Below are 115,343 nucleotides of genomic sequence, written 5' to 3'. Positions count from 1 at the left end.
TTAAAGCAACTAAGAGCGCCGATGTCGTGGCATGCTCCTGGATTAGCTTTTTAGCTGCGGCATCTTGGCTCCGAAGCAAGGTTTTTTCATATAAAGTGATGACTTCTTTGTCTGTATGGTGAGGCTGTAACGCCTCTTCAAAAGCGGCAACCTTTTGCTCTGGATGCACTTTTAATAACGGCGCGAGCCAAGCGCGCGCCTCGCCGATTTGGTCACTTTGCAATAAGCGCTGTGCATCATGTTTAATTTGCTGATGCTGTTTAAGCTTGCTGAGTGCAACAACTTCCGAAAATAAGAACTTAAATAGCGCAAGTAAACCAAGAGACAACACCGTGGTGTAAAGACTAAACAGCAAAATATTTTGCTCATAGCTCTCAATCAAGGTCAGTGCTGCTTCCACAATGATAAGTACTAAAAGCGCAAGCAAAAAGCACTGCTTAAATCCAAATCGCCAAGGCGACTCATAAATACGTTCAATGTTAGGCAATTCGAGGTCTGGCACGGTGTCAAAGTTCTCACTCACAACCAGCTCATTGCCGAGAACCTTGCCTTCACCACCCAAATGTTGAGACTCATCTTGGCTTTCAGTGTCGATATTTAAGCGCCTACCTGAACCTTGGTAAGATTTTGTCTGATCTGTCATCTTAATTTATCTCCAATTAAGAACTGCAAAGCATGATCAAGCCTGATATGCGATAAGTTTCCTTGCTTCGCGGGCAGCGGTTCAAACGCTAGAAACTCAAACCCACTTTGAGGCCATGCCTGCGCTTTCGGAACGTGATCAGGCGGTGTTGGAGGCACATAATTGATAAACTGCTGCTCACCGACGGGCTTGCCATAGATACATTGCACACGTTGCGTACCATCTTTTACGGCTCTCGATTCTACGCTTTTCACTGAAGAAAGAGACATCGTATCCACGGTTACCCCATTGAAGCGAAGCTCATTGGCACTGTCGACCAGCATCTCATTTAACAACCTTGTCAAATTGGTCTGCTGCTCATTTAATACGCCATCACATTTGTTGGCAGCAAATAGCACCTTATCTATTTTTGGGTTAAATAAACGAGACAAAAAGCCACTTTTACCGTGAGAAAACATAGCTAGGATCTGCTTTAACGCAACTTCTTGCTCTTTTAACGTATCGTAGCCATCACTTAAGCTGCCCAATAGATCAACCAACACGACTTGGCGATCAAACTGGCAAAAATAATCTTTGTAAAATGGTGCGACCACTTGCTTTTTGTAGGCTTCAAAACGCTCAACAAGCTGCTGGTATTGTGAATGCTCGGTAATCTCGCTTGGGTGAACTTGCACAGGGAAAAACAGCAATATTGGCGCTCCCTCAAGGTCGCCCGGGATCAATGCTCGGCCGGGTTGCAAGTTAGATAAACGTGTGTCCCGCTGCAATTGCGCTAAAAGCGTATGGTAACTTTGCGCAAGCACTTTCAGCTTACTTTCGTCTACCGCTTCCGTACTGTCAAACTGCTCGAGTAGCTGTAAAAACGCTTGTGCAAATGGCTGATATTTTGGCTTATTTAATAGTACAAATTGCTGCACACACCACTCGGGAAAGGTCATTTTTAGCAGCGGCAAGTCCATTAACCATTCGCCGGGGTAATCATATAGTTCAAGATATAGTGTGTGGGTTTGCGCTAAGTGTTGCTTGAGTCCACGCTCACTATGATACCTAAACGCCAGTGTTAAGGTATTGATACGTTTAGTGGACGCGGGCCAAGTGGGCGGATCTTCCAACAAACACGTTATCGCTTGTTGATAGTCAAAAGTTGGTACCGCCAGCGCCTTCTGTGGCTCAGGGCGACACGCAACAAGACGGCCTTCACTCACCACGTCAAAAAACGGTAAGTTGTCAGTGCTCATTTGGGTAGTCAGATGTTTGATAAGTGCCGTGATAAACGCGGTTTTACCGCTGCCACTAAACCCGGTTACGGCAAGCTTTACATGCTTATCAAAAGAGCGGTGGAGCGTTTTTTTGGCTTGTTGTTTTAACTTATCTAAGGAAGATGGGGTTCGAAAGCGTGACGTAGTCATAATATAGAAAAGTGCCCCTTAAAGAAAATGCCAAGGCGGCTAATACCGCCTTATAGCTTGTCTATTTCTCTGCTAACCGTAAATTCAGGGAAGTTACGTAGCGTTCCATGTTCTGAATGCGACCATCTAGTCGTGATAATCTGTCCTTTAGGTCATAAAGCGCTTGTCTTGGCGGCTCGCCTTTTTGCCACACCTTAAACTTCACCGATACTTTATCTTCATCTTTCGCATCACGCGAACGGTTTGGCATCACTTCACGTTTATCTAAAATAAACCAGCAAGCCACATACACGACGATAAATAATGGACCACCAGATAATAGCACGGCCGTGATGAATAAGATCCGAACAAGCCACAATTCCATATTGAAGTAATCGCTAAGACCTGCACATACCCCGGCTATCTTGCCGCGACTCGGGTCACGATATAACTCTCGCTTTAGTTTGCTCATAACTTGCGTCTCCATTGTGGTGACTCTTGATCAAGCAAGGCTTCTAACGTTTCAACACGATCTGCCATTTTTTCTGCTTTGCTGGCTAATTCGATAAGCTGACGATGCTCGTGCTCACTTAACCCTTGGCTTACCTGCTTTTTGCTACGATAGTGCAAAATCAACCAAAGTGGTGCCACGATGACCATAAAAATAATCAACGGAGCCATTAAAACTTCTGCGTCAAACATAATCCTCTCCTGCCTTCAACCTGGCTGTTATTATTGTAGTTGGTTAGCACCTACCCTGACAGTAGGTGCGACTATTTTCACTTTTCAGCCATTTTCTTTTTCAGCTGTTCAAGCTCATCGTCAATCTTCTCGTTCTTTTGCAGATCAGCAATCTCATCGGCTAAAGACTTCTTACCTATATCGTAAGATTCGATTTGTGACTCTAGGCCATCGATTTTGCTTTCGTATCGCTCAAAACGATTTAAGGCATCCTCTACTTTACTGCTGTCTAGTGCCTTTTTCACCTCTAGACGAGATTCAGCGGAGCGCTGGCGCAGTACAATCGCTTTTTGGCGCGCTTTTGCATCGGCAAGCTTGTCTTGTAAAGTACTAACTTCTTGCTGAAGCTTTTCAATGTGCGTATCTACATGCTCTAGCTCTTTTTCAAGGGCTGCAACATCTTCCGCAGACTTTTGCTTTTCAAGTAAAGCGGCACGTGCTAAATCTTCACGTTCTTTACTTAGCGCAAGCTCTGCTTTAGTTTGCCAATCATCTACCTGTGCTTTTAGCTGATCTAGACGGCGCGTTAACTCCTTTTTCTCAGCGAGTGTTTTTGCTGAGGTCGATCTTACTTCGACTAGTGTATCTTCCATTTCTTGGATAATTAAGCGAACCATTTTTTCAGGATCTTCGGCTTTATCCAAAATAGCATTAATATTAGAATTCACTATGTCTGCAAAACGAGAAAAAATTCCCATAGTGGTTACCTCTTTGGTTGATAGCTAAATTGCTTACTGTCTATGTATCAAATAGCTTGCCAACTTTAATAAATTTAAAAACACAATAAAATCATTAAGTTATTTTATTTTTAAAAGTCCTTTAGTTATCCCTTTTTTTAAAATACACTAGTTATTAGTAAAAACCACTAAGAGTTAGGCAATATGAGCCGTTTTCGCCAACAGGATAATTTATTAGGCCAGTCTGACAGCTTTTTAGCTGTGCTAGACAAGGTTTCACAGCTCGCCCCTTTAGAAAAGCCAGTACTTATTATTGGCGAGCGCGGCACAGGTAAAGAGTTAATTGCTGCACGTTTGCATTACCTCTCAGAGCGCTGGGATCAAGAGTACGTCAAACTGAACTGCGCAGCGCTCAACGAAAACCTCTTAGAAAGTGAATTATTTGGTCACGAAAGTGGGGCGTTTACCGGTGCAAGCAAACGCCATGAAGGTCGATTTGAACGCGCTAACAGTGGCACACTGTTTTTGGACGAACTAGCCAATACCTCAGCAATGGTGCAAGAAAAACTATTGCGTGTCATTGAATACGGTGAGTTCGAACGAGTTGGCGGAAAGCAAACTGTAAAAGTAGATACTCGACTGGTATGCGCCACCAATGAAGACCTCCCCACCCTCGCCGATGCTGGAGAGTTTAGACACGATTTGTTAGACCGTCTTGCATTCGACGTCATCACCTTACCGCCACTAAGAGCGAGAAAAGAAGACATCTTATTGTTGGCCGAACATTTTGCGATAAATATGGCTCGGGATTTAGGTTGGGAGTTATTTAGTGGCTTTACCCGCAAAGCTATCGAGAAACTGCTTGATTACCCGTGGCCCGGTAATATCCGTGAGCTGAAAAATGTCGTTGAGCGTAGTTTATATCGTCATGGCAATGACCAAATTCCCGTTCATGATATTGTTTTTGACCCCTTTGCTAGCCCATTTAGGCCAAGTCAACGGATCAAAGCGCCAAGCACTCAGCCAACAACACCGGTCACACACAAAGTTGAATCTTTGCCTGTTCCGCAACCTAATAATGAACAGGCGACAGATCCAACCCTCGAATTCGATTTCCCTTGTGATCTAAAATCGCTTTCCAACGACTACGAAATCACTATGCTGCAAAAAGCGCTTGAGTTTAGTCAATTTAATCAAAAGAAAACTGCACAAAACCTTGGTTTGACGTATCATCAACTTAGGGGTTATTTGAAAAAATACAACCTACTGGACCAAAACCAAAAACAAGAGGCATAGTGGTGCGTAAATTGTTTTTTGGTGTGCTGTGTACCGCTCTATTTGGCTGTACGGATCAGGCACCAAACAAAGTGAATGATAAGTCACAAGGCTTAGTATATTGTGCTGAAGCAAACCCTGTGTCATTTAATCCACAAGTGACCACAACAGGGTCTACGATTGATATTATTGCCAATCAGCTTTATGACACCCTTATCAGTATCGATCCTGAAAGTGGCGAATTTTTACCAGAGTTAGCAACCTCTTGGCAGGTCAGCGAGGATGGTAAATCTTTCACTTTTACCTTGAGGGACGATGTCCAATTTCACGATACCCTCTACTTCACACCAACAAGAAAAATGAATGCTGATGATGTAGTGTTCTCATTTAACCGCTTGTTTGATGTTTACAACCCGTACCACTTTGTTGGTGATGCAAATTATCCTTACTTTCAAAGTATTGGACTCGACCAATTGATCCGCCAGGTAAAAAAAGTGGATGAGCATACCGTTCGCTTTAACCTATTCAATGCGGAAAGCAGCTTTTTATCCAATATCGCCACAGACTTCGCCGTCATTCTCTCTAAAGAATATGCCGATCAGCTGATTGAACTTGAACACAAGCAAGACTTTGATCAGAAGCCCGTCGGCACGGGTCCATATAAGTACCGTGAATTCTTACGTGATAATCTGATCCGATATTATCGTCATGAACATTACTGGAAGCACCCAGTATACATGGAACAACTGGTCTACGATATCACCACCAATGGCACTAGCCGCATCGCGAAAATGCTAACCAAAGAGTGCGACATTACGGCGCACCCCAGTGCCACACAACTCACCGTGCTTGAGCAAAGAAAAGACATAGAAGTTGAAAGGGCCGCAAACCTGAACATAGGTTACTGGGCATTCAACACCGAAAAACCACCATTCGACAATCCGCTGGTTCGCAAAGCGCTCGCGCACAGCATAGATTTTGAAAAAATCATGCAAGCGGTATTTTACAACAATGGCATTTTAGCTCGTTCGATGCTTCCCCCCTCTTCATGGGCGTTTGAGGCTCAGTCAAAAATGCCAACATACGACCCTGAAAAAGCAAAAGAATACTTGAAACAAGCAGGTCTTGAAGGGGGCTTTTCCATGACGTTATGGGCCATGCCCGTGTCGCGCATATACAATCCTAACGCACGAAAAATGGCAGAGCTTATCCAACGTGATTTACGTGATATTGGCGTAAATGCCAGAATCGTCGAGTACGAATGGAATACCTTTATTGAACGCGTTGGCCGCCATGAGCATGATAGCGTGTTATTAGGCTGGGCAGCAGATACACCCGACCCAGACAATTTCTTCAGTCCGCTATTAAGCTGTACTGCAACATTTAGCGGCAAAAACCCTTCCAACTGGTGTAATCCGGAGTTTGACTTATTACTCACCCAAGCATTAGACACCAACGATATGGAAGAAAGAAAATACTATTATCAGCAAGCACAAAAAATGGTAATTGAGCAGTTGCCTCTCGTTCCGATTGCTCACGGATTGCGGTTCCAAGCAACTAGCTCTGATATTAAGGGAGTCTCACTGCGTCCATTTGGTGGTATTTCACTCGCTGAGGCTAGGAGAGACTAACATGTTTGCAAAATATGCTTATCGACGACTGAGCTTGCTTTGCTTTATGTTGTTTACCTTAACAATTTTTACTTTTGCCCTGAATTATCTGTTTCCTGGTGAGTTGATCACTAACTTCAGTGGCGAAGTCAACTCAAGTTATGCCCAAACGCAGGCGCTGGCTGAAAAATACCGTATTGAAGAAAATATCTTCGTGCAATATGGCGCGTTTATGGCTCGTATGTTTGAAGGCGACTGGGGTTTATCATTGTCGTCGGGTCAACCTGTCCTTGCTCATGTAAAACACCTATTTCCGGCAACTCTTGAGCTGTGTTTATATGCTTTGACGGTTGCGGTCGTTATCGGCGTACCCAGTGGAGTGGTAGCCAGCGCTTATCATAAAAAGTGGCCAGATAAGCTCATTAACTCATTAAGTTTGATGGGATTTTCCATTCCGGTTTTTTGGTTAGCGCTACTGCTCATTATGGCATTCTGTCTGGGTCTTGGGCTTTTTCCCATGTCCGGCAGAATCGGCTTACTTTATGAAATACAGCCCGTTACCCACTTTATTCTGGTTGATATTTATCTTGAAGATTTTCCCTATGGCGGTGCTGCATTTTGGGACGCACTTCATCATTTAGCGCTGCCAACAATTGTGCTGGCTATGTATCCAACGACGGTTTTGATCCGCTTTACTCGCGACTCCATGCTCGAAGTCCTCGAGCAAAACTATATTAAAACCGCTAGAGCAAAAGGCCTTAATCGCAGCCAGTTGATCATTCATCACGCGCTGAGAAACGCTCTATTGCCAGTGATAAAGCAAATTGGTCTGCAATTTAGCACGCTCATCACCCTTGCTATGATCACGGAAGTGATATTTTCTTGGCCTGGGATCGGTCGATGGTTAATTGAAAGCATCTATCAACGTGATTTCCCAGCTATCCAAGGGGGACTGCTCGCGGTGTCTTTCTTTGTTATTATTGCCAACATGTTGTCTGATTTTATCCACTCTATACTCGACCCGCTCGCAAGGAATCAGGCTCATGGCAAAGTTTAGCTTATTTACCGAAGAGTCAAATCGCTCTCCCTTATTTAGGTTATGGCGTAAATTCCGCTCAAATCACGTTGCGCTAGTCGGTTTGTGGCTATTTGTTGCCTTGACCGTACTGGCTTTAACAGCACCGTTGATCGCCCCTTATGGTGTAAACCAGCAACACGCTGATGCCCTGTTACTGCCACCTTCATGGCATGATGATGGCGATGTGCGCTTTATTCTCGGCACAGATGACTTGGGCAGAGACATCTTATCGCGCTTGATGAATGGTGCTACCTACACGTTTGGTTTATCTATCATTGCGGCCTTGGTTACCACGGCGCTCGGCGTCGTGCTTGGTACGCTTGCAGGCGCCAGTCGAGGCTTGAAATCCAGCTTTCTTAACCACTTATTGGATATTACGCTCGCCATTCCTTCGTTACTGCTGGCCATTATCATCATTGCTATATTGGGGCCTGGTTTGATGAATACGGTGTGGGCGATTATCTTCGCGCTGTTGCCACAATACATCCACTCAATTAGAAACTTAGTGGTCACTGAGCTTGGTAAAGACTATATCATTGCCTTTAAGCTTGACGGTGCAACACGTTGGAAACTACTCGTCCGTGGCATACTGCCTAATATTTACGAGCATATCGTGGTTATCTTCACCATGGCGCTGTCAACTGCCATTTTGGATATTGCGGCACTTGGTTTCTTAAAGCTCGGTGCGCAGCCTCCGTCTACTGAATGGGGTGCTATCCTACAAGAAAACTTAAGCTTAATTTATCTCGCGCCATGGACCGTAGGTCTGCCGGGTGTATTGCTATTTTTAGCAGTGCTCTCCACCAACTTGGTTGGTGATGGGCTGCGTGAAGCGCTGAAACAACGTAAGGCAGATTAATGCAATTACTAGACGTTAAGAACCTCACCATTGAATTACGGACCGAAGACGGCGTTATTCGCGCGGTTGATAAGGTTAACCTTAGCCTTAAAGAAGGCGAAGTACACGCGCTTGTAGGTGAGTCTGGGTCTGGTAAAAGCCTGATTGCAAAAGCCATTGTGGGGGTGCTAAATCAGCGCTGGACAGTAACTGCCGACCGCATGCATTGGCGCGGAGTCGACCTCATGCGCTTGTCTTCAGAAAAGCGCAGAAAGCTCGTCAGCCAAGACATTGCGATGATTTACCAAGAACCAAGTCGTAGCCTTGACCCAACCGCCACTATTTTCGACCAAGTCGCGGAGTCTATCCCGATAACGTCTTAAAAGGTGGCTTTTTTGGTCGTAGAAAAGCACGAAAAGAGAAGGTCCGAGCGCTATTGCACAAAGCTGGGATCCGAGACGATAAAAAGATTTGCAATAGTTACCCGCATGAACTTTCAGAGGGTATGTGTCAAAAGATCATGATTGCGATGGCCATCGCCAGAAGCCCTAAACTACTTATCGCCGATGAGCCAACCACCGCACTGGAAAGTACCGCCCGCGCACAGGTATTTCGATTACTTAAAGCATTGAACCAACTTAAGAACATGTCGATATTAATGATTTCACATGAGCTGGAAGAAATCTCCGACTGGTCTCATGCCATGCATGTGCTCTACTGCGGACAGATGGTTGAAGCAGGACCTACTCAGGCTATTTTTAAGCAGCCATTACATCCCTATACCCAAGCATTGGTAAAGAGTTTGCCCGACTTTGGTCAGGGGCTTGGCCATAAAGAAGCATTTTATGCCTTGAAAGGCACTATTCCCCCATTACAGCACTTACCTATTGGATGTCGCTTGGGGCCAAGATGTCCTCAGGCGCAAAAAGAATGTGTCGTTACGCCAAGACAAAGTCGCTCGCATGGTCATAGTTATGCTTGTCACTTCCCGTTAATTAAGGTGAAGCAAAAATGCAACCCGTCTTAAAAGTTCAGTCTTTAAATAAGTCCTACACTTCTCGTCAGGGTCTATTCAGACGCAGCTCCTTGCGGGTACTCAGAGATGTGTCGTTTGCGCTTGCTCCCGGACAAACGCTCGCAATCATAGGTGAGACCGGCTCAGGTAAAAGCACCTTGGCTAAAGTACTCGCAGGTGCTGACATGGCTGACTCTGGACAAATTTTACTTAATGGCCAAATTGTAGAAGACGCTGGTATTCGCAATCATGACTACCGCACTATTCGACTGATCTTTCAAGACCCAACTCGCTCGCTCAACCCTGCTCTCACTATTGGGGATATGCTTGATGATTGCTTGCAATATAATACCGAACTCACCGAAGAGCAGCGCTATAAGAAAATCCGCATCACACTCAGCCGCGTCGGGCTACTTGGCGAACACATAGACTATTATCCTCATATGTTTAGTGGCGGGCAGTTACAGCGGGTCGCCTTAGCGAGAGCCCTTATTTTAGACCCTAAAGTGCTGGTATTGGATGAAGCGCTGTCATCATTAGACCCATCCGTACGCGCACAAACCGTGAATCTGCTGCTAGAGCTACAAGCAGCAACGGGACTTGCGTACGTGCTTATCACACATCATTTGAGTTTGGTTCGTCACATGAGTGATGAGATTTTGGTATTAAATCGCGGCAAAGTCGTCGAATATGGCGAAACCGAGAGTGTGTTCAATACACCAAAATCTAAAACCATGCAGAAGCTGCTGTCAGCTTAATTTTATGGGGAATGAGTAATGGATTTTAGCGCCCATCTGTTATTTTTCTTCTCACTTATCGGGGTGTTTAATGGCTTTATTCTCAGCGTCCTACTACTAATAAAATTTCAGGAGGCAAAGGCCCTGCGCTGGGTGTCGGTGCTCCTCATTTTACTCTGTATTCGAATTGGTAAATCAGTCCTTTTTTACTTTAACCCAGAGCTAGATAAAACGATTCTGCAAATAGGTCTGAGCGCCTACTTTTTGCTTGGTCCCTGCCTGCTCAATTTTGTACTTGCAAGCTACAGTAAAACCAGAAATCGTTATCTAACAATACACTTTTTGGCATTAAGCGGTTTTATTATTGGATTTGGTATACTTATGCCCTATCAACTTAACCCTGAAATATGGCAAACGTGGGGTTACAAAGGCACATCTTATTTTTGGCTAGGTTACTTACTGATAAGTTCTCATACCTTTTATCGGCTAGCTACTCCCAAAAACGCCAATGGCAACGCTGAGTTTCATCTATCTTTGGTTGTGATCTGCGGTTGCTGGCTTATTTGGGCCGCTTATTTCTTTTCGTCATTCACTTCTTACATCACAGGGGCACTCACCTTCAGCTTTGTGCTCTATTTAAGCATCCTTTTCGCACCCAAATTACTACGAAAACCAACTGCTAATGAAAAGAAATATGCCAATACGCACATAAGCGACGATGAATATAATCAGCTCATAGCCAAACTTGAGTCGCTAATGTCAGAAAGCAAGCTATTTACTGAGCCGGATTTAACGCTACCCCGATTAGCCAAACGATTAGGCACAAGCCACAACAAACTATCGCAAATAGTGAATCGTCACTACCATTGTAACTTTAAACAATATCTCAATGGCTTGAGAGTTGAATATGCGAAACACTTGCTTTCGAGCACCAACATGCCGTTGGAGTACCTCGCACTGGAGTGTGGTTTTAATTCTGCATCCACATTTTTTGCCGCATTTAAAAAGCTCACAGGCTACTCTCCAAATAACTTTAAGCACTCCGAGAACATACTATAAGACTCCTAAAATATACTCTAGGTGACTGCTTTAATTTAATAAGTTTATGTTTCTTCTGAGTCATTACAGGAAAAACTTATGACCCAATCAAAACTAGTACCATTGTTATTTTTACTATTTATTCAAATCGGCAACGCTGTCGCTTTTGAGGATGAAACCGAAAACATTACCGCTACATTAAACCACTACATCAGTGGCACCGCCAATAATCAGCCTGAAATAATAAGAAAAGCGTTTCATCCCGATGCCATGCTTATTTTAGAAAAGTCAGACCAAGCGATGTGGCAAATCCCGTTGAAAGAATATTTGAGCTGGTATAAAGGTCCGAAAAAAGACACTGGAAGGCGCGCCAAAATTCTAAATATCAGCGTGAATGATCACCTTGCACAGGCCAAAATCCGTATTGATATATTGAAATCAAACGTGCAGTACATCGACCACCTACTCCTAAAGAAAATAGCTGGCACGTGGCAAATCATCAGTAAATCAGCGCAGCAAACCTCTCTAACTTCCGAGCAAGTAACACACTTAGGTCGCCGTGTGCTCATTGTCGCATCAAGCAAAGCCTTTCATGGCGATAGCCAGCTGCCTGCTGGCACGAGTTTCGATGAACTGCTCAGTGCCTATGACGTGTTTACTCAAGCAGGACTAATCGTTGATTTCGTCAGCACACGAGGTGGCGCGTTAAACCTGAGCTATATAAATACTTCAAATGGCGAACATAAAAAGTACCTTTACCAACCTGACTTTATGTATGCGCTCAGCAGCACAATGCGTCCAGCTGAAGTCGATCCAAGCCAATATGCGGCAATCTATTATGTTGGCGGCAGCAATGCCATGTATGAAGTAGCGGAAAACCCTACTCTACAACGTATTGCTATGCATATATATGAACAAAACCAAGGTGTTGTTGCCGCTGTATGCCACGGTACAGCTGGTATCGTCAATTTACGCTTGAAAAATGGTGAGTATCTCATCAAAGGAAAACAAATCACCGGTTACCCTACCGCATTTGAAAATCCAGATAGAGCGTATTTCAAGCATTTTCCTTTTCAAATTCAGCCTAAAGTGGAAGAACTTGGAGGGAATTTTGAATATGGAGAGCGGGGTGCGTCTTTTATCAAGGTAGATAGCCGCATAGTGACGGGGCAGAATTACCAGTCTTCACAAGCTGTTGCAAGGGCTATATTGGAGCGGCTATAAGAACAAAGGCGGCTATTACTATTAGCCGCCTTATTAAATTTTTTTTCTAGTCAGTAGTGTTGCCTTTAAAATTCATACACTCACTGGTGTGACAAAACTTTAAACCTTTTACACTTGCATACGCCAAAACCGCTTCAAGATTCTCAGGAGTGATATGCCACTCATTCCCTGTTTTGCCAATAACATGCGTTGCTAAATATAGCGTCTCACCACCTTTTAAGGTATCAATCGCATTCTGGATCTTGTCCAAATCAAAGCGATGTGAGTCTATAGATAACCCCGTTGTGATCGGTCTATCACTACGTTCACCTCTGTAAACAACAGAAGACCAAGAAGCAAACTTACGTACATGGGTAAAATATTTTTTGATTTCGCGATCAGTTTCTTTCGTATAGGCTCCGAATGGGTAAGCATAAGAGGTTACCGTCAAGCCATTTTTTCTCATCGCATCCAGTTGTGGTGTGATATCATCTGCTATCCATTTCTGAACACCATTTTCTTCAGAGTAAATCTTCGCATGTCGATGTATTACTCCATGATGACCAATTTCGTGGCCTCGGCTTTCTATATCAGCCACTTTTGCATGATCAATAATGGAGTAGTGGCTAACATAATAGGTAAATGTTGCGTTATATTTATCAAACAAATCAAGGTGTTCATGGATAGAATTTAATGCGCCACCATCATCAAAAGAAATATTAATCTGTTTAGGCCAAACAGAACTTTGATTATGATGGAAGTCTTCAACCGCCCCCTGAAGCGCAGCATACTCAAAATGGCGCTCTGGTATCGTTAAAATCAGCTCGTCATATGCCCACTGATCCAGTTTACCATCATCAAAAAATAAGCCCCGAAGCCCGACTTCCTTCAGTTTATTAGGTGTGAGTAAAGATTTACTATCTAATTCAAAAAGCTCAACAACTTTGCATAATCGATGTTTGAGAGCTGCCAACTGTAATTCATCTTGTGTTGTATTAAAATATCCCTGAATTACAGATAGATTTGCGGCGGTTACACATCCAAATTCAGCAATTTCAAAGTCTTTTAAAGCAAGAGAAGTAGTGTTCTCTGCTCCTTGTGCGCTCAGAATACGCTTAATTACCTCTTCTTTTGTTTCTTTTGCCGGATTATTAGAGTCAGAATTATCTGAATTTGAATCGTCGGTATTGGAATTATCTTTATTTGAATTATCAGTACCCGAGGAGTTATCAGTATTAGTTCCATTATTATCAGTTGAAGTGTTATCTCCTTGGCTTCCCTCTACAGGTAACTCTATAGCCGTTTTACTGTCGCTGTTACATCCTGATATTGATAGCAATAAGGCCACAATCCATGCGCTATATCTATATTTCATAAAGTTCCTATTTAACACACATCGTTCCGAAAACGGAACATGTTAAATAGAGGAACAATATTTGTCAATATAGGAACAAAAAAATAATTTATTATTTTAAATTAACCACTTACGAGTTGGCATTTAATAAACCTATCAATTAACTATATTTAACAAGCAAATGAAGAAAGATGAGTAAACAAACACAAAAAAGGCGCCATGTTGGCGCCTTTCTTCTAGCTAAGAGCGATTATTGCTGCTCTGCTACCTGTAACTGTGGTCTTTTTACTTCAGACTTAGCTTCAAGTGCTGCAAGTAGCTCAAGGTAGTTTTTGTTTGCGTAAGAAGCGGTGATTGACTGCTTCTGCTGCGCATCAACCTTGCCATCAACTTCAGGTGTAGTGACTGACTTCAGCACCACAAATGCCGAATCGCCATTACCAAGTTCTACAAGTGCAGATTCTGTCTCTGCAACACCAGGCTGAGGCAATTTAAATGCTTCAGCTGCAATAGCTGGAGGTACATCGTAGCTACGACGCTTAAGCTCAGTCACGCTTTTCACTTCGATGCTTTGTGCTTTGGCAATCTCAGCTAATGTAGCACCACCTTGTAGTTGCTCAAATAGCGACTGTGCTTTCTCTGCAATTAATGTCGACGCTTTTTCATTGCTCAACTGCGTTTTAATCTGCGCGCTTACTTCCTCAAATGGCTTAGTCGCTGCCGCTTTATGCTCAGCAACACGAACTACTACGATATGCTCAGGTGCAACTTCTAGTACTTCTGAGTTTACGCGGTCTTCTAACAGCTCTGGCGTGAAGATAGTATTACTTATCACCGGTGAATTAAGTGGCTCAGGAAGCGCATTACGGCTTACCAGTTCAGTTGATTTGATTTCAACACCAGCAGCTTCAGCAGCATCTTGTAGCGAGTCTGCCATTTCAAATGCAAGTTCAGCTACACGTGTTTGCTTTTGGTAGAACGCATCAATCTTGGCAGCTTTTTCAAGCTCTGCACGAAGGTCTTCTTTTACGTCTTCAAAAGATTGCGCCTGTTGGCGCTGAATATCGGTCAGTTTGATGATGTGATAACCAAACTCTGATTCAACCACGTCAGATACATCACCTACCGCAGCAAGCGCAAACGCTGCATCTTCAAACGCCGGATCCATCATGTCTCTTTCGATCCAATCTAGATCACCGCCAAGCTCGGCACTCACGATATCGTCAGATTTTTCTTCTGCTACAACGGCAAAATCAGCACCGTTATTCAACTCAGCTAGAATTTCATCTGCTTTTTGTTTAGCGGCTTCAGGATCTTCGCTTGCATCAACAAGAATGTGTGACACGCGGCGTCTTTCTGGCTCAAGGTACTGATTTTTTTGCTCTTCGTAATACGTTTTGAGCGCCTCTTCAGTAACTGGCTCTGCAGGCTCTAAATCTTCAGCTTTTAATTCGATATAGTTAACCGCCACCAACTCTGGAGCTTGGAACTGAGTTTGATTCAGGTCGTAGTAGTTCTGAATTTCTTCATCTGTAACCGACACCTCATCTTTTACCAGCTCTTTGCTTAATACCGCATAGTCGATAGCACGAGTTTGTTGCTGTAGTGCAATAGATTGCTGAAGTTCGTTCTGCAGTACAAAATCCGTTCCTGCAACCGCTGAGATTAACTGCGCCCGCGTCATCTCGTCACGCAGGTATTCACGGAAGCTATCTGGCTGGAAGTTCATTTGACGGATGACTTGTAGGTAACGGTCGTTACTGAACTCACCACCAATTTGGAAATATGGCATTTCAACAATCGCTTTTTTAACTTGCTCATCGCTCACACGAAGACCAAGCTCTTTAGCTAGTTGCGTTTGTAATTCTTGTTGTACTAATTGGTCAACAACACCTTGGCGAATTTGCGCCATATAATTAGGATCGGCTGCAATCTGTGCAAAGTATTCACCAAACTGTTGCTCTAGTCGTGCACGTTCATTTGAGTAAGCACGAGAAAACTTAGTTTGTGAAATCTTTACTCCGTTCACTTCTGCGACAGGCTGCTCTGTGGTTTGACCTAGGTAACCACCGATCCCTGCTAACGCAAAAGATAAGATGACTAAACCTAATACGATTTTAGCCGCCGGGCCTTGCGAGCCTTCTCTGATCTTTTCAAGCATTTATTGTTTCTCTTATCTAAGTCAAAGCACCAAAGCACTTTGTGTTTGCTAGACTTGGGTTAAGCATTACACCACCCTAATCAGATTAATGATGGTATAAAAAAAGCGTATCTTAGCAGATACGCCTTTTATCTTGAAGCAGTTCGCGATGACTACGCACCGCCTAATTCAAATTGAATTAGTTTACTGCGTCTTTAAGCGCTTTACCCGCTTTGAAAGATGGGATATTAGCTGCTGCGATTTGAATAGTCTCACCAGTTTGTGGGTTACGACCAGAACGTGCAGCACGCTCGCGCACTGAGAAAGTACCAAAACCTACAAGTGCAACAGAGTCACCGTCTTTTAGTGCACCCGTTACAGACTCAATGAATGAATCTAGCGCACGACCAGCAGCCGCTTTAGAAATGTCAGCATCAGCTGCGATTTGATCGATTAATTGAGATTTATTCACAATATCATCCTCTTCCATAGTTATTGTCAAAAGTTACTTCTTACTGGTAACTTTTGCGATTCATTTAGAGACATCACAGCGACTCTCTAATTCTCGAAATCTTTCTCAAGCCTAGTGATTACGGGGCTTCCGAACCAGTAGGCTTGAATACAGTGCCTAACTTAACACACCTTTTAGATTTGAAAAGCCTTTTCACTCAATTTTTTGGCTTTTTTATTAGTTTTTTTGCGATTCCACACTAAAACTGTCTGTTGGGTGCGCTAACGCCAGTGATAATACCTCATCAATCCATGACACTGCATGAATATCAAGCCCTTCAAGAACATTCTCAGGAATTTCTTTTAAGTCACGCTCGTTCTTTTTTGGTATTAAAACTCGTTTAATTCCACCACGGTGTGCTGCCAATAATTTCTCTTTCAGGCCACCGATAGGCAAAACTTCACCACGCAAGGTAATCTCACCTGTCATCGCAACATCCGCACGTACTGGATTGCCAGTGAGACTTGATACCAAACCCGTCACCATCGCAATACCGGCGCTCGGACCATCTTTCGGTGTCGCACCTTCAGGAACATGAACATGAATATCACGTTTCTCGTAAAAATCGTCATTTATGCGTAGCTTATCAGCACGATTGCGCACAACCGTCATTGCTGCTTGAATTGACTCTTGCATCACATCGCCTAGCGAGCCGGTATAAGCGAGTTTGCCTTTACCTGGTACCGCCGCACATTCGATAGTGAGTAAGTCACCCCTACTTCCGTCCATGCGAGACCGGTCACTTGTCCAACTCTATCACCGTCTTCCGCTTTACCGTAGTCGTGACGTTGTACACCTAAGAAATCTTCAAGGTTTTCTTGGTTAATCACAACTTGCTTAACATTTTTATCTAGCAAGATGTTCTTAACTGCTTTTCGGCACAACTTGGACACTTCACGTTCTAAATTACGGACACCCGCTTCACGTGTGTAGTAGCGGATAATGCCAATGATCGCGCTGTCTTCGATATTGATTTCAGACTCTTTTAACCCATTGCGTTTTACTTGCTTTGGAATTAAGTGCTGCTTGGCAATATTCAGCTTTTCGTCCTCGGTGTAACCCGAAAGGCGAATCACTTCCATACGGTCTAATAAAGGACCTGGAATGTTAAAGCTATTAGAAGTCGCAACAAACATCACATCAGAGAGGTCATAGTCCACTTCCAAATAGTGATCTGCAAAGTTGCTGTTTTGCTCTGGGTCCAGCACTTCTAGTAGCGCCGATGCTGGGTCACCGCGCATGTCCGATGACATCTTATCGATCTCATCCAACAAGAAAAGCGGGTTCTTCACGCCGACTTTCGACATGCTTTGGATAAGCTTACCCGGCATTGAGCCAATATAGGTTCGTCTATGACCGCGAATTTCAGCTTCGTCGCGCACGCCACCTAGCGCCATGCGCACGTACTTACGACCAGTCGAACGCGCGATAGATTGACCTAAACTTGTTTTACCAACGCCCGGAGGACCAACTAAGCATAAGATCGGGCCTTTGAGCTTATTGGTGCGCTGCTGTACCGCTAGATATTCGATAATGCGGTCTTTCACTTTCTCAAGACCATAATGGTCGGCATCTAGTATCTTTTGTGCACCAGCAAGGTCTTTTTTCACCTTGGAGCGTTTTCTCCAAGGCACATTGATCATCGTCTCTATGTATGAACGAACCACTGTTGCTTCCGCAGACATAGGCGACATCATTTTAAGCTTATTAAGCTCCGAAAGCGCTTTTTCTTCCGCTTCTTGCGGCATCTTCGCTTCGCTAATACGCTTTTTCAGGGCTTCAAATTCATCAGGTACATCATCCAGCTCGCCAAGCTCTTTCTGAATCGCTTTCATTTGCTCATTCAGATAGTACTCACGTTGGGATTTCTCCATTTGCTTTTTAACGCGTGAACGGATCTTTTTCTCTACTTGAAGTAGGTCTATCTCGCCTTCCATCAACGCCATTAAATACTCAAGACGTTCGGTCACATCGTTAATTTCTAGCACCTTTTGTTTTTCAGGTACTTTAATTGGCATATGAGCAGCCATCGTATCCGCTAAGCGCGCAGCTTCATCAATACCCGAGACAGAAGTTAGAACTTCTGGTGGGATCTTTTTATTTAGCTTCACATAGCCTTCGAACTGACTAATTGCGCTGCGAACTAATATGTCTTGCTCTTGCTCATCTACATCCTGAGATGGAATATACTGAGCTTGCGCCAAGAAATATTCGTCTGTAATTAGAAACTCATCTATTTTTGCGCGTTGAGTACCTTCAACCAGCACTTTCACTGTGCCATCAGGTAGTTTGAGTAACTGTAGTACCGTTGCAATGGTACCAGTCTGATAGACATCATCAGTGCTTGGGTCATCAACTGAGGCGTCTTTTTGCGCAACTAAAAAGATTTGCTTGTCATTGTCCATCGCAGCTTCTAGGCATTTTATTGATTTTTCTCGGCCTACAAACAGCGGGATCACCATATGCGGATATACCACTACATCACGTAGCGCTAGCACAGGAATTTCTACTCGATCCGTTCTTTCAAGCGTCATTATGTTCTCTTCGCACTTCAATTAATTTTGGGAATACTGAGCTATATGGGGATAACGCAGATAAAGTTCAATAGTTTATAGTAATCCGCATCAAGTAGAGATCAATTTAACGTATAAAAAGCTTAGTGTTGACACTCAATTTACCGTGGTGAAATGTATAAAAAATTCACCCTAAACACTTGTCTCACGATTGCCTTTTATCGTTATAGCAATTTAACTATATTGGTTTCTATCTGATGTGGACTAAGAAATAAAAAGGAGCGCTAGGCTCCTTTTTTCAATCTCATACTAAGCTATTCAGACGCCGCTTTTTCTTTACCGTTATTTTCGTAAATCATAATAGGGTCTGATTCGCCTTTGATCACTGTTTCATCAATGACGACTTTACTCACTTCTTCTAGTGAAGGAAGCTCATACATAGTATCAAGCAATACGCCTTCAACAATCGAACGCAGACCACGGGCACCCGTTTTACGCTCCATCGCTTTATGAGCAATCGCTCTTAGCGCATCTTCACGGAATTCAAGGTCAACACCTTCCATCTTAAATAGCGCCGCGTATTGCTTAGTAAGTGCATTCTTCGGCTCATTTAGGATTTCAATTAGTGCTTCTTCGTCCAGTTCAGTCAAAGTCGCAACTACAGGCAAACGACCAATAAATTCAGGTATTAAGCCGTACTTAACTAAATCTTCAGGCTCTACGTCTTTAAACGTTTCGCTTAATGAGCGCTCAGAGTCTTTAGATTTAACTTCAGCACCAAACCCAATTCCAGTATTTTTTGTACTACGCTGCTCAATGACTTTATCTAGGCCTGCAAACGCACCACCACAGATAAATAAGATCTTAGAAGTATCAACTTGTAAAAACTCTTGTTGCGGATGCTTTCTACCACCTTGTGGCGGAACAGATGCAACCGTACCTTCAATCAGTTTTAGTAGTGCTTGTTGTACACCTTCGCCTGACACATCACGGGTGATTGATGGGTTGTCAGATTTTCTTGAAATTTTGTCGATTTCATCGATATAAACGATACCACGCTGTGCTTTCTCAACATCGTAATCACATTTTTGCAGAAGCTTTTGAATGATGTTTTCAACATCTTCACCCACATAACCGGCTTCGGTTAACGTCGTTGCATCTGCCATTGTGAATGGAACGTCAAGCAAACGTGCAAGCGTTTCTGCTAGTAGGGTTTTACCACTACCCGTTGGACCAATTAGCAGAATATTACTCTTGCCAAGTTCTACATCACTTTTGCCGCCTTGGTTGCGTAGACGCTTATAATGGTTATAAACCGCTACAGACAAGACTTTCTTAGCATGGTCTTGCCCTATCACATAATCATCTAAGTGATTTCTGATCTCTTTTGGCACAGGTAATTTATCAGACGCGTCATGCTTAGGCGCAATATCTTTGATTTCTTCCCTAATAATATCGTTACAAAGTTCAACGCACTCGTCACATATATAGACAGATGGACCGGCAATTAACTTACGAACTTCATGCTGGCTCTTACCGCAAAATGAGCAGTAGAGTAGCTTGCTATTCTTATCGCCGTCTGTTGGAGTGTCTGACATTCAGCTACCTCATTCAATTGCTGTTATCTCTAGATAACATCGTATTTCTTTTAACTATACCAAAGAAATTTGGCTTTGGCACAGTAGAAGCCGATGAATTCAACTCATCGGCTAATTCATAATCACTTAAGCTCTCGACGAGAGTGAACCGCATCTATCAGGCCATATTCTAACGCTTGATCTGCGGTCATAAAGTTGTCTCGATCTGTATCATGAGCAACCACGTCGTAAGGTTGGCCTGTGTGGTCCGCCATCAAGCGGTTTAATTTCTCTTTGATAGCCAAGATTTCACGAGCATGAATTTCAAAATCAGATGCCTGACCTTGGAAACCACCTAAAGGTTGGTGGATCATCACGCGAGAATTCGGCAAGCAATAACGTTTACCTTTAGCACCGCCAGATAGCAAAAATGCTCCCATACTCGCAGCTTGACCAACACAAACCGTACTGACGTCAGGTTTGATAAAATTCATCGTGTCGTAGATTGACATCCCAGCAGTCACAGAACCACCCGGTGAGTTGATATACAAGAATATATCTTTGTCAGGGCTTTCTGATTCCAAAAACAACATCTGCGCCACAATTAAATTCGCCATGTGGTCTTCGACTTGACCAGTTAAGAAAATAATACGGTCTTTTAGCAGTCGTGAGTAAATATCATAAGAACGCTCGCCTTTAGCCGTTTGCTCCACGACCATAGGTACTAACGCATTGATTGGATCGATCATACCATCATTCATGTTTTTTTATTCCTTATTAGCACAGAATCTATTGCCTATTCGCAGCAACTTTATTGGACTTAGCGCGGCCCATAAAAATATTCTGTGATCGGTGTTTAGGCTAATACTTTTTTGAGCGAATTGAAACGAGTAGATATAACTGTACCAGTAATACTCAACGAAACCTGACTCGTAAAGTAAGTATAGCTAATAAAATAAGCCATGCCTCAAGATATAAGTACTTAATGCTTCAATATCAAGGCTTAAAAACAAAAATGGCCCGAATTCTCAATTAGAGTAACTCGAGCCATTTAAACTTCAGCTTAGCTGTAAGTCAATGATTTCTTCAAAGACTTATTGAGCAGCCTGTGGATTCATGATGTCGTCAAATGACTTTTCAACATCAGAAACAGATGCAGCAGCAAGTACAGCTTCAACTGCCAGCTCTTCCATCGCAACGTTGCGCATTTGCTGCATTAGTTGATCGTTTGCTTTGTAGTATGCCACTACTTCACTTGGATCTTCGTATGCAGAAGCAACGGTGTCGATTAGTTCAGCAACTTTATCTTCATCAACTTTGATGTCGTTTGCTTTGATCACTTCACCTAGTAGTAGGCCAGTTTTCACGCGAGTTACTGCTTGCTCGTGGAATAGCTCAGCAGGAAGCTCAGGCATGTTTTGTGCGTTGCCGCCAAAACGTTGCGCTGCTTGTTGACGAAGTGCGTCGATTTCTTGGTCGATTAGCGCTTTTGGTACGTCAACTTCGTTAGTTTCTAGAAGACCTTTGATCGCTTGATCTTTCACATTAGCTTTAACCGCTTGGTTTAGCTCACGCTCCATGTTCTTCTTAACTTCTTCTTTAAGTGCGTCAACGCCGCCTTCAGCAACACCAAACTTAGTTGCAAACTCATCAGTTAGTTCAGGAAGCTCTTGAACTTCAACTTTCTTCACCGTGATAGTGAATTGAGCCGCTTTACCTTTTAAGTTTTCGGCGTGGTAGTCTTCTGGGAAAGTTACGTCAGAAACAACTTCTTCACCCGCTTTTTTACCAACGATACCGTCTTCAAAACCTGGGATCATACGACCTTGACCAAGTTCTAGAGGGAAGTCTTCAGCTTTGCCGCCTTCGAACTCTTCACCGTCGATTGTACCAACGAAATCAACTGTTACACGGTCTTTCTCGCCAGCTGCCGCATCGCTTTCAGTCCACGAAGCGTGTTGCTTACGAAGCGTTTCAAGCATGTTCGCTAGGTCTTCATCAGTTACAGAAACCGCTGGCTTTTCAACTGCGATTTTGTCTAGATCTTTAAGTTCAACTTCTGGATATACTTCAAAAGTTGCATCGAATTCTAGATCTTTACCAGCTTCTAGTGATTTAGGAGCAAAAGATGGTGCGCCTGCAGGGTTGATTTTCTCAGCAATGATTGCTTCGATATAGTTACGCTGCATCAGATCGCCAGCAACTTCTTGACGTACAGCTGCGCCGTAACGCTTAGTGATGATTGACACTGGAACTTTACCAGGGCGGAAGCCATCGATACGCTGTGTTCTTGACAGTTGTTGTAGGCGTTTTTTAACTTCAGTCTCAACGTTCTCTGCAGGAACGGTGATGGTCAGACGGCGCTCAAGGCCTTGAGTCGTCTCAACAGAAACTTGCATGATTTACCTCAATCTTCATTTTTGGGCGACAAAGCGCCTTCCTTACTAACAAGACAACCATCATGCTTTTTATGGGCCTTCGGCTAAATTGCCAAACTCTCCGTTGCATGTGACGCTTGTTGCCTGCCCTACGGGCACTACGTTAATTAATAGACGCGGCATTATAACCTATTCAACGACGGAGTCGAGCAATCAGGTTAAATAATTAGGCATATTGGTGCTAATTGATTAAAAGTTAGTAAATTTGAAATAATGACTGAGATACTAGAAAAGAAAGTGGTCGGCGATGCAGGATTTGAACCTGCGACCCCTTGGACCCAAACCAAGTGCGCTACCAAGCTGCGCTAATCGCCGAACATATAAATTTTGTAGAAGTGGTCGGCGATGCAGGATTTGAACCTGCGACCCCTTGGACCCAAACCAAGTGCGCTACCAAGCTGCGCTAATCGCCGACTAATTTTGGCATGTAGATGGGGCGACTGATGGGACTTGAACCCACGACAACCGGAATCACAATCCAGGGCTCTACCAACTGAGCTACAGCCGCCACTACATGTGGATTAAAATAAGATGGCGCACCCTGAAGGATTCGAACCTTCGACCGACGCCTTAGAAGGGCGTTGCTCTATCCAGCTGAGCTAAGGGCGCAAACTCGTAAACATCTTCATGCTACTTTCTTATTTTAAAAGTGGTCGGCGATGCAGGATTTGAACCTGCGACCCCTTGGACCCAAACCAAGTGCGCTACCAAGCTGCGCTAATCGCCGACTGTGACCTTGGAGAACTAAGAACCTTTTTATCGGTGAGTCCTCGTTGGCAACGGGGTGCATAATAGTGATTTGCCCGAAGTAGGTCAAATATTTTTTTTAGTTTTTGTTTCAACTGCCTAATTTTACCACAAACTGTTGATAAAACAGCTGACTTAAACAATTTTTGTACTGTCTTTGCAAAAGAGATTATGAAAACCTTTGCTTTTACGCAATGCAAACTTGGCGGAGTGGCTGTTTTTTGAGAAAATAGCGGGCAAATGTCCTCCTTTGTAGTAACTAACGGGACATATAAATAGAGCAACCCCATTTTATCATCTTTATAAGCAATCATTTCATCAATACATGAAAGTGCTTGTATAGAAGAATTTAAAGGCTCTATCATCGTTCAAGTTTTTTAACCCTTAATATAGGTCAATCATGACGGCAAACATCATTGATGGCAAAGCTATCGCGAAACAAGTTCGTTCTACTGTTGCACAACGAGTTCAAGACAGACTAGCGCAAGGTCTAAGAGCGCCTGGCTTGGCTGTGGTATTAGTAGGCCAGGATCCTGCGAGCCAAGTTTATGTTGGTTCAAAGCGTAAAGCCTGTGAAGAAGTCGGATTTGTTTCTAAATCTTTCGACTTACCAGGTGACACAAGCGAAGAACAATTACTTGCGCTTGTTGATGAGCTTAATGCAGACCCTGAAGTTGATGGGATCTTAGTGCAATTGCCGCTACCTGAAGGCCTAGACGCAGAAAAAGTGTTAGAGCGCATTGATCCTCACAAAGACGTCGACGGCTTTCACCCATATAACGTAGGCCGCCTTGCCCAAAGAATGCCAGCACTGAGACCTTGTACACCAAAAGGGATCATCACCCTACTCGACTCTACCGGTGTCCGTTATAAAGGCATGCATGCTGTTGTGGTTGGTGCTTCAAACATCGTTGGTCGCCCAATGTCACTAGAGCTGCTACTTGCTGGTTGTACTACAACCGTTTGCCATAAATTTACGCAGGACCTCGAAACCCATGTGCGTCGTGCCGATCTACTGGTTGTGGCGGTTGGTAAACCTGAGTTTATTCCAGGCGACTGGGTTAAAGAAGGCGCGATTGTCATCGATGTAGGCATTAATCGCTTAGAATCTGGCAAACTGGTAGGTGACGTGCAATACGATATCGCAGAACAAAACGCGAGCTTTATTACCCCAGTGCCAGGTGGTGTGGGCCCAATGACCGTCGCAAGCTTAATCGAAAATACGCTAGAGGCGTGTGAAAAATATCACAGCTAAACGCTGTTAGTTTATAGCTATAATAAAAGCCTCAGTTGAGGCTTTTATTATTTTAAGCCTCATTAGCTCATTAGCGTGTCCTTGTTCGCTTTGTTTTCTTCCTGAGTTACCGCATCCCTCATCGCTTCTTGTAAGGCAGCCATCCGCTCTTCTAATTCTTCAGGTGAGATTTTTCCCTCAGCCGCAAGCTTTTCAAGTTCTGCCATTTTCTCTTTTAATTCGTCTATTTTTTCTTTATTTGCCCCTAAGCGGCTAAACATTACCGCTTCTCTCATCTTTTCGAGAAATGACTGATTACGCTCCACCACTTTATATTTATATGGCTCGTCGACTTTATTATCCAGTACAGGGGATGATTGCGCTGCGAAGTTAGCAGCCGCGACATAGTCTTGCTCCTGCGCAGCGGTATTCGCTCGTTTAGTTTGGGCAAGGCTTTGCTGCTCAGAAACGGACTCAGTGGTACGAATTGCGGAGTGGGTTTGGTAAGTGATCATGATTGCTCTCCTTGATTTGTCCAAGAACAGCAATCACTGTGCCAAAATTAGCTTACTTGCTACTGGCTAGACATGACCAGGAATTGGCTTGTGCGGCAAATTTACGTCTTGGTTTTGACCACGGTGACGTAATAAGTGATCCATAAGCGTAATAGCCAACATGGCTTCTGCGATTGGAATGGCACGAATACCAACACATGGGTCATGACGACCCTTCGTCACAACTTCTTGCGGTTGGTTATGGGTATCAATACTCTGCCCCGGCACCGAGATACTTGATGTCGGTTTTAGCGCAATTGACGCGATAATATCTTGCCCTGTAGAAATACCCGCTAAAACGCCGCCTGCATGATTAGAGGTAAATCCCTGTGGCGTTAGCTCATCTCTGTGCTCAGAGCCCTTTTGCTCAACCACATCAAAGCCATCACCAATCTCTACACCTTTTACGGCATTAATGCTCATCAAGGAGTGCGCTATCTCAGCATCCAAACGGTCGAACACTGGCTCACCTAAACCAACGGGCACATTTTTCGCCACGACTTTTACTTTCGCGCCGACTGAATCACCTTCTTTTTTCAGCGTACGCATATATTCATCTAGTGCTTCTAGCTTAGATTCATCGGGAAAGAAAAATGGATTGTTTTCAACCGCTGACCAATCATAGTGCTGAGCTTTAATCGGGCCTAATTGAGAAAGACAGGCGTTGATTTCGATGCCATGGACTTGTTTGAGATATTTTTTCGCAATTGCACCTGCTGCAACGCGAATGGCAGTTTCACGTGCCGACGACCTACCACCACCGCGATAATCTCTATGCCCGTATTTGTGCCAATAGGTATAGTCGCCATGACCCGGACGGAACAAGTCTTTGATGTTTGAGTAATCTTTTGAACGTTGATCGGTATTTTCAATCAACAATCCAATGCTCGTGCCTGTGGTCTTGCCTTCAAACACACCTGAGAGAATTTTTATCTCATCGCCTTCTCGGCGCTGCGTTGTGTAGCGACTTTGGCCTGGTTTGCGTCTATCTAAATCGATTTGTAAATCAGCTTCAGTGATCTCAAGCCCTGGTGGTACACCATCCACCACGCCACCAAGCGCGGCGCCATGGCTTTCACCAAAGGTCGAGACCTTAAATAATTGGCCAATGCTATTGCCTGCCATCGTTTTTCCTCATTCCTAAATAGACGATAGAGACCATTGGCTCCCTATCAGTTTTTAAAGTATTCCAATAATTGTTGTTTGGATACGACAAAGACCCCTAAACCACCATGCTCAAAGTCTAACCAAGTAAATGGTGCTTCAGGAAATTGCTGCTCCATATGTACCATAGAATTGCCAACTTCGACAAATAACAAACCATCATCATTTAGATGAGCGGCCGCTTCTGCCAGTAGTGTGCGGGTTACATCAAGGCCATCTTCTCCTGACGCCAAACCAAGCTCTGGCTCATGATGGAACTCCTCTGGCAGATCTGACATGTCTTCTGCATCAACATAAGGAGGGTTTGCTACGATTAAATCGTACTTTTGGCCCGGTACACCACTAAATACATCAGACTGGATAGCAAAGACTCTGTCTTGCATCATATGCTGATTGATATTGTGATCGGCCACTTCTAAGGCTTCAAAAGAAATATCTACTGCGTCTACTTGTGCGCGCTCAAATGCTTTGGCCAATGCAATCGCAATACAACCAGAGCCCGTACACATATCTAAGATACGCGTTACTTTATTTGGTGTAGCTACCCAAGGGGCAAAATGTTTTGCGATTAACTCTGCAAATGGTGAGCGTGGTACTAATACGCGCTCATCAACATAAAACGGCATACCAGCAAACCAAGCTTGATTGGTTAAGTAGGCGACGGGAATACGCTGCTCGATACGTGCTTTGATAAACTCCATCAGATGCGCTTTTTCACTCTGCGTCATGCGTGCATGCATGATTTCTTTGGGGGCATCAATTGGCATATGCAGCACCGGAAGCACTAAACTGACCGCTTCGTCCCAAGGATTATCCGTACCATGACCAAAAAATACCTCGTTACTCACAAACTGGCTCGCTGTCCAGCGTACCCAGTCCTGAATGGTATGTAAGTCTTGAAAGGCTTCAACGGCCATTTCTTCGGTAATAAGTGGTTGCGACATTTCCGTCATGGTGACTCTCTAAAGATCAAACAATATGGCGCTATTGTAGCGGTTTTTAAGCTAGGTTTTTATGCTTTTTTTATTTAAAATGCCACCATGAACAGAGAATCTAACACTAATGCTGACCTAAATGACGATTTCGCGATGTTTCGTGAGTCTTTGAATGGTGTAAAACCCCTCAAACAAGATCAGGTGCAGCTCAAACAAAAGAAAAAAATTCAGAGCATTGAGCTGAAGCAACAAGTCAAGCAGCAGCAATCTGAGTTTTACTTTTCTGACGAGTATATTCCTGATATTGATACGTCGGGAACCATCAACTTCGTAAAGCCCGGAGCTGATCGCTATTTAGCAAAGCAGCTAAGGCGTGGTGACTACGCGCCCGAACTCATCTTAGATTTACACGGGCTAAATAAAGAAACGGTAAAACAAGAACTAGCAGCATTAATTCATGCTTGTAAGAAGCAGCATATTGCCTGTGCGTGCGTGGTGCATGGAATTGGTGAGCGTGTGCTTAAGCATAAAGTACCGCAGTATCTTGTCCAGCATCCAGATATACTGGCGATGCACCAAGCACCTTTAGAATATGGCGGTAAAGGGGCTGTATTAATCTTGGTTGACTTACCTGATGACCCTAACTTTGGCCGTTAATTCGGCCCAAACATTGTTTTTTATCCTTTCTTACTTCGCTTAATCCAGCCTTAATAAATTTAACTAAATCTTAGCCATTTCACCCATACTGCACTGGTCAAATTCACCACCCCATTAATTCACCTGTGCCAAGTAAAAACTAAAGCACATAAAAATCAATAAGATAAAAATTAAACTCATTTTGGCACAACCTTTGTAATAGTTATTGCGACTAACAAATTACAAGGAAACTTATTATGACTACTTTAGCGAAAATCACCATGACAACTTTACTGTTTACAGCAAGCATGACAACAACAGCTGCAGAAGTTGATGCTTCATTACTTCAAGAAGTAAAAACCAAAGTGACGCAAGCTGTCACTGAGTCAATCAAAGCGAATCTCGAAAAAATAAAAATTGAGACCAAACAGTCTTTAGAGAAAGCGTTTCAAACAACCAATAACAACGAGCAAGAAAAAAAGGAAGAGACTAATGATTAATGAACTCGAATTTCTGAGTCTGCTCGCAACTCCCGTGATCAGTTTATTTGCCGCTTACCTAAGCATTCAACTGATAAAATCACTGGGTCAGTTTATCAACTTTAACTAGCATGGCACTTGCTAAAGTAGGCAAGGTAGCCGAGTAGTCAAAGTTTTACCCTGAGAAAGCTATTGAGGTATCAGTAGCCATTAAAAAACCCGCCAATTGGCGGGTTTCTTTTTGATATCAGCGAGATATCACAAAGTCGACACTAAATTATAGTGCGCCTTCGTTTTCAGATAGGAACTTAGCAACACCTTCAGGGCTTGCATCCATACCTGCTTTACCTTCAGTCCAACCAGCTGGACATACTTCACCGTGCTCTTCGTGGAATGCTAGTGCATCAACCATGCGAAGCATTTCATCGATGTTACGGCCTAGTGGTAGGTCGTTAACTACTTGGTGACGTACATTACCTTCAGCATCGATTAGGAAAGAACCACGGAAAGCAACACCAGCTTCTGGGTGCTCAACGTCATATGCTTGACAGATTTCGTGCTTAACATCAGCGATTAGATCGTATTTAACTTGACCGATACCGCCTTCGTTTACTGGAGTGTTACGCCATGCGTTGTGTGAGAATTGAGAATCGATAGAAACACCGATCACTTCAACACCACGCTTCTGGAACTCTTCGTAACGCTTGTCGAACGCGATTAGCTCTGAAGGACAAACAAACGTGAAGTCTAGTGGGTAAAAGAAAACAACCGCTTTTTTACCTTTAATACGCTCGTGCAGGTTGTAGCTATCTACGATCTCACCGTTACCTAGTACTGCTGCTGCTGTAAAGTCTGGTGCCTTGCGGCCTACTAATACACCCATTTTTATCTCCAATAGTTAGGTTTATTTCCAATCTTATTTGGTATCTCGTGTAGAGACCAAATATCTTGTTCATAATATTGTGGCGTGCTTGTGAAAAAACAACCCTAGCTAAATTCATAACCAAAGTATCTTTGTCATTCTCACTGCCAAAAACTGCGCCTAGTGTATTTGGCAAGTGCCATAATTAACAATCGAATTAACCGATAGCACTAATCTATAAATTCGATGAGACGAAAATACCTCCACTCAGGATGCTATTCGGAGATCAAAAAAGGCTTCACGAAGAAGCCTCTTTAACATGCCTATCAATCAGTGGATATTAGTCCATGATATTTTCTGGCATATCGCCACGGATCTGCTGCCAAATTTCACCCGACTGATGACCATACTTACGCATCAATGAAATAGCCCCATCGTGCTCTTGATTTTCCGCCAGTTTGGTTAAATCTGCATAGAACTGTCTCGCCAGTCCTCGCGTTCTTGAATCAGAGAAGTAATGACAACCAATTTTTGAGTATAAGCCTCTGAAGCCATTTAAAATAAGCACATAAATTTTGTTTTGCCCAGCGCCTGCCAGTTCATGGTGAACTTGGTAGTCATAATCAGCAAACGCTTCTGCGGTATCTTCCAGCTCTTCATGCTTAGACAAAATATCAATAACACGCTGCGGATTGAATTTTATCGCCGCACGCGTATAGATTGCACTAATGTTGGTGCGCGCTGACAGTAGCTGGTCGGTCAACTCAGGCATCTTATCTTCATCAAGACGCGCTAAGGTTTCTAAAATATTAAGCCCTGACGTTTCCCAAAAGTTATTTACTCGGGTTGGCTTACCATGTTGGATAGTCAACCAGCCATCACGAGCTAGCCTTTGTAATACTTCGCGCAGTGTTGTTCTTGTTACACCAATGAGTTCAGAAAGCTCACGCTCAGCAGGTAGAATGGATCCCGGAGGGAATTCGCCGTTCCAAATTGACTCAACAATATATTCTTCAGCAAATCCAGCTGGGCTCTTGGCTTTGAAAATTCTCATCTCACACCACTTTATTATTACATCAATGCCTTGATTGGCAGGTTGTGCTTGTTAATCCACTGATTGTACCAGATGAAGCTCAACTAACAAGCTACAAATCACCCTAGCTGAAAATAGCCATGTTCAATGCAGGTGAGATTGTGATGCAGTATGAGATTTAGGACTCACTTAAGGCAATATAGGCTTGGCTATAACGAGCTCATCTTCGCTAAACACTGAGCTGTTAATGTAAACAAACTGCTCCTCATCAGACCATCCTGCCCCTGCTTTCATTTTGTATAACTCAAATGCTTCTCCTGAAGTGCACACGGAACAACTGCGAAGTAAACAGACAAAACGGCGTGTAATAATGTTATTGGACATCTCTTGCAATTTACTTTCGAGAGTAGCTTGCAAACAACCAAGCAGCTTAAGGAAAACCAAAACTCAAAGGCAACACAATCGAACCCTGTTTTTAAAAGCCTATATCAAAGGTTAGTGGCCGTCGGAAAACAGAGCAAAGGAAATTCACTCCCTATTTTTAAATCGCAATGTAAATTTTATGTCTGAGTAACCAAACGTATTAGAGCTCGCTCTGTCTGATTTCAAGCTTATTCAGCCATGCTTGTTTAAATTCGTGGTCTGATGTCAAAGCGAGATAAAGATCTGTGGCAAAAAAGCTATCATTGTAGTCGGGTAACCAACCGGTGTTGAGCAGCTGCTTCAGCGCATGTTGTGTTTCTGCTGCGTCATTGTTAAGTGCGAACCAGTAAGGAGATAAAGCTGCATCGAGCTGATTTCCTTGATTAAGGTATTGTGCCAACAACTGTTTTACTCGCTTGAGCTTGCTTTGTTGACTTGTACGTTTCAGCATCAGGGCATAAGTAAGGTATTGCCCTACATTGCCTGCCTCCGGCGATTTAAGCGCCGCGAGATCAGCAAAATGCTGTTCAAAAAGCGTTAGCGCGGGTTGTACTTTCTGCCGTGCAAGTAAAGCAAGAATATAAGGCATCACATAATGATTACCCTTTGAGTCTAGCTCGTATCGCTGTTTTAAGAATCCTTCGGCCTTTTCGACATTACCTTGTCGCCATGCGATCCCGGCTTCAACATAGAGTCTAAATGCTGTAGAAATTGAACCTAAATTTGCGGCTTGCCGATATTTCTCCCCAGCTTCTTCTGCTCGCCCTAAACTCAATAACACTAATATGTGGCTCAACTGCTGCGCGGGGTACAATTTACTATGATCGATGTAATTGTTTTGGTACCACAGCAAATATTGGCTTGCCCTATTCTGGTTAAGCGGATAAAAGTCTAGCGCATAGAGCGGATTGTTTTTGGTGTGGGGGGCAACGGCAACGCTACGATCAAAATATTTTCGAGCGAGCACTAACTCTCTAAAATTCAAATAGGCATAGGCTAATCCTCGGATAATAACCGCATCGTTTGGTGCTAACTGATACGCTTGTTTATGCGCAGCAATCGCATCGGGTATTTTGTGTTGGTCCCGAAGAAATCGACCATACCAATGCCATAGGCGAGCATGCTTGGTTGAGATCTCAAATCCGCGCTTAAAATAATCCTGTGCTAGTTCAATTTCATTCTCCATCACCGCAAAGCGTGCAAGAGAGGTTATCACTTCAATATTTTTAGCATCTAAAGTGCGGGCCTTCTCTAACAGAGGGCGGCACAAAGCAAGCGATTCGTACTCTGACACCGCGCCATATACGCTGAGCCCCATAAAAGCATTACATAAGCCACTGAGTGCCTCGACATTGTCACTTTGTTTAGATAACACTTGTTGATAAATCGTTTTCGCTCGCGCCAACTCTTCCACCGCTGTACTTTGGGATAGGTGTGTGGCAAGGGTGATCTCATCAAAATACGGGTTGTTTTGTGCCTTGTGCTTTTGATCAATTTGAATATAAAAAGCACAAAAAGCAACCAGTGCGAGCAACGTAATGGCGACAGCAAGCAGCCAAATTCGCTTATTACTTACTGGCATCACAGCCGCTTTATGCTCTCTAAGCAGAATGTTTGGATGAATGCGGTAGCCTTGAGCTGATATTCTTTCTATATATTCTTCGTATTGCGGATCTGTGTTTAAAATCTTTCTTAACTGCGCGATAGCTTGATAGACCGAGTTGTCAGACACCACTTTAGGGTGCCACACTAACTCGACGAGGTTATCAATACTCAGAGGCTCAGCTTTCGCATCGACCAACACCAACAGTAATTTCATCACTTTTGGGGTGACGGTATATTCACGGCCAGTCGGATACTCCACAATCTGGTTCAATTTAGGCACAACAAGCCAATTTCCCAAAAGCAAATTTTTCAACCCCAGAACACCTTACATTATTGATTATTATAGTTTTAATTAAATTAAGAAAAATTTCAGAGTTATTTTATATGAAAATTAAAACACAAAGTACCTCGCCAGTTATGCTCGAAGGCATCTAATACGACACTAACTGGTTTTCATTATGAAAAAACAAACATTAATATTTACGGTCTTTTGCACCCTGTCTTCTAATGCATTATTTGCAGCAGTAGACCTTCGTATCGACAATGCTACCATTTTAAATCCTATTGATAAGCACCAAGTCGATATCATTTCCAATCATTGGCTCGCCATCCAAGATGGCAAAATTATACAAGTCTCTGACTCAAGTCAAAAACCGGATGCAGCAAAGGTCATTGATGCTCATGGTCAATACCTCATACCAGGGTTAACCGATAGCCATGTCCACCTAAAAACAATGCCGGGATTGCTTAACACTTCCCCTAACGCTACTCAAATGCAAGCAGCATTTTTAAAACGGCAAGGCGCTAATTATCTTTACTATGGCGTCACACAAGTTATTGACCCGTCAAACACTGCTACCGGCATGACCGAATTTACAGCGAATGGCCCCGCACCCGACGCCTATTTTTGTGGCGCAATGCCGGTTTACCAAGGCTACAACGCTGAAGGCCTTAGTTACTCAAAGTTACATCAACATAAACCCTACTTTGCTGCACAACACGGCGACCCTGCTCATGAGCTAACGCCATCTCAAGCGCACTCTCACCGAGGAGCTCAGCCCTTAACGCGAATGAAATCTGACGGTGCAACTTGTGCCAAACTGTACTTTGAAGATGGCTTTGGAGAAAACAATACTATACCGCTTATTAACCAAAAAACTGCCAAACAGTTAGTCGAGTCAGCAAACTCACTTAAGTTACCCGTAATGGCACATGCGAATGCCGTTGATATGCAACAACTTGCTGTAGACGCCAATATCAACATTATGGCGCATGGACTTTGGAACTGGTTAGCGCCAAATACAGCCCCTAGCGAAAGCGAACTGCCAACCAATGTAAAAGCAGTGCTGGATACCATCATCGAAAAAGACATCGCCTATCAAGCCACATTAAATGTGATGAATGCTCTGGCGAAAGTGACTGACAACACTTTCACCTTCACGTCTGAATATCGTACCGTATTACCTCCGTCTCAAATTGCTTGGTATCAAAGTGAACCTGGTCGCTGGTTTTCTCGAGAAATGGGCAAGGCTGGGGTGAAATAAGTAATGAACAAAAGGTGGCTAAACTTGAGCAAGTTTTCTCTCAAGGGCAACGTGCACTAAATTACCTATATAAAAATGGCGCAACCTTGCTGCTTGGCTCAGATACGCCACCCGCACCAACTTATGCCTCACAACCGGGCTTATCGACTTATCAAGAGTTAACGATGATGGATCAAGCTGGAGTAGATCTCGTTAGCCTGCTATCTGCTGCAACCATTAATAATGCCAAAGCATTTGCGATAGACAACCAGTACGGCAGTATCGCTGCTGGGAAAGTGGCTAATCTATTGCTGTTAAATAGTAACCCTTTGCAGTCAGTCTCGGCTTATAACGATATTGAATACGTTATCTTGCATGGCTTAGCCATTGAGCGCGCTACTTTTCATATCGATGCTCTGGAGAAAAGTGAGTGAGTAAATAAAATACGTCAGAATAGAAATGCTGAGAATGTCGGTCTAACACCAATTGACTTAATCAATTGATCTACTTTGATATTTTCGAACTTCTGCTGGTAACAAGAGTCGAAAAATCGTCGCAAAGATAGCGCACACTGCGAAGTAAGGTTGCTCTAACGCGGCCAGATAAAGCATAATAAAACAAAAAGGGTTTCTCTATAATGAAGATTTCATCTTTTCATCTCTCTAGGCAATCTTGGGGATTGCTAGCACTATCCGCTGCTATTTTTGAAGCCGTTGCACTGTATTTTCAATACGGTATGGGTTTAGAGCCCTGTATTATGTGCATCTATCAGCGTTTTGCTATGTTGGGGTTATTAGCAGCTGGTTTAATCGGTATGATTTCTCCTCGCTCTTTCGCACTGCGTAGTCTCGCATTTGTTTCTTGGGGTGTAGGCAGTATTTGGGGTTATTTTATCGCCCGTGAACATATCAGTATGCAAACCACAACGGATCCATTTGCTTTTACCTGTGACTTTGTACCAAACTTTCCTGCGTTTATGCCGCTTCATGAATGGTTACCAAGCTTTTTTGCTGCAACAGGTGACTGTGGCAACATAGATTGGTCGTTTGCAGGACTATCTATGCCTGGGTGGATGGAGATTATCTTTGCATTTTATAGTGTTGCATTTATTCTTTTCTTATTTTTCCACGTTACCAAAAAAAGTTGAGATATCACATTCATGCATTTTAGGTTAAGCCAAATTGAGCAACTAAGAGCGTTTAAATTACGTGACAAGCAGGTGATCTTACGTCTTGCACTTAGCCATCTTGATGCGAAAACAAAGGTCGTGTTAAGGGTAGCAAAGTTGCTACTGCTCACACCGTTTTTTGCCTCATTGGTCGTATTTGAAGGCTGGCTGTTATTACCTGTCTTACTGGTGGCTGGATTAATATATCCGCTACTGACTACACCACTGGAAATACAGTTTGGCAAACCCAAATTGACTCAGGCAATCGACGAATTTAACGCGTCGAATAAGCCCTAATCTTCAATCTACCTGTGTGCGAGCAGCTTTGCTCGCACACAATAACACTAACTAGACTCTAATTTTCCCCTCCAGCTTCGCCAATATTCCTTTCCCAATTCCTTTTACTTCCAGCAACTCCGTTGTTGTTTTAAAGCGCCCCATTTTCTTACGGTACTCAACGATGGCCTCAGCTTTACGAATACCAATCCCTGGTAAACTTGAAAGCGCCGAAGCATCAGCAGAATTAATATTGAGTACAGCACTTTGCTGCTGTATCTGAGAGACTGATTTTTCTTGATCCGCTGGTTTTGCGAGCACACTTGAACAACTCAAACCTAACGCCAATAAAATAGAAAGTATGGTGGATTTATTGAACATATATACACTCCTTGTGCGTAAAAAGTATCCAAAGCTTTTTGCATTCGTTTCGATGGGTGATTGCAACTAGCTTTTTTAAATAACCTGAGCTTCGGATAATTATTTCCTTATCCAAACCTCAGGTTAAATAAAGATCGGGACATTGACTTTGTCAAAAAACATTCATTCTTTTAAAAATCAAAATAAACCTTAATTTGTTGTTTTTTATAGCCTTAATTAATTTCCTCTCGCTCATCGCCACTTGAAAATTTTTCAAAATAGCTTGCTTAATAACTCAATCCGATTTACTGTATAAAAAAACAGTGACTAGGGGAATAACCATGGCCGTTATCATCAAATATGTTGTTGAAAGAAATGGAGTCGAGCGTATGACTTTCACGTCTAAAAAAGAAGCTGATGCTTATGATAAGATGCTAGATGTAGCTGAAGCATTGGAAGACATGCTAACGAAAGTTGACGTGCCGCTGAGTGAGCAACAAATTGAATCCCTAGCGCTTGAAATTGCAAAACAAAAAGATGACTTTGTATCTGTGTTAAAGGGTGGCAAAGCAGCACCGAAGGCTAATACGAAAAACAAATCTGAAGACGAAAAAGCGTCAGATTCAGATAAAGTGACCAAAATTAAGCAAGCCTAAGTGAAAATAAAAAACCGCAGCTTTTGCGGTTTTTTATTTTGTTCTGTGTAGCGTGATATTATTTAATCACGCTTGCAACTGCATCAGCAAAGTAATCAATATTGTCTTTGCTTACACCAGCTACGTTAACGCGGCTAGAACCTACCATATAGATAGCATATTCGGTGCGAAGTCTGTCAATTTGCTCTTTATTAATACCTAAGAAAGAGAACATACCGTGCTGACGGTCGATGAACGAGAAGTCTTGCTCAACACCTTTTGCTGCTAGACTTTCTTTGATTAAAGTACGTAGGCCATTGATACGACCGCGCATTTCATCAAGCTCGTCGTACCACATTTGTGTAAGTTCTGTACTGCTTAGAATGGTATTTACAATATCAGCACCGTGCGCAGGAGGCATTGAATAAATACTACGAACAACACTAAGTAATACTGAGTTTGAAACATCGGCAGTTGCACTGTCTTTTGCAATGATTGAACACGCACCGATACGCTCGCGGTATAGACCAAAGTTCTTAGAGCAAGATGAACAGATGATCATTTCATCCACCGTATCTGCAACCGTTCTAAGGCCTTGTGCATCTTCTTCAAGGCTAGTACCAAAACCTTGGTATGCAATATCAATTAATGGCGTAAAGCCTTGCTCTTTTGCAAGTTCAGCAACCACTTTCCATTGCGCTTGATTTAAGTCCATACCACTTGGGTTATGACAACATGCATGAAGTAGTACCACATCACCTTTAGGTACTTGTTTCAGTGCATTGATCATCTCATCAAATAGCAAACCTTTGTTTTCGTAGTCGTAGTAAGGATACTCTTTGACTGTTAGACCAGCAGCTTCAAATAGGCTGATGTGATTTGCCCAAGTTGGAGTCGTAACCCAAACAGTTGCATTGGTGTTGCAACGTTTAATAAATTCGGCAGCAACACGCAATGCGCCAGTACCACCCGGAGCTTGCGCCGTACGTACACGGTTTGCCAATAGTGTACTATGCTCTCCAAGTAACAGCGTTTCCATCTTTTGACAGAAGTCTAAGTTACCAGCCAAACCAATATAAGATTTTGTCGTTTCGTTTTCTAAACGAAACGCTTCCGCTTTTTTAACCGCTCTAAGTACCGGCGTGTTTCCCTGCTCGTCCTTATAAACACCTACACCAAGGTCAATTTTGTTTGGGTTAGTGTCCTGTTTATAAGCGGCCATCAGGCCTAAAATAGGATCTGTTGGAAGTGGTTTTAGCTCTGAGAACATGGCTTATCTCTTTTATTTTAATTAATGCAAACTCGAGCGGCTGACGCCCGATTCCAGTAGACTTGATGGTAACATAGAGACTTGCTTCTCAGTTACCATATTTGTCTAGAATTTTATTCATTTTTGTAAACTTAGTAGCACCGCATATTCCTCAAGTTTACAGCCCCACTATCCTACAATTATTCGGGTAAATATTCAGGAATTCTCGTACATGCAGCTGCAAGCAATGCTAAAATTTCTTCGTTGAAAAATGACTCAGAGAACGCTTCTGCATCAATAATTCCAATACAATTTTGAGCATCATCAAATAATGGCAAACAGGTTTCCGCTTTTACCTTTGGATCGCAAGTGTAGTACTCTCCACCACTGGCGACATATTGAGGAATGTCATTAATCACTCGAGCTTTAGCGCTCAACACGGTTTGGATATTATTTGAAGTAGCGGCAAAAGCCTCAGTAATCGGAAATAACGGTCTACTCGGCGCGCCAGAGTACGCTAATTTGAGGAGTTGTTTCCCTTCATCTGTCGCTCTAGTTTGGTATATGCCAAACCAATCAACACCTGTAAATTCAACGACCGCTGACACTATCGTTTGCAGCTTGGCAAGCGATTGTTCATTGGCCGCGTTAATTTCAACATGGTCACTCAATAAAAAAGGTGCTTCCTGAAGGTGTCCAAACAAGCTGCAAGCGCCTCCTTCTCCAAGCTCAGGGATCTGATATGACCAAACCGCACTGCTTGAATTTCGCTCTATATAAGTATCTAGTTTTTCTAATTGCTGTAAAAGCAACTCGTAAGAGATAGACAATCCACTCAATGAAATATAATTCGACATTTTAGCCATCTAAACATCTAAAGTTAATACAACTCTACCACGCTCTTTATACCTTGCCAACACTAAAATACAGGTACATAGCGCAATACCAATAGATACTGAATCTAAAGCAGAGATGAAATACGTTTGAGTGGAATTTAGACCGATTTAGAGGTGAGAGAATAAACCATTTCTACTTCATTTCCAGCGCTATTGTAGCTAACGCTTTGGGCAATTTCGTTAAGTAAGCTAACACCCCGACCATGACTATGTTCTTGTTGCGCTTTGTTACGCTCGCTTGATTCAAAACCATTACCTGAATCACAAATGTTGAAATATAGCTTTAGCTCTTCGGGACTATAACGCACTGAAATAATAATGAGCGCTTCTTTTAACTCCTTCAAAACACTCTCTCGCAGACTATAGAATTCGAAAAAGCCATCTTCTTTATTTTTGATTTCAGAATCTAGCCCCAGCACACCATGGTCTAAAGAATTGTTGTAGGCCTCAGAGAGTAATAAGAATATGTTTGAGCGGTGCGCTGAAATACCGTCAACTTCACTAAGTAAATCCACCAGCTCAAGTACCGGATCTGTAGTTTTCATCTGCTTGGCATCTAAAGATAACGAAATATTGAACGGCAAGCTGGAATAATGATGAGGAGCAGAAACAATTGACTCGCTGGCAACGCAATTAATAATCGCGATACTTAAGTCATCTTGTTGCTCCGTATGACCAGAAAACTCGCGAACTTCGGAGATAATTTGATCCGTGGAAATATGTTGTCTACTCGCTAGCAAACGCTTCAGCCGTCGTTCGCCATACATTTCACCTCGCTCAGACTCAGATTCGATGATGCCATCTGTCGCCATCACGAGTCGTTGATCGGGGCTAACTTCAAAATGCAGCAGATTACGTTCAAACTCATCGACTTCTAAAATGCCGAGTGCCATATGTTGGCTCTCTATCGTTTTAATAAGATTACCATCTTGGTCTATCAGATAAAGATCAGGCAAACCACCAAGCCAAGCGGAAACACTTTTCCCTGAGCTGCTCAATTCGATAATCGCTGCTGCGCAAAACATGTGGCCAGGTAACAACTCATTGAGGGCAGTATTGAGTTCAACGGCTATATCACTTACCGCCATCCCCTTTTGAACCATAGTATAGAAAATGCGCGATGCGGGAAGCGCACCGACTGCAGCTGCCAAGCCATGGCCGGTAAAATCTCCTAGTAAACAATAAAAGCCACCCATCGGGCTCTTAGCCATTAAAAACATATCGCCATTAAACATTGATGCGGGTGACAAGTGGTATTCGCAAATCTCAGGATATTCAGATTGCTGCGCAAGCGCATTACTAAAGATGTGCTCAACAATCTCGTGCTCTCGCTCTATCTGGTTATAGTGATATTCGAGTTGTCGACGCTGCTCGTTACTTTGTTGGCTGAGCCTACGTGTCCTTGCATGTGCTTTGATTTTGGCCGATAAAATCACTTTATCAAACGGCTTATGAATAAAGTCATCGCCACCTACAGCAAGACATTTTTCAAAACTACTTTGATCTTCAAGTGCGGTGATAAAGATAATAGGGAGATATACGTCGCCCGCATATTGCTTTATTTTTGGAGCGGTCTCAAAGCCATCCATAACCGGCATCACAACATCTAACAGCACGATGTCAATGTCCTGACTTTCGAGGATCGTTAACGCATCACGACCATTATGCGCGCAAAAAACGGTGTAAAATTGTTGCTCAAGCATTGCCTTGAGCAGCTTACAGTTTAATACCTGATCGTCGACTACCAAGATATTCATGAGGGTTCAATCTATCGGCGATCAGTCAATATCAAACTTCTTATCAAAACGAGAGATCTGGAGGATTTTCTTAAGTTGTGGACGACAATTACTAATTTGAATGCTAGAAACCGAGCTTCCCAGCGTCTTTTTCATATTTAACAGCATACCCAAAGCGGAGCTGTCCATATAATCGGTGTCGCGCAGATCAACAACAACTTTTTCGGTTTGATCATTTACCTCAGCATACGCCTGACGAAACGATTGCACCAAATTAAAGTCAAACTTGCCTCTAATTTGAATGGTCAATGTCTTACCATCAGCAGAAGCGTTTTTACTCAAGCTCATCATTAAGCTCCTAAATTATTTTGATTTGTTTCCTCTCACCAATTTAAATATAACGCTTAAAAATCATTTAGCAAAAAATAAAAAACATCTAATCTGCTTTTTGCTATGATCTCTGCAAAGAACCCGCAAGAGGACCAGAATTAATGTCAGAATCAAGACTTGTGTACTCCACAGATGTAGGCCGTATTGACACCAAAGAACCAAAACAAAAAGTACAAGGGAAAGTTTTTAAAGACGGTGCCGTTCGTATTGAAAGACAAACTAAAGGGCGCAAAGGCAAAGGAGTTATGCTTGTCGTTGGCATCGATAGTGAACAGCATGATCTAAAAAAATTGGCTAAATCGCTTAAATCTAAAATGGGTCAAGGGGGTGCAATTAAAGAAGGCATCATTGAAATTCAAGGTGATGATAGAGAAAAGCTTAAGCAATTATTAGAAGGCCAAGGCTTCAAAGTAAAAATCGCTGGCGGCTAAAGCCTTACTATTTTCAGCCCCAAACTTGTGGGGCTGAACCGCTATACAGCAGGGGCAAACCTCAAAATCTCGGCTTCACTCAGGGGCGGGCTGTAGTAATAGCCTTGCACAATATGGCAGTTATTTTTCGCCAAGAACGTCATCTGAGCCTCAGTTTCCACCCCTTCCGCGATAACCTGCAAATTCAATTTCTGTGCCATCGCGATGATAGCAGCTGTGATTTCCATATCATTCGGATCTTCAGGAATATCCTTCACAAAGGAGCGGTCGATTTTAAGTATATCGACAGGAAAGCGTTTAATATAACTCAAAGAAGAATAGCCTGTACCAAAGTCATCAATAGACAATGAAACACCAAGCGCTTTAATATCTCCCAGTTGTATAATTGCCGCTTCTACGTCTCCCATCAGCATACTTTCGGTGAGTTCAAGGTGCAGTAGAGTTGGCTCCATCTCAGTTCTATCTATAATATCTGACAGCGTACTGATCAGTTGCGCGTCTTTAAACTGCCTCGCAGATAGGTTGATGGATATATTGGCAATCTTGCCAGCGGCTTTTAAACGACGAGAGAAATGACAGGCTTCCTCTAACACCCATGCGCCAAGCTCTACGATTAATCCTGTCGCTTCAGCTATTGGAATAAACTTACTTGGTGGAATGGCCCCCTCGCTTGGATGAAACCAGCGAATTAGTGCTTCGTAGCCTACTACCTCGCCACTTTCACTGTTAACTTGTGGCTGATAGTGCAAGGTAAATTGTTGTGTTTTAATTGCGATACGCAGTTCGTTTTCTATATATAGGCGCTCATTGGCTGCTTCGTCTAAATCTTGGCTATAGAAATGGTAAGTGTTTCGCCCTTTTGCTTTGGCCTGATACATTGCCAAATCGGCATGTTTAAGCAGCTGCTCTTCTTCCTGGCTATCAAACGGTGCCATGGTGATACCAATACTCGCGCTGACAATCACTTCGTTGTTGCCTAACTTAATTGGCTCCGCCAGCGTCTTTTGAATGATATTGGCAACTTCCATAGCATTTTCTCGCTCATTGATGCCGCTCAGTAACACAGCAAACTCATCTCCACCTAATCTGGCGATGGTGTCTTCTGCGCGGAGCCGTTTCTTCAATCTCGTTGCTACTTCAAGTAATAAGCGGTCGCCAGCGTCGTGCCCCAAAGTATCATTGATGCGTTTAAATTCATCTAAATCAAAATAGAATAGAGCAAAAGCGTAATGTCCGCGCTCCGCAAGTGCCATAGATTTACGCAACTGCATTCTGAAAAATGTTCGGTTAGCAAGGCCGGTTAAGGTATCAAAGTAAGCCAATTCTTCCATCTTGCGCTGGCTTTCTTTTACAAAAGAAATATCTTGAGCGGAGGCAACATAACTTGAAATTGCACCACCTTCTTCACGGATAGGTGACACACTCAAACTGACCCAAATAGGCGCCTCTTTGTTACCCGCCAGCATAGTATCCCCACGCCAATGATTGCGGCTGCGCAAGTCGATATCGATATCATCAATTAAAATCGCCATGTCTTTTGAAATAATACTCAAAAGCGGAGAGCCAATAAAATGCTGCTCATCGTAGCCTGTCATTTCCTGCATTTTTGGATTGACGTACTCAATTTGAAAATGCTCATTGGTCAGTACAACGCCTGTGCCGGAGAAAGCCACGGCTTTTGACAAACGGTTTGCCGCTTTTTCAGCGATTTCCTTTTCTGTAATGCGTTGATTTAGGCCATTTACAAGCTGTTTTATCTCACCACTCATGTCGTTAAATGAGGCGTTCAATTGACCTATTTCATCATCGGTATGCGGCAAGCTTGGTGTATCCCACTGCCCTCGACCAAACCCCTTTATCGCTTTAACGAGCGCATTGATGCGCTTGAGCACCAGCTGATACAAAACCTGATGCAGTAATATTGCGACAAAAATGGCATATAGAATAAACAGACCAAAAAACTTTACTTTAAGCTCTTCAATTGCCGAGATCGCCGACGCCCGCTTCTTATAAATTCCAATGTACCAATCTAAATTGGCAATATGGGTCACGTGCATAATGTGCCAATTGTCTTTATACCTAAATTCATCTTGGATATTTGGCAGCTTAGTATTGAGTGCTGTTTGTACTATTTTACTCAAGTCTTCGGGTAGCTTGTTATGGTCTAACAACTGTCCGGTTGTGGCTGTGGTCTTAAACAGGCCGGGAGCTGCCAATAATCGCCCCTGTTTATCAAAAACAATAAAGCCTTGTTGATGGTCAGATTTCGGTAACTTTTCGAGCAAGGTGGCCAGCTCTATATCACTACCAGTTAACCCAAGGTATTTGTCATTTAGATATAAGGGCACCAAGATGCTCACCACCCACTTATTCCAAACCCGATCAAAATACACGCCAGACCATACCGCTTCTCTCGTTGGGTTTTGTTCAGCATGTAAAACAGGCAAGTTATGAAGCTGATTATTTATCAACCTTGGGTCTTTCGCTAATAGGGCATTAGGTGGCGCAACGCGGACAAATCCGTCTTTTGTAGACAGGTAAAAATTAAAGAAATCCTGTAAAAGTGGGGGCGCAAGAATGTTCCAGAGCAATTCAGATTCAGAAAATAACTTTTGCACTGACTGCAATTTTAAATCACCGGTATACATAGCTGCTGAGAGGCCATTTTTAGCTGTGCTCGCTAAATTTTCACCACGTTTATCGACGCTAGCTTGTGCACCAGCTAAATCTTGAACACCATAAAGTAGATGTTTGGAAACCACTGAATTGGCTTGTTCGGCCAAGTTGGCTTTAAGGTCGAGGTAATTTGAGAACTGATTATTAACTTGCGCACTAAAACGTTTGAGCTCATCATACTCTTCATAGATCAACTGCTTTTCTTCTGATTTTAGCATCAATGCCGCAGCAAAAACGCCTGCGATCAGACACACAGCCGAAATCAGCATAGACAATTTAACACTTAAAGAGCTTGCACCATATCTTGATGGGGGACGACGATTGCCCACAAGTTAACCTATTCTTTTATTTACAGTGGTGGTGTTGCTCGAATATACCAGAATATTTTTCGACTCGCCAATAAGTTACGTTTGATTAACGTACTTAATCCACTGAGATTGTGCGTCTATCTGCCAGATGACTTAGGTTTTTCCCATTAGTCCAAAGTAGTACTTGTTTTCTCGTTTAGTTCTATGCTAATAATGTATTCAGCTTCAAAGTAAGGTTTGAATAAATGAATTTCATCACACGCAACAGCAACACATATTTCTTTTTTAGCTTCTTTAGGTGAGGAGGCTTGACTGTTCGCGAGTGAAAAAGAATAGCTAAGCCTCCCAACTTCGGGAGGCTTTTTTTTTGGCTAAATGGGAGTGAGGACCTATGACACAAAATACATTAGATGCCCTTAGGCATGACATCAATGAGATAGATTCAGAATTACTGATTTTACTGGCAAAGCGACGTCGCATTAGCCATGGTGTGCTGGAATATAAGATTGCCAACAACAAACCTATCCGTGATGAAGCACGTGAGCAAGCACTGCTAGAAAAGTTAATCCGCTATGGTAAATCTCTGGGTCTAGATGCTTTTTATATAAACAGCGTTTTCCAAACTATTTTAGAAGACTCTGTGTTAAACCAGCAAGCCATGCTGCAAAAGAACTTAAACCCCGATGCCGTAGGTGATACACACCGCGTTGCCTACTTGGGTGGACAAGGCTCTTATAGCCAGCTTGCGTGTCATAAATACTTCAGCCGTCGTCCCGGTAAGCTTGTGGAAATGGGTTGCCAAAGCTTTGAGCAAATCACCGAGCAGGTAGAGAAAGGCCAAGCTGACTTTGGTATCTTACCTATTGAAAATACCAGTTCAGGTAGTATCAACGAAGTATTCGATTTATTGCAACATGCGCAAGTATCTATTGTAGGCGAAGTAACGCATACCGTAGAGCATTGCCTCCTAGCATTGCCAGACACAGAATTACAAGCGATCGACAAAATTTATGCGCATCCCCAACCTTTTGCCCAGTGCAGCCGTTTTATTCAAGGTCTTGGGGATATTCAGCACGAAACCTGCGACTCGACCTCTAGCGCGTTAAAGCAAGCTGCAGAGCACCCAAACAGTGCCGCGATTGGATCTGCACAAGCCGGTAAGAATATGGGCCTAGAAGTGGTGAAGTCAGGCCTTGCGAATCAGACAGAAAACCACAGCCGCTTTATTGTGGTAGCACGAAAAGCACTTCAGGTGTCTACTCAAATCCCAACTAAAACCAGTTTAATTATGGCCACCAAACAGCAAGTAGGCTCACTTGCCGACGCGCTGATGGTATTTAAACAGCACAATATCAATATGGTTAAGTTAGAGTCACGTCCGGTGCCTGGTAATCCTTGGGAAGAAGTCTTTTACGTTGATTTACTTGCCAATATTGCAGACTCACAAGTCCAAGTAGCACTTGAAGAATTAAAAGACCATACCCAGTTTGTACGCTTGTTAGGCTGTTACCAAAGCGAGTCGCTACAAGCAGTGGATGTGTTATAACCAATCACAATAAGTCACTTTACTTTCATCGAGAAAAATAAAAAGCCAGAGCGCAAATTGCATTCTGGCTTTTTTGGTTGAGATTTATTTAACTCAAGTTATACCAATTATCTTAATTAAGTGATCTATTTTGAGGCGAGAAAATCTTGTCGATAACAAGGCAAAAATTTTGATATTTAGTTGTTCTAAATAAGAAATTTTTAACGCCGTTAGCGTAAGATTTACTCCTTCAAATTGAGCAAGTATTAAGACTAATTGGTATTATTCAGGCTATTCGCCGCTAAGACCAAGTAACTCGATTTCTGAGATCTGTACTAAGCCATCGTTATTCGCATTTTTGCTAATGCTTAAACGATAACTGCTATAGGCAAAAGCATTGGAGAAAGTAAACGCTCTTCGTTGTAAGCGCTCATCCCAGCTCTCACCCACCCAAACCGCGACTTCTGTCCAGGTCTCACCGCTATCATTAGAACCCAGTAACTGGAAGTTTTCGGGATCGCGCTCTGGTGCATCATTCGCACTGGTGATTGCCAAACCACTCACAATCTGTGGCGCAGTAAAGTCAGCTTGGATCCAAGATGGAGACTCCTCTGTTGGCGGTCCTTGCCACTCATTGTGATCTAGCCATTTTGTCTCGATATCATTATCAAACGCCTTTTGCTCACTTTCCGCGTCTCCAATACGATTACGCGCGGTAAAGCTTGTTCCAGCCAAGTCAGACAAATCTTCAAGTGCGTACTGAGGTCCAGCGAGTTCAATTTCGGCTATTTGCACTAACCCGTCATTATTCGCATTTTTACTGATAGACAAGCGATAATGTGAGTAAGCCAAGCCATTAGCAAACGCAAAGGCACGACGTTCGAAACGCGATTCAAACGACTCCCCTACCCAAGTATTTAATACTTGCCATACTTCCCCATCGTGAGATGCTAAAAGCTGGAAGTTTTCAGGGTCTCGCTCCGGCGCATCATTGGCGCTGGTAATGTACAAAGTATTTACCGCTTGCGCTTGCGGCAAGCTAACTTGGATCCAAGCTGGGTTTTCAGCGGTGGGAGGCCCTTGCCAGTCATTGTGATCGAGCCATTTAGTTTCAACATTTTTATCAAATGCTTGCGCTGCGCCCTCTGAATCACTAATACTAAAGCGCGCCGAGTAACCTGCCCCTTGTACTTGTGCATGATCTAATCCAGAGATTTCTGGGCCGATTAATTCAATCTCAGCAAGCTGCATCAAGCCATCATTATTTTTGTTCTTGGTTATCTCAAGGCGATAGCTTTGGTATGGCAATTGATTTGCTACCGCAAAGCTTTTACGCTCCCCTCGCGCTTCAAAAGATTCACCAACCCAATTACTCAACCGCTGCCATGTAACACCGTTATCGTTAGAACCAAGTAAAGCAAAGTTCTCAGGATCTCGCTCTGGTGCATCATTGGCGCTCGTTATCGCAAGCTGATTAACCGCCACCGCCTCATTAAAGTCTACTTGAATCCATGAAGGCGCTTCGACAGTAGGCGGGCCTTGCCAATCATTATGATCCAGCCACTTAGTGGTTGGGTCATTATCAAATGCCTTATCTTGATTTTCTGCCTCACCGATACTATTGCTTGCCGTGACCGCAAACGTCTCAGTATCAGTATCAGTATGGTCTACGCTCGGATAAACAGGCCCCACAAATTGAATTTCTCCAATTTGCAGTAAGCCATCGTTATTTTTGTTTTTTGTCACTGCGATCCGGTAGCTTGTATACTTTTGTGCATTAGCAAATACAAAGCCTTGGCGTTCAAAGCGCGCTTCAAACGACGCCCCAACCACATTACCCAAATTAACCCAACTCACCCCCTCGTCGTTAGAAGCTAATAAAGAGAAGTTTTCAGGATCTCGCTCTGGGGCATCATTAGCACTGGTAATGTAAACACCGCTAATTGCTTGTTGAGTGGGAAAGTCCACTTGGATCCAAGATGGCGCTTCCTCAGTAGGTGGTCCCTGCCAATCATTGTGGTCTAACCATTTAGTTTGCGGATCACCATCAAATGCTTTGTCTGCACTCTCGGCATCACCAATCGCATTTCTTGCAGTAATAGTGGCACCAGATGTCACGACTTGCTGCATGGGTCCCGTGGATACCGGCTCATCAAATAGTGGTAACGCCAAGTCCACAATACTATCGGCACTGAGGCCTAGCTCAGCAGTCAGTGGATGAGCTTGAAGCGCGTTGTAAATTGGCAATCGAAGCGCTTCAAGTGCAGCTTCATCACCGCCAAGTGCCGCGCTGAGATTGCTAGCAGCATCGCTTAAGACGCCTTGCAAAGAGCCTTGCTCGTCAAATTGTGCAAATGCGGCATTGAATAGAGAAAGCTTTTGAACGCTCTCAGAAACATACGTCATCTCGCAACTTTGCTCGCCAGAGTCAGAGGTTGTGCAAGTTTCCCCTAATTCAAAATTCGTTAATTGATCAGCGCTAACCACAGGTAACTCAAAAACATTGGTGTTCCCGGTTTGCCAGCCAAGGGCCCGAAGCAATAACGCAGACATATCCGCTTTTGCCAGTGCCATTAATTCGGGAGTGGAGACATTACGTCCCTCAGCAATCTGCTGTTCCACCAGCATGGTTGTTAGTGTCGTCAAGGCGTTGATTTGTATGTTAGCATCAGCACTGCCATCGGCATTTGAACCAAACGGCACGGCGACATGACTTAAGGTAGCCAAAGTCACACCTGCAATGTAATCACCACTTACCTGTTCCCCAATTCCTACAGAACCACAGCGACTGGCGTCGCAGCGCATCTGCGAGCCTTCGCTCGTTGTGGCGGTCACTTTAATGGTAGAATTAATGCCAAACCCGGCTTTACCCGTCAGTTCTATAAACAGCTCTCCCGTTTGACTAGTTGCCGAGTTCTCATCCATCATCATGCTAGAGCCATTGAGCGCCGTCACCGAAATGCGGGCTTGGCTCAATGCGCCTTTTATCACTGAGCCTGATACTTCCGCCGTCGTCACCGCGGGGGTTACTGGCACTTCTTCAACTTTTGGGTCATCACTCCCTCCGCCGCATGCAGCCAATAGACTGCTAACGGCAATCAGCGGGATCGCATTTCTTATTTTATTTAACGTTTTCATATTTATCCCTTCTTAAATACCAACCAACTTATGCAGCTAGGCTGATATAAACGCATCTCAAACTGGTGATAAGCCGTGATATTGTTTCTCGTTGTGCTGACACGACTTCACCCTGTTTGCATTACTTTATGGTTATCGCCAAAGTTAAAATCGATAGGTGATCCCAGCATAGTAGCGCTGGCCGGTGTAACTGCTGCTGCGCAATCTCGCTTTAGAATCTTCACCATAAAAGGTTCTCGGTTCTTCTTTGGTTAGGTTGATCACAGACGCGGTTAGGCTCAGGTTTTCCATCAGGTTGTAAGAGACGTTCACATCAACTTGTTGGTACGGTTCCTGATACACAGTGAGTCCGTCCGCAAGCCCCAGAGCGGTTTCTCCTCGGCGGTTATATGACGCTCTGACACTAAAGGTGTCATTTTCGTAATAGGCGGAGAAGTTAAATTGATTATCAGCGCTACCGACAAGCGCAGACTCACCGACCTTTTCACCGTCTACGCTAATGTCTGCCTGATTGGTATCGTTTAGGGTGTAGTTAACGTTGAGACCAAAGCCATTATCGAATGCATGTTGTGCAAACAGCTCGATGCCCCGAGAGGTTGCGTTTGTACCATTAGCGGTGGTGGTAAACGGTGTGACGGTAATATCACCCGGCGGCACAATTTCAACACCGGTAAAAGGGTTATTAAAGCCCTCAAATGGCCTTACCGAGGTGATAATCAAGGGCACGATAAAGTTGTCTACGTCTTTGTTGAATAGCGCAATCCCAACCGCAGATCCTTCGCCATAATAATACTCCGCAGATAAATCCATCTGTACCGACTCAAATGGTTTTAGGGCCTTGTTACCACCTGAGCCACGCCATCCTGGCTCCACAGGGTTGCCTCTAAACTCTAGTCTATCGTCTGCCCACTCTTGAGAGATAAAGGTCAGCTGTTCTGGCGCCCCCATATCGTTGAACGGAGCTCGAGACATCGTTTTGGCGATAGCACCACGTATGACAAGATTGTCGCTGGCATCCCAGACAATGTTGAAACTAGGTAAAAATTGCGAGTCGGTAACGGTACGCACGGTGGTGGTTTCAACATCAATGAGACGTTCATCACCTAAAATATCCTCTTCGGTGACATCATCAATGTCATCTAAAAAGTAGTTGATTTTATCCGACGACATAATCTGCGTTTCAGTCTCGACATAGCGTACCCCGATGTTTCCTCTAAAATCTCCAAAAGAAAAATCGGCTTGTAGATAGGCTGCCATGATTTCTTCTTCTATGTCGAACACAAAATCAGGCTCACGTCGCGTGTGCTTAACATATTCACTGGTCACAATTTCGCGGTATCGGTCCCAATTGATCGTGGGCATCGCATTCACTTCAAAACCGCCGGGGATATTTTGTTCAGACGTTGCATTCAAAATATCTTCCAGTTTTGGCATACCACCAATCCACTGATAAGACACTTCATCAATGGCACCTTGACTGAATGGATCAAGCTCCCCACTGGCAATTCTGTCAGCCCCATCTTGAGTGATGAAGAAGGTGTTGTTGGTTTCGCGGTGCAGTGTCGCTTTACGATATTTAGCACCAACACGCAGCGTATCAACGATGCCGTACCCGACGCGATAATCAAGATCTAACTGGGCATAGTCTTCTTCTAAGTCACTGACGATAAAGCTTGAACCTGTCGAACCCGGATCGGGATCGCCTGCAATACCAGCCTGAAGGTTAGACAGCAAAGCGGGATCAGCGTACAACGACACTCTGTCACCTAATCGCCACCCTGCAAATGCAGCGGCGTTTTCAACCAACCCAGAATCGCTGCGACTCGCAGGTTGGCCGCTTTTATACGCCGCGCTCCAAGATTCTGAAGGGCCACCGCTGGCCTCAGTGCGACCAAATTTACCGCGCAAATCATATAAATCACCAGCATATTCAAAAGCGAAGTCGTAGGTATCCGAGGTATCTTTTTCTACGGTATAGCTACCAATGATCCAAGGAAATTCAAGATTTCCTTCAGTGCCACCAGCGCCACTGGTAAAGTCCATGCCTGTCACAATCGTACCGGTTTCGTCTAGGGTAATACCGGTAAGATAATCTGGGTTGTACTTCCATTCTGGGATCCACATTTGTGACGTGGTGCGATTTTGCCCAAGCTCAAAATGAAAATGATTGAATGTTAAAGATAAATCATCTATTGGACGCCATTGAATGGTGGCTTGTAACCCCTGACGTTCGCGTTTTTCTTTGGTTACCCCAACACCTGCAACTTGCGGTGCCCAAACACCGTCATAGACGTTGCCATAAGCATCTTCTAACGCTGCAAATCGACGTGTACTATCGGCAATCACATTGCCCGCCGTGTCCGCCGCTGGCAAGTCTGAACTCGTTGCCCAACGCCAACCGCCACCGCCCGACATATCACCGCCTAACGAGCGGTTGGTGCGGTCTTGTTTGGTATAACCAACTAGCAAGCCAAAGGTTTCTTCTTCGTTCTTCCAAGAATAAACGCCGCTAAAATTAGGCTCGTACTCTTCAGTCACATCAGCGTAGGTATATTCAACATTCAACGCCCCAGAATTTGCCTCCATATCCAGCGGTTTGCGGCTGTGTAGAATAACCGTGCCGCCCACCCCACCTTCATCTAAACGCGCCTCTGAAGACTTAAACACTTCAACCGATTGCACCATGGTAGAAGGCAACAAAGAGTAACTAAAAGAGCGCGACGGCGAGCCCGGAGAAGAAGCGATAAAATTGCCGTTTAACTGCGTAAAAGTAAGATCAGATGAAAGACCACGGATACTGACGTTTTCCCCTTCCCCGCCACTACGAGAAATCACTACGCCGGGTACGCGTTGCAGTGAATCCGCCACATTTTTATCGGGAAACTTGCCGATGTCTTCTGCTGTAATGGCATCCACAATCGCGTTTGATAAACGCTTAATCGCCAAGTTTTCGGCCATGGATGCACGGATCCCACGCACCTCAATCGTTTCGATTTCCTGCGCTTCCTCTTTTTCGGTTTCTTCAGCCATTGCCCAGTTAGTAGCTGATAACATAGCGAGGACCAGTGCAGACTTGCTAAATTGCCGTGATCTTCCTGTCACATGGCGTCTGTTATTATTATTGGCCATTCCTATCTCCAAGTTTTTTATAATTTGTAAAGCCATGACGTCCCTTGCTGCTCCATGACGCATGACTTTGTGACGACCCTTTTTTGTTTCCCTATAGGGGTTAATGGTTTGTGAAACACTCGTTCAGAATAGGAGCGCTCTACAAAAAGTGATAATAGAATTTCGGTTTGCACTAAGACAAAATCGGCGTTTAGGTCAAAAAAAGATCCAATTTCAATTTCCTTGGTTTATAGTCTGATTAACATAAAAACTCATTATTAGTTTCTATATTAGGCAATTTAAAAACGTTCCAAACATGTGTAACTAAATGTTTTTATTGAACTAATTAAATATTCAAAACCAAGCATTTTAAACTTTAAAATTATTCAACTTCAAGAGTGAAATATGAATTCGGCAAACTATTCAGGTAAAAACTTGGAAATATGCCTCAGCAGCGATAATCCTCATTTGTTGCAGCGAAATGCACAAATTGCTTTTGCATCAGGTGCAACAAGGATAGAACTCTGCGGTGCACTGAGTTGCGGTGGCTTGACCCCAAACCCGACGGCGATAGCGGCAGTTGCCCAGTATTTACCAAGCTTTGGCGAATGTATTGTGATGTTACGCCAAGCACCGCATTTTTCTATTGATGACACCATGCTTTATCAGTTACAAAAAGGGATAGATGGCATTGCTTGCGCTGGCGCAACCGGTATTGCGCTTGGTTTTATCGACGACAATCAGGAGATAGCGGCTGACCATTGTAGAGCACTTATTGCCACGGCAAAATCCTTAGGCCTTTCTGTCACCTTTCATCGCGCTTTTGACGCCGCTGCAAACTGGCAGCAGGCAGCCGAGACGCTGCTAGAGCTAGGCGTTGAGCGGGTCTTAAGCGCCGGCAATACATGGCAAAGTGGCAAAGGCGCAGCGTTTGGTACCAGTCAGCTCATTGCCTTACTGAAAAAACTCAATGCTGAAATCGAAGTTGTGATCGGTGGAGGGGTCAACACGAAAAACGCAGCGGATCTTTGGCTTTTAAGTGAATTTGGTCCACTCTCTCTACATACTCACTCTGGCGTGCATCATGGCGATGAAGTTTGCCCAAGGCTAGTTAATGCAATACTCACCGGATCAGAAAAGGCAATACAATGACAGTATCTAAGCTATTTTTAGGGATTGATGGTGGCGGGACGAAATGTAAAGTCCGCCTCGAGGATCAACATGGACAGCTCCTTGCCGAGGCCACCAGCGGCCCTGCAAACATAGCAACATCAATACATCAGGCCCAAGAGTCAATGTTGAGCGCAACAATGACAGCGCTGACAAACGCAAAAATCCCCCATCACGACATTGCTAACATCAGTGCTTTTGCAGGACTTGCCGGCGCGAATGTCACGACGGCTTGTGAGGCGATGCAGCAATGGCGCTCTCCTTTTGCACGATTTCAATTTTCAACCGATGCACACGTTGCGTGCCTTGGTGCGCATCAACACGAAGATGGCGGTGTAATCATTCTTGGCACCGGATTTTGCGCGGGTCTGGTGACGCATGGACAATTTAGGGAGTTCGGTGGCCACGGATTATTACTCGGTGATGGTGCAAGTGGCAGTTGGATAGGTTTGAGTTTAGTGAAGCATGCCATCGAGGTGCTTGATACACTGTCCCCTAGCAGTCTGATGATTGAGTCGTTTTTGGCTGCTATGAATTGCCACAGTACCGAACAGCTAGTCAAACTCACGCTAAACGCCACTCCCCAGTATTTTGCCCAGTTTGCTCAACATGTTTTTGCCACGCCAAACGATCCCTATGCCGAGCAGATCTTAAGTAGCGCGGCACGGTTTATTGAGCGTTATGTCCGTCATTTGCAGAGCTTAGGGGCACAGAAAGTCGCGCTAGTTGGAGGCATTGCCACGCCCATTCGTCCATGGTTAGCTGCCGAATACGCAGATGCGCTGGTGACACCAGCACTACCACCAGAAGTCGCAGCCTTAACGCTCGCTCGACGTTAACTCCTTACGTAATTGAGACGGGATTTCACCAAATAAACGACGAAACTGCTTGCTAAAATAACTTGGCTCTGAAAAACCACACTGATAAGCGACTTGTGATACTGGTAAGCGTGTTTCGACCAATAATTTACGGGCATTTTCCAATCTCACTTCGTTGATAAATTGATTGGGAGTTTTGGCTAAATGCTTCTTAAATCTACGCTCCAGTGCGCTTACCGACAGGTGAGCAAGTTCCGCCAATTCTTCGATACAAATATGACGATGGTAATGTGCCCGAATAAATTCAACGGGCGCTTCAATGGCTCTTACGTGAGACAACGCCTTTGACGTTTTCGCTAGATGTCGCGTGACACCATAAGTGCCCATAATCACATTTGCGTCATCAAGTAACACTTTTTTTGACGTGGAAAACCATGCCAGTTCCCCATTTTCGGTTTGGTTGAGTTCTAATCTGTCCGTCACGATAAAGCCTTCCATCACCCGTTTATCGTCGTTAACGTATTGGAATGCCAAATGTTGCGGTGAAAAGTCAAAATCGGTTTTCAGTAAGATTTGGTCTAAGGTTTTGTAGCCCTGATGTTCAACAAAGTGTTGGTTCGCATGAACTATTCTACTTTTTGTATCTTTGACCCAAAAGAGGATATCTGGGATCAGATCAAATGCTGCAATCAATTGATTTACGCCAGCTTTATTCAATATTGTTTGCTCTTCCATTGCCCTATTTCCCGCCTTTTTATAATTATAATAATTTATTTTAAACGCCGATTTTGTTGCATTGTCAACCGAATTTTTATTATCACTTTGGCGCCTCTGTTACCTATTATCAATAACATCAGATTAACTTACCTCGATAACTCGATGGAGCTAAACGATGGATAATAACAAAATCCGCATGGCCATGATCGGTGGTGGAGAAGGTGCTTTCATAGGTGCAGTACACCGCATAGCCGCGCGTTTAGATGGCCAAATTGAACTCGTTGCAGGCGCATTTAGCGCCGATCCAAACAAAAGCCTAGCAATGGGCCAACAACTCGGGCTTAACCCAGCGCGTTGCTATGCCAGCTATCAAGCACTCTTACAACAAGAGGCGGAATTACCAGAGGCGGAGCGCATCCACTTTGTTGCCATCGTGACCCCAAACCATTTGCATTTTCCGATTGCCACAGCCGCTATCGAACACGGCTTTCACGTCCTGAGTGATAAGCCAGCTACGCTAAATTTATCTGAGGCTATGCGTCTACAAACGCAGCTTCAAGATAGCAATTGCTTGTACGGATTAACACACACCTATACCGGCTACCCGATGGTGAAAGAGGCACGCCACCGCATTGCAAACGGCGAACTTGGCAATATACGCAAAGTCGTCGTTGAATACAGTCAAGGATGGCTTGCAAGTGCTGATGATGAAAACAGCAAGCAAGCCAGCTGGCGACTAGATGCAAGCAAGTCTGGCGTGAGTTGTTGTATGGGCGATATCGGTGTACACGCAGCGAACCTTGCCGAATATGTGAGTGGCTTGGAGATAGAGGCGCTTTGTGCGGATTTAAATACGGTCGTGTCCGGCCGACAACTCGACGATGACGGCACCGTGTTACTGCGCTTTGGCAACGGTGCAAAGGGCGTGTTGATGGCAAGCCAGATAGCACTTGGCGAAGAAAATAATCTCACCTTAAAAATCTATGGCGACAAAGCCAGTATCGAATGGTCGCAAATGGAGCCTAATAGTTTGTGGTTACGTGCGGCAAACGCCCCAGCTCAGTTGATCCGCACAGGAGTGGGCTCACTTAGCCAAGCAGCCATTAGCGCAACTCGTGTGCCAGCAGGTCACCCTGAGGGATATCTGGAAGCATTTGCAAATATCTACCTTAACTTCGCCAACCTTATTCGTGCGCATCAGCAACAACCCGATGTGCAACACGAAGAATTTGACGTGCCAAGTATTAACGCTGCAGTCCGTGGCATGGCATTTATTGAAAACGCGGTCGCAGCTAGTGCAAAAGACACTAAGTGGCACCCCTTTACCATTGGATAAAATAAGAATGAAGCAAATTAAAGGACCCGCTATTTTTCTCGCGCAGTTTGTCTCGGACGAGGCGCCATTTAACAATTTTAATAGTATTTGCCAGTGGGCAAGTAACCTAGGTTATAAAGGTATTCAGCTACCAAGTTGGGAACAGCGACTGTTTGATCTGCAAAAAGCCGCTGAAAGCCAAGATTATTGCGACGAGATCACTGGTATTGCCGCAGAGCATGGCCTTACTATTTCAGAGCTATCAACCCATTTGCAGGGTCAATTAGTGGCGGTGCACCCAGCTTATGATCAAATGTTCGACGGCTTTGCACCAGCAAAAGTGCATGGCTCTCCTCAGGCTCGTATGGCGTGGGCAACAGAGCAGCTAATGCTAGCGGCCAGTGCCAGTGCTAAGCTCGGACTAACCAGTCACGCAAGCTTTTCTGGCGCCTTGCTCTGGCACACCTTTTACCCCTGGCCACAACGTCCAAATGGCTTGGTGGAACAAGGGTTTGGGGAGCTCGCAAAACGCTGGTTGCCTATTTTGAACCGCTTTGACGAGGCTGGCGTGGATGTGTGCTATGAGCTTCATCCAGGTGAAGATCTACACGATGGCGTGACTTTTGAGCGCTTTTTAGCGGCGACGAATAATCACCCGCGAGCCAATATTCTTTACGATCCAAGTCACTTTGTCTTACAGCAATTGGACTACTTGGCATTTATCGACATCTATCATGAACGTATCAAAGCGTTCCATGTAAAAGATGCCGAATTTATCCCCAATGGCCGCTGCGGTGTTTACGGCGGATACCAAGGATGGCAACAACGGCCAGGACGGTTTCGTTCATTAGGTGACGGACAGGTCGACTTTAAGAAAATATTTAGTAAGTTAACACAGTACGGTTTTGATGGTTGGGCTGTATTGGAGTGGGAATGCTGTATTAAGCACCCTGAAGATGGGGCCAAAGAAGGCGCTGAATTTATCAAACAGCACTTGATCAGACCAACCGAAAAAGCCTTCGATGATTTTGCAGGAAGTAGCACCGATACCGAACGCAATAATCAAATCCTCGGCATAAAATAAACAGGACTACGACCATGAATAATAATAATCATAATCGGACCGTGTTTCAGCTCTGTTGCCTTGCACTGGTCGTCACATCAATGACGTTCGCTATTCGCGCAGGTATTTTGGGGCAATTAGGTGAGCAGTTTGGCCTCTCAGATACAGAGCTTGGTTGGGTTAACGCCATGGCATTTCTGGGCTTTCCCGTCGCAACCATGTTAGGTGGCGCAATCTACAACGCCATTGGCGCTAAAAAGTTAGTTGCCCTCGCCTTTATTTGCCACTTTGCTGGGTTGGTTTTAACCATTACCGCTGATGGTTTTTGGTTACTGCTGATCTCGACGTTTTTAATCGGCTTTGCGAATGGTTCAGTGGAAGCTGGATGTAATCCACTGATTGCCGAAATGTATCCGAAAAACACCACGACCATGCTCAACCGATTCCATGTCTGGTTTCCAGGCGGCATTGTGATTGGTGCGCTGGCATCGAATGCCATGACTGCATCGGGCTTTAATTGGCAATGGCAAGTTGCTTTGATACTAATTCCAACGCTGATTTACGGTGCGATGATGATCAAGTCACAGTTTCCTGAATTTGACCGCACAGATCATTCTACCACCAGCAATCTCAAGCACCTATTTTCTCCGCTCTACCTATTTTTAATTTGCTGTATGACCTTAACAGCAACAACTGAACTTGGTACACAACAGTGGATTGAACGCATACTGGGAGCGTCAGGCGCCTCACCTATGATGATCCTCGCGCTAATCACAGGCTTGATGGCATTAGGTCGCTTCTTTGCCGGTCCAATAGTCCATCGCTTTAACCCAACAGGCGTGTTACTCGGCTCTGCAGTCCTGGCAACCGCGGGTATTTTCATGATGAGCCAAGCACAAGGATCAGCAATCTACTTGGCTGCAATATTATTTGCCTTGGGTGTCACTTATTTTTGGCCAACCATGCTGGGCTGCGTTGCTGAATACACCCCAAAAACAGGCGCACTGGGTATGTCTCTAATGGGCGGTGCGGGGATGTTTGCTGTCAGCATGTGGAACCCCGTAATTGGTAGTTGGATTGATTCGGCGCGACTCGAAGCCCAAGCGGCAAACTTAACCGCACAGCAATCAGAACTAGTTGCAGGTCAAGCGGTGCTTGAAAATATCCTGTTATTCCCAGCTATTCTCATTGCCGCTTTTATCGGCCTTTACCTTTATATCAATAAAAATAAACGCGTTGAGAAATACGCGTAAGTAGCAACAAGTAAAAAGTGAACAGACGAGGTTCCAATATGCTCAACTCTATAAAAATGCTAACGCTGGCATTGGCCGTTAGTTGTACAGCTTGCGCTAGTACGACTGACAACCAATTGAGCCCGCAAGAACAACAAGCTGGATGGCAACTGCTATTCGATGGCAAAGATATGTCGCAATGGCGCAACTTTAAAAGTGACGGCCTAAATAGCCAGTGGCAAGTTGAGGACGGCGCGATGACACTTACCCAAGGTGGTGGCGGCGATATTCTGACCAAAAAACAATATCAGAATTTTGAGCTCCAGCTCGATTGGAAGATTTCCAAAAAAGGCAACAGTGGGATCTTTGTATTGGCGGATGAAAAAGGTGGTGCTATATACTCTCACGCCCCAGAAATCCAAATTCTAGATAACAAAGAGCACCCAGACAATAAAATAGACTCTCACCTTGCAGGTTCTATTTATGACCTGTTCGCCGCGCCAAGTACGGCACATAAACCTGCCGAAGCTTGGAACCAAGTTCGCATTAAGCTACAAGATAGCCACCTACAAGTTTGGCAAAATGGTGTAAGCACAACGAGTATTGTGATTGGCAGCACCACTTGGAATACTTTGGTCAAGAATAGTAAATTTGCGACATGGCAAGGGTTTGCTGAAGGTAAAAAAGGCCATATAGGTCTGCAAGATCACGGCGACAAAGTATGGTTCAAAAACATTAAGATCAAGGAGCTGTAACCATGGCAACATTTGATCATAAAGTATTGGTCGTCGGCTCAGGTGCCGGTGGCGCAATGGCTGCTTATACACTCACCAAGCTAGGTCACAAAGTTTTATTGTTAGAAGCTGGTAGAAATTACGACCCTAAAACAGAAAGCCCGATGTTCCGCCGTAATAGTGAAGCCCCACTCATGGGCGCTGGCAATAAGGATAAGAACTTTGGTTTTTACGACGCGACAATTGATGGCGGTTGGCAAGTGCCAGATGAACCATACACGCGCGCTGAAAACACCGATTTTTATTGGTGGCGTGCACGTATGCTCGGTGGCCGAACCAATCACTGGGGTCGCTACTCGCTACGTTTTAGTGAGCACGACTTTAAGGGCAAAAGCCGCGATGGACATGGCGCTGATTGGCCGTTTGAATATCAAGACATTGCGCCTTGGTACGATAAAACGGAAGAAATAGTCGGGATCTGTGGTACTAATACCGGCTTGGATGACATGCCTCCTTCTGCGCCTGGCGTGTTACAGCCACCACCGACGCCAAGAGTACCCGAATTATTGGTTGCAGCGGCTGCGAAAAAAATGGGGATCCCAGCGGTTCCTATGCACAGAGCGGTGCTCACTCGTAATAAAGACGACCGCTTAGCGTGCTTTTACGCCACGCCTTGTGGCCACGGTTGCTCAATTGGCGCAGCATTCCAAACCACAACCTCGCTTATTCCGATGGCCAAAGCGACAGGGAACCTTGAGGTGATCACCGATGCCATGGTGAAGTCGGTGGCGGTGAATGAAGATGGCAAAGTAACTGGTGTGACTTACGTCGATAAAAAGTCAGCACAAGAACATGCACTCAATGCAGATGTGGTGATTTTGGCGGCCAGTGCCTGTGAATCTGCCCGTATTTTGCTTAATTCTAAACATGCAAAACATCCCAAGGGACTTGCAAACTCAAGTGGTCAGGTAGGTCGCAATCTAATGGACTCTACCGGTGCTTGGCTTGGTGCGCAAATCCCTGCGTTAAAAGGTCGCCCGCGTTATAACGAAGACGGCCATACCGGTAACCACCTTTTTATTCCTTGGTGGGGACACAAAGCCCATGAGAAAGGTGAGCTTAATTTCCCGCGCGGCTATCACTTTGAAATTAGCAGCGGCTTTAATCAACCGGGCTCTGGCGTGTCTGGCAATAAACAAGGTTATGGTCCCAAGTTAAAGCAGCAAGTGCGTGATGCTTATGGTTCTTATGTTGGATTTGCGCTGCGTGGAGAAATGCTACCGAACAAAGATTCTTACATGGAAATTGACGAAAACGTCAAAGATAAATGGGGGATCCCGGTTGCTAAGTTCCATTTCAAATGGTCTGACAGAGAGCTTAAGCAAATCGAGCATGGTCTCAAAACCGCGAAACAGATCCTTGAGAACATGGGTGCCAAAGTGGGCGAGCTACCGCCTGCGGAAAAAGCCATTTCAAAAGGCGGTGAGATCATTCATGAAGTCGGCACGACGAGAATGGGCAGCTCACCAAAAGAATCGGTAACGAATCAGTGGGGCCAAACATGGGACTGTGACAATCTATTTGTGATGGATGCCGGTGTCTTCGCGTCTAACCCCATAAAAATTGTACCTTAACCATAATGACCTTAGCGATGCGAAACTCCACCTGGTTGGCAGCACAAATTGATAAAGGAGCGCTGTGATGAATACACCTGTCCGCGTTGATTCTTATAAATATATTTCAGGCATGACACGTCGCGAGTCATTAAAGTGGTTAGGCTTGCTTGCTGCGGGATCAGCGGTAACACTCACCGCTGGGTGCAGCAAGGCCATTGAAGGTGAAACGGCTACTGCCGGGCACTGGCCAGATATTGAAATAAAGCCAGTTAGCGCTCAAGGGTATGGAACCGATCCAAACATGATCATGCCGCCAGAGTCACCTTGGCCGCTCACCCTCACCGAAGCGCAGCTCACGTTAGTTGCAGTACTAGCTGATTTTATAGTGCCTAAGGAAGGAAATCATCCATCGGCTTCTGAAGTACAAGTACCGAGTGTGATCGATGAGTGGGTAAGCGCACCGTATCACGGACAACAAAAAGACAGAGTGACAATACTCCATGCGCTTGCTTGGATTGACGATGAGTCGACTTTGCGCTTTAACAAGCCATTTTTACAACTTAGCGCAACGCAGCAAAGTAAAATTATGAATGATATTGCTTATTTTAATGCGCAAACACCAGAGCAATTTCAGCGTATAGGTAAAGCATTCTTGCGCTTTAAAGATCTCGTTCTCGGCGCTTATTTCTGCACACCTGAAGGCTGTCAAGATATAGGTTATCTGGGCAATGTACCAATTGCAGGTGATTATCCTGGGCCTACTGCCGAAGCCAAGGCACATCTAGAAGGCATACTCGCAGAGCTTGGGCTAAGCCAGTATGCCTACCGCGACTAGCCCTTGAGTCATTTTGTGATGGCTAACCGAAGCAGAGTCTAGCTCTGCTTTTTTTCTTTAGGAGTAGATCATGTTTGTTGAAAACACCAACCGATTAAAGCAAGTAGTACTGTTAATTGCTTTTATTATCGCGCTGCCGCTATACGCGCAGGCCTCTAATCAGTCGTTACCCGTTAGTGTTCAACTGTGGTCGGTAAAAGAGGAATTGGCAAGAGACTTTGATGGCACCTTGCAAGCACTCGCCAACATGGGATTTGATGGCGTTGAATTTGCAGGAAACTTTGGCAACTATGCCGATAACCCAAGCAAATTAAAACAAAGACTAGCAGAGCTTGGCTTAGTTGCGAGCAGCGCCCACATCGGCTTTGATGCATTAACTGAAGACAAAGTGGCAAACACCCTACTCTTTTACAAAACCTTAGGCGTATCCACGCTCTTTATTCCTTGGGATGAAAGAGCATGGGATAAAAACCAAGTGCAAGCATTTGTAAAACAGCTTAACCAAGTGCACCAAATTGCCAAACGTTATGATATGAGGATCGGGTTTCATAATCATGAAAAGGAGTTTAACCCATACGCTAATAGCACCTTTTGGGATTATATCGCCACCAACACCCCTAGCGACTTCCCACTGCAGCTCGATGTCGGCTGGGTGAATTACGCAGGTAAATCACCTAGCGATTATGTTAAGCGATATGCAGGAAGAACCGTGTCGACACATATTAAAATACGTACTCACCAAGGAGATGACAAAAGCCCAATCATTGGCGAAAACCACTACCCTTGGAAAGCGCTTATCCAAACCATGCAGCAATACGGCGGCACACAGTGGCTGGTCATCGAACAAGAAGAATATCCAAGTGGCCTAACGCCACTAGAAAGCGTCGCCCGTTCAAAAGCGAATTTAGATAAAATACTGAGTGAATAACAAGCGGGAATATGTTTATCTGAAATAGTCACTGTCAGGTTTGATCGTGGGGCCCGATCGAACTTGATAGTTTATTAGTTGCGTGATCAACTCGTCCACCAAACCCTTTATTTGAGATTGTGTATGCCAATTTATAGCTAGACGCTCACTTTCATTAACTAAGAACCCAACTAGATCAACAGAAATACTGATTAACTCTACTAATTAAATGTAAAGACATAAAGTGATGGGTGTTGATGGATAAATGTATTCCTAACTGTCTGCAAACGGCTAATTTTTTCTTTTTCAAATCGCTGACTATCAATTACTTTGCTACCCATATAAGGAAGAAAGTCTTCTTTCCGCTGTGTTTCGTAAAGCCATTCAATATTATCTAAATCACCATACTCTGAGTGATAACTATCTTTTTTCCGAACTAGGCGTGAGTCAGATGTAATGAGAGCTAAACACATTGCCGATTGAACAGAGTTATGTCCGTAGATCACTGCCCATTTAAAATACATGCTTTGCCCTCTTTCAATTTGGGACAAAGCGTCAAGTAAGCACCGCAATGACATGACTAGATCTGTTTCGAGATCAAATGATACCAACTTCTCTTTCATGTACTTATCTATTATTTATGAACGCTCGCCTAACCGGCGAAAAATGCTTGGCTAAAATTGGCGACGAAGGAGCAAAAACCAACTGTTTTTTGTCCGACTTGAAAACCCTTGTTAGACGTATCATGAACGCTTAGCCTGAAATCTTAGCACCGTTTTAAGCTTTTCTGGCACAACCTTTCGAGTGTCAGAAAGGTATACCTCTCGGTGTACTTTCGAAAGGCGGAGAAGTCCTTCGCTTTGTGCAAAACTCTCCATTCTTTCAAAGCTGGCAGGTTCGTCTTCAAATGGCCCTAGATGTAACATTTGAACACAAAGACCTTCAGATGAACGCTCAAAATTTAACTGTTCCAATAACGGATTTTTCTTTTTGTTTTTTGCAACTTCGAGCATTTCCCTAAAGAAAGCTTCATCCACAAAATCGGGTTGGCGTATCATCAACTTGTATACAAAATCATCTTTATTGACTACACCATTGAAATTGGCTTTTGCCTCATCATTGATATCCCAAACACCTTCTAATGGGTATACCGTGAAATCAAAATACCCGTTTGGTGGAGTATCCATCTTCTTCGGCATCATTTTTATTGTGTACGCCAATGAGTATAAAGCTCCGATGTTGTCTGTAAATGAATTTTCTGAAGGACTACCTTCACCTTCAATTGTTATAAATTTAAACTCGGGTATTTCGACTATTTCCGGTTTATTTTTAGGAAGGTAGATGATTTTCTCTTTCTTCCTCCACTCATGCTTAACTTGCATATGTATCTATCCTGTACGTCTAACGCTAAGCTAACGGGCAGTGACGTAGCGGCATAATCGCGAAGCGCCGCTGCGTTACTGTCCCAGTGACCGAAGGGAACGAGTTAAGCGCCTTGTTAGAAGTTCTATCTAATTCAGAACGCGTTGGTTTTTTTCTCTTTGTTTGTTTTGTCTTATTAAGCCCGTGACAGTAAGGCCAATGCCTGCGCCTAAACAGCCTATAACCACGCCCAACAACTCATACATTCCAAAGGACGCTGCTACGAGCACCGCAACGAAAGCATTTACCAATAAAACCAAACCAGCAATAAGCAATGGATTAACTTTGATTGAATTTTTCATTTTAGATCTCCGTTTGTTTAAATTTACCGGAACTTCTAACAGCTCATTAGCGTGAATTCTTGAATATCTCACTTATCCACAGGTAAAAAACTAACAATTATCAAAATAACTTTATCTAATAATTTTAATAACGTACCTGTCAAAGTCTATAATTTCAACACACAAATCACCTGCTACACGCGAGGAGTGACTTATCCGAGCCATCGATTGGCTCGCCAAGAACAAATTACATCTAGATAACGTGTTAAAAATGCTCAATTTTATATGTCGCTGGTTATTTGTCGCCATAAATGGCGACCTACGTAAGAAAGCGTGAGCAACGCTAGCACTTTATCTAACCCATTGTGCCGTAAACATTAAAGCTGCATCAAACCGAAAATGCCATGCGTTTGTTAGTCCATCTTGAGCGTCTTGTAGATGCCAGATCGCTGAACCAGATTTAGTAGTGGTAACGACACGAAATTATCGTTATCGCTTGATCGTCGACTGCGTAAACAAGTCTATTAGTATCATCAATACGACGAGACCAAAAACCAGATAAGTTCTCTTTCAACCCCTCTGGTTTCCCGATCCCCTCAAATGGAGAGCGCTTAACATCATTGATTAGTTTATTGATGCGCTTAAGTGTTTTCTTGTCTTGAGTTTGCCAATATAGGTAGTCGCCCCAAGCGTCATCAGTCCATGCTAATAAACGTTGGCTACTACTCATCAATTAACTCTCGTGCTGTTGTTTTACCAGCACGGTACTGTGCTATTGAACGGTTTAGGTGTTCTGCATTTTGAGGAGAACGTAGTAAATGCACCGTTTCCATAAGGCTATTGTAGTAGTCTAAAGACATAACCACTGCATCCTCAGAATCACGCCGTGTTATAACTGTTGTATCAGCATCATTAACTACACCGTCTAAAACAGCTTTGAGACTATTTCTAGCTTCAGTAAAAGATACGATTTTCATAAGAACCTCCACATGTACATTTAATGGAACAAGTATAGTCTTCACCACCCTACTTGTACAGTAAGCTGAACATGTGATATTGATAAACCAATGTCCGATTAACGGGTGAAAATTGAGCAAAGCGAAAAGTTCATTAGCGTGAATTCTTGAATATCTCACTTATACACAAGTTATTTGTCGCCATAAATGGCTACCTACGTAAGATTACTCCGTAAAGTGTCAAAGCTAAGCGGAAGGTTATTAGTAAGTCTTGATAATAAATGCTCAGACTCGGCTTGCAGCGCTGAGAACTTGCTTCGCTAGAGCAACAATGATTGCTATAGCAAAGCAAATAAATATTAGTAACTTGCGTATAGGCAGATACATTAGCCATAAATGCAAACCAAGTAACGTTATCGTCAATTTTGCAATGGCAGGTAAATATCGGTGATCAAGTCGCACTCATCCACTTGATGCACAAAATTATGATATTCAAAAAAGCAGCAATGTGCATTTGGCAATTCGCCACTGTCTGCTAACCAGTTTTGATACAACCAGCGTATAGTTTGCTCCATATTGTCGTGACTCCCTAAATGCCTTACCTTGGCGCAACGCATTTGTGGAATAACACCATTTTCGACGCCAAACGCGTTATCTGGTACTTCAGTGTTTACTGAGCCACACAATTTAAAACGAAATGCGTCTTCTGCCATAGTTTCTGGGTCGCCATTTGGCATGCCAAATGTTCGACTCGTGTTAATTGGTGAAAGCCCGCTATTTTGTCGCCAAGCAATAAACTTGCCTGCACTTTCAAATATCAGTTTTGCTGCCCCTTTGTGCTCTAAATAAGCAATCTGAAGCTGTTCAAAGTTCACAATATCTACCTGCATTGTCTGCACTCCTAAATTTTGCGGTGAAAAATTAAAAATGTCATACCAACTAGGCCAATTTGCAGCTTGTCTAAACTGTGAAGGACTTTGTTCAAAAGTACGTTTAAAAGCTCGAGAGAAGGCCTCAGCACTATCAAACTTTGCTTCAAGTGCAATATCAATAATTTTAATATCGCGCTCAAATGCTAGGCGAAAAGACGCCCGCTTTAATCGCGCCAGCAAAATATACTTACCCACATTAACGCCCATAAAAGCCACAAATACACGATGAAAATGAAATTTAGATAAAGCAGCAACATTACTAAGCAAACTCACCGTTAATTCATCATCTAAATGTTGATTGATGTAATCGCAAACGAGCGAAATACGCTGCTGTAAAAGATTGCTTTGCATAAAGCGCCTATGTGTTAGTAGAACTGCAGACAAGCTTAATCATATCAAAAGCAAGATACTTGATTGAAATTGCTCAATGTAAGAGAGAATGAGGAAATGTCCATCCACAAAGATGGAAATAGCGAGGGGTGTTGTCACTATATTATCGCGCTTACTGTATCCCGCTGATGGTCGAACGCGCTAAACGCTCGACTACAAGCATAGAGCATTCCTCGCACTACTTATAAGCACAGCGCGAGGGGTTAATATTCAGAGGGTTATCCTTGCGTCTTTCCAGCTGCGATTCAAACTTGCTGGCCAACTGATGTCGCCAGTACGGTGCTATCATCTCTTTGTTCGGCGCTTTGGGGCCAAGCGTAACGTACTCAATTGGAGCCAGATGATCGTCTCTGTGCAGCTCCAGATATAAGCGCGGTGCTTTGCCATTTGCAAAGTCGGGATCTTCACTCTTTATTTCTTTTGCGCCATAGTCTAAGTGCGTGACTATCACCCTGTGTTCCTGCTCATCCTTGTAGTTGGCATCTTTTAGGAGATAAGGCAGCGGGCCGAGTAGCCAGGCAAGTGTTTGTAATTTTTCAGGAGTGGGTTTCTTGCCAACAAATTTATCAACTTCTTTTTTGAGGTTTTTAAAGTCAGCTTGCAGCTTTTTGGCACCCTGGCCCAGTATCTTAAAATTATCCTTTAGATACACAACCCGGTAAAAAGCAGCACTTTCCTGAGGAGATTGTCCGGTATTGGCAAATGAGGGCACTCGCAGCTCTTGCTCAGTGTGGTTGCTCTGATCTTTCATTAAACGATAGTCAAAAAAGCGCCCGGTATTAAAGGTAATGGCGCAGCCACAAGCATCGTCATTTAAGTGGTTTTTACTGTAAAAGCGCCACATATTTAGGCTGTCGCTGTCTGGTAAAAAACAACCAATAAACACGGGGTTACCCTCTTCCGGCTCGTAACCTAATTCCTGCCAGAGTAACTTTCCCTCATTAGGATCATTTACTGCGTTAATGTGCCCCAGCCTAAAGGGGCTTTTTTCCAACAAAATTGCTTGGCCAACGTCAAAAGCAGTATAGTGAGTCATCGTACCATTTTTACTGACTTTCAAATGAGAGAGTATCTCCTCTCTTAAAGCACTAATTGATTTTGATTGTTCAAAACGCTCAGCTCTATCGTGAAGCTCATAGGCTTCAAAGCTGAGTAGAGGGTCTTTGAACACTTGTTCACACAGAGCTTTGGTCTCTGCAAAACTTTGAGTGACCCTTTTCCTCGAAAGTAGCAATAGGCCAGAATGAATAGAGCCCGAGCGTTTTCTTGCTCCGCAGCCAACCGAAAATACTTAACTGCTTTCTCATCACTTTGCGCGACGCCTTGACCATTTATATACATAACACCAAGGTTGCACTGACCGCGCGCATCTCCCTCTTTTGCGGCCAGCTGGAAATATTCAACCGCTTTCTCATCACTTTGCGCTACGCCTTTTCCTTGCCTATACATAACACCCAAGTTGAACTGAGCATCAGCTTCTCCCTGCTCTGCAGCCAACTGGAAATATTCAACCGCTTTCTTATCACTTTGCACCACGCCTTTTCCTTGCCTATACATAACACCCAAGTTGAACTGAGCACCTGCCTCTCCCTGCTCTGCGGCTAACCGGTAATACTCAACCGCTTTCTCATCACTTTGCACCACGCCTTTTCCTTGCCTAAACATATTGCCTAGGTTGAACTGAGCACCTGCATCTCCCTGCTTTGCAGCCAGCTGGTAATACTCAACCGCTTTCTCATCACTTTGCACCACGCCTTTTCCTTGCCTAAACATATTGCCTAGGTTGAACTGAGCACCTGCATCTCCCTGCTTTGCAGCCAGCTGGTAATACTCAACCGCTTTCTCATCACTTTGCGCGACGCCTTTTCCTTGCCTATACATAACACCCAAGTTGAACTGAGCACCTGCCTCTCCCTGCTCTGCGGCTAACCGGTAATACTCAACCGCTTTCTCATCACTTTGCGCGACGCCTTTTCCTTGCCTATACATAACACCCAAGTTGAACTGAGCACCTGCCTCTCCCTGCTCTGCGGCTAACCGGTAATACTCAACCGCTTTCTCATCACTTTGCACCACGCCTTTTCCTTGCCTATACATAACACCCAAGTTGAACTGAGCACCTGCCTCTCCCTGCTCTGCGGCTAACCGGTAATACTCAACCGCTTTCTCATCACTTTGCGCGACGCCTTTTCCTTGCCTATACATAACACCCAAGTAGCACTGACCGCGCGTATTTCCCTGCTCTGCGGCCAACTGGTAATACTCAACCGCTTTCTCATCGCTTTGTGCTACGCCTTGACCATATTCATACATAACACCCAAAGAGCACTGAGCACCTGCATCTCCCTGCTTTGCAGCCAGCTGGTAATACTCAACCGCTTTCTCATCACTTTGCGCGACGCCTTTTCCTTGCCTATACATAACACCCAAGTAGCACTGACCGCGCGTATTTCCCTGCTCTGCGGCCAACTGGTAATACTCAACCGCTTTCTCATCGCTTTGTGCTACGCCTTGACCATATTCATACATAACACCCAAAGAGCACTGAGCATCTGCATCTCCCTGCTCTGCGGCCAACTGGAAATACTCAACCGCTTTCTCATCGCTTTGCGCTACGCCTTTTCCTTGCCTATACATAACACCCAAGTAGCACTGAGCGCGCGCATTTCCCTGCTCTGCGGCCAACCGGTAATACTCAACCGCTTTCTCATCACTTTGCGCGACGCCTTGACCATATTCATACATAACACCCAGATTGCACTGAGCATCTGCATCTCCCTGCTCTGCGGCCAGCTGGAAATATTCAACCGCTTTCTCATCACTTTGCGCTACGCCTTTTCCTTGCCAATACATAACACCCAAGTAGCACTGAGCGCGCGCATTTCCCTGCTCTGCGGCCAACCGATAATACTCAACCGCTTTCTCATCGCTTTGCGCGACGCCTTGACCATATTCATACATAACACCCAGATTGCACTGAGCATCTGCATCTCCCTGCTCTGCGGCCAGCCGGTAATACTCAACCGCTTTCTCATCACTTTGCGCGACGCCTTGACCATATTCATACATAACACCCAAGTAGCACTGACCGCGCACATTTCCCTGCTCTGCGGCCAACTGGTAATACTCAACCGCTTTCTCATCACTTTGCGCTACGCCTTGACCATATTCATACATAACACCCAGATTGCACTGAGCATCTGCATCTCCACTCTGAGCTTTTTCAATCAGAGCTTGAGTCTCTGGGGGTAATTCGGGGTTCTGTTCTAACATCAATATTCCTTTTAAACTGCTTAACCCCGTAAACACATGATTGGGGCTGAATGCCCTTATTAAACGATATTTTGTGATGACTGACAATGGGATAGATTTTAATCAGTAAGTGTAGATTGCCTGTACTAAGAGGGAATGCTTTTACGCAGTTTGGGCGCAAGCGTGAAAATCGAAGAAATCTCTGACACCCACCTCAAATTTGGAAATCTTGTTATTGATACTTCGCTTCGTTAGGCTAGGGCTAAGAACAAATTTCTTTTGTATCAGCACCAAAGTTATTTGTCGCCATAAATGGCGACCTACGTAAAATCGTGGCGTAAAGCCACTCCCACAACACTATTTGTACGAAATCGCTGACACCCACCTCAAGCTTGGAGCTGTATTATCAGCATTAATGCTGATAGCAACGGGTGTTATTGATACTTCGCTTTGTCAGGCTAGGGCAGAACAAATTTCTTTCGTATCAGCACCAAAGTTATTTGTCGCCCTAAATGGCGACCTACGTAAAATAGTGGCGTAAAGCCACTCCCGCAACACTATTTGCACTGTGATGCAGGAGGCATATCTAGACGCTAAATACTTTCCTCATAATCCAACACTTTAGCGTCATTGGCTTTGTTAAGCAGGCCTCGGCTTTGTGATAGGAAGTGTTTCGCGCTTTCTGAAAAATAATGTTTGGCTTGTGAGAAAGATTGCATTAAGCCTTCTTTATCGCCTTGTTGTAGCTTGGTCAATGTCTGCTCAAAGGTATCTTGATAGCTTGCCAATAACCCTTCTACATCATTAAATTGCGCGAGCATGATATCTGAATAAAGTTCTGGGGATTGCGCAAACAGTCGTCCCACCATCATCAGCTCTAATTGGTAGATAGGCGATGAGCAGCTTCTTAGCTCTTTTAATGAATGGCACTGCTTAGATAAAAACTGCCCGTATACAAACGTGGTTAAGTGGCGCATCACCTGAATGATCTGCATGGATTGGTCGTGTTTTTTAGCGTCCATCGGTACCAACTGGCTACCCCAGATCTTTAGTTGTTTGATTAATCCTTCACATTGCTTTGGCAAACGCCCTTCGCACACCACGACAGTTTGCTTAACCCAATGAGATATATCTGGACCAAACATAGGGTGTAAGCCGACCACAGGGCCGTTGTGCTTATTCATTAGCGCTTTGAGTGGCGCTTGTTTCACTGAAGTAATATCTGCAAGAATACAATCATCGGGTAGCGCTGGTAACTCGTTAACGACTTGCTCAAAGGTATTGATAGGAACGCTCACCAATACTAACTTAGCATCACTCAGTAGCTCAGTAGCCTGTGATTGATTGTCTTTGTCTAAAATGCGTACTTCGTAGCCTGAGCGTCTAAACTGTTTCGCAAACAGTTTACCCATGGCGCCTTGGCCACCGACAATAACAACCGGAGACATTTTTGGTGCGGCACAGGCGAGTTCACTTTGCTGGTTTTCGTAGGCTTCTCGCATCATACGACGCAGAATATCTTCGACTAAATCAGGGTTTACCCCTTTAGCATCAGCTTCTGCGCGCCGGGCTTTGATCAGCTCAGCTTCGCGCTTCGGCACATGTAGCGGTGCGCCCTTTTGCTGTTTTATTTTTCCAACCTGTTCGGTCAATGCTTTGCGCTTTGCAAGTAGTGCGACAAGCTCACTATCGCAATCATCTATTGCAACGCGTATTGCTTCTAAATCGTTAGCCCCATTCATGATGTAAACTTATATATACAGTAGTAAATTAAATAATACACCGAGTCTAACAAGAAGTGCGCCGCTTTAAAAGTAAGCAACCATGAAAATATCGTGACAAGACGCCTGAGATGTCAGTGAGTATTCACAGAATGGAAATAATGAGAGGAAATAAAACCAAAACAGGCCGCATAAAGCGGCCTGTTTTATCTGCATTTGATAAATGCGACGTATTAGTTAAGTTTTTCTTTAATACGTGCAGATTTACCAGAACGCTCACGTAGGTAGTAAAGCTTAGCGCGACGAACCGCACCACGACGCTTAACTGCTACGCTGCTGATAAGAGGGCTGTGCGTTTGGAATACACGCTCAACACCTTCACCGCTTGAAATCTTACGAACAGTGAAAGATGAGTGTAGACCACGGTTACGCTTAGCGATTACAACACCTTCAAAGGCCTGTAGACGCTCTTTGTTACCTTCTTTTACGCGTACCTGTACAACTACTGTATCACCAGCGCCGAACGCAGGTACGTCTTGCTTAAGCTGTTCAGCTTCAAGCTCTTTAATAATATTTTGGTTTACTTTTGCCATTTTATTTCTCACATTCCTAGGTGTAACTGTCTTCTAGCCACAAGCTTGGCCATTCTCTTGCTGAAATTCAGCAAGTAATGCCGCCTGCTCCTCAGTCAGAGCTAGGTTACGCAACAAGTCAGGACGACGTTGCCAAGTTCTACCCAAAGACTGCTTTAAGCGCCATTTGGCTATTTCTTGGTGGTTTCCGCTGAGTAATACAGCAGGCACCTGTTTATCATCCAATGTTTCCGGCCGGGTATAATGAGGACAATCTAACAAGCCATCCGAAAATGAATCTTGTTCTGCTGATTGGTTATGACCTAACACACCAGGCACTAATCGCGCGACTGCATCGATTAATGTCATGGCAGGTAACTCACCACCACTCAGTATAAAATCGCCGATGGACCACTCTTCGTCTACATAAGACTCGATGATCCGCTCATCAATACCTTCATAACGACCCGCTACTAAAATCAACTTTTCAGAGTGCGCCAATTCAGTCGCACCTTGTTGATCTAGCTTTCGCCCTTGAGGGGACATATAAATTACTTTAGCACCTTCTCCTGCTGCCGCTTTGGCATCAAGAATGGCTTTTTTGAGAGGCTCAACCATCATCAACATTCCCGGGCCTCCACCATAGGGGCGGTCATCCACGGTTCTATGTTTATCAGTGGCGTAGTCTCTCGGGTTCCAACAATTAAACTCAATCAAGCCGTTTTTCACAGCTCGACCCGTTACGCCTTGCTGAGTTATCGCATCAAACATGTCAGGAAAAAGTGAAACCACTCCAACCCATAGCTTTCGCTGATCGCTCATTAAAACGCTGGATCCCAATCTACCGTAATTTTTTTCTCGTCATGGTTAATGTCCAAAATAACAGAGTCTGTTAAGAATGGGATTAACCTTTCCGATTGGCCAAATGCATCTTTTTTGTTTGCTTTCACAACCAAAACGTCATTTGAACCAGTCTCCATCAAGTCATCAACTATGCCTAAGTCGTAGCCTTTATCGGTTACTACTGACATGCCGATGAGATCTCGCCAATAAAACTCCCCTTCAGGTAATTCAGGAAGCTGCTCAGCATAAACAGCGATTTCTGCATTGGTATAAGCCACTGCTTCGTCTCTGTCGTTTACCTGTGCAAATTTAGCGATATATCCCTTGTTGTGACGACGCCAGTCGCTCACTTCAAGGTTTTGCCATTTACCTTGTTGCCCTATCAACCATGGGCTGAAATCGAAGATCCCTTGGGGATCGTCAGTAAATGAATGCACCTTAAGCCAACCCTTGATGCCATAAGGAGCACCAAGCTTACCAACAACGATTGTCGAGGTTTTACTTTGACTCATGGTTACACTTACGCCTATTAAGCCGCTTTACGAGCGTCTTTAACCAGCTTCGCAACACGATCTGAAAGAGCTGCACCTTGACCTACCCAGTGATCAACACGAGATAAATCTAAACGTACTTTTTCTTCCTGACCTGCAGCGATAGGGTTAAAGAAACCTACCTTCTCGATGAAACGACCGTCACGCGAGAAACGGCTATCCGCAACCACGATTTGATAGAATGGACGCTTTTTAGCGCCGCCACGTTGCAAACGAATAGTTACCATACCGTCCTCTACATAGATTGACTGTTTTCATTAATAAGTTTGTACTTCCCATTACGGGAAGCTCGGGCATTTTACGCATTTTCACGCGCAATGCAAGTTAATTCCAAAGTTGGTGGTTTATTAGGGCTTACTAAAAGATTACCACTGAAGTTTCGCGCTCCACACCAACCCCAACAGAGGTACAAAAAAATTGACTTTTTCAGCACTGCTGGAAAGTCGAGGGTCCCTGTTGTTTCATTTATAAGGAAAGCACACACATGAACCAAATGTGGAAAGCAAAACGTTCAATTAAACGTCTACAGGGATACCACTCATCTCTTTTACGCTCGCTGCTACTCTAACACTTGCAGTAAGCAATGAAGAAATAACAGCTTGTAAACTATTACACTTTGATGACTACTCGCTGTTAGAGCAAGGTAACGCTGCAACGAGTACAACCAATGCCGAATATGTACCAAGCCAAACCCTAGATGCTGACACCAAACTTTGGACATATAAGTATAGTCGCCTATTAGGTGCATCTATACCAAAAGGGACAAATTCTTTACCTGAACATTGTTTGGTTTAAGGATATGCCGCACCGGCGATACGTTTTCAGATTAGATTGCCAATGGATCAAGTTTGGAACCAACGTTTCTTGTTCAATGCCTGTATGGGCTTTTGTGGCGAAGTATCAAGCTACCCAACGATGGCTGGAGTTATACGCAACAACGCGACTATGTCTCATGATGGCGGCCATACCGCAGCTGGATTCGATAGTTTGTGGGCTAAAAACAATGTGCCGTTAAGAGAGGGCTTCGCCTATCGAGCAAACCATGTGGTTGCTGTTGCAGCGAAAGCGGTTATTGAACGCTTTTATAGTAAACAACTTACGTACTCTTTTATATCGGGTTGTTCGAAGGGAGGCCATGCTGGGATAATGGCCGCGAAGCGTTACCCTAATGACTTTGATGGCGTCATTGCCAGAGGACCGACGACTCATTACACCTAAGTCAACCTAATCAACTGTATGGATAATGCAAAAGCCATTTTGGATGAAAAAGATAACGCGCTAATCGATGCAAGCTACAGACTTCATTTCGCAGGCCGTTATGCATACTTGCGACCATTAGGATGGATTAATTGATGGGTTAATAAGCAACCCAAGGCGATGGGACTTTGACCCGCAAACGCTCGTATGCGAAAACGGCACAGCCGGTAAGTGTCTAACACTACGCCAAGTCAACGCAATTAAAGAACTACATGCGCCATCCTACGACCAAAAAGGCAAGCTATATTGCTTGCCTTTTATACTATAAAATCATGTTAGAACTTAGGTCCGCCGCCACCAAACATACCCGGTGGCATCATGCCTTTCATGCCGCGCATCATTTTCATCATGCCGCCTTTGCCTTTCATCTTCTTCATCATTTTTTGCATTTGGGTAAATTGCTTCAGCAACTTATTAATGTCTTGTACTTGCGTACCAGAACCCGCAGCGATACGCTTTTTACGCGAGCCTTTGATGATATCAGGGCGAGCACGCTCTTTAGGCGTCATTGAGCTTATGATGGCTTCCATTTGGTTAAAGGTCTTATCGTTTACTTGACCTTTTACTGCATCTGGCAAGTTCGACATACCAGGCAGCTTTTCCATCATCGACATCATACCGCCCATGTTTTTCATCTGGCGCAGCTGCTCAGCAAAATCTTCCAGTGTAAAACCGTCGCCTTTAAAGACTTTCTCAGCCACTTTTTGGGCTTTGTCTTTATCGACTTTCATTTCGACTTCTTCAATAAGCGACAGTACGTCGCCCATACCTAGAATTCGAGATGCAACACGGTCTGGGTGGAATGGCTCTAAGGCATCCGTTCTTTCACCCACACCGATAAACTTAATGGGTTTACCAGTAATATGACGAATAGACAACGCCGCACCACCACGTGCATCACCGTCCGTCTTAGTTAAGATAACACCGCTAAGTGGCAGCGCTTCATCAAACGCTTTTGCTGTATTTGCAGCATCCTGACCTGTCATTGAGTCAACGACAAATAAGGTTTCAATTGGATTAATCGCCGCGTGTAAATCTTTGATTTCATCCATCATGTCTGCATCTACGTGCAGACGACCTGCGGTATCCACAAGAACCACATCAATGAACTTTTTCTTCGCGTGAGAAATTGCACCCGTTGCGATGTCTACCGGCTTTTGTGAAATATCACTAGGGAAGAATTCAACGTCAACTTCTGCAGCTAGCGTTTCAAGCTGTTTGATAGCCGCTGGACGATAAACATCAGCACTCACCACCAACACAGATTTCTTTTTGCGCTCTTTAAGGAATTTAGCCAGCTTACCAACACTGGTGGTTTTACCCGCACCTTGAAGACCTGCCATCATGACCACAGCTGGCGGCTGCGCGTTTAGGTTTAGCTCTTCGTTGGCCTCACCCATCGACTTTTCAAGTTCTTCACGAACAATCTTGATGAAAACCTGGCCAGGGCTCAGACTCTTTGTGACTTCTACACCAACCGCGCGTTCTTTTACTTGTTTTACAAAGTCGCGCACAACCGGCAAGGCAACGTCAGCCTCAAGCAATGCCATGCGTACTTCACGGAGTGTTTCTTTAATATTGTCTTCAGTTAGTCGGCCACGGCCACTGATGTTTTTAAGCGTTTTTCCTAAACGCTCTTGGAGGTTTTCAAACATGTATCGGTTCCAAAATCTCGAGATTGTCGGGCATTATACTGATATGCGAGCTACTAATACAGTATTCAAGCAGATTGTTCTGCTTTTTACGCTTTCGTTGAACGAAAATAAGAATAAGTTAACGGATTGAAATAAAACCCTATGCAAGCGCAGAGGCTTTAAATACAATAGCTAAAAAAGGAAAGCAAAAATTAGGCACTTATTTTTATGTTGATTGTTAGCTTGTCATTAATCGCCTGTCTCTTTTACATCATGGCCACCAGCCATGTTTTATCGCGCTTATTTGACAAACAAGGTCCAGATCAGAAGAAAACCTTAATATTAAGCACCGTCGCCATTTTGACTCATATGCTAGTGTTGGTGAATTCAGTGTTTACGCATCAAGGACAAGATCTCAGTACCGTCAACGTTGCCTTGTTAACCTGTTGGGTTATCGTAGTTTCTGTAACGACCGTATCTTTACGCTTCCCTGCAACACTATTACTGCCTGTGGTGTATGGCTTTGCCGCTATTTTGTTATTAGCAAGCCTATTTATTCCACACCACATTATTATGCATACCATAAACATAGATGTTGGTCTCGTTTTACATATTTCGCTTTCTTTATTGGCTTACTGCGTACTTATCATCGCCACGCTCTACGCCATTCAATTTATGTTTATTGATAAGCGCTTAAAACAACGAGATTTGGCGATTATGACCAGCCACCTACCGCCACTTATGCAAGTGGAAAGACAACTTTATCAGTTGTTATTTGTCGGTACTGGTTTATTAACTCTTGCTTTAGCATCCGGTTTTTACTTTTTAGACGGTATGTTCGCCAAAGAGACTATTCACAAAACCATTTTATCTATCGTTGCATGGCTTATTTATGTCGTCGTCGCATTCGGACATAAGCAGTTCGGCTGGCGCGGTAAGTCTGTAGTGATTTCAATCATAGCGGCTTCTGGCATCGTGACTTTAGGTTACTTTGGCAGTCGCTTTATACAAGAAGTGATTTTAGGCAGGTTTTAAACTTTAACTTGACTATCGTAACTCACTAACGCTTAATACTCTTTCGTAAGTAAAAAAGGGATCCACTGTTGGAAGACATATCGACCAGCGCCTTGTTTATCATACTCGGTGTGCTCATTTTGATGTCGGCTTATTTTTCTAGTTCAGAAACCGGTATCATGTCAATCAACCGTATTCGTCTACGCCATCTTGAAAAAGAGAATCACCGTGGTGCGAAGCGTGTAAGTAACCTCCTTAACCGTCCTGACAGACTGATTGGTCTGATCCTGATCGGAAATAACCTCGTCAATATTGCTGCTGCGCAAGTTGCTACTATCATTGGATTACGCCTATATGGCGATATGGGTATCGCAGTTGCTACTTTTGGCCTCACACTCGTAGTCCTTATATTCGCTGAAGTCACACCTAAGACCCTCGCGGCTTTGTACCCTGAGAAAGTCGCGTTCCCAAGCTCTGTTATCCTAAAAGTATTGTTGAAGGTATTGTTTCCTTTGGTTGTGGCAACCAACTGGATCACCAATGGTATGTTGCGTTTAGTCGGGATCACACCACAAGAGATTGAAGAGCACAGCCTAAGTAAAGAAGAATTAAAAACCGTGGTAAATGAGTCAAGCGCTATGTTGCCGTCAAACCACCAAAATATGCTCACTTCTATCTTAGACTTAGATCACGTGACCGTGGAAGACATAATGATCCCACGCAGTGAAATCAATGCAATAGATATCAATGACGAGTGGAAAGATATTGCTCGCCAGCTCACCAATGCACAGCACACCCGAGTATTACTTTACCGTGACCAAATAGATGACGCGGTTGGCTTTATTCACGCTCGTGATGCGCTACGCCTACTGACAAAAGAGCAGTTTGATAAGCCGTCACTACTGCGTGCGGTGAGAGAGATTTACTATGTACCAGAAAATACCTCGCTCAACACACAGCTGATCAAATTCCAAGAAGCTAAAGAGCGTATTGGTCTAGTTGTTGATGAGTATGGTGACATTCAAGGTCTGGTTACGCTCGAAGATATTCTTGAAGAAGTCGTTGGTGACTTTACGACTACGCAGACGCGTGCGCCGAGCGAAGACGTAAACATGCAGCGTGATGGCTCAGTTATGGTTGACGGCAGTGTAAACGTGCGTGACTTAAATAAAGAAATGAGCTGGGACTTACCGACCGAAGGTCCTAAAACCCTCAGCGGTCTGATTGTAGAGCACCTTGAAGATATTCCAGATGCGCCTCTTGGCTTAACAATTTCTGGTTATAAGATGGAAGTCATTGAGATTAAAGAAAACATGATCAAGATGGTGAAAATTTCTTCCAGCTCTTAAGCAAGTAAACTCTATTGCGGTGTTGAAAGTAACACCGCAATTTTCTCAAGAAAAAATTCTCTCGAACCAGTTCTTATCTAAATCATCTTCACAGCGTTTAAGTTGAACGGCATAGCGCGCAGCACGATGCTTTACCTTGTTTGCGACTTGCATTAACCATTTCTTATTTTTATAAGTACCACGACGATAACCGCCCCAGCCTTCATGATAATTGAGGTATTGTGCGTAAGCGTCCCATTTAGACACGCCGTTTACCTTGTGAGTTTTGTATACAAACCAAGCCATAAAATCGATGGCGTCTTCAAAGTCATCGCGATCTGCACCTGAGTTTCCAGTTTCACGAATATAATCAGACCAAGTCGGAGTTTTGGCTTGAGAGTAGCCATAAGCAGAGCTCACTCTGCCAACAGGAATAAACCACAGGAAATATTCCATAGGAGGAGCAGCATCATGACGAAAAGAACTTTCTTGGTACATCATGCTCATCAGTACATGCTTTGGTGAGCCCCATTTTTCTTGAGCGTCACGAGCGTCATAATACCAATCTTCTTTTTCCTCAAAAACCTTGCAAATATCATGAGGTTGTTTAGGTGGTGCAGTAGCACATCCGGATAAAACAGCGACGAGGCCAATTAAAATTAATTTTTTTTGCATTTTTTTCGAAACCTAATGAACTTTTAAAATTTGCATTGGTCTGAACTTATGAATGCAGCAGTTTAGCATTGTTTCATCCCTGAAATTTATTTGCGCAGCCTTATGGCTGCGCTTTTTTATGCCTTATACATTATGCCCTTGAAAAATAATCGTCAAGGAATGCGGTAAAGTCTAGCGTATCAGCTGCCCTAACCTCTGCCTCATCTTCGAAAGACTGATGTGCAAATGACTTAAGCGTATCTTCATCGTAATAGCCGTATCTGATATCTTGATGAAGTTGCTTATATTTGTTCGCAAGTTCAATACCCATTGAGCCTTGTTCTAAGGTACGACGCTTCAGTTGGGATAGCAACTGCCCAGAAAAAGTAAGTGCAGGCGTTTCAATTGACAGCATTAATTTTTCCACTGTTGCCACGTAGACTGATTTTTCAGTACTCGCATCTAACATTTTTGCGACTTTAAGTAAGTCTGTAAAAATCTCCGTGCCCCACTGTTTCAAACTCACAGGCTCACCCGCTTTACTCAGTTCAAGTGCGGTGCAGCGACCTTGATTAACCACCTGATGTAAATTCTTACCAGCTAGCTTTTGCGCTTCAAACGAAAGTTCAGGACTTGGTTTTAACAAACAATAGGTTAGGAATACGTCTAGGAAGTGGATCTGTTCAAGGCTCACACCAGTATGCTCAAATGGGTTAACATCCAGCGCACGGATCTCGATATACTCGATACCACCACGTTCAAGTGCCTGAGTCGGCGTTTCTCCAGACTTGGCATTGCGTTTTGGTCTAATTGGCGAGTAAAACTCATTTTCAATTTGTAAAATGTTGCGATTCAGTTGTTTTGGCTCTGTCGCTCGATAGTCTGGAATTTCGTGGTATAAGTCAGAGCGGCAACGAATAGCTTGTCGCAATCCTGCGATATACTCATCCAGATCGTTATACATCACCTTAAGCGAGCTTTGTGCGCTATTGGTATATCCTAAATCGCCAAGTCTCAGTGCCGTGCCATATTCAAGGTAGATGGAGCCATTTTCTAGCTTACTAAATGGCAAGTCGCTCTTTTTGCCTTGCAAAAATGACGGACAAAGCGCAGGAGATGCGCCAAACAGGTAGCTGATCAGCCACATTTCACGCTTGAAATTACGAATAAGGCCTAAATACTGCTGGGAGATAAATGATTGTTGAGGCTTATCGTCTTCAGACATCACTTGCAGACTTTGCCATACGGTCTCTGGAAACGAAATATTGAAGTGCACCCCAGCAATGGCCTGCATCATGCTGCCATAACGGTTTTTCAGCCCCTCACGATATAGCGTTTTCATTTTGCCGATATTAGAAGTGCCAAACTGTGCTAGGACAATATCTTCTTCGTCCTCAATAAAGCACGGCATCGACAAAGGCCAGAGTAACTCATCACCCATGTTAGCCAAAGTAAACTTCTGTAGATCAGAAAGTTGCGCTAATGTCTCTTGTGGGTCTTCACTCACCGGAGTGATAAATTCGAGTAGCGACTCAGAAAAATCAGTGGTGATATGACCATTGGTCAGTGCGTGGCCCGTCTTTTCTGGATGCGGTGTTTTCGCTATTTTTCCCGACCCTTGGATCCGCAATGCCTCACGTTCGATACCTCTTTTGATACCTTTGAAAACGCCGCGATGCGCGCCGTCAGACAATAAGTCCAGCTTAGTGTTTAAGTCTAATTGTTTCAAAAATTCTTCCTCGAACCTACAGGCCAATTTCAAGTTTATGGGGTCGAAACCAAATTATACCAAGTGTATTCATTAAATGAGTGATTTAAACCGAGTAATCAATTTAAATATGGCTACTTTTAGTACACTTAGGCCTTAATAATAACTTTACCAACATGCTTACCACTTTCCATACAGTGATGAGCCAGCGCAATATCCGCCATAGCAAAGTAATGACTTACATTTATGCTGATTTTGCCAGCTTGATACGCCTGATACAAATATTTAAGATCGTCTAAATTACTCGCAACCAGCATACCTTCAGCCTTTACACCCCTTGTCGTGGCTCGCTCACAGACCATTTCTTTGGTGACGCTGGGAATAGTCACTAGGTGCGAATTCGACTTCATCGAGTTGACACACTGTAATGCAATATCGCCACCAATTAAGTCCAGTAAATCGCACTCAACTTGGTGCTGATAAAATTCGTTATAACTAATTGCCGTTACCTTAAGCTTCGACAACAATTCGTGCTCAGGCCGGGTCGAGACAGCGATGACTTTTCGCCCTTGGAGCTGTGCCAATTGAATTGCAAAATGCCCCACGCCGCCAGTTGGTGCCAATACATATAGTGGACGATTACGATTAGAGAATTTATCTAACGCTTGTTTTGCCGTAAGACCCGCAAGACTAAGACCTGCAATATCTGGATTTTCTTGCAAAGAAACCTTGATGAGCTCTGATGCAAGCGCCACTACATAATCACTATAGGTACCAGGGTTACTCGCAAATCCAATCATACCGATGACAAGGTCGCCTACTTTAAATTGGCTATCTGGGCCATAAACCTCAACCACCTCACCATACAGATCGTATCCGAGCGGCAAAAAGGCATCTGCGCTTTTTTGCGCTGCAACATAACCAAGGCCTTGTCTGGTTTTCACTTCAATAGGATTAATACTGGTACTGTTTACTTTTATGCGCACTTGGCCTGAAGTAAGCGCTGGTAAGGAAACGGTTGTGCTACACAGTTGATTGCTATCACCAAATTCGTAAATACCGTAAGTGGTTGACTTGTTTATCATAAGCAGCTTTCTTAGAAGGCAGTTTGTTATCTTTGTAGAATACGCGAAAGGGTAAGGAGTTTGAAGAAGTTTACGGTAAGGGAAGGAAAAACGCGCTTACAGCATGGCTGTAAGCGCGTTTAGCTATATTAGTGATTGAACACGATTTTGTCGTCAACCACCTCTACTTTAATGGTATCGCCAGTCACAAACTTACCTTGTAATAAGTCCTGCGCCAGCGGGTTTTCAATGTATTGTTGTACTGCCCGTTTTAAAGGACGCGCACCATATACAGGATCAAACCCGCTTGCAGCGATTTTATCAAGCGCGGCATCACTGAGCTCGAGCGCAAACCCTCTTTCAGTTAAACGTTTACTCAATCTGTCTAACTGGATACTCGCTATTTCTTTAATATGTTCATTGATAAGCGGGTGGAACACCACGGTTTCATCAATACGGTTAATAAATTCAGGTCTAAACTGATTAGCCAATACGCCCATAACACGCTCTTTGAGTGTCGCGTAGTCGTTACTTCCTGCTTGCTCTTGAATAACATCCGACCCTAAGTTCGAGGTCATGATGATCACCGCATTTTTAAAATCGACTGTACGACCTTGACCGTCGGTCAAGCGACCATCGTCCAAGACCTGCAATAAGATGTTAAATACATCTGGATGCGCTTTTTCCACTTCATCAAGCAAAATCACAGAATAGGGACGACGCCTTACCGCTTCTGTCAAATAGCCGCCTTCTTCGTAGCCAACATAGCCAGGAGGTGCGCCAACCAAGCGCGCAACTGAGTGTTTTTCCATAAATTCGGACATATCAATCCGCACCATGGCGTCTTCCGTATCAAACATAAAGTTGGCTAACGCTTTGGTCAGCTCCGTTTTACCAACCCCTGTTGGACCTAGGAACAAGAACGAACCAATTGGGCGGTTTGGGTCTGCAAGCCCGGCTCGCGAGCGACGTATAGCGTTGGCAACCGCATTAACGGCTTCGTCTTGACCAATCACTTTTTTATGGAGTTCGTCTTCCATTTGCAGTAACTTTTCACGCTCACCTTGAAGCATTTTTGCGACCGGGATCCCAGTCCAGCGAGACAAAATTTCTGCAATTTCATCTTCACCAACCTGATTCTTTAAAAGACTCATTTCCTGCATTTCAGCCTGAGAAGCAAGGTCTAGTTTTCGCTCAAGCTCAGGGATCCGACCGTATTGCAGTTCGGACATACGTTGCAAGTCACTTGCTCTACGCGCGACTTCTAGATCTAAACGCGCTTGCTCAAGCTCAGCCTTAATCACTTGTGTGCCTTGTAGTGAGGCTTTTTCGGCATTCCACACTTCATCTAGCTCTCGGTACTCAGCTTCTAATTCACTGATGAGCGTTTGCATCTCAGTGCGACGCTTTTGACTCGCTTCATCTTTCTCTTTTGCCAGCGCGTTATCTTCCAGTTTTAGTTGGATAATGCGGCGCTCTAGTCTGTCTAATTGCTCCGGCTTTGAGTCAATTTGCAGTCGAATTGAAGACCCTGCTTCGTCTATCAAATCGATAGCTTTATCAGGAAGCTGCCTGTCTGAAATATAACGATGTGATAAATTAGCCGCGGCAACAATCGCAGGATCGGTAATATCCACCGAGTGGTGCAACTCGTAACGCTCTTTTAAGCCACGTAGAATCGCGATGGTATCCTCTACGGTTGGCTCTGCAACAAATACTTTTTGGAAACGACGCTCGAGTGCTGCGTCCTTTTCAATATACTGACGATACTCATCAAGCGTGGTCGCCCCCACACAGTGAAGCTCACCACGAGCAAGTGCGGGTTTTAGCATGTTGCCCGCATCCATTGCACCGTCGGTTTTACCGGCTCCCACCATAGTATGGATTTCATCAATAAAGAGAATAACTTGGCCTTCTTCTTTAGCCAGCTCGTTTAATACCGACTTTAGGCGCTCTTCAAATTCACCACGGTATTTGGCTCCCGCCACCAATGCTCCCATATCTAGCGATAGTACGCGCTTACTTTTCAAGCCTTCTGGAACTTCACCGTTGATAATACGCTGCGCGAGCCCCTCAACGATGGCGGTTTTACCAACGCCCGGTTCACCGATAAGTACAGGGTTGTTTTTAGTACGGCGCTGTAGCACTTGAATAGTGCGGCGAATTTCGTCGTCACGGCCTATAACCGGATCAAGCTTGCCTTGCTCGGCACGCTCAGTGAGATCGATAGTAAATTTCTCAAGTGCTTGGCGAGTGTCTTCGGCATTAGGGTCATCCACTTTTTGACCCCCTCGAATCGCCTTAATGGCTTGCTCGATCTTTGGCTGAGTGATGTTAAGCGCTTTGAAAATCTCGCCTAATGGGCCTTTATCTTCGCACGCAGCAAAAACAAATAACTCGCTGGAGATATATTTGTCTTTACGCTTTTGTGCATATTTATCACACAGATTGATCAGGGAGATAAGGTTATTTGAAAGCTGTACATCACCACCTACACCTTCTACTTTAAATAGTTTTTCAATGGCTTGTGACAATTTCGTATTAAGCTCGTCGGCGCTCACACCTGCTTGTGCTAATAATGCGCGCACACTCGAGCCGCTTTGCTGGAGCAAAGCATACATTAAATGAACAGGTTCAATAAATTGGTGATCGCGCCCAAGCGCTAATGACTGCGCATCGGAAAGTGCAGCTTGGAATTTGCTTGTAAATCTATCTAAACGCATGATTTATTTACCCATATAAAATATCGAATTACCTTATTTATGGGTATTAACTGAACGAAGATCAAGCGTAAAAGTAATAATTTACCCTGATTATTTGCGCCAAATCAAAGTTGCCATACGGCCCGTTGTTTTGTCTCTACGATAAGAAAAATACTGCTCGGACATAGTTACTGTACAGTGTTTATCGCCGTAAAAATCTTTTACACCTTGCTCACGTAGTAACGACTGTGCAAGCTCGAAAATATCCGCAAGATATTTACCGTCTTTTTTGGCAACAAATGCCGTATTTCGTTGCGCCTCAAAAGCCTGTACTACGTCTTCGCCCACCTCGAATGCACTAGGCCCAATCGCTGGGCCAAACCATACACAGATCTCTTCAGGTGCACAGGTAAACTTAGCCAGTGTTTGCGAGATAATTCCAGCAGCAAGAGGCTTCCAACCACCATGGATAGCGGCCACCTCTTCACCATCTTTTGATGCAAGCAGAATGGGTAAGCAGTCTGCCGTCATAATAGCCAGTGGTGTTTGACGCAGGCGAGTGTATAAGGCATCGGCTTGATGGACCTGCGCGATTTCAAACTGCTCGTCGACCACCACCACTTCTGCGCCATGAACTTGCTCAAGCCATACAATCGGGTTGGCCACATAACCGTGTAAAATTCGACGGTTTTCGGCTACCTGTTCGGCTCCATCACCAACATGAAAGGCTAAATTCAAGCTATCATACGGCGGTGCTGAAACACCGCCCTTACGCGTTGTTGATAATGTCCCAACGAATTGGGTTAATGGCCACTGAGCAAGTTGCATCTTATAACGTTAAATCCGGGTTTTCTTTGGTATCTTCTCTGAGCGCTGCCACCAGTTTAATCATATCTTCAGGCACAGGCGCTTCCCATGTCATCTTCTCGCCAGTAATAGGGTGAGCGATACTCAGTTTTATAGCATGCAATGCCTGACGTTTAAACTCTCTTAGTTGCTCGGTTAATCCTTGAGTCGCATTTCTTGGTGGACGAGGACGGCCGCCATAGAGCTGATCGCCAATTAGTGGGTGATTCAAATACGCCATATGTACACGAATTTGGTGCGTTCTACCGGTTTCTAATCGCAGGCGCAAGCGTGTGTGTGCCCTAAATTTTTCCGCAACACGGTAATGAGTAATTGCTGGTTTACCCATCTCATGCACCGCCATATGTGTACGCTTGGTTGCGTGACGACCGATTGGCTTTTCAATCATGCCACCTGCCGTCATCGTGCCATTACAAATTGCCTCGTATTCACGTGTGAAGTTTTCACGCGCTTGTAAATTCTTCACCAAGTGCGTTTGTGCTTGGATGGTTTTTGCAACGACCATTAGACCGGTCGTGTCTTTATCGAGACGATGTACGATACCAGCACGAGGTACGTTAATGATTTCTGGATGGTGATGCAGCAGCGCATTTAACACAGTGCCATCTGGATTACCGGCACCAGGGTGAACTACCAGCCCCATCGGCTTGTTTATCACTAGAATGTCGTCATCTTCGTAAACAATGTCTAGCTCTATATCTTGCGCTTCGTATTCACGCTGTGCTTCGATAACCGTCTCGATAGCGACACTTTCGCCACCAAGTAGTTTTTCACGAGGGGTGTTGAATACTTCACCATCTACGGTGACTTTATCTTCAAGGATCCAAGTTTTTATTCTTGAACGAGAAAAATCTGGGAACAATTGCGCCAATATTTGGTCTAGACGTTTACCACCGAGTTCGACTGGAACCTCCGCTTGGAGGGAAATTTGCTCTGACATCTGAAACTTTACCTAATTTACCAGTGCAAGCCGTGCTCGACTGGGTTAGAATCGTATTAATGCATAGTTTACTCGGTTTTGCCGAGTTGGCCTAGCCGAAGAAAACAAAGGTAGTAAAATAAAATGATTAAAAACTTAAGGACACACGCCTTTAGGCTGGCGTTAGCCGCGTCTGTTTTAGGTTTGGCAGCCTGTTCATCCGCACCAGAACAAGAAGATATTGAACGCGTACCAAACAAATCCGCCCAAGCGCTTTATGAAGATGCTAAACAAACATTAGATTCTGGTTTATATGCCCGTGCTATTGAATTATTAGGGGCTATTAATGCTCGTTACCCGTTTGGCCCTTATGCAAGACAAGTTCAAATGGACTTAGTTTATGCATATTATCAAACAGGTAACACTGACCAAGCACTCGCCACTATTGATCGTTTTATTCGCTTAAATCCAAATCATAAAGACCTAGACTATATGTACTACATGCGAGGTCTGGTAAGCATAAAAGCTGACGAAAACGCATTCCAAGAATATTTCGGTGTAGACAGAGCCGACCGCGATGCCAATCGTACCCGTGTTGCTTTTCAGGATTTAACCACGTTAGTTAAAAACTATCCAAACAGCCCTTATGCACCAGAAGCGAAAAAACGTTTAGTTTGGTTACTAAACAAAATGGCTCGTTACGAGCTGAGAGTCGCTGAATATTACTTCGAGCGTGAAGCATATCTTGCCGCAGCAAACCGTGGCAAGTATGTAGTGGAACACTATTCTCAAAGTAGTTATCTAACTCAAGCTTTTGACATTATGGAAAAAAGCTACCGCAAACTCGGCCTGCCAGATCTTGCGGATAACGTGAAAAAAGCCAAATCGGTCAACGCACGTAACAAATAAATAAAGTGCTAAGTCACGATATCACCGATGTCGTGACGCCTCTCTCACCAGCACTCGCCTTCAAGCATTCTACAGTAGTAAAAAAATACTTATTTTCTGTACATAGACAGCAGCCATTAACGTGTTTTATTTGATTATTGTTGTAATAAGGCAGGAATTAGGCTGCCCATATATAGAAGGTAAGCAGCCTTAAAAGGTAAGCATTTGACTGAACGGCGTATTAAATCGCTTCTTCGTCCTCTTCACCTGTACGGATCCGAACCACGCGCTCAACATCGGTCACAAAGATTTTACCGTCACCAATTTTGCCCGTTTGCGCGGTTTTTAGGATAACTTCAATCGCTCTGTCAACGTCTTCATCTGCGGTAACAATATCAAGCTTTACTTTAGGCAAGAAATCTACCATATATTCAGCACCGCGATATAACTCAGTATGACCTTTCTGACGACCAAAACCTTTTACTTCACATACCGTCATACCTGTGATCCCCACATCCGAAAGCGCTTCTCGGACATCATCAAGTTTAAACGGTTTAATTATTGCTTCTATTTTCTTCATGACTATCTCGATTCCTTTGGTATAGCGTCGATTTTAGACAATCCGCTTGCCCAAGGCAAACAAAGACATTGAAAGTTGAAGTGATTTCACGCAATAATATTAATCATAAATTATTACTTTTTGGTTGTGAGGCGGTAATGAAACAATCAGCAGGATTCAATCTACTAGAACTGATGATAACCATCGCTATATTGGCTATCGTATTGGCCATTTCATTTAGCTTTGATGGCAACCTGCTGCAACGCAACCGAGCAGAGTCCTTCTTACAAGAATTACAGCGCAATATCGCTTTTGCTCGTGTAAAAGCAACCGCCGCAGACGAAATTGTCATTCTCTGCCCAGCTCCCCCTGCCAATATTCAAGCTAGGAGTCCATTTACTTGCCAAGATAATTGGGCAACAAACAGAATTAGCGTGTTTGTTGATAGTGATAAAAATGGCACATTTAGTAATGGTGATACTATCCATAGAACTATGGAGGTCGTAGACGATAACGACACTATGGTATTTTCTGGTGACAATCGCCTAAGGTTTGATTCAAGTGGACTTTTAAGTGGTTCAAACGCCGGCAATTTTACCTATTGTCCTGGCAGTGACGACAACAATCAGCAGTTGAGTATTTCAACCGCAGGCACAGCCTTATATCGAGGAAATACAACAGATACCTGTGGATAGCCACAAAAGTACTGATGCGCAAAATATCTCAAAGTTCCAATCTTGCCTTTAATATATAAACGACTAGGCTTAAAGAAAATATAATACGAGGCAAAGGATATGCATCGTCATATGGGTTTTTCCCTAATGGAATCTTTAGTGTGTTTGGCGATTATCACTATCGTCAGTTTATTTTCCCTTCCCAGTCTTACGGCTTTATTTGAGTTTGATAAACCAAAAATAAAATTGGAAGCATTACGACGGGCCATTAATTTTGCTCGCATTCAAGCCGTTGCAAGCAGTGCAACCGTTACTTTATGCCCACTGAGAAATAATCGCTGCGACGACAAGGAATGGCACACTCAGTTAACGGTTTTTATCGACTACCACCCCCAAGGTGAGTTTTCAGGCGATGATTATAAATTAGCTGTTGTGGACTCAGTAGACTCAGGTGACACGCTCACCTACCCACGAAACGGCATTATATTTCGCCGCTTTGGTCATCTCGCGGGACTCTATAACGGTACTTTTGTCTACTGTAGCGCAAGTTCTACCGTGGGACTATCGTTGTCAGTTAGCTACACAGGGAGAAGCACTTTAAAAGATACTGATGAGTGCCAAAAGTAAGTAACCTGAGCTTCGGATAATTAATGCCTTTCTAGCAGCCAGTTTTAGCGCTAACTGCGTTGAATTCACTTCCAATAGCCAGCTATTGGTGCGTAAATTCGCCTTGTCTACAGGATGTAGGTAAAAGGGCGGTAGCAGGACGCGAGAGCGGAGTTATCCCCAAAACTCTCTGGCTAGATAAGAAGATAGTTTAAGGTGATTAAAAAACAATGACTTAGCTCACTTCTTATCCAAACCTCAGGTTAAGTAGTGTTAATACAAAGGGGAGTCAACTACTCCCCCGAGAAAATTAACGCTCCCAACACCTGTCTATATCATCTTGATTCGTTGTCCCAGCGACACCTCGAATTCCGAGTTCATCGATGGTTAAAGCAGGACACTGTTCATCTCCTCGAACCGGTCCTGCAACGGCAGTTGCAACGATTCTAAAGGTATCTGCAGTGACGTTTTCAAGGGTTACATTGAAGTAACCGTTTTCCGTTGCCGTCGCTACACCGATTGCCGCTAGATTATCGCTGTAAGCTCTATTATCAACAAAAAACTGCTCTTGCTTATTCGCAGCATCAAGTAACAAAGTCATGGCGTCTGCTCTTGCTCCTCTTCTTACATATTCTGTGTAATTAGGGTACGCAATCGCAGAGAGAATACCGATGATCACCACCACTATCATTACTTCAATCAGGGTAAAGCCTGATATCATTTTGTGTAGGGTACTATTTTTTCTCATCGCTATCTTCCCTCTTATAAATGTAAAGTTGTTTTGTTCTGATACCCGAAGTCTTATTTTTAAAGATGACAACCTTACCATTATCTCCTACAACTGGCACAGGTTCTCCAGGTATTCCTGGCGGTACAAATGGATTGCTGTCTTCAGCTATGATCCCAGGACCTGCTATATAAGGAACTCTTTTACCTTCTCCGTCTTTACGCACAACTAGAGTCGGCGTATCTGGTAAGTCTTGTGAGGTCACGTAAGTTTTCCCTGTGCCATAATGTAAATGGAACATGTAAAGCTGCCCTTTACCACCCGTTAATGTACATTGCTGGGTAGTCTGATCTGCTGGTGTAAATGAAGTAAAGTAAGCGACTCCGCCAATGACAGTAGCACCAGAGAGCGATTTTTCACCTCCTGATAACTGATACTTCCACCCGTTAAACTTGGCGAGATCGACTTCTAGTTCAATAAAGTCGTCGATATCATCCACAGCATTTCCAAATGGGTCATTTTTCATTTCCATTAAATCAGAAATTAATATCGGCTCTGGAATATCATTTACAAAGGACTGAGTCTTCGTGTGTATGTCCCTAATCATAAAAAGATAGTCGGTAACACTTGAGTCTGTCGGCTTAGAGCGATTTCCACTCCCAATAACAATGGCATCAAAGGGCGTATCTCTGCGCTCTTTAATCAAACTTCCGTTATATCTAGTCTCTGTTACTTTACTGTAGAAGGTACGAGCAACGTTAGGACGATAAAAGAAACGTCTATCTTCATCTGCAAAGCTACTACCCAAGCGCGCCAACTCGAAATGAGTCCAAGGCTCTTTACTATCAGATGGATTTGGACCGGGTATATCAATTCTCCAGATACTCCCTGCGGTATCCGCTAAATAAATCCTGTCAATATAGCCATCGTAATCTGAGTCCGTTAACGTTGGTTCCGCAACAATACTGTGCTTACCTTTGAACGCATCTCCAGTAAGCGACCAAACAATATCAGCGTTGTTTGACATGATATCAACCATGTAAACCCCTACACCTTTATCATTATCATCGCTACGCGAAACATTGTCTTTATTGGTATTATACCCTGCTGCAAAAACCAATACCGGTCTATCCTTTTGCTTTTCAATGAACGTCACCACCGGTTTGGACCAGGTTTGTCCTAAATTCTTAAACTTCTTTGAATCACCAGAAATAGGCCCTCCCCACAATAGTTTAGGCGAGTCCGGATTGGTAATATCAAAACCATAGTATTTATTGCCGCCGCGACGCATCCCCACGAAAGCCCAAACCTTATCACCCGCCTCTACTTTGCGATTTTTATTCACATCATGGAAGTACACTGTAATAGGACCATCTAGGCCATACAGTTTAGTTTCTGCTTTACGTGTTTTGACTGGATTCAGAATAGGTAATAAAGAACCAGGGATAAATGCCCAGCTTTCACTCACGCTATTCCCTTGGTCTTTAAACATGTGAAGCATCCCCGCGTTGGTGCCAATGAGCACGCGAATATCGCCATTGCCATAGTCGACCGTTGCAGGCTTTGAATGTAGGGGATCGGCGAATATGTCTGGTCTTCTTTCAGCTCTTAGACCATCACCATCATCGTCATCGACGTCTTGGCCTATCGCCCAATTAAAAATACTTTGTATCTCACTTTTACTTGCACCACTTAGTTCCATTGCTGCGGCAAGTTTGGTTAGATTACCATAGGCACTTTCGGCGTTATTATAAGTGAAGTCAACTAAATCACTGCCACCAAAATCAGAGAGTACTTTTCTGGCAACTTGATTTTCAAGGGCATAGTTAACTCCTCCTTTTTCTATGTTGTTGCCATCCTTTGATTGTGCTTGCGACCAATACGTTGTGATATTGCTATCAATAGCCCCCTTGTTATCTATCGCTTTGGTTCGCTCCTGACCTACTATTTCTGTACCCACAAACTTGAGCTTTTTCAGGTTGCCACGCCAACGAGTATGTGTTTCTGGTTTAAACTGAGTGTAGTAAAGCGCATCCCCTGTTTGGGTTTGATCTTCAGCATTGGCAGACACCGTTGGTGAACTAAAACTTGCACTTACATTTCTGATATTGGTAATCGTGGTTTTGAGCACATCCGAGAGTTCATTTGCAGTATTGGCATGCAGGTATTGGCCCCCTCCTTCCTTTGCTGTCTCCGCAAGCAACGCTTTACCTGTACTAGACATACCGTTGCCAAAACCAATCGTAAAGACTCGTGCAAAGTCCTCCTCATCTGGTGTAGAAGGATATAAGTCAACTTTGACTTGAGACGTGCCACGCATTGTTTTAGCCAAGGCTGGTAAATAGTTTCTGGTAACACCAGAGCCTTCATTGATGTCGAAATAGTTAGGATACGCCCTATAAACCGAGTAATACTCATTAACAATACTCGTGTTGGAGTCAGTGTCGCTGGTAGGATCACCGTCTGTCATCAAAATTAAGTTTATGGAAGTATCACATCGCTCTTCTTCGCCGCGTATCGGCGTAAAAGCGGAAATATAGTCGCCGCTACGCTCAACCCCTTTATCCCGGTCATTTCCGCCATTGGTTCCCCAATATACATCGCCACCTTTAAGATAGTTATATAACTCCCAGAGAGTTTCTGACAGCGGTGTAGAGCCATTTGCTGGCAATGCGTTGATTTTATCGACAATATCACTGCGACTACTGCCAATCCCATTTAAAATATAACCGCCACTTGATGAGTATAGCCGCGACAGGCCAAATCTAATATCGTCATTATCATTAACTAAACTGCGCATCGCATTTTGTGCTACTTTTAAGCGGCTATCCGCACAGCCTTGAACTGTATTACCATAATAATTTTTTTGATAACAATTGCTGCCGTTAAAACACTCCGCCGTTCGATAGCCATAGCGCCTTTCATAGTACCAACCATTCCAAACGCGATACGAGTAACGCTCATAGCACACCTTACCATTTTGAGAGTCCCACGCCATACTGCCTGATGTATCGAACAGCATAAGTACCCGAGGTTGCTCGCGAGTAGATACATTATGTTTTACATAAAGCTCAATATCTTCTGCTTGAGCCACTTGTAATAGCGCCATTAATGCAACTATTGTGTATATTAACTTATTCATATCAGTTACTCGAAAAAGGCTGTTAATTCGAAACGCTCACAATTTCCTGACCAATTCCCATCACGATGGTGACGTTATGACGTCCCCTATCACCATATGTCACAGTGGCTTCAACTTCCGTCATGTTGCATACAAACCCCTCTGTATAGTCATATTGACGAGGACAAAACAGCTCTAACTCTCCATTATTGAGGTTAGTTACAGTGGCTTGTAAACCATTAGGCGTTCGCACCGTTGTGCCTTCGTCAGCTAACTGCTGCCTTGAACGCAAAAAAATATTGTCAGGACGTGGCTGCTCTTGCTGAATTAATCTTTGCATTTCACCAAATAGTAAGTTTTCCGCTTCTTCTCGTTCCATGACGGCATGGGTCATTTTTATATCCAATGTACTAGTGCTCATCAACGTCACTGCAACAGCCATTATTGCGACTACCATGACCATGGCCATGATCAGTACTACCCCCCGCTGCTTTACATTTCCCATGCTGAGCCCCCCATGTTGTACATTGATATTGTGGTTGAAAATACGGTACGTCTAAAGGCATCGTTATAAGTCAACGTCCTTTTACCGGGGTCATTACCCAATACGTAACTTCGCTTCTGCACCCCGAAGTCAACATCCGGTTCTAAAACCCTTACCAGTACAAACAATTGTAGTGATAAGATCCCCCGTGTGTTTCCCCAGTCAGAGTCAGACATATTTGTTGTATTTCTATATCTATCAACTCGACCGTCAAAGTTAGTATCTAAACCAAAAACAAACCGAATTTGCTCAACGCCTTCAATCACTAATTCATCCTTCATACCCCCGTTCACATGCAACCTTTGCCTTCTTAGAACTGGGATAGTAATCGTGCGATTATTAATCACTTGTTGTTCTTCACTTACGTAATATACATGGTGACTATATGGCCAAAGTGTCGCGTTAACGCTTGGCATATTCCCGACATTGCCCCCGCGATAAATTCAGCTTGCTCTTGCTGCGCAATAAAATAATATCTAGTTGATTGGATCGCTCCTGCATCTGGCACAAGGCCCGTTACCACTACGGGGCTCCCTTCCAAAAACTTCACCTGTAAAACTTCTGACTGTGGTCGAGCTTTGGTTATGCACCCCATTGCCGTTGCATTTGTTGTGAATGTTGCCCAAATAGGCCTGAAATTAGCGGGCTGATTGTTCGGAAAACTACCATTGTTTATCCCGCCAGAGCAGTCACTTCCAGGGTTAGCTGGAGCGGCTTGATTATCATTCGTGAAACCTTGATCGTAAAAAGTCCCCCAAAAGCCAACTTGTTCGATATCCCGCCTCATAATAGAAAGCGCTAAACGTCCTTTTTCCTGTAACTCTCCAATACTCATGGTGTCGTTGGTCGTCGCTTTCATGCCTATGTAGGTTGCTATAACACCTGCCAATAACATCACACCAATGAACATGGCGATCATTATTTCTAATAAAGTAAACCCTAGCATCCTTTTCATGGCGCACTCCTAATTAAGACAAATGTGTCCATGACTACTGCTCTGCGTCTATTATCAACCGTGCCACAACCTCCCGCGGGATTATCCGCAAGGGCTGTCATGGCTTGACGACCTCGCCAAGTGACAATGACCTGCACATTTACCCCTGATGTATTACCGGCAACTGAGGTGGGGTTAATACACACAACCGCGTTATCCAATGAGCCAGTATTTTCCCTTGCCCTTATAGCTTGACGCCAATTAGCAATATCTGTCTTCGCAAGCGTTGCTGCATTACAGCGCTGTGTATAACACGTAGTGTTTGCCTGAACGTTTTCGGTACTCGTAAAGTCTACGTCGTAGAGTGTGGTTATATTTGCCGCATCGTTTGCTCTTATTCTGTGTATGATGTCACTGGCAAGCTCAACCGCTGCGGCTCGCTGCATAGAGTCAAAACTTGCTTGTTTAGCTTTTGCTTGTAGTGCCACAGCACCAAGCAGCCCAAAGCTTAAAATCATAAAAGCAATAAGCACTTCCAACAGAGTGAAGCCATGTTGCTTTAGCGAAATATGCATATCTCAACCAAAATTCAATTACCCTAGTTTCAGTGTAAACAGTCGTCTTGGAAACTCAACTAGAGATAGTATGAAAGGTCTATTGAGGCGATGAACGGCTTGTTCGCCGCTTTACACTCAAAACAATGCTTTTAGCTGGGTGTAAGCTCTACGGCTCACTTCATAGCGATTGGGAAGTGACTTGAGACAAACATAGTGCTTTTGTTCATGTAATTCCAAAGCAGAGATGTTTGTTCGCTTAACTAGCGTGCGGCGATGGATTTGAATAAAATGTGTCGGAAACTTATCTAAAAGTGACTTGAGTGACATGTCAATGAGCGCTTGAAGGCCCGAACTCAATGTTACTCGCGTGTATTTTTCATCCGCCTCGGCAACAATAACATCTGATACCTGAATGTGACGCAACTCACTGCCAACGTAATAACTGAGCGTCTCCATACTCGGAAAGATAGTAGTCAATAAAGCATCAAGCTTATCACTATCTAGCGGCTTCACGAGATAGCCATTGGCGTGCAGTTCAAATGCTTCTAACGCATATTCCGGATGCGCCGTTAGAAACACGATTTTCATCCTAGGGAATTGCTCACGCAAGTGACTTGCAAACTCAACACCTGACTGACCTGGCATCGAAATATCAAGAAAAATAAGCTGCACAGACTCTTGGTTTAGTAGCGCTTCCACACTACCTGCGCAATCAACTTCACCGATACAGCGAAAGCCGATATGCTTTTGCATTAATCGTTTAACACGAGCTCTTGCCAGTGGCTCATCATCCACAATTAGGTAAGATATTAATGTTTTTTTCATAGCGGTAGAGAAAAACTGACGGTATAGCTATCTTGACTGGCTTCGGTTTTAAAATCAATGGGTTGATTGTAGTGTAAAGCCAAGCGACGTCTGATGTTACTTATCCCAATGCCATGCCCTTGGTGCGTCGGCTTTAATTTGGCGTCGTAGCTGTTAAAAATTACCACCGTTAACGTGTGGTGACTACAGTGGATATGAATTCGAATATCCGCTCCGTTTGGGTTTGGCTCTACCCCATGACTCACCGCATTCTCTACCAATGGCTGTAATATCAAGGCAGGGATCAGTGTATTTTCCAAGACATTTTCTAACACCCATTCAACCCTCAAACGCTCTGCGAAGCGCCACTGCTCAAGTGCTAAATACGCTTTGCATAAAGATATTTCACTTCCCAGCGGAACAATATTTTGTGTAGACATCGCAGCGCGGGATAAATCGGCAAGTGCTAATGCTGACTTTTCTGCAGCATTTGGGTCGATATGAGTCAATTCGGCCACGGTATTGAGTGAATTATATAAAAAGTGTGGGCGAATTCTCGCATGTAACGCTTCAAGCTCCGCCTGGGATAGCGCTTTCACCTTACGAATATTGTCGGTAAAGATAGCTAAGAAATGCGCGAAAAGCGTGATAATACAAATACATATTGCGATGTTACGCCATAAGCTCAATTCAATTTGTGCTTCATCAATCCAACCGAGCAGTGTAAACCCATAGGGGAAAGCCGTACTAGTGACAACAGTACAAAACACGAAGACGAAAATGAGAATACCAGCTTCAACGAGATCTGAGCGCTTCTCAACAGCGTGGCGAACAATCGCTATCACGGCAAGTGATAAAAAGGCAGTAAAATGAATAAATAAGCTAGTTAACCCAAGGGATTGCCAAAACGCTGTCGCGGAAATCAGCGTATATAAAAAGGCCAGGATTTGCGAGGCAACTAGCAATGCTAGCACACCTCGCTCACTCAATAGTGCAGACAACAACCTGATACGCGGTGTCATCGTGCTAGCTCTCTTATCTGAGTTCTACAGGTACGGCAAACACGACATTTTCTTCTTGTCCAGGGTTCTCAACTACCGTTTCCCCACCAAGCTCTTTAAGTCGAGAGATAACCTGTTGAACCAGCACTTCAGGTGCAGATGCGCCGGCAGTTACACCAACCTTAGCAACGCCATCAAACCAAGTTTCTTCGATGGAAGAGGCATCATCGATGAGAAATGCCTTAGTTCCCATTTTATCCGCAAGTTCTCTTAAGCGGTTAGAGTTAGAACTATTTTTGGCACCGACTACAAGCAGTAACTCCACTTTATCCGCTAAGTCGCGAACCGCATCTTGACGGTTTTGCGTGGCATAACAGATATCATCTTTTCGTGGACCACTGATATTCGGAAACTTGCTACGCAGTGCATCAATTACATCCGCAGTGTCATCTACCGATAACGTCGTTTGACTACAATAGAACACATTGTCAGCATTTTTAACTTCGAGTGTTGCTACATCCTCTGGTTTTTCAACAAGATAAATACCACCGTTCGGATTGTCATACTGGCCCATAGTCCCCTCAACTTCAGGGTGGCCGTGGTGCCCAATCAAAATACACTCAGTACCTCTACGACTAGCACGCGTCACTTCCATATGCACCTTTGTCACTAACGGACAAGTCGCATCGAAAACTTTTAACTCTCGGCGCTTCGCTTCATTACGCACTTGCTGAGAAACACCATGCGCGCTGAAAATAACAATACTGTCGTCTGGTACCTCATTTAACTCTTCAACGAATACCGCACCACGAGACTTCAGACCATCAACAACATATTTGTTATGAACGACTTCATGGCGAACGTAAATTGGCGCTTCGAAAATGTCGAGCGCACGCTCAACAATACTGATCGCTCTATCTACACCCGCACAGAATCCTCTCGGGTTTGCCAGCAAGATATCCATTAGTTATTTACCTCAAGAATTTCAACTTCAAACGTTACTTTTTGGCCTGCAAGCGGATGATTGAAATCGACAGTCACCGAGTCTCCGGCCACTTCGCGGATCAATCCAGGTAAGTCCGTACCATCAGGTTGCGTAAATGCAATGATGCTGCCTACTTCAGCGGGGGTTTCTGCGCCAAACTTGCTTCTATCAACATAGTAGATGTTGTCAGGATTTGGTTGCCCAAACGCATCTTCTGGCTCTAGCTCAAAAGATTTCTCATCGCCCGCTTTTAATCCAAGCAAACACTTTTCAAAATTTTCAGTCAGGCTGCCATCACCCATAAATAGCTTAGCGGGTTTATTGTGAACTTTGGTGGAATCTGCTGCTGAACCGTCTGATAACTTGATTGAAAAATGGAACAAGACTTCAGATTTTGCTCCAATTAGTTGCTCACTCACGCATTGTTCTCCTGTGGTTTATCGCCACTGGTAAAGGCATCGAAAATTAAAAGGGCAGCACCGCCGACAATGGCCATGTCTGCGACATTAAACGCTGGATAGTGCCAATCTTGATAATAGAAATGCAGGAAGTCAATCACATAACCATGAATGATACGGTCGTATAAATTCCCTACAGCACCACCTAATACCAACGCATAGGCCAATCCCAATTTCCAATTTGATGCTGGCAATTTACGTAGCCAAAAAATCAGTAAAGTGCTAATGGCAACAGCGATGCCACTTAAAAAGTAACGTTGCCAGCCACCTGCTTCACTTAAAAAGCTAAAAGCCGCACCATAGTTATGCATGTAGGTGAGATTGAATATAGGCAAAATATCAATGGACTCATAGAGTTCCATTTCAGCCATAACCAGTGCTTTGGTGAAGTAGTCTACTGCAAAAAGCAGTAGACTAAGCCACAACCACACCAGACCACTTTTCTGTGTAGTTTGTGTCACGTTTTACTCCTAGGCGAATTGACGCTGCTCGCCGTCACCTTCAACGTTACTAATGCAACGACCACAGATGTCTGCATGTTGCTCATCCGTACCTACGTCGTCAGTATAGTGCCAACAACGATCACATTTTTTAGCTGATGTTGCCGCAACACTAATGAACAAACCATCAATTTCTGTCGAAATTGCATTTTCTGGCTTGCTGTTTACTACTGCTACCGTTGCTTTCGAAGTCAGTAAAACAAAGCGTAATTCATCACCAATGGCATTGAGCTGCTCAGCTAAGTCTCCGCCAGTGTATAACGTTACTTCAGCCTGTAGCGTCGCACCGATCACTTCTTCTTTACGTGCATTTTCAAGCACGCGGTTTACTTCATCACGCACTGCCAGTAGGTTTTGCCAGTACTCGTTATTCAACGAGCCTTCTGTCGCCCCTTCAATTGCATCATACCAAGTATCCGTGAATACAAACTGGCCGCGCTCACCTGGTAATACTTCCCAGATTTCTTGTGCAGTAAAGCTCATGATAGGTGCCATCCAACGTGTCATCGCTTCGGCGATATGATAAAGCGCTGATTGGCAAGAACGACGCGCATGGCTATCACTTTTCGCGGTGTACTGACGGTCTTTGATGACGTCTAGGTAGAACGAGCCCAATTCACCAGTACAGAAATTCATCAGCTTTTGTGTTACTTGAAGCATTTGATACTTGTCGTACGCTGTTTTGATCTCAGTTTGTAGCTGCGCGGCACGCGCGACAATCCAGCGATCTAGCTCAACCATATCTTCAATTGCTACTAAGTCCGTTTTTGGATCAAAGCCGCTTAGATTCGCAAGGAGGTAACGACTTGTATTACGAATACGACGATAACGGTCTGCTGAACGCTTAAATATTTCGTCAGACACGGTCATTTCGGCCGAATAATCAGTAGAAGCGACCCATAAACGTAAAATATCTGCACCTAGTTTGTTCATGATGTCTTGCGGCGAAATCACGTTGCCTAATGACTTAGACATCTTGTGACCTTTTTCATCGACCGTGAAGCCGTGAGTCAACACTTGCTTATAAGGTGCATGACCATTGATAGCAACTGAAGTCATCATTGACGACATAAACCAACCACGGTGCTGATCCGACCCTTCAAGGTAAAGATCTGCAGGACCTGTTAAATCTTCGCGTGCATCAACAACACAAGCATGCGTTACACCTGAATCAAACCATACGTCTAGTGTATCTTGTACTTTTACGTATTGTTGCGCATCAGCTTCACTTAATAGCGCGCTAGGCTCTAAGTCGTACCACGCCTGAATACCCTTTTCTTCCACTAATTTAGCAACGGCTTCAATTAAGGTTTCAGTTTCAGGGTGTAAGCTACCAGTATCTTTATCTACAAATAATGCGATTGGTACACCCCAAGTACGCTGACGTGAAATACACCAATCTGGGCGACCCTCAACCATGTTTGCGATGCGGCTTTCACCCCACTCTGGTAACCATTCTGTCTTTTTGATTTCATTCAATGAATCAGCGCGTAGGTTAGCCTGATCCATGCTGACAAACCATTGTGGCGTCGCACGGAAAATAATCGGAGTTTTGTGGCGCCAGCAATGTGGATAACTATGCGTTAGTGCCTTATGGCGGAACAACACGCCTTTCTCTGTTAATAGCTCAATGATGCTGTCATTTGCTTTAAATACGTGCTGACCTGCAAAAATCGGCGTATCTGGTAGATATACACCATTTGCACCAACCGGGTTTGCCACTTCTAGACCGTAAGCCTGACCCGCTGCAAAGTCTTCTTGACCGTGACCAGGTGCTGTGTGAACGATACCAGTACCTGAGTCTGTTGTTACGTGCTCACCTAAAATAACAGGCACATCGAAATCTAAGAATGGGTGTGCAACGCGCAGATTCTCAAGCGCAGCGCCTTTCGCGTAACCTAGTACGTGGAAGTGCTTGAATCCAAAACGATCAACAGCGTCTTTTACTAATTCAGAACCAAGCACAATACGCTGCTCTTGACCTTCATCTTCAATTTGTACCAGTGCATACTCTAGCGCGCCGTGTACTGCCACAGCGCGGTTTGCAGGTAATGTCCAAGGCGTTGTCGTCCAAATCGCGGTACTTACTTCGCCTTTGCCTTCGTGGCCTTCAGCCAAGCCAAACGCACCGATAATTGCCGCTTGATCAGCAAACACAAATTTTACGTCGATTGCAGGCGACTGTTTGTCTTGGTATTCAACTTCCGCTTCCGCAAGTGCTGAACCACAATCCGTACACCAGTGAACTGGCTTTGCACCTTTGTGTAGGTGGCCATTTTTGATAATACGGCCAAGTACACGAATAGCATTGGCTTCAAAATCAAAGTTCATGGTTAGGTACGGCTTGTCCCAGTCACCTAACACACCAAGGCGTTTGAAATCTGTTTTTTGGCCATCTACTTGCTTTTTAGCATAGTCGCGGCATTTTTCACGGAATTCAGCAGCCGATACTTTCTTACCTGGTTTGCCGACTTTCTTTTCCACTTGTAACTCAATTGGTAGACCATGGCAGTCCCAACCAGGCACATAAGGCGCATCAAAATCAGACAGTGTTTTTGACTTAATAATAATATCTTTAAGGATTTTGTTTACTGAGTGACCTAGGTGAATATCACCATTTGCATACGGAGGGCCGTCATGCAAAATAAATGGCTTTTTACCTTTTTTCGCAATGCGAATTTGACCGTATAAGTCTTCTTCATACCATTTTTTCAGCATCTTTGGTTCGCGTTGCGCCAAATTACCACGCATCGGAAACTCAGTTTCCGGTAGATTTAAAGTATGTTTGTAGTCGCTCATTTATCCTACTTTCCGTATCGGCTACGTTAAAGAAAAACACTGTTTTGCATTGCTAACATCACGACTGATTTGTTCTGTTAACTGCGACAATGTTTCGAATTTTTGCTCATCGCGAAGCTTTTCAATTAGCTCCACTTTCATAAACTGACCGTAGATGGTCTCATTAAAATTAAACAGATGCACCTCTAAAAGGGCTTTCGTTCCGTTTAGGGTTGGCTTAGTGCCAACATTCGCTACGCCATAATGTGTTTTGTGATTCACAGTCGCTTTGACCGCATACACACCGCGCACAGGGCTCACTTGACGTTTTAACGCAATATTTGCAGTATGGAAACCAAGCTCTCTGCCTTTCTTCCAACCGTGAATAACGCGGCCTGAAATGGCATAGGTATGGCCCAACATATCATGTGCTTGACGTAAATCACCAGCCGCAAGTGCCGTGCGGATCAACGTACTACTTACACGACAATCTTGCTTGCGAAAACTTGCCGTGTCTTTTACTTGCATACCTAGCGGTTCGCCCACTCGTTTTAGCATTGCAAAATCACCAGCACGTTCACGGCCAAAACGAAAGTCATCGCCGACCGTGAGTGCCTTAGTTCCAAGCTTTGTCACTAGGACTTCTTTGATAAATTGCTCTGCATCTTGCGAGGCAAATTTGCGATTAAAGTTGACGCAAATGACTCGCTCTATACCCAGCTCTTGCAACAGGACTAGTTTATCACGTAATCGCGTCAGCCTAGCCGGTGCTTTATCTTTGGTGAAAAACTCCAAGGGCTGCGGCTCAAATAACATCACTGTGCTTGGAAGTTGATAGTGTTTTGCGTCGCTAATCAGCCCCTTCAAAACCTCTACATGTCCAAGATGAACCCCGTCAAAGTTTCCAATCGTCAACACACAACCAAAATGATGTGGTCGAATATTATGGATCCCTCGGATTAGTTGCATAGTGCCGTGCCTTTGTGCAGCAAATATCAAAGAGCCCGATTATACCCAAGTTGCTTAAAAATGCGAATCAAGCATCTCGGATTGTGCTGAATCTTACCCCTAGTATAAATAGTAAACTGAAATAGCTCACCATTGCGGTCACTAATAATCCGCAAAGTAGTAGTACCTGTTCCATTAGCCCCCACTCTAGCCAATCAAAGCGTGCGCCAAGAAAGTATACGCATGCAGCCATCGCAACCGCTGAAACAAAACATTTGGCAGTAAAACCAAGAGAAAATGCGCTTAACTGATAAACACCTTGATGTGACAGCTGACGATAAAGTAAAAACGCATTACAAGACGCTGATAATGAAGTTGCCAATGCAAGGCCCAGATAACCAATAAAAGGCGCTAAGATAAGATTGAAGACCATATTGAGTGCCATGGTAATAATGCCAATACGAACTGGCGTTTTGGTATCTTGTCTAGCGTAAAATCCCGGCGCCAATACTTTAATTAACATAAAGCTTAATAAGCCAACAGAATATGCCGCTACCCCTAAGCTTACCTTATGTATATTGTCTGCATTTTGAGAAACAAACTCACCATGGCCAAATAATACTGAAATGATCAGTGGACTTATCACCATCAGTCCCAACATCGCTGGTAACCCCAAGAAGATGACAAAACGCACCCCCCAATCTAGTGTTTTCTGAAAGTCTTCACTTTTTTCTCCTGCGTGTAATTTAGAAAGTGCAGGCAGTATCACGGTCGCAATACCGATACCAAATAGGCCGAGTGGAAATTCAATTAATCTGTCTGAATAATAAAGCCAGGCAATCGATCCCGTCACGAGAAAAGAGGCAATGACGGTATCCAGTAGTAAGTTAATTTGGCTAACAGAAACACCAAATAATGCAGGGATCATTAATGTTCTAACTTTGGTTACTTCAGGGCTTCGCCATGCAAATTGAGGGCGACTCAAGACTTTTAAGCGCAACAAAAATGGGATCTGGAATAATAGTTGAACAACACCACCAATAAATACACCGAGTGCTAATGCGTACGCACCTTGTGCAAATTTATCATGGAGAAAAATAGCGCAGCCAATAATCGACACGTTGAGTAAAACTGGCGTAAAGGCCGCTGCGGCAAAGCGATTATAAACATTCAGTACTGCCCCGCTAAGTGCAACTAACGAAACAAAAAATAAGTAAGGAAAGGTAAGCTTTAATAGTGCGCTTGCAAGCACAAATTTTTCGGCATCTGCACCGCCTTGCCACCAGTCAAGAAACCAGCTTGTGCCAAATAATGCGGCGATCACCGGCGAGCCTATCACCCCTAAAATAGTAACAATAAGCAGTATGGTCCCGAGTGTCCCGGCAGCTTGTGCAACGAATAACCTTACCCTATCATCACCATGCTTTTCTTTAATTTCTGAAAGTACAGGAACAAATGCCTGAGCAAACGCGCCTTCTGCAAATAACCTACGTAAAAAATTAGGGATCCGGTTGGCGAATAAAAAGACATCGGCGGCCAGACCTGCGCCCAATAGGTTTGCCACGACTGCATCTCGAACTAGCCCCAGAACCCGCGAAATCATAGTCATGGCACTGACAATCATACCCGATTTAAATAACCCTTTTGCCACCTTAACTCCTAAATTCAGTGAATCGCGGCAGATTATGCCACAGTCGTTGTGCATTTAGCACTAGGCGTGCCCTGTCAGCTTTGATACAATACGCGCCATTAACCTTGGTAGGCCTGTTTCACCTTGTGAAATTTGACTGTTTACTTTGGTTCAGACCTGAGATTTTCAAGGCACTTTGTGAAGCTACGCTTTTCAAATTATTAGTGCAACTTGGGATATTACGGGTTTACTTGCCTGCTATAAAAGTAAAAATGTCGCATAGCAACGTTTTGATTTGTACAGGTTAAGAATTGAGAATAGCCCAAGTCGAGTCTTGGGTGTTGAACATTAGGCCGCGCTTGTTAATTTATATTGACTTTTGCGATTAAAACAGGCATATTCCTCGGCCTTTAAATTAAGCTTATTTTAAGATTGTTAGGAGCAAACCTTGGCTAACATCAAGTCTGCAAAAAAACGCGCTATCACTAGCGAAAAGCGTCGTAAGCACAACGCAAGCCGTCGTTCAATGATGCGTACATACTTCAAAAAAGTAATCGCTGCAATTGAAGCTGGTGATAAAGAAGCTGCAACTCAAGCATTCGCTGTTGCTGCACCTATCCTAGACCGTTACGCAACTAAAGGTCTAATCCACAAAAACAAAGCTGCTCGTCATAAGAGCCGTTTAGTTGCTAAGATCAAAGCACTTTAATTTGTTGCTGGATTGAAAAAACCGACATTATGTCGGTTTTTTTATGTCTGTAATTTATACGCCTTGGTATCAAAGGATAAAATCAGTGTAGTTTTACACCAACTCTAAATCTGGGTAAAATTTCTTCAGCATTGCTGCAATTTTCTTTGGTGAAAATGGCTTAACAACAAAACCTTTGGCCCCGCGCTCAATAGCATCCTTGACATTGTCTACCGTTGAGTGTGCCGATACCATAACGACATTAATATTCGGGTTTATTTCATTCAGGGTTGCAATTAACTCTTTACCATCACCATCGGGCAGCTCAATATCTAAAAAGACAATATCAAAATGTTGCTCTTCACATGACTTTACGCACTGCGTTGCAGTGGAGGCTTCTCTTACATGATCAATACCTAAGTGCATTAAGGTTTGATGCAAAAAGCTGCGAACTGTCCCTACATCATCGACGATTAAAATAGAGATATTTTGATCCATAGTCCTTTCCCGTAGGCTGTAGTGTAAAAATAAGCTATTATACTTAGCATAGAAGCATTATAGAGACCTGCAACTAAAAGGCTACTTAAAGCATGGCAAAACCATCAAAAAAACAATCGCTTTTAGGTCAAGTACAGTCCAATCAAAAGAAACGCACTAGTACAACAAAAAACCGTCGACCATCGCCACAACAAATTGCAGCGATGAAGGCTCAGCAAACCGCACAAGCACAGCAAGCCACAGCCTCTCAAACCCAATCAAGCACTGGCGACGAAAAATCTAAAGGAAAAGGTAAGTGGATAGCACTTGCAGTCATTGGAATACTATTTGTTGTCTTGCCAAAACCACAACTGATTACTTATGAAAAATTAGGTCTTGTGGCCAGTAGCGTGTATTGGTCTGGCCTTCCTGGTATTGATCCGGTGCTATTTGACTCAAATTTGCACCCAAAGCCAGCGCTTGAGCGTAATACACTATACCTATGCCACGATTTGAAAAACCCAGACACGTGCCAAAAGTACCAAATAATTAAGCAAGAAGGCTTTATAGCGGCCGTGATGAAGCTGATCCAAGGCTAAGGTGAAGAAATGACAATGCCTCTTCATTGAGGCATTTAACTTTATACGCATGTATAGAACGCATTTACAAAAAGCCAAACACTTCTGTCTTAAGCCACAAAAAACCACTAAAAACCAGCTAATAGAAAGCGCGAGCCTTAATTTTCATTGCTTCTAGTAACTCACTTCTATCGATTAACTTACCAGCAATAACATGTACCACTTCACCCTCTTTCTCTACTATACCTTTTATTTCTAATAGCTGTGCGCCCATATAGGCTTGCTTTTGTGCTCGAGCAGTACCAGACCACACAATTACATTGATGTTGCCTGTTTCGTCTTCCAAAGTAAAAAAGGTCACGCCTTTTGCAGTACCCGGGGCTTGTTTTCCTGTCACTAGTCCTATCACTGTTACTAACGATTTATGCGGTCGATAAAGCAGTTCATTGGCCTTAACCGTTCGGTATATAAGCTTGGCTTGCTCGAGCTGCTTGATTGGGTGAGTGCGTAAAGAAACCTTAGTGCTATTGTAATCTTCCTGTAAGTTTTCAAACTCTGTGGCGCTAAAGTGACTATATTGCGACTCTTTCTCTTCAATATCGCTGAATAGTGGCAAGGTTTTACTTTGATCTGCAAGTGACCACCTAGCAGCATAACGGCTATCTACAAAGTGATGTAAAGCATCCGCGGAAATCAGCTTTTCAATAGTGCTATTGGTAATACCAACTTGTTGTAACTGCACGATTTTACCAAACCCCTCTTGAGGTCTACATTGTAATAATTGCAGTGCTTCTTCTTCACTTAATCCCTTTATCAGCCGAAGCCCTAACCGGATCGCAAACGTTGCTTTTCTTGGCTCATGTACGACTTGATGTTCGTAATCGGACTGGTTAACACAGATAGGTAAAATGCTAACCTTATGCCTTGATGCATCTTGCAACAGCTGTGAAGCCGAATAAAACCCCATTGGTAAACAATTGAGTAGAGCGGTATAAAACATTGCAGGATAATAATACTTCAACCACGCTGAGGCATAAGCTAGTACTGCAAAAGAAGCTGAGTGGCTTTCAGGAAAACCATATTCACCAAAGCCACAGATCTGCTCAAAAATTCGCTCAGCAAACTGTGCTTCATAGCCCCGCTCCAGCATGCCTCGAATGAGCTTTTCTTTAAACTGCATCAGCTCTCCGGTTTTCTTCCATGACGCCATGGCTCGGCGAAGGCTATCGGCTTCCCCTCCAGTGAACCCAGCTGCAACCATAGCCAGTTTTATCACTTGTTCTTGGAAGATGGGAACCCCCATGGTCCTCTCTAGTACCGATTTAACCGCTTCGGATGGATAGGCTACTTGCTCTTCACCATCCCGTCGCTTTAAAAATGGATGCACCATATCCCCTTGAATAGGGCCTGGACGTACAATTGCTATTTGGATCACTAAGTCATAATAGCAAGCAGGCTTTAGCCTAGGCAGCATACTCATTTGCGCGCGTGACTCTACTTGAAACACGCCAACACTATCCCCTTTTTGCAACATCTGATAGACCAAAGGGTCGTCTTGCATACGAGTCAATTGGGCAAGATCTAGGCTTCGCTTCGTATGTGCTGCAATATAGCCAAAACACTTACGAATAGCGCTTAGCATACCCAAGGCCAAAATATCGACTTTGAGTAACTTGAGGGTTTCAAGGTCATCTTTATCCCATTGAATAATGGTGCGCTCTGGCATGGCTGCATTTTCTACGGGCACTAATTCATGTAATGGACTTTCTGAGATAACAAAACCACCAACATGCTGCGACAAATGCCTTGGAAACCCCATAATGTCATTAACCAACTGAATAAAGTGCCGACCTTTTAATGAGTTTGGCTCTAGCCCTAACTCCACTAATTGGGCCTGCCAGTTAAGTCCTTTGTCACGGCGATTGAGATGCTTAATAAAGTACTCTATTTGCGCCATTTCAATGCCCAAGGCTTTGCCAACATCACGCATGGCACTTTTTAAACGGTACGTGATCACCGTTGCTGCTAATGCTGCGCGTTTACGGCCATATTTTTTGTAGATATATTGGATCACCTCTTCACGACGTTGGTGTTCAAAATCCACATCTATATCGGGAGGCTCATTACGCTCTTTACTAATAAAACGCTCGAACAATACGCCCACTTGTCGAGGGTCAACCGCGGTTATCTCTAAGCAGTAGCAGACCACGGAATTAGCGGCTGAGCCTCGCCCTTGATATAAGATTTGATGCTGTTTTGCATACATCACAATGTCATGAATAGTGATAAAGAAAAACGGATAATCAAGCGCTTCGATAAGCGAGAGCTCTTTATCAATAATGGCTTCTATATCTGGCGGCACGCCATCAGAAAAGCGAACTTGTTTACCCTTTTCGACCAACGCGCGTAAATAAGCCATTGGAGTAAAGCCTTTAGGCACTAACTCCTGAGGATATTGATAATGCAATGAGTCTAAATTAAATACACATCGCTTCGCGATATTGTTACTTTCTTCAAGAAAGGTAGGTGAAAACAACTTATTAAGCTTAGAGATAGATCTAAGTGCCGACTCGCTATTGCTAATCATTTTCTCAGGGATCTCACTTATCACACGATTCTGTCGAATGGCTGTCAGTGTGTGTTGTAGCGCAAGTCTAGATGAACAGTGCATAAGCACCCCACCAACAGCGCAAACAGGCATTTGGTAAGCTTTTGACAGCTTTACACAGTGGGTAAAGTAATGTACATCTTCTACACTCAAGTTACGTCGATAGCCAATCCATATTCTATTTTGATGATATTTACACAGCCACTGCAATGATTGGACATCTTGACAGTTACCTTTTGGCAACCACAATAACAAAACATGCTTAAGCGACATGATATCCCACTCGCAGAGCTGATAATGCCCTTTCTCGGTTCGCTGACGGGCATTGCTTATTACTCGGCAAAGCTCTGTATAAGCAAGCTGGCAAGGACAAAGTGCAACCAGTTCAATATTATTGTACTTGAGCAAGCTCCCAACTATCAGTTTTATCTTAAGCTTATGATCACGAATGTAAGCATGGGCACGTACAATTCCAGCCAAAGAACATTCGTCAGTAATGGCTATTGCACTATAGCCTAAAAAATCAGCCTGTTTGACTAATTCCTCTGGTCGTGATGCGCCTGTCAAAAAGGAAAAATTGCTCTGACAAAAAAGTTCGGCATAAGACATTAACTAAATACTCCATGAATATACCAATGGTTATTTTGCTCTCGAAATACCCATAACCGCTGTGCTTGTTCATTTTGTACAATAAAATAGTCTCGCAGGACTGGCTCACCATCCCACCACCCCGAAGCGATACGCTCTGGACCAGAAATAATATTGACTCTTTCACATAACGGCTGTGGCTTCAGAAATAAAATGGTGGGTCTTAATTTGCTCTCGAGTGTCGTGAAGTGTGGCTCGCGACTATAAGTACTGGCTTTTTCAGGACGAGGATCGCCTGTAAGCTGTAAACCTTGCACAGCTTGCTCACCGAGCTTAGCACATAGAATAGCGCGCAGCCCTTGCGCTGACATCGCACTTTGCTGCGTTGAGAAGAGATCTTTTATTGTGGCATGCTGCGTCTCTAAAACATCAGCTTTGAGTGAAACACTTTGTACAGGTGCATCTAAGGTTATGGATTCTAGCTTGAGGTTTAGCAAGCGCAGCCAATTTGCCGCCTTATATTCAGGCTCCGCGCTGTTTAATGTGATCTCTAAAGCCTCTTTATCTCGAAGTGCTAAGGTAAAATAAAGCGTTCGAGTTACCAAGTTACGTTGCTGTAGGAACAAGGCTAAACGCGATAGCAAATGCTCGATTGGCTTTTCTAGCCAAGCCATCACTTCGACTTCGTAAAGTAAAGGAGCTGTAAGCTCAAAGGTTTCCGCAGGTTGGTAATAGTTAAGGGTTTCCTTTAGCTTTCCAAACAAGCAGCCTACATAATGTACGAGTTCAGTATCAAAACGTTTGGCCAGCTCACTGAGTGCAAACTGCTCTAACTGCGCCACGTTTTTAACTCCGGTGCGAGCAAGCAGCTCAACCACCCGACTGTTTAGACTTGTACGTGTTAGTCCTATTTTCCCCAAGTAATGACGCTTTTGGCACGGCGTTAACACAAGCACATTGCAATGCTCTCGCGCCAATAGCTTGGCCATTATTGTGGACTCACCAGTGCCATAATAGTAACTCATACCAAGTTGCGCTAAATGTTGAGATATCATTTGCCAGTAACTTGGTAGATCATGATAGAGCGACAGCATAGAATCTACTTTAAGCACAAGGCCATTGGGCTCATCTATTACAATATCTGCACTTACTTGATACAGCATATTGGCAATTTCTAGTAGCTGCTGTCTTTCTAGGAGGTCGTCGTAGGGCAAAACATGAAGCTGTGTACACAATGCACAAGCAGTCCCAAGGCCCATTCCTATTTTTATACCTCGCTGCTGCGCTGCATTATTCAGCTGCACTATCTGGTTTTTGCGGCCATCAATAATAACAACGGGTGTAACAAAATCACTGGAAACCGTTTGCTGTGTCATTCCCTCTAGTTGCAGCATAGGAAAATAGAGATATAACCACATAGCTAGCTCGTTAAACGTCGCTCATCGCTAGAAAATGCAACTATATTATCGCTAACATGAGGTAGACTAGGCTTTTCAAGCTCTGGCCAATAGTTGGTATTTTCTAGTTTAAGGCTGCGATGCGCAAAGTGCCCTTGTGCTTCTTTACTATTACATCCAAACCGCTTTGCTGTGCCTGTAAAGCCACTGAAAGCGTAAATGGTAAAGTCTGGGTGTACTGCGCTTGATGTAAAACAAATAACCTACAATTCCCCGCTTGTGCACCTAACTGCAAACGCTTTACAGCCGCAATAAAAAGCGCTTCGTGCCAAAGTACAAGCGCACTACACACACCACTTTTTACACATTGTTCCGCAGCCCATAGCGCTTCTTTTTCACTTGGAGGCTGTAATATCATAAATTCACTCAGGTCTAACGATAAATAATGCAGTGCCGCAGCATGTATTTGCCCTGGAGGGTTAATTAATACCTTCAGCCGGTTATCATCTACAAAATGGGGGAATATCAACCTTAACTCCCCTATTCCCATTGCAGTTTTTACACCAATCACACCTTGTTGCGGCCAACCACCACACAGCACATCATCAAGTGCAGCAAAGCGAGTACTGACGACATCATGCTGCACGGCCTGTCCACGCCCACGCCAAAGCAAGTTTTTACGCTCAAGAAGATCTATATAGTTAGCCATACATCACCAAATACTGTTTATATATACAGTATATTTAAATAAAGACAGATCGCAAGTAGATCGCTAGAAAAGAGGCTAGTTAAAAAGTGACCATGATTTGTGCTTTAGTTCAATCCTGGCTTGCTTAGGAGAAATTAGATTCGCAAAGAGTAATTGTATAAAAGTAGATAAGAGCAGAGAGGTAAAACAATGAATGTAGCGTGCAGATAATCGTCTTCTGGCGCAGTAAAGTGCTATTCACTTAAGCAAGAGCTAACCAACTGAACTACCATTTTGTCATACTTCGGAAGAAGTGATACAGGGGTAATCAGTAAAACATAATTTAAATAAAGATTGGCTTTATTCGGATAAAGAGAAAAGTTTGCTTAGAAGAGAAAATACAAACTGGCCCAGTGGACGGGACTCGAATCGAAGCGTCGAACCGCCGCAATCCCCGACGTGACAGGCCGCTTTCTCTAAGGCAAGAGCTAACCAACTGAATTACCACTTCGCTGCAACTGGCAAAGTTATAACGACATTATTATAAGCTTATGTTGAAAAATAAGTTACTTGATAGTGATGACAAAGGAAAGACTAAAGCAAATGAGCTATTTGATTTTTTATTTTGGTCAAGGAAGCTTACTTAGAAGAAAATACAAACTGGTGGACGGGACTCGAATCGAAGCGTCGAACCGCCGCAATCCCCGGCGTGACAGGCCGCTTTCTCTAAGGCAACAGCTAACCAACTGAACTACCACTTTCTTTACACTAAGCTGAGAAACGACAAGCGATGCTTATTTTACTTGTAGTAGGGCTATATTTTTAATTTTGTGAATAGTACAGGAAACTTGCTTAGAAGAAAATGCAAACTGGCGGAGTGGACGGGACTCGAACCCGCGACCCCCGGCGTGACAGGCCGGTATTCTAACCAACTGAACTACCACTCCGCAGTGATAGATTTGCAAGATATCTTAAATGGCGGAGTGGACGGGACTCGAACCCGCGACCCCCGGCGTGACAGGCCGGTATTCTAACCAACTGAACTACCACTCCGCAGAGATATCTTAATGACATTATTTTACTCGTTTTAGTGTTGGCGGAGTGGACGGGACTCGAACCCGCGACCCCCGGCGTGACAGGCCGGTATTCTAACCAACTGAACTACCACTCCAGCGAGTAAACAAGCTGTCATAAAGCTTGAATATAGTTATGCGATACATTGGCGGAGTGGACGGGACTCGAACCCGCGACCCCCGGCGTGACAGGCCGGTATTCTAACCAACTGAACTACCACTCCACTGAGTATTCGCATTTTTTGCTTCGAAGTGTTGGCGGAGTGGACGGGACTCGAACCCGCGACCCCCGGCGTGACAGGCCGGTATTCTAACCAACTGAACTACCACTCCATAAGAAGCAAATGCACGTTTATAATAAGTATTGGCGGAGTGGACGGGACTCGAACCCGCGACCCCCGGCGTGACAGGCCGGTATTCTAACCAACTGAACTACCACTCCAGCGTGACTTATTGATACTATGAAGAAATTTGGCGGAGTGGACGGGACTCGAACCCGCGACCCCCGGCGTGACAGGCCGGTATTCTAACCAACTGAACTACCACTCCGCGTCATATTCTTGCAGTATTTGCTGTAAGGTGTGCTCCCTGACAGCGGCGTGAATAATACGAATGACCCCCTCATGAGTCAACCGTTTTTTGAAAAAAAACCGTGTTTTTTAGTTATCTTTCATTGAAAGGTTCAAAATATCACCTGATTTGTCATTTTTTGAGCCATTCCCTGCTGCGCTATTTTCAGATGGCCCTAAATCATCAAGATCAATGACTTCTTCGGTTTTCTTAAATGGATTCTTTGGCATTGGTATTTTTAGTCTAATTGGCTTTTTTTGCACCAGAATACGAATGGCTAACCATCCGAGCAATAATACAACTAAATTGCCAGTAACAATAATACTGACTAAGAGAGCTGTACTTATAGTCGGCTCTGGTTCTGGCTCAGGTTGTTTCACGGCAGGTAACGCAGCGGCTTCCAATTCAGGCACTTTTTCAATGGGTCTTTCAATTTCAAAGTTGTAGTTTGGCAGCGTTGCCATAAACTCACGGCCATTGATATTTTCACCAAATGCGGAGATTTCTACACTATAACGCCCCCAATCATAATTCTTGATTGGCAGCTGACGATAAAGCCGCTCTTCTGCATCTAAGGTAAACATCTGCTCTTCACCATTGGGGTAAAAGATTTTACCCTGTAGCAATATGGTCTCAGGTTTCACAACCGTGTCGTCTATCGTAATAGTAAGGCCATGTTCAAGCTCGTTTTCACCCGCTAGCATCAATTCAAAGTTGAATGGTGGCTCAGCGATAACAATGGGAGATTTGATCACTCTTCTTTTTAGAATTGGCGTTTCAATGAAAAATTCGGGTTGCCATTCTCCTGCTGGAAAATTTAATTTAAACTCACCGGTAAAAATTCCATCCAAGGGTCTTTCATCAAACTCTCGGCCATCATCTTTAAAGTCGGTCACGCTTTGCGTACCTGCACCAAAGTTTGCATATTCATCGTTATTGGTACTAGAAAACTCCACATACAAAGTCACGACATCCCGAAAGTAACCCACGTCAATCGGTTTGCCATCATTGGTCACACGCCCTGTTACCTTCAGCACTTCACCACGGAACAATAACGGAGGCAAAGCTTCTACTTCAAGCTCAATGTCGCCAAGCACCATTATGCGGCTGTTTTTTTGGATCTGTCCGATAACTTGCCAAGGGCCAGGTGTAGGGTTCTTTAGAATGATCAAGTCATAACTGACTTCGTCGTACCATTGTAGTGCATCATTATCTAGCGAACTGGTCGCATAATATTTACTACCATCAGGCTTCACAAGTACCACGGCGGGAGCGCCTGGTGCGCGAAAAAACAGTAAAGTGATCTCTTCAATATTATAATCAATACGAAAACGGTTATCTAAAAGCGGGATTTCATTTACCTTACCGTCCCGCTGCAACATCGTTATCTGTGGTGTTTGAGCGCCAACAACCGTACTTACTAGCAGTACAAACCCCAAGATAAGCTGTTTTAGATTCATGTATTAACCCTACATTGCTTTGATGGTCTGAGTGATCTTTTTTGGGATAAAACCCTAGTTAAGTGTCTACTCCACCCCAACGATACCGATTATATTCATTATTGTTGCCACAGACTCTGTCCACAAGCTTTGTTTACAAGCTCTAAACGTTCTGTATGTGCTTGTTCTTCATCGGCAGAAGCACGTAAAACTTTAAGCGCAGGGCGATTACTGTCTAAACGAATAATGCCACCGGCTGAGTTAGCTTGATCACCTTTGTTTTGGCTTGCCAAATTCAGCTTCTTTTGGCCTCCCGTCATCGAAAGGTAAACATCTGCCAAGATCTCAGAATCCAGCAAAGCGCCGTGTAGCGTACGCTTTGAGTTATCGATATCGTAGCGACGACAAAGCGCATCTAGGCTGTTTTTCTGACCAGGATGAAGATCTCGTGCCATCACCAAAGTATCTAACACTTGGCAATAGTCATGTGTAGCAGGAAAGCCTTGGTTTAGCTTAGCAAACTCGTGATCCATAAAGCCGACGTCGAACGGCGCGTTATGAATGACAAGCTCGGCCCCTTTAATATAATCAAAAAATTCTTGCGCAATTTGATGGAAAAAAGGTTTATCGCGTAAAAATTCATTGGTGATACCGTGAACATCAATGGCTTCTTCTTCAATGTCGCGCTGAGGGTTGATATATACGTGGAAGTTATTCCCCGTTAGTCTGCGATTGACCAGCTCAACACAACCAATTTCAATGATCCTATGGCCTGCTTTAGGATCAATACCTGTGGTTTCTGTATCCAGTACTATTTGCCGTGTGTGCATATCGTTGCCCGCTTAACTTTGCTATTATTTTGCCCTATTCGCACATTTTACATAAAAATAGGCAATTCAGTGCAAAAAACCGTAGAGATTTATACCGATGGTTCGTGTTTAGGCAATCCAGGTCCAGGTGGTTATGGTGTTTACCTTTCCTATCAAGGACATGAAAGAGAAATGAGTGCAGGGTATAAGCTCACAACCAACAACAGAATGGAAATGCTTGCAGCCATTGTTGCGCTTGAAACATTAAAACGCCCCTGCGATATCATTCTGTATACTGACAGCCAATATGTTAAGCAAGGCATTGAGTCTTGGCTTGAAAATTGGAAAAAGCGCAATTGGAAAACCGCAGCCA

100 protein-coding genes, 12 tRNA genes and 4 pseudogenes (2 of these 116 cut by a window edge) are annotated in these 115,343 nt (G+C 43.9%); 36 read left to right on the top strand and 80 right to left on the bottom strand.

Annotated elements, in window-relative coordinates; translation table 11 throughout:
• The 5 genes and pseudogenes from B1L02_RS05305 to pspA form a co-directional block, all read right to left on the bottom strand.
• Positions 1–643: the 5' portion of a TIGR01620 family protein gene (locus B1L02_RS05305; RefSeq protein ID WP_088530199.1), read on the bottom strand. The gene continues 383 nt to the left of window position 1, outside the view; the window shows 643 of its 1,026 coding nt (coding positions 1–643); its start codon is at positions 641–643; the stop codon falls past the left edge of the window.
• A complete protein-coding gene (locus B1L02_RS05300) occupies positions 640–2,052 on the bottom strand; it encodes a YcjX family protein (RefSeq protein ID WP_088530198.1) in 1,413 nt (470 codons plus the stop codon). Before B1L02_RS05300 ends, B1L02_RS05305 begins: the two co-directional genes overlap by 4 nt.
• 50 nt (positions 2,053–2,102) lie before the next feature.
• Positions 2,103–2,503: pseudogene (pspC, locus tag B1L02_RS05295) on the bottom strand (envelope stress response membrane protein PspC).
• On the bottom strand, positions 2,500–2,733 hold the full coding sequence (gene pspB, locus B1L02_RS05290; protein ID WP_010371190.1) for an envelope stress response membrane protein PspB: 234 nt from the start codon (positions 2,731–2,733) through the stop codon (positions 2,500–2,502). The pseudogene pspC and the gene pspB overlap by 4 nt, the downstream one beginning before the upstream one ends.
• Before the next feature lie 77 nt (positions 2,734–2,810).
• Positions 2,811–3,470, bottom strand: coding sequence for a phage shock protein PspA (gene pspA, locus B1L02_RS05285; protein ID WP_088530197.1), 660 nt, complete (start codon positions 3,468–3,470; stop codon positions 2,811–2,813).
• Between the two features lie 183 nt (positions 3,471–3,653).
• On the opposite strand from pspA, the gene pspF reads away from it, so the two are divergent.
• The 8 genes and pseudogenes from pspF (at position 3,654) to B1L02_RS05245 (ending at position 12,264) form a co-directional block, all read left to right on the top strand.
• Complete coding sequence (pspF, locus tag B1L02_RS05280) at positions 3,654–4,745, top strand: phage shock protein operon transcriptional activator (protein WP_088530196.1); 1,092 nt, start codon at positions 3,654–3,656, stop codon at positions 4,743–4,745.
• Positions 4,746–4,747: 2 nt separating this feature from the next.
• A complete protein-coding gene (locus tag B1L02_RS05275) occupies positions 4,748–6,355 on the top strand; it encodes an ABC transporter substrate-binding protein (protein WP_411170913.1) in 1,608 nt (535 codons plus the stop codon).
• Position 6,356: 1 nt separating this feature from the next.
• Entirely contained in the window at positions 6,357–7,391 is a 1,035-nt protein-coding gene (locus B1L02_RS05270) for an ABC transporter permease (RefSeq protein ID WP_088530194.1), read from the top strand.
• On the top strand, positions 7,378–8,271 hold the full coding sequence (locus B1L02_RS05265) for an ABC transporter permease subunit (RefSeq protein ID WP_088530193.1): 894 nt from the start codon (positions 7,378–7,380) through the stop codon (positions 8,269–8,271). Before B1L02_RS05270 ends, B1L02_RS05265 begins: the two co-directional genes overlap by 14 nt.
• Positions 8,271–9,277: pseudogene (locus B1L02_RS05260) on the top strand (oligopeptide/dipeptide ABC transporter ATP-binding protein). Before B1L02_RS05265 ends, B1L02_RS05260 begins: the two are co-directional and overlap by 1 nt.
• Positions 9,262–10,023: an ATP-binding cassette domain-containing protein gene (locus B1L02_RS05255; RefSeq protein WP_088530192.1), complete on the top strand. Its 762-nt coding sequence runs from the start codon at positions 9,262–9,264 to the stop codon at positions 10,021–10,023. Before B1L02_RS05260 ends, B1L02_RS05255 begins: the two are co-directional and overlap by 16 nt.
• 18 nt (positions 10,024–10,041) lie before the next feature.
• Positions 10,042–11,061 (top strand): helix-turn-helix domain-containing protein, encoded by a 1,020-nt coding sequence (locus tag B1L02_RS05250; RefSeq protein ID WP_088530191.1) that lies wholly within the window; start codon positions 10,042–10,044, stop codon positions 11,059–11,061.
• Positions 11,062–11,139: 78 nt separating this feature from the next.
• Complete coding sequence (locus B1L02_RS05245) at positions 11,140–12,264, top strand: nuclear transport factor 2 family protein (RefSeq protein WP_088530190.1); 1,125 nt, start codon at positions 11,140–11,142, stop codon at positions 12,262–12,264.
• 46 nt (positions 12,265–12,310) lie between these two features.
• Here the strand turns inward: B1L02_RS05245 and B1L02_RS05240 are convergent, their stop codons facing one another.
• From B1L02_RS05240 to B1L02_RS05180, 13 genes and pseudogenes are all read right to left on the bottom strand, one after another.
• Positions 12,311–13,618: a polysaccharide deacetylase family protein gene (locus B1L02_RS05240; RefSeq protein WP_088530189.1), complete on the bottom strand. Its 1,308-nt coding sequence runs from the start codon at positions 13,616–13,618 to the stop codon at positions 12,311–12,313.
• A gap of 229 nt (positions 13,619–13,847) precedes the next feature.
• A complete protein-coding gene (locus B1L02_RS05235) occupies positions 13,848–15,758 on the bottom strand; it encodes a SurA N-terminal domain-containing protein (RefSeq protein WP_088530188.1) in 1,911 nt (636 codons plus the stop codon).
• Between the two features lie 178 nt (positions 15,759–15,936).
• Complete coding sequence (gene hupB / locus B1L02_RS05230) at positions 15,937–16,209, bottom strand: nucleoid-associated protein HU-beta (RefSeq protein WP_010371157.1); 273 nt, start codon at positions 16,207–16,209, stop codon at positions 15,937–15,939.
• Between the two features lie 216 nt (positions 16,210–16,425).
• Positions 16,426–18,782, bottom strand: a pseudogene (lon, locus tag B1L02_RS05225) (endopeptidase La).
• 293 nt (positions 18,783–19,075) lie between these two features.
• Positions 19,076–20,359, bottom strand: a complete 1,284-nt coding sequence (clpX, locus tag B1L02_RS05220) for an ATP-dependent protease ATP-binding subunit ClpX (protein ID WP_088530187.1) — start codon at positions 20,357–20,359, stop codon at positions 19,076–19,078.
• A gap of 122 nt (positions 20,360–20,481) precedes the next feature.
• On the bottom strand, positions 20,482–21,099 hold the full coding sequence (gene clpP / locus B1L02_RS05215; protein ID WP_010606724.1) for an ATP-dependent Clp endopeptidase proteolytic subunit ClpP: 618 nt from the start codon (positions 21,097–21,099) through the stop codon (positions 20,482–20,484).
• A 333-nt stretch (positions 21,100–21,432) separates the two neighbouring features.
• Positions 21,433–22,737, bottom strand: a complete 1,305-nt coding sequence (tig, locus tag B1L02_RS05210; protein WP_088530186.1) for a trigger factor — start codon at positions 22,735–22,737, stop codon at positions 21,433–21,435.
• 277 nt (positions 22,738–23,014) lie between these two features.
• Positions 23,015–23,091 (bottom strand) — tRNA-Pro (locus B1L02_RS05205).
• 21 nt (positions 23,092–23,112) lie between these two features.
• Positions 23,113–23,189, bottom strand: a tRNA-Pro gene (locus B1L02_RS05200).
• 19 nt (positions 23,190–23,208) lie between these two features.
• Positions 23,209–23,284: transfer RNA gene (locus B1L02_RS05195), tRNA-His, on the bottom strand.
• A gap of 24 nt (positions 23,285–23,308) precedes the next feature.
• Positions 23,309–23,385 (bottom strand) — tRNA-Arg (locus B1L02_RS05190).
• Between the two features lie 41 nt (positions 23,386–23,426).
• Positions 23,427–23,503, bottom strand: a tRNA-Pro gene (locus B1L02_RS05185).
• The gene (locus tag B1L02_RS05180) at positions 23,481–23,888 is read right to left on the bottom strand and encodes a hypothetical protein (RefSeq protein WP_088530185.1); all 408 of its coding nucleotides are present in this window, start codon (positions 23,886–23,888) and stop codon (positions 23,481–23,483) included. Before B1L02_RS05180 ends, B1L02_RS05185 begins: the two co-directional genes overlap by 23 nt.
• Positions 23,889–23,923: 35 nt before the next feature.
• Here B1L02_RS05180 and folD point away from each other — a divergent pair, with 35 nt between their 5' ends.
• Positions 23,924–24,778 (top strand): bifunctional methylenetetrahydrofolate dehydrogenase/methenyltetrahydrofolate cyclohydrolase FolD, encoded by an 855-nt coding sequence (gene folD / locus B1L02_RS05175; RefSeq protein ID WP_010371140.1) that lies wholly within the window; start codon positions 23,924–23,926, stop codon positions 24,776–24,778.
• Positions 24,779–24,840: 62 nt separating this feature from the next.
• Here the strand turns inward: folD and B1L02_RS05170 are convergent, their stop codons facing one another.
• The 3 genes from B1L02_RS05170 to prmB form a co-directional block, all read right to left on the bottom strand.
• Positions 24,841–25,272, bottom strand: coding sequence for a hypothetical protein (locus B1L02_RS05170; protein WP_088530184.1), 432 nt, complete (start codon positions 25,270–25,272; stop codon positions 24,841–24,843).
• 66 nt (positions 25,273–25,338) lie between these two features.
• Positions 25,339–26,436: a chorismate synthase gene (gene aroC / locus B1L02_RS05165; RefSeq protein ID WP_088530183.1), complete on the bottom strand. Its 1,098-nt coding sequence runs from the start codon at positions 26,434–26,436 to the stop codon at positions 25,339–25,341.
• Positions 26,437–26,483: 47 nt separating this feature from the next.
• Positions 26,484–27,419 (bottom strand): 50S ribosomal protein L3 N(5)-glutamine methyltransferase, encoded by a 936-nt coding sequence (gene prmB, locus B1L02_RS05160; RefSeq protein WP_151208260.1) that lies wholly within the window; start codon positions 27,417–27,419, stop codon positions 26,484–26,486.
• Positions 27,420–27,515: 96 nt separating this feature from the next.
• Between prmB and smrB the strand changes: the two genes are divergently transcribed.
• Together smrB and B1L02_RS05150 are read left to right on the top strand one after the other, a co-directional pair.
• A complete protein-coding gene (gene smrB / locus B1L02_RS05155) occupies positions 27,516–28,067 on the top strand; it encodes an endonuclease SmrB (RefSeq protein WP_010371129.1) in 552 nt (183 codons plus the stop codon).
• A 236-nt stretch (positions 28,068–28,303) separates the two neighbouring features.
• A complete protein-coding gene (locus tag B1L02_RS05150; RefSeq protein ID WP_088530181.1) occupies positions 28,304–28,546 on the top strand; it encodes a hypothetical protein in 243 nt (80 codons plus the stop codon).
• Positions 28,547–28,802: 256 nt separating this feature from the next.
• On the opposite strand, the gene B1L02_RS05145 is transcribed toward B1L02_RS05150, so the two are convergent.
• The 3 genes from B1L02_RS05145 to B1L02_RS05130 form a co-directional block, all read right to left on the bottom strand.
• Positions 28,803–29,408 (bottom strand): peroxiredoxin, encoded by a 606-nt coding sequence (locus B1L02_RS05145; protein WP_010371125.1) that lies wholly within the window; start codon positions 29,406–29,408, stop codon positions 28,803–28,805.
• A 319-nt stretch (positions 29,409–29,727) separates the two neighbouring features.
• Entirely contained in the window at positions 29,728–30,441 is a 714-nt protein-coding gene (fadR, locus tag B1L02_RS05140; RefSeq protein WP_010371123.1) for a fatty acid metabolism transcriptional regulator FadR, read from the bottom strand.
• Positions 30,442–31,003: 562 nt separating this feature from the next.
• Positions 31,004–32,728, bottom strand: coding sequence for a winged helix-turn-helix domain-containing protein (locus tag B1L02_RS05130; RefSeq protein ID WP_232003143.1), 1,725 nt, complete (start codon positions 32,726–32,728; stop codon positions 31,004–31,006).
• A 178-nt stretch (positions 32,729–32,906) separates the two neighbouring features.
• On the opposite strand from B1L02_RS05130, the gene B1L02_RS05125 reads away from it, so the two are divergent.
• The 4 genes from B1L02_RS05125 (at position 32,907) to B1L02_RS05115 (ending at position 35,436) form a co-directional block, all read left to right on the top strand.
• Positions 32,907–33,992 (top strand): amidohydrolase family protein, encoded by a 1,086-nt coding sequence (locus tag B1L02_RS05125; RefSeq protein ID WP_232003142.1) that lies wholly within the window; start codon positions 32,907–32,909, stop codon positions 33,990–33,992.
• Positions 33,993–34,006: 14 nt separating this feature from the next.
• Entirely contained in the window at positions 34,007–34,405 is a 399-nt protein-coding gene (locus tag B1L02_RS24275) for an amidohydrolase family protein (protein WP_232003141.1), read from the top strand.
• 203 nt (positions 34,406–34,608) lie between these two features.
• Positions 34,609–35,118 (top strand): disulfide bond formation protein DsbB, encoded by a 510-nt coding sequence (gene dsbB, locus B1L02_RS05120; RefSeq protein ID WP_088530178.1) that lies wholly within the window; start codon positions 34,609–34,611, stop codon positions 35,116–35,118.
• Between the two features lie 12 nt (positions 35,119–35,130).
• Positions 35,131–35,436: a hypothetical protein gene (locus tag B1L02_RS05115; RefSeq protein WP_088530177.1), complete on the top strand. Its 306-nt coding sequence runs from the start codon at positions 35,131–35,133 to the stop codon at positions 35,434–35,436.
• 51 nt (positions 35,437–35,487) lie between these two features.
• Here the strand turns inward: B1L02_RS05115 and B1L02_RS05110 are convergent, their stop codons facing one another.
• Positions 35,488–35,796: a ComEA family DNA-binding protein gene (locus B1L02_RS05110; protein WP_088530176.1), complete on the bottom strand. Its 309-nt coding sequence runs from the start codon at positions 35,794–35,796 to the stop codon at positions 35,488–35,490.
• 320 nt (positions 35,797–36,116) lie between these two features.
• Here B1L02_RS05110 and B1L02_RS05105 point away from each other — a divergent pair, with 320 nt between their 5' ends.
• Complete coding sequence (locus tag B1L02_RS05105) at positions 36,117–36,431, top strand: YebG family protein (RefSeq protein ID WP_088530175.1); 315 nt, start codon at positions 36,117–36,119, stop codon at positions 36,429–36,431.
• A 58-nt stretch (positions 36,432–36,489) separates the two neighbouring features.
• On the opposite strand, the gene B1L02_RS05100 is transcribed toward B1L02_RS05105, so the two are convergent.
• The 4 genes from B1L02_RS05100 to B1L02_RS05085 all read right to left on the bottom strand — a co-directional run bounded on the left by B1L02_RS05100 (position 36,490) and on the right by B1L02_RS05085 (position 40,639).
• Entirely contained in the window at positions 36,490–37,680 is a 1,191-nt protein-coding gene (locus B1L02_RS05100) for an amino acid aminotransferase (protein ID WP_010371103.1), read from the bottom strand.
• A 179-nt stretch (positions 37,681–37,859) separates the two neighbouring features.
• Positions 37,860–38,525 carry a GAF domain-containing protein gene (locus tag B1L02_RS05095; protein ID WP_088530174.1) on the bottom strand — a complete coding sequence of 222 codons (666 nt, stop codon included), beginning with the start codon at positions 38,523–38,525 and terminating at the stop codon, positions 37,860–37,862.
• A gap of 128 nt (positions 38,526–38,653) precedes the next feature.
• The gene (locus tag B1L02_RS05090; RefSeq protein ID WP_088530173.1) at positions 38,654–40,312 is read right to left on the bottom strand and encodes a fused response regulator/phosphatase; all 1,659 of its coding nucleotides are present in this window, start codon (positions 40,310–40,312) and stop codon (positions 38,654–38,656) included.
• Positions 40,313–40,333: 21 nt separating this feature from the next.
• Positions 40,334–40,639 carry an STAS domain-containing protein gene (locus tag B1L02_RS05085; protein ID WP_088530172.1) on the bottom strand — a complete coding sequence of 102 codons (306 nt, stop codon included), beginning with the start codon at positions 40,637–40,639 and terminating at the stop codon, positions 40,334–40,336.
• Positions 40,640–40,782: 143 nt separating this feature from the next.
• Between B1L02_RS05085 and B1L02_RS05080 the strand changes: the two genes are divergently transcribed.
• On the top strand, positions 40,783–41,112 hold the full coding sequence (locus B1L02_RS05080) for a stress response translation initiation inhibitor YciH (protein WP_088530171.1): 330 nt from the start codon (positions 40,783–40,785) through the stop codon (positions 41,110–41,112).
• Positions 41,113–41,153: 41 nt separating this feature from the next.
• On the opposite strand, the gene B1L02_RS05075 is transcribed toward B1L02_RS05080, so the two are convergent.
• On the bottom strand, positions 41,154–44,117 hold the full coding sequence (locus tag B1L02_RS05075) for an EAL domain-containing protein (RefSeq protein WP_088530170.1): 2,964 nt from the start codon (positions 44,115–44,117) through the stop codon (positions 41,154–41,156).
• A gap of 370 nt (positions 44,118–44,487) precedes the next feature.
• Here B1L02_RS05075 and pheA point away from each other — a divergent pair, with 370 nt between their 5' ends.
• Positions 44,488–45,642, top strand: a complete 1,155-nt coding sequence (gene pheA, locus B1L02_RS05070; RefSeq protein WP_017216145.1) for a prephenate dehydratase — start codon at positions 44,488–44,490, stop codon at positions 45,640–45,642.
• A gap of 270 nt (positions 45,643–45,912) precedes the next feature.
• Here the strand turns inward: pheA and B1L02_RS05065 are convergent, their stop codons facing one another.
• Together B1L02_RS05065 and B1L02_RS05060 are read right to left on the bottom strand one after the other, a co-directional pair.
• A complete protein-coding gene (locus tag B1L02_RS05065) occupies positions 45,913–48,759 on the bottom strand; it encodes a discoidin domain-containing protein (protein ID WP_088530169.1) in 2,847 nt (948 codons plus the stop codon).
• 144 nt (positions 48,760–48,903) lie between these two features.
• Positions 48,904–51,888, bottom strand: coding sequence for a TonB-dependent receptor (locus tag B1L02_RS05060; protein WP_088530168.1), 2,985 nt, complete (start codon positions 51,886–51,888; stop codon positions 48,904–48,906).
• 384 nt (positions 51,889–52,272) lie between these two features.
• Here B1L02_RS05060 and B1L02_RS05055 point away from each other — a divergent pair, with 384 nt between their 5' ends.
• Positions 52,273–53,019, top strand: coding sequence for a copper homeostasis protein CutC (locus B1L02_RS05055; protein ID WP_088530167.1), 747 nt, complete (start codon positions 52,273–52,275; stop codon positions 53,017–53,019).
• Positions 53,016–53,876 (top strand): BadF/BadG/BcrA/BcrD ATPase family protein, encoded by an 861-nt coding sequence (locus B1L02_RS05050; protein WP_088530166.1) that lies wholly within the window; start codon positions 53,016–53,018, stop codon positions 53,874–53,876. The genes B1L02_RS05055 and B1L02_RS05050 overlap by 4 nt, the downstream gene beginning before the upstream one ends.
• Here B1L02_RS05050 and B1L02_RS05045 read toward each other — a convergent pair.
• A complete protein-coding gene (locus tag B1L02_RS05045; protein WP_088530165.1) occupies positions 53,856–54,590 on the bottom strand; it encodes an AraC family transcriptional regulator in 735 nt (244 codons plus the stop codon). The genes B1L02_RS05050 and B1L02_RS05045 overlap by 21 nt on opposite strands.
• A gap of 157 nt (positions 54,591–54,747) precedes the next feature.
• Here B1L02_RS05045 and B1L02_RS05040 point away from each other — a divergent pair, with 157 nt between their 5' ends.
• From B1L02_RS05040 to B1L02_RS05010, 7 genes are all read left to right on the top strand, one after another.
• Complete coding sequence (locus tag B1L02_RS05040; RefSeq protein ID WP_088530164.1) at positions 54,748–55,908, top strand: Gfo/Idh/MocA family protein; 1,161 nt, start codon at positions 54,748–54,750, stop codon at positions 55,906–55,908.
• Positions 55,909–55,915: 7 nt separating this feature from the next.
• Positions 55,916–56,971, top strand: a complete 1,056-nt coding sequence (locus tag B1L02_RS05035) for a sugar phosphate isomerase/epimerase family protein (RefSeq protein WP_088530163.1) — start codon at positions 55,916–55,918, stop codon at positions 56,969–56,971.
• A gap of 14 nt (positions 56,972–56,985) precedes the next feature.
• Positions 56,986–58,203 carry an MFS transporter gene (locus B1L02_RS05030; protein WP_010371078.1) on the top strand — a complete coding sequence of 406 codons (1,218 nt, stop codon included), beginning with the start codon at positions 56,986–56,988 and terminating at the stop codon, positions 58,201–58,203.
• A 38-nt stretch (positions 58,204–58,241) separates the two neighbouring features.
• Positions 58,242–58,937: a 3-keto-disaccharide hydrolase gene (locus tag B1L02_RS05025; protein ID WP_088530162.1), complete on the top strand. Its 696-nt coding sequence runs from the start codon at positions 58,242–58,244 to the stop codon at positions 58,935–58,937.
• A gap of 2 nt (positions 58,938–58,939) precedes the next feature.
• On the top strand, positions 58,940–60,550 hold the full coding sequence (locus tag B1L02_RS05020; RefSeq protein ID WP_232003140.1) for a GMC family oxidoreductase: 1,611 nt from the start codon (positions 58,940–58,942) through the stop codon (positions 60,548–60,550).
• Positions 60,551–60,617: 67 nt separating this feature from the next.
• Positions 60,618–61,367, top strand: coding sequence for a gluconate 2-dehydrogenase subunit 3 family protein (locus tag B1L02_RS05015; RefSeq protein WP_088530161.1), 750 nt, complete (start codon positions 60,618–60,620; stop codon positions 61,365–61,367).
• Positions 61,368–61,437: 70 nt separating this feature from the next.
• Positions 61,438–62,295: a sugar phosphate isomerase/epimerase family protein gene (locus B1L02_RS05010; protein ID WP_088530160.1), complete on the top strand. Its 858-nt coding sequence runs from the start codon at positions 61,438–61,440 to the stop codon at positions 62,293–62,295.
• A gap of 200 nt (positions 62,296–62,495) precedes the next feature.
• Here the strand turns inward: B1L02_RS05010 and B1L02_RS05005 are convergent, their stop codons facing one another.
• The 13 genes from B1L02_RS05005 to rpsP all read right to left on the bottom strand — a co-directional run bounded on the left by B1L02_RS05005 (position 62,496) and on the right by rpsP (position 73,421).
• Positions 62,496–62,897, bottom strand: a complete 402-nt coding sequence (locus B1L02_RS05005) for a hypothetical protein (protein WP_197696992.1) — start codon at positions 62,895–62,897, stop codon at positions 62,496–62,498.
• A 120-nt stretch (positions 62,898–63,017) separates the two neighbouring features.
• Positions 63,018–63,656: a GyrI-like domain-containing protein gene (locus B1L02_RS05000; RefSeq protein ID WP_088530159.1), complete on the bottom strand. Its 639-nt coding sequence runs from the start codon at positions 63,654–63,656 to the stop codon at positions 63,018–63,020.
• 129 nt (positions 63,657–63,785) lie between these two features.
• Positions 63,786–63,998 (bottom strand): hypothetical protein, encoded by a 213-nt coding sequence (locus B1L02_RS04995; protein ID WP_088530158.1) that lies wholly within the window; start codon positions 63,996–63,998, stop codon positions 63,786–63,788.
• A 439-nt stretch (positions 63,999–64,437) separates the two neighbouring features.
• Entirely contained in the window at positions 64,438–64,707 is a 270-nt protein-coding gene (locus tag B1L02_RS04990; RefSeq protein ID WP_167651251.1) for a Txe/YoeB family addiction module toxin, read from the bottom strand.
• On the bottom strand, positions 64,700–64,954 hold the full coding sequence (locus tag B1L02_RS04985; RefSeq protein WP_088530156.1) for a type II toxin-antitoxin system Phd/YefM family antitoxin: 255 nt from the start codon (positions 64,952–64,954) through the stop codon (positions 64,700–64,702). The genes B1L02_RS04990 and B1L02_RS04985 overlap by 8 nt, the downstream gene beginning before the upstream one ends.
• A 398-nt stretch (positions 64,955–65,352) precedes the next feature.
• Positions 65,353–66,216 carry an AraC family transcriptional regulator gene (locus tag B1L02_RS04980; protein ID WP_088530155.1) on the bottom strand — a complete coding sequence of 288 codons (864 nt, stop codon included), beginning with the start codon at positions 66,214–66,216 and terminating at the stop codon, positions 65,353–65,355.
• Positions 66,217–66,433: 217 nt separating this feature from the next.
• Positions 66,434–67,315, bottom strand: a complete 882-nt coding sequence (locus B1L02_RS04975) for a DUF2971 domain-containing protein (RefSeq protein WP_232003139.1) — start codon at positions 67,313–67,315, stop codon at positions 66,434–66,436.
• Between the two features lie 20 nt (positions 67,316–67,335).
• Positions 67,336–69,528 carry an SEL1-like repeat protein gene (locus B1L02_RS24270; protein ID WP_232003138.1) on the bottom strand — a complete coding sequence of 731 codons (2,193 nt, stop codon included), beginning with the start codon at positions 69,526–69,528 and terminating at the stop codon, positions 67,336–67,338.
• 572 nt (positions 69,529–70,100) lie between these two features.
• Positions 70,101–71,249 (bottom strand): bifunctional chorismate mutase/prephenate dehydrogenase, encoded by a 1,149-nt coding sequence (gene tyrA / locus B1L02_RS04940; RefSeq protein ID WP_088530154.1) that lies wholly within the window; start codon positions 71,247–71,249, stop codon positions 70,101–70,103.
• Positions 71,250–71,461: 212 nt separating this feature from the next.
• Positions 71,462–71,821 carry a 50S ribosomal protein L19 gene (rplS, locus tag B1L02_RS04935; RefSeq protein WP_017216162.1) on the bottom strand — a complete coding sequence of 120 codons (360 nt, stop codon included), beginning with the start codon at positions 71,819–71,821 and terminating at the stop codon, positions 71,462–71,464.
• 33 nt (positions 71,822–71,854) lie between these two features.
• A complete protein-coding gene (trmD, locus tag B1L02_RS04930; protein ID WP_088530153.1) occupies positions 71,855–72,622 on the bottom strand; it encodes a tRNA (guanosine(37)-N1)-methyltransferase TrmD in 768 nt (255 codons plus the stop codon).
• Positions 72,622–73,155 (bottom strand): ribosome maturation factor RimM, encoded by a 534-nt coding sequence (rimM, locus tag B1L02_RS04925; protein WP_088530152.1) that lies wholly within the window; start codon positions 73,153–73,155, stop codon positions 72,622–72,624. The genes trmD and rimM overlap by 1 nt, the downstream gene beginning before the upstream one ends.
• Before the next feature lie 17 nt (positions 73,156–73,172).
• Positions 73,173–73,421: a 30S ribosomal protein S16 gene (rpsP, locus tag B1L02_RS04920; RefSeq protein ID WP_010371051.1), complete on the bottom strand. Its 249-nt coding sequence runs from the start codon at positions 73,419–73,421 to the stop codon at positions 73,173–73,175.
• Positions 73,422–74,031: 610 nt separating this feature from the next.
• Between rpsP and B1L02_RS24265 the strand changes: the two genes are divergently transcribed.
• Entirely contained in the window at positions 74,032–74,412 is a 381-nt protein-coding gene (locus B1L02_RS24265; RefSeq protein WP_232003137.1) for a tannase/feruloyl esterase family alpha/beta hydrolase, read from the top strand.
• A gap of 314 nt (positions 74,413–74,726) precedes the next feature.
• Here the strand turns inward: B1L02_RS24265 and ffh are convergent, their stop codons facing one another.
• Entirely contained in the window at positions 74,727–76,106 is a 1,380-nt protein-coding gene (gene ffh, locus B1L02_RS04910) for a signal recognition particle protein (protein ID WP_088530151.1), read from the bottom strand.
• A gap of 207 nt (positions 76,107–76,313) precedes the next feature.
• Between ffh and B1L02_RS04905 the strand changes: the two genes are divergently transcribed.
• Together B1L02_RS04905 and B1L02_RS04900 are read left to right on the top strand one after the other, a co-directional pair.
• The gene (locus B1L02_RS04905) at positions 76,314–77,120 is read left to right on the top strand and encodes a cytochrome C assembly family protein (RefSeq protein ID WP_088530150.1); all 807 of its coding nucleotides are present in this window, start codon (positions 76,314–76,316) and stop codon (positions 77,118–77,120) included.
• Between the two features lie 68 nt (positions 77,121–77,188).
• The gene (locus B1L02_RS04900; RefSeq protein ID WP_017216168.1) at positions 77,189–78,448 is read left to right on the top strand and encodes an HlyC/CorC family transporter; all 1,260 of its coding nucleotides are present in this window, start codon (positions 77,189–77,191) and stop codon (positions 78,446–78,448) included.
• A gap of 45 nt (positions 78,449–78,493) precedes the next feature.
• On the opposite strand, the gene B1L02_RS04895 is transcribed toward B1L02_RS04900, so the two are convergent.
• The 6 genes from B1L02_RS04895 to rluD all read right to left on the bottom strand — a co-directional run bounded on the left by B1L02_RS04895 (position 78,494) and on the right by rluD (position 86,362).
• The gene (locus B1L02_RS04895; protein ID WP_088530149.1) at positions 78,494–79,102 is read right to left on the bottom strand and encodes a transglycosylase SLT domain-containing protein; all 609 of its coding nucleotides are present in this window, start codon (positions 79,100–79,102) and stop codon (positions 78,494–78,496) included.
• A 130-nt stretch (positions 79,103–79,232) separates the two neighbouring features.
• Positions 79,233–80,810, bottom strand: coding sequence for a glutamate--cysteine ligase (gshA, locus tag B1L02_RS04890; protein ID WP_088530148.1), 1,578 nt, complete (start codon positions 80,808–80,810; stop codon positions 79,233–79,235).
• 128 nt (positions 80,811–80,938) lie between these two features.
• A complete protein-coding gene (locus B1L02_RS04885; RefSeq protein WP_088530147.1) occupies positions 80,939–81,874 on the bottom strand; it encodes an NADP-dependent oxidoreductase in 936 nt (311 codons plus the stop codon).
• A gap of 128 nt (positions 81,875–82,002) precedes the next feature.
• A complete protein-coding gene (clpB, locus tag B1L02_RS04880) occupies positions 82,003–84,576 on the bottom strand; it encodes an ATP-dependent chaperone ClpB (RefSeq protein ID WP_088530146.1) in 2,574 nt (857 codons plus the stop codon).
• 90 nt (positions 84,577–84,666) lie between these two features.
• Positions 84,667–85,383, bottom strand: coding sequence for a peptidoglycan editing factor PgeF (gene pgeF / locus B1L02_RS04875; protein ID WP_088530145.1), 717 nt, complete (start codon positions 85,381–85,383; stop codon positions 84,667–84,669).
• Between the two features lies 1 nt (position 85,384).
• Complete coding sequence (rluD, locus tag B1L02_RS04870) at positions 85,385–86,362, bottom strand: 23S rRNA pseudouridine(1911/1915/1917) synthase RluD (RefSeq protein WP_088530144.1); 978 nt, start codon at positions 86,360–86,362, stop codon at positions 85,385–85,387.
• A 123-nt stretch (positions 86,363–86,485) separates the two neighbouring features.
• Here rluD and B1L02_RS04865 point away from each other — a divergent pair, with 123 nt between their 5' ends.
• Positions 86,486–87,250 (top strand): outer membrane protein assembly factor BamD, encoded by a 765-nt coding sequence (locus B1L02_RS04865; protein WP_010371025.1) that lies wholly within the window; start codon positions 86,486–86,488, stop codon positions 87,248–87,250.
• A gap of 220 nt (positions 87,251–87,470) precedes the next feature.
• Here the strand turns inward: B1L02_RS04865 and glnB are convergent, their stop codons facing one another.
• Entirely contained in the window at positions 87,471–87,809 is a 339-nt protein-coding gene (gene glnB / locus B1L02_RS04860) for a nitrogen regulatory protein P-II (RefSeq protein ID WP_010371023.1), read from the bottom strand.
• 137 nt (positions 87,810–87,946) lie between these two features.
• Here glnB and B1L02_RS04855 point away from each other — a divergent pair, with 137 nt between their 5' ends.
• Both B1L02_RS04855 and B1L02_RS04850 read left to right on the top strand, forming a co-directional pair.
• A complete protein-coding gene (locus B1L02_RS04855) occupies positions 87,947–88,483 on the top strand; it encodes a GspH/FimT family pseudopilin (RefSeq protein ID WP_223191918.1) in 537 nt (178 codons plus the stop codon).
• A gap of 99 nt (positions 88,484–88,582) precedes the next feature.
• Positions 88,583–89,089 carry a GspH/FimT family pseudopilin gene (locus tag B1L02_RS04850; RefSeq protein ID WP_223191919.1) on the top strand — a complete coding sequence of 169 codons (507 nt, stop codon included), beginning with the start codon at positions 88,583–88,585 and terminating at the stop codon, positions 89,087–89,089.
• A 289-nt stretch (positions 89,090–89,378) separates the two neighbouring features.
• On the opposite strand, the gene B1L02_RS04845 is transcribed toward B1L02_RS04850, so the two are convergent.
• From B1L02_RS04845 to murJ, 13 genes and pseudogenes are all read right to left on the bottom strand, one after another.
• Positions 89,379–89,816, bottom strand: a complete 438-nt coding sequence (locus B1L02_RS04845; protein ID WP_088530141.1) for a type IV pilin protein — start codon at positions 89,814–89,816, stop codon at positions 89,379–89,381.
• Positions 89,803–92,937 (bottom strand): pilus assembly protein, encoded by a 3,135-nt coding sequence (locus B1L02_RS04840; protein WP_088530140.1) that lies wholly within the window; start codon positions 92,935–92,937, stop codon positions 89,803–89,805. Before B1L02_RS04840 ends, B1L02_RS04845 begins: the two co-directional genes overlap by 14 nt.
• Positions 92,938–92,959: 22 nt before the next feature.
• Positions 92,960–93,421 (bottom strand): pilus assembly protein PilX, encoded by a 462-nt coding sequence (locus tag B1L02_RS04835; protein ID WP_088530139.1) that lies wholly within the window; start codon positions 93,419–93,421, stop codon positions 92,960–92,962.
• Positions 93,409–94,415 (bottom strand): annotated as a pseudogene (locus tag B1L02_RS04830) (PilW family protein). The gene B1L02_RS04835 and the pseudogene B1L02_RS04830 overlap by 13 nt, the downstream one beginning before the upstream one ends.
• Complete coding sequence (pilV, locus tag B1L02_RS04825) at positions 94,412–94,969, bottom strand: type IV pilus modification protein PilV (RefSeq protein WP_088530138.1); 558 nt, start codon at positions 94,967–94,969, stop codon at positions 94,412–94,414. The pseudogene B1L02_RS04830 and the gene pilV overlap by 4 nt, the downstream one beginning before the upstream one ends.
• Positions 94,970–95,086: 117 nt before the next feature.
• Positions 95,087–95,776 (bottom strand): LytR/AlgR family response regulator transcription factor, encoded by a 690-nt coding sequence (locus tag B1L02_RS04820; protein WP_088530137.1) that lies wholly within the window; start codon positions 95,774–95,776, stop codon positions 95,087–95,089.
• Positions 95,773–96,777, bottom strand: coding sequence for a sensor histidine kinase (locus B1L02_RS04815; RefSeq protein ID WP_088530136.1), 1,005 nt, complete (start codon positions 96,775–96,777; stop codon positions 95,773–95,775). Before B1L02_RS04815 ends, B1L02_RS04820 begins: the two co-directional genes overlap by 4 nt.
• Positions 96,778–96,790: 13 nt before the next feature.
• Entirely contained in the window at positions 96,791–97,720 is a 930-nt protein-coding gene (gene ispH, locus B1L02_RS04810) for a 4-hydroxy-3-methylbut-2-enyl diphosphate reductase (protein WP_088530135.1), read from the bottom strand.
• Entirely contained in the window at positions 97,720–98,160 is a 441-nt protein-coding gene (gene fkpB, locus B1L02_RS04805; RefSeq protein WP_088530134.1) for an FKBP-type peptidyl-prolyl cis-trans isomerase, read from the bottom strand. Before fkpB ends, ispH begins: the two co-directional genes overlap by 1 nt.
• Positions 98,157–98,660 (bottom strand): signal peptidase II, encoded by a 504-nt coding sequence (gene lspA / locus B1L02_RS04800; RefSeq protein WP_088530133.1) that lies wholly within the window; start codon positions 98,658–98,660, stop codon positions 98,157–98,159. The genes fkpB and lspA overlap by 4 nt, the downstream gene beginning before the upstream one ends.
• A 9-nt stretch (positions 98,661–98,669) precedes the next feature.
• On the bottom strand, positions 98,670–101,498 hold the full coding sequence (gene ileS / locus B1L02_RS04795; protein ID WP_088530132.1) for an isoleucine--tRNA ligase: 2,829 nt from the start codon (positions 101,496–101,498) through the stop codon (positions 98,670–98,672).
• Positions 101,499–101,519: 21 nt separating this feature from the next.
• Positions 101,520–102,446 carry a bifunctional riboflavin kinase/FAD synthetase gene (gene ribF / locus B1L02_RS04790; protein ID WP_088530131.1) on the bottom strand — a complete coding sequence of 309 codons (927 nt, stop codon included), beginning with the start codon at positions 102,444–102,446 and terminating at the stop codon, positions 101,520–101,522.
• A 67-nt stretch (positions 102,447–102,513) separates the two neighbouring features.
• A complete protein-coding gene (gene murJ / locus B1L02_RS04785) occupies positions 102,514–104,076 on the bottom strand; it encodes a murein biosynthesis integral membrane protein MurJ (protein ID WP_088530130.1) in 1,563 nt (520 codons plus the stop codon).
• Between the two features lie 427 nt (positions 104,077–104,503).
• Between murJ and rpsT the strand changes: the two genes are divergently transcribed.
• Positions 104,504–104,764: a 30S ribosomal protein S20 gene (rpsT, locus tag B1L02_RS04780; RefSeq protein WP_010370978.1), complete on the top strand. Its 261-nt coding sequence runs from the start codon at positions 104,504–104,506 to the stop codon at positions 104,762–104,764.
• Between the two features lie 93 nt (positions 104,765–104,857).
• Here the strand turns inward: rpsT and B1L02_RS04775 are convergent, their stop codons facing one another.
• A complete protein-coding gene (locus B1L02_RS04775; RefSeq protein ID WP_010370975.1) occupies positions 104,858–105,241 on the bottom strand; it encodes a response regulator in 384 nt (127 codons plus the stop codon).
• A gap of 92 nt (positions 105,242–105,333) precedes the next feature.
• On the opposite strand from B1L02_RS04775, the gene B1L02_RS04770 reads away from it, so the two are divergent.
• Entirely contained in the window at positions 105,334–105,819 is a 486-nt protein-coding gene (locus B1L02_RS04770; RefSeq protein WP_088530129.1) for a hypothetical protein, read from the top strand.
• A gap of 118 nt (positions 105,820–105,937) precedes the next feature.
• On the opposite strand, the gene B1L02_RS04765 is transcribed toward B1L02_RS04770, so the two are convergent.
• From B1L02_RS04765 to dnaQ, 12 genes are all read right to left on the bottom strand, one after another.
• The gene (locus tag B1L02_RS04765; protein ID WP_088530128.1) at positions 105,938–109,015 is read right to left on the bottom strand and encodes an error-prone DNA polymerase; all 3,078 of its coding nucleotides are present in this window, start codon (positions 109,013–109,015) and stop codon (positions 105,938–105,940) included.
• Positions 109,015–110,412 (bottom strand): Y-family DNA polymerase, encoded by a 1,398-nt coding sequence (locus B1L02_RS04760; RefSeq protein WP_088530127.1) that lies wholly within the window; start codon positions 110,410–110,412, stop codon positions 109,015–109,017. The genes B1L02_RS04765 and B1L02_RS04760 overlap by 1 nt, the downstream gene beginning before the upstream one ends.
• Before the next feature lie 103 nt (positions 110,413–110,515).
• On the bottom strand, positions 110,516–111,100 hold the full coding sequence (gene imuA, locus B1L02_RS04755) for a translesion DNA synthesis-associated protein ImuA (protein ID WP_232003136.1): 585 nt from the start codon (positions 111,098–111,100) through the stop codon (positions 110,516–110,518).
• 849 nt (positions 111,101–111,949) lie between these two features.
• Positions 111,950–112,026, bottom strand: a tRNA-Asp gene (locus tag B1L02_RS04750).
• Positions 112,027–112,055: 29 nt separating this feature from the next.
• Positions 112,056–112,132: transfer RNA gene (locus B1L02_RS04745), tRNA-Asp, on the bottom strand.
• A 41-nt stretch (positions 112,133–112,173) separates the two neighbouring features.
• Positions 112,174–112,250, bottom strand: a tRNA-Asp gene (locus B1L02_RS04740).
• A gap of 49 nt (positions 112,251–112,299) precedes the next feature.
• Positions 112,300–112,376, bottom strand: a tRNA-Asp gene (locus B1L02_RS04735).
• A 32-nt stretch (positions 112,377–112,408) separates the two neighbouring features.
• Positions 112,409–112,485: transfer RNA gene (locus tag B1L02_RS04730), tRNA-Asp, on the bottom strand.
• A 32-nt stretch (positions 112,486–112,517) separates the two neighbouring features.
• A tRNA-Asp gene (locus B1L02_RS04725) sits at positions 112,518–112,594 on the bottom strand.
• A 30-nt stretch (positions 112,595–112,624) separates the two neighbouring features.
• Positions 112,625–112,701 (bottom strand) — tRNA-Asp (locus B1L02_RS04720).
• Positions 112,702–112,811: 110 nt separating this feature from the next.
• Complete coding sequence (locus B1L02_RS04715) at positions 112,812–114,182, bottom strand: TIGR03503 family protein (protein ID WP_088530126.1); 1,371 nt, start codon at positions 114,180–114,182, stop codon at positions 112,812–112,814.
• 98 nt (positions 114,183–114,280) lie between these two features.
• Positions 114,281–114,991 (bottom strand): DNA polymerase III subunit epsilon, encoded by a 711-nt coding sequence (gene dnaQ / locus B1L02_RS04710; protein WP_088530125.1) that lies wholly within the window; start codon positions 114,989–114,991, stop codon positions 114,281–114,283.
• Positions 114,992–115,060: 69 nt separating this feature from the next.
• Here dnaQ and rnhA point away from each other — a divergent pair, with 69 nt between their 5' ends.
• A protein-coding gene (rnhA, locus tag B1L02_RS04705; RefSeq protein WP_088530124.1) for a ribonuclease HI crosses the window boundary here: on the top strand, positions 115,061–115,343 show its 5' portion. 188 nt of this gene lie beyond the right edge of the window; the window shows 283 of its 471 coding nt (coding positions 1–283); it begins with the start codon at positions 115,061–115,063; its stop codon lies beyond the right edge, outside the window.

This window comes from Pseudoalteromonas piscicida (assembly GCF_002208135.1).
GTDB classification, from domain to species: domain Bacteria; phylum Pseudomonadota; class Gammaproteobacteria; order Enterobacterales; family Alteromonadaceae; genus Pseudoalteromonas; species Pseudoalteromonas piscicida_A.
Note: the sequence above shows the minus strand (reverse complement) of the source record. Positions and strands in the feature narration are given on the sequence as shown.

What these genes read in the sequence shown, in the direction of transcription:
- B1L02_RS05300 (WP_088530198.1), bottom strand. Translation starts at nt 2,052, where the DNA reads ATGACTACGTCACGCTTTCGAACCCCATCTTCCTTAGATAAGTTAAAA.
- pspB (WP_010371190.1), bottom strand. Translation starts at nt 2,733, where the DNA reads ATGTTTGACGCAGAAGTTTTAATGGCTCCGTTGATTATTTTTATGGTC.
- pspA (WP_088530197.1), bottom strand. Translation starts at nt 3,470, where the DNA reads ATGGGAATTTTTTCTCGTTTTGCAGACATAGTGAATTCTAATATTAAT.
- pspF (WP_088530196.1), top strand. Translation starts at nt 3,654, where the DNA reads ATGAGCCGTTTTCGCCAACAGGATAATTTATTAGGCCAGTCTGACAGC.
- B1L02_RS05270 (WP_088530194.1), top strand. Translation starts at nt 6,357, where the DNA reads ATGTTTGCAAAATATGCTTATCGACGACTGAGCTTGCTTTGCTTTATG.
- B1L02_RS05265 (WP_088530193.1), top strand. Translation starts at nt 7,378, where the DNA reads ATGGCAAAGTTTAGCTTATTTACCGAAGAGTCAAATCGCTCTCCCTTA.
- B1L02_RS05255 (WP_088530192.1), top strand. Translation starts at nt 9,262, where the DNA reads ATGCAACCCGTCTTAAAAGTTCAGTCTTTAAATAAGTCCTACACTTCT.
- B1L02_RS05250 (WP_088530191.1), top strand. Translation starts at nt 10,042, where the DNA reads ATGGATTTTAGCGCCCATCTGTTATTTTTCTTCTCACTTATCGGGGTG.
- B1L02_RS05245 (WP_088530190.1), top strand. Translation starts at nt 11,140, where the DNA reads ATGACCCAATCAAAACTAGTACCATTGTTATTTTTACTATTTATTCAA.
- B1L02_RS05240 (WP_088530189.1), bottom strand. Translation starts at nt 13,618, where the DNA reads ATGAAATATAGATATAGCGCATGGATTGTGGCCTTATTGCTATCAATA.
- B1L02_RS05235 (WP_088530188.1), bottom strand. Translation starts at nt 15,758, where the DNA reads ATGCTTGAAAAGATCAGAGAAGGCTCGCAAGGCCCGGCGGCTAAAATC.
- clpX (WP_088530187.1), bottom strand. Translation starts at nt 20,359, where the DNA reads ATGTCAGACACTCCAACAGACGGCGATAAGAATAGCAAGCTACTCTAC.
- clpP (WP_010606724.1), bottom strand. Translation starts at nt 21,099, where the DNA reads ATGAATGATGGTATGATCGATCCAATCAATGCGTTAGTACCTATGGTC.
- tig (WP_088530186.1), bottom strand. Translation starts at nt 22,737, where the DNA reads ATGCAAGTTTCTGTTGAGACGACTCAAGGCCTTGAGCGCCGTCTGACC.
- B1L02_RS05180 (WP_088530185.1), bottom strand. Translation starts at nt 23,888, where the DNA reads ATGATAGAGCCTTTAAATTCTTCTATACAAGCACTTTCATGTATTGAT.
- folD (WP_010371140.1), top strand. Translation starts at nt 23,924, where the DNA reads ATGACGGCAAACATCATTGATGGCAAAGCTATCGCGAAACAAGTTCGT.
- B1L02_RS05170 (WP_088530184.1), bottom strand. Translation starts at nt 25,272, where the DNA reads ATGATCACTTACCAAACCCACTCCGCAATTCGTACCACTGAGTCCGTT.
- aroC (WP_088530183.1), bottom strand. Translation starts at nt 26,436, where the DNA reads ATGGCAGGCAATAGCATTGGCCAATTATTTAAGGTCTCGACCTTTGGT.
- prmB (WP_151208260.1), bottom strand. Translation starts at nt 27,419, where the DNA reads ATGTCGCAACCACTTATTACCGAAGAAATGGCCGTTGAAGCCTTTCAA.
- smrB (WP_010371129.1), top strand. Translation starts at nt 27,516, where the DNA reads ATGAACAGAGAATCTAACACTAATGCTGACCTAAATGACGATTTCGCG.
- B1L02_RS05150 (WP_088530181.1), top strand. Translation starts at nt 28,304, where the DNA reads ATGACTACTTTAGCGAAAATCACCATGACAACTTTACTGTTTACAGCA.
- B1L02_RS05145 (WP_010371125.1), bottom strand. Translation starts at nt 29,408, where the DNA reads ATGGGTGTATTAGTAGGCCGCAAGGCACCAGACTTTACAGCAGCAGCA.
- fadR (WP_010371123.1), bottom strand. Translation starts at nt 30,441, where the DNA reads ATGAGAATTTTCAAAGCCAAGAGCCCAGCTGGATTTGCTGAAGAATAT.
- B1L02_RS05125 (WP_232003142.1), top strand. Translation starts at nt 32,907, where the DNA reads ATGAAAAAACAAACATTAATATTTACGGTCTTTTGCACCCTGTCTTCT.
- dsbB (WP_088530178.1), top strand. Translation starts at nt 34,609, where the DNA reads ATGAAGATTTCATCTTTTCATCTCTCTAGGCAATCTTGGGGATTGCTA.
- B1L02_RS05115 (WP_088530177.1), top strand. Translation starts at nt 35,131, where the DNA reads ATGCATTTTAGGTTAAGCCAAATTGAGCAACTAAGAGCGTTTAAATTA.
- B1L02_RS05110 (WP_088530176.1), bottom strand. Translation starts at nt 35,796, where the DNA reads ATGTTCAATAAATCCACCATACTTTCTATTTTATTGGCGTTAGGTTTG.
- B1L02_RS05105 (WP_088530175.1), top strand. Translation starts at nt 36,117, where the DNA reads ATGGCCGTTATCATCAAATATGTTGTTGAAAGAAATGGAGTCGAGCGT.
- B1L02_RS05100 (WP_010371103.1), bottom strand. Translation starts at nt 37,680, where the DNA reads ATGTTCTCAGAGCTAAAACCACTTCCAACAGATCCTATTTTAGGCCTG.
- B1L02_RS05095 (WP_088530174.1), bottom strand. Translation starts at nt 38,525, where the DNA reads ATGGCTAAAATGTCGAATTATATTTCATTGAGTGGATTGTCTATCTCT.
- B1L02_RS05090 (WP_088530173.1), bottom strand. Translation starts at nt 40,312, where the DNA reads ATGAATATCTTGGTAGTCGACGATCAGGTATTAAACTGTAAGCTGCTC.
- B1L02_RS05085 (WP_088530172.1), bottom strand. Translation starts at nt 40,639, where the DNA reads ATGAGCTTGAGTAAAAACGCTTCTGCTGATGGTAAGACATTGACCATT.
- B1L02_RS05080 (WP_088530171.1), top strand. Translation starts at nt 40,783, where the DNA reads ATGTCAGAATCAAGACTTGTGTACTCCACAGATGTAGGCCGTATTGAC.
- pheA (WP_017216145.1), top strand. Translation starts at nt 44,488, where the DNA reads ATGACACAAAATACATTAGATGCCCTTAGGCATGACATCAATGAGATA.
- B1L02_RS05065 (WP_088530169.1), bottom strand. Translation starts at nt 48,759, where the DNA reads ATGAAAACGTTAAATAAAATAAGAAATGCGATCCCGCTGATTGCCGTT.
- B1L02_RS05060 (WP_088530168.1), bottom strand. Translation starts at nt 51,888, where the DNA reads ATGGCCAATAATAATAACAGACGCCATGTGACAGGAAGATCACGGCAA.
- B1L02_RS05055 (WP_088530167.1), top strand. Translation starts at nt 52,273, where the DNA reads ATGAATTCGGCAAACTATTCAGGTAAAAACTTGGAAATATGCCTCAGC.
- B1L02_RS05050 (WP_088530166.1), top strand. Translation starts at nt 53,016, where the DNA reads ATGACAGTATCTAAGCTATTTTTAGGGATTGATGGTGGCGGGACGAAA.
- B1L02_RS05045 (WP_088530165.1), bottom strand. Translation starts at nt 54,590, where the DNA reads ATGGAAGAGCAAACAATATTGAATAAAGCTGGCGTAAATCAATTGATT.
- B1L02_RS05040 (WP_088530164.1), top strand. Translation starts at nt 54,748, where the DNA reads ATGGATAATAACAAAATCCGCATGGCCATGATCGGTGGTGGAGAAGGT.
- B1L02_RS05035 (WP_088530163.1), top strand. Translation starts at nt 55,916, where the DNA reads ATGAAGCAAATTAAAGGACCCGCTATTTTTCTCGCGCAGTTTGTCTCG.
- B1L02_RS05030 (WP_010371078.1), top strand. Translation starts at nt 56,986, where the DNA reads ATGAATAATAATAATCATAATCGGACCGTGTTTCAGCTCTGTTGCCTT.
- B1L02_RS05025 (WP_088530162.1), top strand. Translation starts at nt 58,242, where the DNA reads ATGCTCAACTCTATAAAAATGCTAACGCTGGCATTGGCCGTTAGTTGT.
- B1L02_RS05020 (WP_232003140.1), top strand. Translation starts at nt 58,940, where the DNA reads ATGGCAACATTTGATCATAAAGTATTGGTCGTCGGCTCAGGTGCCGGT.
- B1L02_RS05015 (WP_088530161.1), top strand. Translation starts at nt 60,618, where the DNA reads ATGAATACACCTGTCCGCGTTGATTCTTATAAATATATTTCAGGCATG.
- B1L02_RS05010 (WP_088530160.1), top strand. Translation starts at nt 61,438, where the DNA reads ATGTTTGTTGAAAACACCAACCGATTAAAGCAAGTAGTACTGTTAATT.
- B1L02_RS05005 (WP_197696992.1), bottom strand. Translation starts at nt 62,897, where the DNA reads ATGAAAGAGAAGTTGGTATCATTTGATCTCGAAACAGATCTAGTCATG.
- B1L02_RS05000 (WP_088530159.1), bottom strand. Translation starts at nt 63,656, where the DNA reads ATGCAAGTTAAGCATGAGTGGAGGAAGAAAGAGAAAATCATCTACCTT.
- B1L02_RS04995 (WP_088530158.1), bottom strand. Translation starts at nt 63,998, where the DNA reads ATGAAAAATTCAATCAAAGTTAATCCATTGCTTATTGCTGGTTTGGTT.
- B1L02_RS04990 (WP_167651251.1), bottom strand. Translation starts at nt 64,707, where the DNA reads ATGAGTAGTAGCCAACGTTTATTAGCATGGACTGATGACGCTTGGGGC.
- B1L02_RS04985 (WP_088530156.1), bottom strand. Translation starts at nt 64,954, where the DNA reads ATGAAAATCGTATCTTTTACTGAAGCTAGAAATAGTCTCAAAGCTGTT.
- B1L02_RS04980 (WP_088530155.1), bottom strand. Translation starts at nt 66,216, where the DNA reads ATGCAAAGCAATCTTTTACAGCAGCGTATTTCGCTCGTTTGCGATTAC.
- B1L02_RS24270 (WP_232003138.1), bottom strand. Translation starts at nt 69,528, where the DNA reads ATGTTAGAACAGAACCCCGAATTACCCCCAGAGACTCAAGCTCTGATT.
- tyrA (WP_088530154.1), bottom strand. Translation starts at nt 71,249, where the DNA reads ATGAATGGGGCTAACGATTTAGAAGCAATACGCGTTGCAATAGATGAT.
- rplS (WP_017216162.1), bottom strand. Translation starts at nt 71,821, where the DNA reads ATGGCAAAAGTAAACCAAAATATTATTAAAGAGCTTGAAGCTGAACAG.
- trmD (WP_088530153.1), bottom strand. Translation starts at nt 72,622, where the DNA reads ATGAGCGATCAGCGAAAGCTATGGGTTGGAGTGGTTTCACTTTTTCCT.
- rimM (WP_088530152.1), bottom strand. Translation starts at nt 73,155, where the DNA reads ATGAGTCAAAGTAAAACCTCGACAATCGTTGTTGGTAAGCTTGGTGCT.
- rpsP (WP_010371051.1), bottom strand. Translation starts at nt 73,421, where the DNA reads ATGGTAACTATTCGTTTGCAACGTGGCGGCGCTAAAAAGCGTCCATTC.
- B1L02_RS24265 (WP_232003137.1), top strand. Translation starts at nt 74,032, where the DNA reads ATGGATCAAGTTTGGAACCAACGTTTCTTGTTCAATGCCTGTATGGGC.
- ffh (WP_088530151.1), bottom strand. Translation starts at nt 76,106, where the DNA reads ATGTTTGAAAACCTCCAAGAGCGTTTAGGAAAAACGCTTAAAAACATC.
- B1L02_RS04905 (WP_088530150.1), top strand. Translation starts at nt 76,314, where the DNA reads ATGTTGATTGTTAGCTTGTCATTAATCGCCTGTCTCTTTTACATCATG.
- B1L02_RS04895 (WP_088530149.1), bottom strand. Translation starts at nt 79,102, where the DNA reads ATGCAAAAAAAATTAATTTTAATTGGCCTCGTCGCTGTTTTATCCGGA.
- B1L02_RS04885 (WP_088530147.1), bottom strand. Translation starts at nt 81,874, where the DNA reads ATGATAAACAAGTCAACCACTTACGGTATTTACGAATTTGGTGATAGC.
- clpB (WP_088530146.1), bottom strand. Translation starts at nt 84,576, where the DNA reads ATGCGTTTAGATAGATTTACAAGCAAATTCCAAGCTGCACTTTCCGAT.
- pgeF (WP_088530145.1), bottom strand. Translation starts at nt 85,383, where the DNA reads ATGCAACTTGCTCAGTGGCCATTAACCCAATTCGTTGGGACATTATCA.
- rluD (WP_088530144.1), bottom strand. Translation starts at nt 86,362, where the DNA reads ATGTCAGAGCAAATTTCCCTCCAAGCGGAGGTTCCAGTCGAACTCGGT.
- B1L02_RS04865 (WP_010371025.1), top strand. Translation starts at nt 86,486, where the DNA reads ATGATTAAAAACTTAAGGACACACGCCTTTAGGCTGGCGTTAGCCGCG.
- glnB (WP_010371023.1), bottom strand. Translation starts at nt 87,809, where the DNA reads ATGAAGAAAATAGAAGCAATAATTAAACCGTTTAAACTTGATGATGTC.
- B1L02_RS04855 (WP_223191918.1), top strand. Translation starts at nt 87,947, where the DNA reads ATGAAACAATCAGCAGGATTCAATCTACTAGAACTGATGATAACCATC.
- B1L02_RS04850 (WP_223191919.1), top strand. Translation starts at nt 88,583, where the DNA reads ATGCATCGTCATATGGGTTTTTCCCTAATGGAATCTTTAGTGTGTTTG.
- B1L02_RS04845 (WP_088530141.1), bottom strand. Translation starts at nt 89,816, where the DNA reads ATGAGAAAAAATAGTACCCTACACAAAATGATATCAGGCTTTACCCTG.
- B1L02_RS04840 (WP_088530140.1), bottom strand. Translation starts at nt 92,937, where the DNA reads ATGAATAAGTTAATATACACAATAGTTGCATTAATGGCGCTATTACAA.
- B1L02_RS04835 (WP_088530139.1), bottom strand. Translation starts at nt 93,421, where the DNA reads ATGGGAAATGTAAAGCAGCGGGGGGTAGTACTGATCATGGCCATGGTC.
- pilV (WP_088530138.1), bottom strand. Translation starts at nt 94,969, where the DNA reads ATGCATATTTCGCTAAAGCAACATGGCTTCACTCTGTTGGAAGTGCTT.
- B1L02_RS04820 (WP_088530137.1), bottom strand. Translation starts at nt 95,776, where the DNA reads ATGAAAAAAACATTAATATCTTACCTAATTGTGGATGATGAGCCACTG.
- B1L02_RS04815 (WP_088530136.1), bottom strand. Translation starts at nt 96,777, where the DNA reads ATGACACCGCGTATCAGGTTGTTGTCTGCACTATTGAGTGAGCGAGGT.
- ispH (WP_088530135.1), bottom strand. Translation starts at nt 97,720, where the DNA reads ATGGATATCTTGCTGGCAAACCCGAGAGGATTCTGTGCGGGTGTAGAT.
- ileS (WP_088530132.1), bottom strand. Translation starts at nt 101,498, where the DNA reads ATGAGCGACTACAAACATACTTTAAATCTACCGGAAACTGAGTTTCCG.
- ribF (WP_088530131.1), bottom strand. Translation starts at nt 102,446, where the DNA reads ATGCAACTAATCCGAGGGATCCATAATATTCGACCACATCATTTTGGT.
- B1L02_RS04775 (WP_010370975.1), bottom strand. Translation starts at nt 105,241, where the DNA reads ATGGATCAAAATATCTCTATTTTAATCGTCGATGATGTAGGGACAGTT.
- B1L02_RS04770 (WP_088530129.1), top strand. Translation starts at nt 105,334, where the DNA reads ATGGCAAAACCATCAAAAAAACAATCGCTTTTAGGTCAAGTACAGTCC.
- B1L02_RS04765 (WP_088530128.1), bottom strand. Translation starts at nt 109,015, where the DNA reads ATGTCTTATGCCGAACTTTTTTGTCAGAGCAATTTTTCCTTTTTGACA.
- B1L02_RS04760 (WP_088530127.1), bottom strand. Translation starts at nt 110,412, where the DNA reads ATGTGGTTATATCTCTATTTTCCTATGCTGCAACTAGAGGGAATGACA.
- imuA (WP_232003136.1), bottom strand. Translation starts at nt 111,100, where the DNA reads ATGGCTAACTATATAGATCTTCTTGAGCGTAAAAACTTGCTTTGGCGT.
- B1L02_RS04715 (WP_088530126.1), bottom strand. Translation starts at nt 114,182, where the DNA reads ATGAATCTAAAACAGCTTATCTTGGGGTTTGTACTGCTAGTAAGTACG.
- dnaQ (WP_088530125.1), bottom strand. Translation starts at nt 114,991, where the DNA reads ATGCACACACGGCAAATAGTACTGGATACAGAAACCACAGGTATTGAT.